The 88,274-nt window shown below is 69.3% G+C and carries 84 protein-coding genes, 2 tRNA genes and 1 pseudogene (1 of these 87 only partly in view); 54 read left to right on the plus strand and 33 right to left on the minus strand.

Annotated features, from left to right (window positions below):
* Both arsB and EGT67_RS16650 read left to right on the plus strand, forming a co-directional pair.
* Positions 1–573 carry the 3' portion of an ACR3 family arsenite efflux transporter gene (gene arsB, locus EGT67_RS16645; protein ID WP_127917188.1) on the plus strand. 513 nt of this gene lie to the left of the window's left edge, so only the last 573 of its 1,086 coding nucleotides appear in the window; its start codon lies off the left edge, out of view; its stop codon occupies positions 571–573.
* Between the two features lie 37 nt (positions 574–610).
* Positions 611–1,027, plus strand: a complete 417-nt coding sequence (locus tag EGT67_RS16650; protein ID WP_127917189.1) for an arsenate reductase ArsC — start codon at positions 611–613, stop codon at positions 1,025–1,027.
* 22 nt (positions 1,028–1,049) lie between these two features.
* Here the strand turns inward: EGT67_RS16650 and EGT67_RS16655 are convergent, their stop codons facing one another.
* Complete coding sequence (locus EGT67_RS16655; protein ID WP_127917190.1) at positions 1,050–1,526, minus strand: ArsI/CadI family heavy metal resistance metalloenzyme; 477 nt, start codon at positions 1,524–1,526, stop codon at positions 1,050–1,052.
* Between the two features lie 91 nt (positions 1,527–1,617).
* Between EGT67_RS16655 and EGT67_RS16660 the strand changes: the two genes are divergently transcribed.
* The 6 genes and pseudogenes from EGT67_RS16660 to EGT67_RS16685 all read left to right on the plus strand — a co-directional run bounded on the left by EGT67_RS16660 (position 1,618) and on the right by EGT67_RS16685 (position 9,150).
* On the plus strand, positions 1,618–1,986 hold the full coding sequence (locus EGT67_RS16660) for an Rv2640c family ArsR-like transcriptional regulator (RefSeq protein WP_127917191.1): 369 nt from the start codon (positions 1,618–1,620) through the stop codon (positions 1,984–1,986).
* A 385-nt stretch (positions 1,987–2,371) separates the two neighbouring features.
* Positions 2,372–3,535: pseudogene (locus tag EGT67_RS16665) on the plus strand (carboxylate-amine ligase); the annotation flags it as partial.
* A 92-nt stretch (positions 3,536–3,627) separates the two neighbouring features.
* Positions 3,628–5,412: an N-acetylglutaminylglutamine amidotransferase gene (locus EGT67_RS16670; protein ID WP_127917192.1), complete on the plus strand. Its 1,785-nt coding sequence runs from the start codon at positions 3,628–3,630 to the stop codon at positions 5,410–5,412.
* The gene (locus tag EGT67_RS16675; RefSeq protein ID WP_421958140.1) at positions 5,409–7,292 is read left to right on the plus strand and encodes an alpha/beta hydrolase family protein; all 1,884 of its coding nucleotides are present in this window, start codon (positions 5,409–5,411) and stop codon (positions 7,290–7,292) included. Before EGT67_RS16670 ends, EGT67_RS16675 begins: the two co-directional genes overlap by 4 nt.
* Before the next feature lie 16 nt (positions 7,293–7,308).
* The gene (locus EGT67_RS16680) at positions 7,309–8,439 is read left to right on the plus strand and encodes an amidohydrolase (RefSeq protein WP_127917193.1); all 1,131 of its coding nucleotides are present in this window, start codon (positions 7,309–7,311) and stop codon (positions 8,437–8,439) included.
* An 87-nt stretch (positions 8,440–8,526) separates the two neighbouring features.
* Positions 8,527–9,150 (plus strand): class I SAM-dependent methyltransferase, encoded by a 624-nt coding sequence (locus tag EGT67_RS16685; RefSeq protein WP_127917194.1) that lies wholly within the window; start codon positions 8,527–8,529, stop codon positions 9,148–9,150.
* Positions 9,151–9,209: 59 nt separating this feature from the next.
* Here the strand turns inward: EGT67_RS16685 and EGT67_RS16690 are convergent, their stop codons facing one another.
* Positions 9,210–9,632, minus strand: a complete 423-nt coding sequence (locus EGT67_RS16690; RefSeq protein WP_127917195.1) for a Rieske (2Fe-2S) protein — start codon at positions 9,630–9,632, stop codon at positions 9,210–9,212.
* A gap of 259 nt (positions 9,633–9,891) precedes the next feature.
* Between EGT67_RS16690 and EGT67_RS16695 the strand changes: the two genes are divergently transcribed.
* Genes EGT67_RS16695 through EGT67_RS16705 form a run of 3 tightly spaced genes read left to right on the plus strand, consistent with a single transcriptional unit; the run spans position 9,892 to position 13,333 of the window.
* Positions 9,892–11,430, plus strand: coding sequence for an arylsulfatase (locus tag EGT67_RS16695; protein WP_127917196.1), 1,539 nt, complete (start codon positions 9,892–9,894; stop codon positions 11,428–11,430).
* 5 nt (positions 11,431–11,435) lie between these two features.
* Positions 11,436–12,395: an HAD family hydrolase gene (locus EGT67_RS16700; RefSeq protein ID WP_127917197.1), complete on the plus strand. Its 960-nt coding sequence runs from the start codon at positions 11,436–11,438 to the stop codon at positions 12,393–12,395.
* A 20-nt stretch (positions 12,396–12,415) separates the two neighbouring features.
* Positions 12,416–13,333 (plus strand): formylglycine-generating enzyme family protein, encoded by a 918-nt coding sequence (locus EGT67_RS16705; protein WP_206612423.1) that lies wholly within the window; start codon positions 12,416–12,418, stop codon positions 13,331–13,333.
* A gap of 15 nt (positions 13,334–13,348) precedes the next feature.
* Here EGT67_RS16705 and EGT67_RS16710 read toward each other — a convergent pair whose 3' ends face one another.
* Complete coding sequence (locus tag EGT67_RS16710) at positions 13,349–14,152, minus strand: IclR family transcriptional regulator (protein WP_127917198.1); 804 nt, start codon at positions 14,150–14,152, stop codon at positions 13,349–13,351.
* 19 nt (positions 14,153–14,171) lie between these two features.
* Positions 14,172–14,948, minus strand: coding sequence for an SDR family oxidoreductase (locus EGT67_RS16715; protein ID WP_127917199.1), 777 nt, complete (start codon positions 14,946–14,948; stop codon positions 14,172–14,174).
* 127 nt (positions 14,949–15,075) lie between these two features.
* Here EGT67_RS16715 and EGT67_RS16720 point away from each other — a divergent pair, with 127 nt between their 5' ends.
* On the plus strand, positions 15,076–15,690 hold the full coding sequence (locus EGT67_RS16720; protein WP_127917200.1) for a TetR family transcriptional regulator: 615 nt from the start codon (positions 15,076–15,078) through the stop codon (positions 15,688–15,690).
* 62 nt (positions 15,691–15,752) lie between these two features.
* Positions 15,753–16,184 carry an SRPBCC family protein gene (locus EGT67_RS16725; protein WP_127917201.1) on the plus strand — a complete coding sequence of 144 codons (432 nt, stop codon included), beginning with the start codon at positions 15,753–15,755 and terminating at the stop codon, positions 16,182–16,184.
* 121 nt (positions 16,185–16,305) lie between these two features.
* Here EGT67_RS16725 and EGT67_RS16730 read toward each other — a convergent pair whose 3' ends face one another.
* Positions 16,306–16,824, minus strand: a complete 519-nt coding sequence (locus EGT67_RS16730; RefSeq protein WP_127917202.1) for a hypothetical protein — start codon at positions 16,822–16,824, stop codon at positions 16,306–16,308.
* A 222-nt stretch (positions 16,825–17,046) separates the two neighbouring features.
* On the opposite strand from EGT67_RS16730, the gene EGT67_RS16735 reads away from it, so the two are divergent.
* The gene (locus tag EGT67_RS16735) at positions 17,047–17,577 is read left to right on the plus strand and encodes a Fur family transcriptional regulator (RefSeq protein ID WP_127917203.1); all 531 of its coding nucleotides are present in this window, start codon (positions 17,047–17,049) and stop codon (positions 17,575–17,577) included.
* 20 nt (positions 17,578–17,597) lie between these two features.
* On the plus strand, positions 17,598–19,064 hold the full coding sequence (locus tag EGT67_RS16740) for a catalase (protein WP_127917204.1): 1,467 nt from the start codon (positions 17,598–17,600) through the stop codon (positions 19,062–19,064).
* A 3-nt stretch (positions 19,065–19,067) separates the two neighbouring features.
* Here the strand turns inward: EGT67_RS16740 and EGT67_RS16745 are convergent, their stop codons facing one another.
* From EGT67_RS16745 to EGT67_RS16765, 5 genes are all read right to left on the minus strand, one after another.
* Positions 19,068–20,252 carry an MFS transporter gene (locus EGT67_RS16745; protein ID WP_127917205.1) on the minus strand — a complete coding sequence of 395 codons (1,185 nt, stop codon included), beginning with the start codon at positions 20,250–20,252 and terminating at the stop codon, positions 19,068–19,070.
* A 91-nt stretch (positions 20,253–20,343) separates the two neighbouring features.
* On the minus strand, positions 20,344–20,655 hold the full coding sequence (locus tag EGT67_RS25350; protein ID WP_127917206.1) for an ArsR/SmtB family transcription factor: 312 nt from the start codon (positions 20,653–20,655) through the stop codon (positions 20,344–20,346).
* A 200-nt stretch (positions 20,656–20,855) separates the two neighbouring features.
* A complete protein-coding gene (locus EGT67_RS16755; RefSeq protein ID WP_127917207.1) occupies positions 20,856–21,860 on the minus strand; it encodes an ABC transporter permease in 1,005 nt (334 codons plus the stop codon).
* 50 nt (positions 21,861–21,910) lie between these two features.
* On the minus strand, positions 21,911–23,377 hold the full coding sequence (locus tag EGT67_RS16760) for a pyridoxal phosphate-dependent decarboxylase family protein (RefSeq protein ID WP_127917208.1): 1,467 nt from the start codon (positions 23,375–23,377) through the stop codon (positions 21,911–21,913).
* Positions 23,377–24,747 carry an MFS transporter gene (locus EGT67_RS16765; protein ID WP_127917209.1) on the minus strand — a complete coding sequence of 457 codons (1,371 nt, stop codon included), beginning with the start codon at positions 24,745–24,747 and terminating at the stop codon, positions 23,377–23,379. The genes EGT67_RS16760 and EGT67_RS16765 overlap by 1 nt, the downstream gene beginning before the upstream one ends.
* Before the next feature lie 153 nt (positions 24,748–24,900).
* Here EGT67_RS16765 and EGT67_RS16770 point away from each other — a divergent pair, with 153 nt between their 5' ends.
* The 3 genes from EGT67_RS16770 to EGT67_RS16780 all read left to right on the plus strand — a co-directional run bounded on the left by EGT67_RS16770 (position 24,901) and on the right by EGT67_RS16780 (position 29,615).
* Positions 24,901–25,713 carry a metal-dependent hydrolase gene (locus tag EGT67_RS16770; RefSeq protein ID WP_127917210.1) on the plus strand — a complete coding sequence of 271 codons (813 nt, stop codon included), beginning with the start codon at positions 24,901–24,903 and terminating at the stop codon, positions 25,711–25,713.
* A gap of 148 nt (positions 25,714–25,861) precedes the next feature.
* Complete coding sequence (locus EGT67_RS16775; protein WP_164877590.1) at positions 25,862–27,652, plus strand: cholesterol oxidase substrate-binding domain-containing protein; 1,791 nt, start codon at positions 25,862–25,864, stop codon at positions 27,650–27,652.
* A 241-nt stretch (positions 27,653–27,893) separates the two neighbouring features.
* Positions 27,894–29,615 (plus strand): cholesterol oxidase substrate-binding domain-containing protein, encoded by a 1,722-nt coding sequence (locus EGT67_RS16780; protein ID WP_127917283.1) that lies wholly within the window; start codon positions 27,894–27,896, stop codon positions 29,613–29,615.
* A gap of 92 nt (positions 29,616–29,707) precedes the next feature.
* Here the strand turns inward: EGT67_RS16780 and EGT67_RS16785 are convergent, their stop codons facing one another.
* The 4 genes from EGT67_RS16785 to EGT67_RS16800 form a co-directional block, all read right to left on the minus strand.
* Entirely contained in the window at positions 29,708–29,983 is a 276-nt protein-coding gene (locus EGT67_RS16785; RefSeq protein ID WP_127917212.1) for a hypothetical protein, read from the minus strand.
* A gap of 65 nt (positions 29,984–30,048) precedes the next feature.
* Positions 30,049–31,089: an ABC transporter substrate-binding protein gene (locus EGT67_RS16790; protein ID WP_127917213.1), complete on the minus strand. Its 1,041-nt coding sequence runs from the start codon at positions 31,087–31,089 to the stop codon at positions 30,049–30,051.
* Between the two features lie 123 nt (positions 31,090–31,212).
* Positions 31,213–31,289 (minus strand) — tRNA-Pro (locus EGT67_RS16795).
* Between the two features lie 55 nt (positions 31,290–31,344).
* Positions 31,345–32,325, minus strand: a complete 981-nt coding sequence (locus EGT67_RS16800; protein WP_127917214.1) for a metallophosphoesterase — start codon at positions 32,323–32,325, stop codon at positions 31,345–31,347.
* A 64-nt stretch (positions 32,326–32,389) separates the two neighbouring features.
* On the opposite strand from EGT67_RS16800, the gene EGT67_RS16805 reads away from it, so the two are divergent.
* Positions 32,390–32,866 carry a GatB/YqeY domain-containing protein gene (locus EGT67_RS16805; protein WP_127917215.1) on the plus strand — a complete coding sequence of 159 codons (477 nt, stop codon included), beginning with the start codon at positions 32,390–32,392 and terminating at the stop codon, positions 32,864–32,866.
* A 7-nt stretch (positions 32,867–32,873) separates the two neighbouring features.
* Here the strand turns inward: EGT67_RS16805 and EGT67_RS16810 are convergent, their stop codons facing one another.
* The 3 genes from EGT67_RS16810 to EGT67_RS16820 are packed head-to-tail and all read right to left on the minus strand — an operon-like array spanning position 32,874 to position 36,433.
* Positions 32,874–33,443: a type 1 glutamine amidotransferase domain-containing protein gene (locus EGT67_RS16810; RefSeq protein ID WP_127917216.1), complete on the minus strand. Its 570-nt coding sequence runs from the start codon at positions 33,441–33,443 to the stop codon at positions 32,874–32,876.
* Positions 33,440–34,081, minus strand: coding sequence for a DUF2231 domain-containing protein (locus EGT67_RS16815; RefSeq protein ID WP_241566077.1), 642 nt, complete (start codon positions 34,079–34,081; stop codon positions 33,440–33,442). The genes EGT67_RS16810 and EGT67_RS16815 overlap by 4 nt, the downstream gene beginning before the upstream one ends.
* A gap of 45 nt (positions 34,082–34,126) precedes the next feature.
* The gene (locus EGT67_RS16820; RefSeq protein ID WP_127917284.1) at positions 34,127–36,433 is read right to left on the minus strand and encodes a penicillin-binding protein; all 2,307 of its coding nucleotides are present in this window, start codon (positions 36,431–36,433) and stop codon (positions 34,127–34,129) included.
* 315 nt (positions 36,434–36,748) lie between these two features.
* Between EGT67_RS16820 and EGT67_RS16825 the strand changes: the two genes are divergently transcribed.
* Positions 36,749–37,072 (plus strand): WhiB family transcriptional regulator, encoded by a 324-nt coding sequence (locus tag EGT67_RS16825; RefSeq protein WP_127917217.1) that lies wholly within the window; start codon positions 36,749–36,751, stop codon positions 37,070–37,072.
* A 118-nt stretch (positions 37,073–37,190) separates the two neighbouring features.
* On the opposite strand, the gene bagB is transcribed toward EGT67_RS16825, so the two are convergent.
* Positions 37,191–38,330 (minus strand): ATPase BagB, encoded by a 1,140-nt coding sequence (gene bagB, locus EGT67_RS16830; RefSeq protein ID WP_127917218.1) that lies wholly within the window; start codon positions 38,328–38,330, stop codon positions 37,191–37,193.
* A complete protein-coding gene (gene bagA, locus EGT67_RS16835; protein ID WP_421958141.1) occupies positions 38,327–39,373 on the minus strand; it encodes an ATPase BagA in 1,047 nt (348 codons plus the stop codon). The genes bagB and bagA overlap by 4 nt, the downstream gene beginning before the upstream one ends.
* Positions 39,374–39,422: 49 nt before the next feature.
* Here bagA and EGT67_RS16840 point away from each other — a divergent pair, with 49 nt between their 5' ends.
* A complete protein-coding gene (locus EGT67_RS16840) occupies positions 39,423–39,587 on the plus strand; it encodes a Sp36 family protein (RefSeq protein WP_005515911.1) in 165 nt (54 codons plus the stop codon).
* Between the two features lie 4 nt (positions 39,588–39,591).
* Positions 39,592–40,062: a RidA family protein gene (locus EGT67_RS16845; protein WP_127917219.1), complete on the plus strand. Its 471-nt coding sequence runs from the start codon at positions 39,592–39,594 to the stop codon at positions 40,060–40,062.
* Between the two features lie 49 nt (positions 40,063–40,111).
* On the opposite strand, the gene EGT67_RS16850 is transcribed toward EGT67_RS16845, so the two are convergent.
* Entirely contained in the window at positions 40,112–40,765 is a 654-nt protein-coding gene (locus EGT67_RS16850; protein WP_127917220.1) for a TetR/AcrR family transcriptional regulator, read from the minus strand.
* Between the two features lie 133 nt (positions 40,766–40,898).
* Between EGT67_RS16850 and EGT67_RS16855 the strand changes: the two genes are divergently transcribed.
* Together EGT67_RS16855 and EGT67_RS16860 are read left to right on the plus strand one after the other, a co-directional pair.
* Positions 40,899–41,663, plus strand: coding sequence for an SDR family NAD(P)-dependent oxidoreductase (locus EGT67_RS16855; protein ID WP_127917221.1), 765 nt, complete (start codon positions 40,899–40,901; stop codon positions 41,661–41,663).
* Positions 41,664–41,788: 125 nt separating this feature from the next.
* A complete protein-coding gene (locus tag EGT67_RS16860) occupies positions 41,789–42,574 on the plus strand; it encodes an MBL fold metallo-hydrolase (protein WP_127917222.1) in 786 nt (261 codons plus the stop codon).
* Positions 42,575–42,616: 42 nt separating this feature from the next.
* Here the strand turns inward: EGT67_RS16860 and EGT67_RS16865 are convergent, their stop codons facing one another.
* The gene (locus EGT67_RS16865) at positions 42,617–43,492 is read right to left on the minus strand and encodes a TIGR03619 family F420-dependent LLM class oxidoreductase (RefSeq protein ID WP_127917223.1); all 876 of its coding nucleotides are present in this window, start codon (positions 43,490–43,492) and stop codon (positions 42,617–42,619) included.
* 252 nt (positions 43,493–43,744) lie between these two features.
* Between EGT67_RS16865 and EGT67_RS16870 the strand changes: the two genes are divergently transcribed.
* The 6 genes from EGT67_RS16870 to EGT67_RS16895 all read left to right on the plus strand — a co-directional run bounded on the left by EGT67_RS16870 (position 43,745) and on the right by EGT67_RS16895 (position 49,515).
* The gene (locus EGT67_RS16870; protein WP_127917224.1) at positions 43,745–45,220 is read left to right on the plus strand and encodes a 2-hydroxymuconic semialdehyde dehydrogenase; all 1,476 of its coding nucleotides are present in this window, start codon (positions 43,745–43,747) and stop codon (positions 45,218–45,220) included.
* A 34-nt stretch (positions 45,221–45,254) separates the two neighbouring features.
* Entirely contained in the window at positions 45,255–46,025 is a 771-nt protein-coding gene (locus EGT67_RS16875; RefSeq protein ID WP_127917225.1) for a 2-keto-4-pentenoate hydratase, read from the plus strand.
* Positions 46,022–46,480: a RidA family protein gene (locus tag EGT67_RS16880; protein ID WP_127917226.1), complete on the plus strand. Its 459-nt coding sequence runs from the start codon at positions 46,022–46,024 to the stop codon at positions 46,478–46,480. Before EGT67_RS16875 ends, EGT67_RS16880 begins: the two co-directional genes overlap by 4 nt.
* Complete coding sequence (locus EGT67_RS16885) at positions 46,477–46,998, plus strand: 3-hydroxyanthranilate 3,4-dioxygenase (protein WP_127917227.1); 522 nt, start codon at positions 46,477–46,479, stop codon at positions 46,996–46,998. Before EGT67_RS16880 ends, EGT67_RS16885 begins: the two co-directional genes overlap by 4 nt.
* Position 46,999: 1 nt before the next feature.
* On the plus strand, positions 47,000–48,004 hold the full coding sequence (locus EGT67_RS16890) for an amidohydrolase family protein (protein WP_127917228.1): 1,005 nt from the start codon (positions 47,000–47,002) through the stop codon (positions 48,002–48,004).
* Positions 48,005–48,168: 164 nt separating this feature from the next.
* Positions 48,169–49,515, plus strand: coding sequence for an MFS transporter (locus tag EGT67_RS16895; protein ID WP_127917229.1), 1,347 nt, complete (start codon positions 48,169–48,171; stop codon positions 49,513–49,515).
* 60 nt (positions 49,516–49,575) lie between these two features.
* On the opposite strand, the gene EGT67_RS16900 is transcribed toward EGT67_RS16895, so the two are convergent.
* From EGT67_RS16900 to EGT67_RS16915, 4 genes are all read right to left on the minus strand, one after another.
* The gene (locus tag EGT67_RS16900; RefSeq protein WP_127917230.1) at positions 49,576–50,508 is read right to left on the minus strand and encodes a LysR substrate-binding domain-containing protein; all 933 of its coding nucleotides are present in this window, start codon (positions 50,506–50,508) and stop codon (positions 49,576–49,578) included.
* Between the two features lie 112 nt (positions 50,509–50,620).
* Positions 50,621–51,478 carry an alpha/beta hydrolase gene (locus EGT67_RS16905; protein WP_127917231.1) on the minus strand — a complete coding sequence of 286 codons (858 nt, stop codon included), beginning with the start codon at positions 51,476–51,478 and terminating at the stop codon, positions 50,621–50,623.
* Positions 51,479–51,623: 145 nt separating this feature from the next.
* Positions 51,624–52,298, minus strand: coding sequence for a Crp/Fnr family transcriptional regulator (locus tag EGT67_RS16910; RefSeq protein WP_005515884.1), 675 nt, complete (start codon positions 52,296–52,298; stop codon positions 51,624–51,626).
* A gap of 225 nt (positions 52,299–52,523) precedes the next feature.
* Positions 52,524–52,805: a hypothetical protein gene (locus EGT67_RS16915; protein WP_127917232.1), complete on the minus strand. Its 282-nt coding sequence runs from the start codon at positions 52,803–52,805 to the stop codon at positions 52,524–52,526.
* A gap of 175 nt (positions 52,806–52,980) precedes the next feature.
* Between EGT67_RS16915 and nth the strand changes: the two genes are divergently transcribed.
* Genes nth through marP form a run of 4 tightly spaced genes read left to right on the plus strand, consistent with a single transcriptional unit; the run spans position 52,981 to position 56,295 of the window.
* Positions 52,981–53,661 (plus strand): endonuclease III, encoded by a 681-nt coding sequence (nth, locus tag EGT67_RS16920; RefSeq protein WP_127917286.1) that lies wholly within the window; start codon positions 52,981–52,983, stop codon positions 53,659–53,661.
* 5 nt (positions 53,662–53,666) lie between these two features.
* Entirely contained in the window at positions 53,667–54,332 is a 666-nt protein-coding gene (locus tag EGT67_RS16925) for a TlpA family protein disulfide reductase (RefSeq protein WP_127917233.1), read from the plus strand.
* Positions 54,329–55,108: an NUDIX hydrolase gene (locus EGT67_RS16930; protein ID WP_127917234.1), complete on the plus strand. Its 780-nt coding sequence runs from the start codon at positions 54,329–54,331 to the stop codon at positions 55,106–55,108. The genes EGT67_RS16925 and EGT67_RS16930 overlap by 4 nt, the downstream gene beginning before the upstream one ends.
* Positions 55,105–56,295 carry an acid resistance serine protease MarP gene (gene marP / locus EGT67_RS16935; protein WP_127917235.1) on the plus strand — a complete coding sequence of 397 codons (1,191 nt, stop codon included), beginning with the start codon at positions 55,105–55,107 and terminating at the stop codon, positions 56,293–56,295. The genes EGT67_RS16930 and marP overlap by 4 nt, the downstream gene beginning before the upstream one ends.
* Before the next feature lie 24 nt (positions 56,296–56,319).
* Here marP and EGT67_RS16940 read toward each other — a convergent pair whose 3' ends face one another.
* The 3 genes from EGT67_RS16940 to nhaA are packed head-to-tail and all read right to left on the minus strand — an operon-like array spanning position 56,320 to position 59,065.
* Positions 56,320–57,255: an alpha/beta fold hydrolase gene (locus EGT67_RS16940; protein ID WP_127917287.1), complete on the minus strand. Its 936-nt coding sequence runs from the start codon at positions 57,253–57,255 to the stop codon at positions 56,320–56,322.
* Between the two features lie 19 nt (positions 57,256–57,274).
* A complete protein-coding gene (locus EGT67_RS16945; RefSeq protein WP_127917236.1) occupies positions 57,275–57,799 on the minus strand; it encodes a phage holin family protein in 525 nt (174 codons plus the stop codon).
* Between the two features lie 57 nt (positions 57,800–57,856).
* Positions 57,857–59,065, minus strand: a complete 1,209-nt coding sequence (nhaA, locus tag EGT67_RS16950; protein WP_127917237.1) for a Na+/H+ antiporter NhaA — start codon at positions 59,063–59,065, stop codon at positions 57,857–57,859.
* Between the two features lie 316 nt (positions 59,066–59,381).
* Here nhaA and EGT67_RS16955 point away from each other — a divergent pair, with 316 nt between their 5' ends.
* Both EGT67_RS16955 and EGT67_RS16960 read left to right on the plus strand, forming a co-directional pair.
* On the plus strand, positions 59,382–60,722 hold the full coding sequence (locus EGT67_RS16955; protein WP_164877591.1) for an MFS transporter: 1,341 nt from the start codon (positions 59,382–59,384) through the stop codon (positions 60,720–60,722).
* Positions 60,723–60,933: 211 nt separating this feature from the next.
* Positions 60,934–61,665, plus strand: coding sequence for a DUF7507 domain-containing protein (locus EGT67_RS16960; RefSeq protein ID WP_241566079.1), 732 nt, complete (start codon positions 60,934–60,936; stop codon positions 61,663–61,665).
* An 87-nt stretch (positions 61,666–61,752) separates the two neighbouring features.
* Here EGT67_RS16960 and EGT67_RS16965 read toward each other — a convergent pair whose 3' ends face one another.
* From EGT67_RS16965 to acs, 3 genes are all read right to left on the minus strand, one after another.
* Positions 61,753–62,082 (minus strand): Zn-ribbon domain-containing OB-fold protein, encoded by a 330-nt coding sequence (locus EGT67_RS16965; protein ID WP_241566080.1) that lies wholly within the window; start codon positions 62,080–62,082, stop codon positions 61,753–61,755.
* Between the two features lie 169 nt (positions 62,083–62,251).
* Entirely contained in the window at positions 62,252–64,582 is a 2,331-nt protein-coding gene (locus EGT67_RS16970; protein WP_127917240.1) for an ATP-binding protein, read from the minus strand.
* 337 nt (positions 64,583–64,919) lie between these two features.
* Positions 64,920–66,848, minus strand: a complete 1,929-nt coding sequence (gene acs / locus EGT67_RS16975; RefSeq protein ID WP_127917241.1) for an acetate--CoA ligase — start codon at positions 66,846–66,848, stop codon at positions 64,920–64,922.
* 290 nt (positions 66,849–67,138) lie between these two features.
* On the opposite strand from acs, the gene EGT67_RS16980 reads away from it, so the two are divergent.
* From EGT67_RS16980 to EGT67_RS17000, 5 genes are all read left to right on the plus strand, one after another.
* A complete protein-coding gene (locus EGT67_RS16980; protein ID WP_127917242.1) occupies positions 67,139–68,737 on the plus strand; it encodes a peptide ABC transporter substrate-binding protein in 1,599 nt (532 codons plus the stop codon).
* Positions 68,738–68,740: 3 nt separating this feature from the next.
* On the plus strand, positions 68,741–69,667 hold the full coding sequence (locus EGT67_RS16985; protein ID WP_127917243.1) for an ABC transporter permease: 927 nt from the start codon (positions 68,741–68,743) through the stop codon (positions 69,665–69,667).
* The gene (locus EGT67_RS16990) at positions 69,660–70,532 is read left to right on the plus strand and encodes an ABC transporter permease (protein ID WP_206612417.1); all 873 of its coding nucleotides are present in this window, start codon (positions 69,660–69,662) and stop codon (positions 70,530–70,532) included. Before EGT67_RS16985 ends, EGT67_RS16990 begins: the two co-directional genes overlap by 8 nt.
* Positions 70,529–72,139, plus strand: a complete 1,611-nt coding sequence (locus EGT67_RS16995; protein WP_127917244.1) for a dipeptide ABC transporter ATP-binding protein — start codon at positions 70,529–70,531, stop codon at positions 72,137–72,139. Before EGT67_RS16990 ends, EGT67_RS16995 begins: the two co-directional genes overlap by 4 nt.
* 63 nt (positions 72,140–72,202) lie before the next feature.
* Positions 72,203–72,952: a Fic family protein gene (locus EGT67_RS17000; RefSeq protein WP_127917290.1), complete on the plus strand. Its 750-nt coding sequence runs from the start codon at positions 72,203–72,205 to the stop codon at positions 72,950–72,952.
* Positions 72,953–73,338: 386 nt separating this feature from the next.
* On the opposite strand, the gene EGT67_RS17005 is transcribed toward EGT67_RS17000, so the two are convergent.
* The gene (locus EGT67_RS17005; protein ID WP_127917245.1) at positions 73,339–74,157 is read right to left on the minus strand and encodes an HAD family hydrolase; all 819 of its coding nucleotides are present in this window, start codon (positions 74,155–74,157) and stop codon (positions 73,339–73,341) included.
* A gap of 485 nt (positions 74,158–74,642) precedes the next feature.
* Here EGT67_RS17005 and ssd point away from each other — a divergent pair, with 485 nt between their 5' ends.
* The 7 genes from ssd to EGT67_RS17045 are packed head-to-tail and all read left to right on the plus strand — an operon-like array spanning position 74,643 to position 79,308.
* Positions 74,643–75,773, plus strand: coding sequence for a septum site-determining protein Ssd (gene ssd / locus EGT67_RS17015; protein ID WP_127917247.1), 1,131 nt, complete (start codon positions 74,643–74,645; stop codon positions 75,771–75,773).
* Positions 75,770–76,948: a TadA family conjugal transfer-associated ATPase gene (locus tag EGT67_RS17020; protein WP_127917248.1), complete on the plus strand. Its 1,179-nt coding sequence runs from the start codon at positions 75,770–75,772 to the stop codon at positions 76,946–76,948. Before ssd ends, EGT67_RS17020 begins: the two co-directional genes overlap by 4 nt.
* Positions 76,945–77,766 carry a type II secretion system F family protein gene (locus EGT67_RS17025; protein ID WP_127917249.1) on the plus strand — a complete coding sequence of 274 codons (822 nt, stop codon included), beginning with the start codon at positions 76,945–76,947 and terminating at the stop codon, positions 77,764–77,766. The genes EGT67_RS17020 and EGT67_RS17025 overlap by 4 nt, the downstream gene beginning before the upstream one ends.
* A complete protein-coding gene (locus tag EGT67_RS17030; protein WP_127917250.1) occupies positions 77,766–78,347 on the plus strand; it encodes a type II secretion system F family protein in 582 nt (193 codons plus the stop codon). The genes EGT67_RS17025 and EGT67_RS17030 overlap by 1 nt, the downstream gene beginning before the upstream one ends.
* 60 nt (positions 78,348–78,407) lie before the next feature.
* Positions 78,408–78,611 carry a DUF4244 domain-containing protein gene (locus tag EGT67_RS17035; protein WP_127917251.1) on the plus strand — a complete coding sequence of 68 codons (204 nt, stop codon included), beginning with the start codon at positions 78,408–78,410 and terminating at the stop codon, positions 78,609–78,611.
* A complete protein-coding gene (locus EGT67_RS17040; protein WP_127917252.1) occupies positions 78,608–78,961 on the plus strand; it encodes a TadE family type IV pilus minor pilin in 354 nt (117 codons plus the stop codon). Before EGT67_RS17035 ends, EGT67_RS17040 begins: the two co-directional genes overlap by 4 nt.
* Positions 78,958–79,308 carry an Rv3654c family TadE-like protein gene (locus EGT67_RS17045; RefSeq protein WP_127917253.1) on the plus strand — a complete coding sequence of 117 codons (351 nt, stop codon included), beginning with the start codon at positions 78,958–78,960 and terminating at the stop codon, positions 79,306–79,308. Before EGT67_RS17040 ends, EGT67_RS17045 begins: the two co-directional genes overlap by 4 nt.
* A gap of 5 nt (positions 79,309–79,313) precedes the next feature.
* On the opposite strand, the gene EGT67_RS17050 is transcribed toward EGT67_RS17045, so the two are convergent.
* A complete protein-coding gene (locus EGT67_RS17050) occupies positions 79,314–81,677 on the minus strand; it encodes a DEAD/DEAH box helicase (protein ID WP_127917254.1) in 2,364 nt (787 codons plus the stop codon).
* A gap of 388 nt (positions 81,678–82,065) precedes the next feature.
* Here EGT67_RS17050 and EGT67_RS17055 point away from each other — a divergent pair, with 388 nt between their 5' ends.
* The 6 genes from EGT67_RS17055 to EGT67_RS17080 all read left to right on the plus strand — a co-directional run bounded on the left by EGT67_RS17055 (position 82,066) and on the right by EGT67_RS17080 (position 87,962).
* Positions 82,066–82,269: a cold-shock protein gene (locus tag EGT67_RS17055; protein WP_005515803.1), complete on the plus strand. Its 204-nt coding sequence runs from the start codon at positions 82,066–82,068 to the stop codon at positions 82,267–82,269.
* A gap of 209 nt (positions 82,270–82,478) precedes the next feature.
* On the plus strand, positions 82,479–83,063 hold the full coding sequence (locus tag EGT67_RS17060; RefSeq protein ID WP_127917255.1) for a hypothetical protein: 585 nt from the start codon (positions 82,479–82,481) through the stop codon (positions 83,061–83,063).
* 145 nt (positions 83,064–83,208) lie between these two features.
* A complete protein-coding gene (gene topA / locus EGT67_RS17065; RefSeq protein ID WP_127917256.1) occupies positions 83,209–86,106 on the plus strand; it encodes a type I DNA topoisomerase in 2,898 nt (965 codons plus the stop codon).
* A gap of 53 nt (positions 86,107–86,159) precedes the next feature.
* Positions 86,160–87,347 (plus strand): DNA polymerase III subunit delta', encoded by a 1,188-nt coding sequence (locus EGT67_RS17070; protein WP_127917257.1) that lies wholly within the window; start codon positions 86,160–86,162, stop codon positions 87,345–87,347.
* A 63-nt stretch (positions 87,348–87,410) separates the two neighbouring features.
* Positions 87,411–87,483: transfer RNA gene (locus tag EGT67_RS17075), tRNA-Thr, on the plus strand.
* A gap of 281 nt (positions 87,484–87,764) precedes the next feature.
* Entirely contained in the window at positions 87,765–87,962 is a 198-nt protein-coding gene (locus EGT67_RS17080) for a hypothetical protein (protein WP_127917258.1), read from the plus strand.
* Positions 87,963–88,274: the final 312 nt, after the last annotated feature.

Here is an 88,274-nt window from a genome sequence, read left to right on the forward strand (position 1 = left end):
GTGCTACCCGGCTGGCTGGGCCTCGAGCAGACCACCATCGACACCTCCCCGTGGCAGATCGCGAAGTCGGTGCTGATCTTCCTCGGCATCCCGCTGCTCGCCGGGTTCCTCACCCGCCACTTCGGGGAGAAGGCCAAGGGCCGCGAGTGGTACGAGCGGAAGTTCCTGCCCCGGATCGGACCGTGGGCGCTCTACGGCCTGCTGTTCACCATCGTGATCCTCTTCGCCCTGCAGGGAGACCGGATCACCTCGCAGCCACTCGATGTGGTGCGGATCGCGATCCCGCTGCTGGCGTACTTCGCGATCATGTGGGGCGGCGGCTACGCCCTCGGCGCCGCAATGGGACTGGGCTACGCGCGCACCACCACGCTGGCGTTCACCGCGGCCGGCAACAACTTCGAACTCGCCATCGCGGTCGCGATCGCCACCTACGGCGTCACCTCCGGCCAGGCCCTCGCCGGGGTCGTCGGCCCGCTGATCGAGGTCCCCGTCCTCGTCGCCTTGGTCTACGTCTCCCTCGCGCTGCGCAAGCGGTTCACCCGCGAACCTGCACCGGCGCAGCTTTCCTCGTAATCCGTGACCGACTTCCACTGCTTCCGAAAGGTTCTCGATGACCACCGCGTCCCCGAACTCCACGCCGTCGGTCCTGTTCGTGTGCGTGCACAACGCCGGCCGCTCCCAGATGGCCGCCGGATTCCTCACCGCGCTGGCCGGTGACCGGATCGAGGTCCGCTCCGCGGGGAGCGCGCCGGCGGACCGGGTCAACCCCGCCGCGGCCCTGGCGATGGCCGAGGTCGGCATCGACATCTCGACCCAGACCCCGAAGATCCTCACCGCCGACGCCGTGCAGGCGTCCGACGTGGTGATCACCATGGGCTGCGGCGACACCTGCCCGGTCTTCCCCGGAAAGTCCTACCGCGACTGGGTGCTCGAAGATCCCGCGGGCAAGGGCGTCGACGCGGTCAGGCCCATTCGGGACGAGATCCGGTCCCGCGTGGAGGCGCTGATCGCCGAGCTCCTCCGGTAGTCGGAGCGCGGCGGAGTGTCGTTCAGCAGCAGGATGATTCGTCGGACGAGGACTCCGTCTCGGTGGCGGTGCCGCAGCACACGCCGCTCGCGGGTGAGGCGTCCGCGAGTAGCTGTGGGCTGGTGCCGAACGTCTCGGAGTCGGCGAGCACGGTGTAGACCTCCCACTTCTCGCCGGCCGGGCCGGTGACCCACACCTTGTCCTGGGTGGCGAAGCAGCAGGTGGTGCCGATCTCTTCGTCGGTGAACAAGCCCTCGCCGGTGAGGCGGGCGATCTCCTCGTGCACCTTCGTGCTGGATTCGACCTCGACGCCGAGATGGTTGATCGTGCCGCCCTTGCCGGGGTTCTCGAGCAGGACCAGCTTGAGCGGCGGCTCAGCGATCGCGAAGTTCGCGTAACCGGGCTTCAACTTGGCCGGCTGTGTCCCGAACAGTTTCGAGTAGAAGGTGACGGCCTCCTGCAGGTCGTCGACGTTGAGTGCGAGTTGGGCGCGTGACATGGCTCCACCTATGCGACATATATCGAAATACGGGCACATCCAGATTCCCACCTTTTCGACATAAGTCAAGCTCCTTCGGTAGGTTGGTGTCATGCCGAAAGCTCTGCCGATCATCGACGTCAGTGGGCCGATCTGCTGCGCACCGGTCTCCGCGGCGCCGATGAGTGACGACGTCGCGCTGCAGGTCGCGCTGCGGTTGAAGGCGCTCGCCGACCCGGTTCGGATCAAACTCGTGTCGATCCTGCTCACCACCGAGGGTGGGGAGATCTGCACATGCGACCTTGCCACCGGGGTGAACCTCGCGGAATCCACCGTGAGCCATCACCTCGGTCAACTCAAGAAGGCGGGCATGGTCGAATCGGAACGTCGGGGGATGAACGTCTACTACCGGGCGCGCGGCGAATCGCTCGACGCGCTCCGTCTCGTGCTCGATCCGAACTGCTGTGGCGGGTCGCGATAGCCTCGTTCATCGCTTTTCGGCTCCTTTCCGGACGGAATCGACGTGACGGCAACGGTATTCGTCTGCAACCGAGGCCGTCCACGGACCGTTCGGAGACCGAGCAAACCGGTCGGCTCAGGTGGATCGGGCGGCCGGATCGATCCGGTGTTCGCCCCGTCGCCCGGATACCAACACGCTAACGAATCTCGATATGTGTGTGAATCGGTGGCGAGGGTACGAATACTGGTCCGGCAGTGCGGTTGAAATCCTTACAGCCTGGGTAATCGACGACACGGGTCGCGGACGGAAGGCAGTGTACGGCTCGGTTCACTCGTCGACGGGACAGAGAGGACCCTGGATGAGCCCGATGCCTGCCACACCTTCGCGACGCGCGAGGTAGATCCCCGTGGCGACCGACGAAGGACGCAAACTGGGCGTCGAGGAGGAGTTCCATCTCATCGACGCGAAGACCCGACGACTCGTCACGCGCGCGCCGGAACTGCTCGAGCGGCTGCCCGGGGACGTCTACGTCGAGGAACTGCAGCGCTGTGTCGTGGAGGTCAACAGCGGGGTGTTCTCGGCCCTGGCCGATCTCCGCGCCGACCTGACCCACCGGCGGCGAGTGCTCGTCGACACCGCCGCCCGGCTCGGCGTCGGGGTGGTGGCCGCGGGCGCGGTGCCCCTCTCCGTGCCTGCGGAGATGGAGGTCACCGAGACTCCACGGTATCGGCGGATGCTCGCCGACTATCAGCTCCTCGCTCGTGAGCAGTTGATCTGCGGTACGCAGGTGCACGTGGACGTGGCGGACCGCGACGAGGCCGTGCGCATCGCCAATCGCGTCGCCCCGTACCTGCCGATCTTCCTCGCGCTCAGTGCGAGTTCACCGTTCTGGGCCGACGGCACCGACACCGGATACGCGAGCATGCGATCGCTGGTGTGGAGCCGCTGGCCCACCACCGGTCCGGCGGCGCCGGTGAACTCTGCCGCGGAATACGACCGGCTGATCGCCGACCTCGTCGGGAGCGGTGTGATCAGCGGGCCCGGGATGGTCTACTTCGACCTGAGACCGTCCGATCGGTATTCGACGCTCGAGCTGCGGGTGTGCGACAGCTGCCCGTCGTTGGACACGATCGTGCTCGTCGCCGGACTGTTCCGCGCGCTCGTCGCTCGCGAGGCTGCCGCTCTCCGCGACGGCAGTGCGCCGATGCAGGTCTCGCCCACATTGGTGCGCGCGGCCATGTGGCGGGCAGCGCGGTCGGGTCTCGAGGGCGACCTGGTCGACGTGGAGACTGCGACGCCCCGACCTGCACGGCAGGTGGTGGAGGGTCTCATCCGGTCGCTGCGGCCGCACCTCGAGTCCGCCGGCGACTGGGACGTCGTCTCCGGGCTGGCAGCCGTCATCCTGCGGGTGGGAAGCTCGTCGGCGCGGCAGCGCGGGATCCTGCGCCGACGGGGGCGCCTGACCGACGTCGTGGACCTGCTGGCGGCCGAGACCGCCGGCCGCCTGGATCCGCGGGTCGACATCGACGACACGGCGCCGCCCGGCAGCTCGGTCACGAGCTCGTTGCGCGGCGGCGGTAAGGACACCTGGACCGTGACCGGGCCGTACGACGCGGCCACTTCGGGCGACCGGCGCTGACGGCCCGGGAGGAGCTGCCGAACATGTGTGGCATATGCGGTGAGGTTCGTTTCGACGGGACGACGCCCGACGTGGCCGCGGTGGCCCGGATGACCGACATGATGGTGACACGCGGGCCCGATTCGGCCGGCGCGTACGCCCGGCAATCGGTGGCGTTCGGTCATCGCCGGCTCTGCATCATCGACCTGTCGGCGCGCGGTGGTCAGCCGATGGTCGACAGCGAACTTCGGTTGTCGCTGGTGTTCAACGGCTGCATCTACAACTACAAGGAGCTGCGCGCGGAGCTGCAGCAGGCCGGATACCGGTTCTTCTCGACGGCGGACAGCGAGGTGGTACTCAAGGGCTTCCACCGCTGGGGCGCGGACTGCGTCCACCGATTCAAGGGCATGTTCGCCTTCGCGATACACGAGATCGATTCGGGCGTGGTGACTTTCGCCCGTGATCGACTGGGGATCAAGCCCCTGTACTTCGCCGAGCGGCCGGGGCGGCTACGGTTCGCCTCGACGCTGCAGGCGCTGTTGCGTGGAGGCGGGATCGACACCACGATCGATCGCGTGGCGCTGCACCACTATCTGAGCTTCGCCGCGGCGGTACCGGCGCCGCGCACCATGTTCGAGGGCGTCCACAAACTCCCACCGGCGACGATCCGGGTGGTGCGGCCGGACGGAAACTCCACCGAAAGGCGATACTGGGAACCGCGATTCGAGCCGTCGCCCGAACGGGCGTCGTGGACGCCGGTGCAATGGCAGCACGCCCTCATGGACTCGCTGCGCACGGCGGTGTCGCGACGGATGGTCGCCGATGTTCCCGTGGGGGTGCTGCTGTCGGGCGGCATCGATTCCAGCCTGCTCGTGGCCCTCCTTGCCGAACAGGGGCAGCGGGACCTGGCCACGTTCAGCATCGGATTCGACTCGGCCGGAGGTGAATCCGGAAACGAATACTTCTACTCCGACCTGGTGGCGCGGACCTTCGGCACCGCTCACCGGCAGATCCACATCGATCCGTCGCGGCTGCCCGCGGCGGTGCCGAAGACCGTCGAGGCGATGAGCGAGCCGATGCTCAGCCACGACTGTGTGGCGTTCTTCCTCCTGTCGGAGGAGGTGTCCAGGTCCGTCAAGGTGGTGCAGTCCGGGCAGGGCGCGGACGAGATCCTCGGCGGCTACCACTGGTATCCGCCGTTGGTGGGGGTGGCGCGGGAACAGTCGGCCGAGGCCTACGCCAAGGTGTACTTCGACCGCACCCACGAGGACATCGCAGCCCTGCTCGACCCCGACTACTGCCTCGACCGCGACGTCAGTTCGGAATTCGTCGTCCGGCACCACAGCGCACCGGGTGCCGACACCTCCGTCGATGCCGCACTGCGACTCGACACGACGGTGATGCTCGTCGAGGATCCGGTCAAGCGGGTCGACACGATGACGATGGCATGGGGGCTCGAGGCTCGGGTGCCGTTCCTCGACCACGAGTTCGTGGAGTTGGCGGCCACCTGCCCGCCGGGGCTCAAACTGGCGGGCGACGGCAAGGGCGTGCTGAAGGAGGCCAGCCGCGGCCTGCTGCCGAACGAGGTGATCGACCGGACCAAGGGCTACTTCCCGGTGCCCGGCATCAGACACCTCGAGGGCGACGTACTCGACCTCGTGCAGGATTCGCTGCGCAACCGCAGCGCCCGCGATCGACGGCTGTACCGGCCGGAAGCGCTCGACGCGCTGTTCGCCGCGCCCAACGACATCCGCACCGCGCGCGGCGTGAACACCCTGTGGCAGGTGGGTCTGCTGGAGATGTGGCTGCAGGCGATGGAGCGGTTGTGACCGCCCGGGAACCGACGGAACGACAAGGCCGACACCACATCCGCTTCACGTCGGGCGCATCGGTGTCGCCCGACGCGACCGGATTCGCCCACCTCGTCGACGACGGGGGATATCCGTGGGCCGTGCAGCGATTCCTGTCGGGCCGGCACGGCAGCACGGACCGTCGTGTGGAACTACCCGTGCCCGGTCCCGTCACACGGATCGTGCACTCGGCGGACAGTCTGTGGCTCGCGTGCCAGATCGCTCCCTACGGCAGCAACCGCACCCAGGTGTGGGTCGTACGAACCGACCCGCACGACCGCTCGGCGCGCCTTGTCGGGTCGCAGCACGCGGCATCGACCGAGCTGATCGGATGGGACGGGAACCGGTTGGCGCTCACCGCAACCGACGAGGAGGGCGTGGCGGAGGCGCGGTTGGTCGATCCGCACACCCAGGACGCCGTCGTGCTCGATCGCCGTGTCGGCAGCGTCCTCGTCGACGCGTGGGCCGGATCGGCGCTGCTGCGGGTGGGCCCCCGCGGGCACCGCGAACTGCTGCTGCACCGCGACGACGGCAGCCGGATCCCGATGCTGCCGTCGGACTTCGGGTCGACCACCGATGCCGGCGTCATCCTCGACGACCATCGCATCCTCGGTGTGCTCGGCCAGCACCGGTCGCCGTGGGCGTCGAGCGAAGGCGAACCGGACAAGTACGTCCGCGCGCTCGTGCGCAGCGACAACGGTGCGGAGTTCGCGCGGCTGCTGGGAGTTGCCGCCTCCGAGCGAGGCGTCTCCTACCGGGTTCTGGCCGAGCGGGACAACTGCGGACTCGACGAGTTCGTCGTCAGCGACGATCACGCCACCGTGGCCCTGCTGTGGAACTACAAGGGGCTGAGCGAGTTGCAGATCCTGCATCTCGCGGACGGCACGCTCGACTCGCCGATCCGGTTGCCGGGGCTGGTGGCATCCGAGCTGAGCATCAGTGCCGACGGCTCGTTGCTGGCGGTCACGGTGCAGGGCCCCGGGATGCCGCCGTCGGTGGAGATCGTCGACCCGCGAACGGGCGAGTGGGGTCCGGTGGAACCGGCGCGGACCCGGATCGCCCGGGCCGACGCCCCGATGCTCGTCGAGTTCACCGCGCGCGACGGGCTACCCCTGACCGGGTGGCTGTACCGTGCGGGCGGGGACGGCCCCGGGCCGGTGATGCTCTGGTTCCACGGTGGGCCGGAGCTTCAGGAACGCCCGGGATACAGCGACTACTTTCCCGCGCTCGTCGACGCCGGCATCACGGTCTTCGCGCCCAACGTGCGCGGCTCGGGCGGATTCGGCCGCACCTTCATGCATGCCGACGAGCGGTACGGCCGATTCGCCGGCATCGACGATGTCGCGGACTGCGTGCGCTACGCCGTCGACAACGGATTCGCCGACCCCGCGCGGATCGCGTGCGCCGGGCACTCGTACGGCGGGTACCTGACGCTGGCGGCACTCACGTTCCACCCCGACTTGTTCGCCACGGGCATCGCCATCTGCGGCATGAGCAACCTCGAGACCTTCTATGCGGACACCGAGCCTTGGATCGCGGCCGCCGCCTATCCCAAGTACGGGCATCCGGAGCACGACCGGGAACTGCTGGCGGAACTGTCGCCGATCCACCGCGTCGACGCCCTGAAGGCGCCCCTCCTCGTGGTGCACGGCGCCGCCGACACGAACGTGCCGGTCAGCGAGTCCGAACAGATGGTGGCGGCCGTGCAGGCTCGGGGCGGCGCCGCCGAACTCCTGTTGTTCGGCGACGAGGGCCACGACATCACCAAGCGTGAGAACCGGGACACGCTCGCGAAGACCATGGTGAACTGGCTGACCAGCCGGCTGGCCCGGGCCGGCGCCCCGGTGTCGGCGATCTGACGGGGGTGCCTCGAGGATGCCTATCGATCACGACCGGCTCGTCGCGTGGCGGCGGGATCTGCACACCCACCCCGAACTGTCCTTCTCGGAATTCCGGACGACCGCACTGGTGCACGATCATCTGCGCTCGCTGGGACTCGATCCGGTGATCCTGCCCGGCGGGACGGGACTGTGGTGCGACGTCGGCCCCGACACCCGGACGTGCGTCGCGTTGCGGGCCGACCTCGACGCGCTCCCGCTGACGGAGACCACCGGGGTGCCCTACGCCTCCGCGATCGAGGGCGTGTGCCACGCGTGCGGGCACGACGCGCACACCGCGATGCTTCTCGAAGCCGCGACCGTGCTTGCCGCCGAGCCCCCTCCGCAGCGGGTGCGGTTGATCTTCCAGCCCGGCGAGGAAACGACCCCGGGGGGCTCCCTCGAGGTCGTGGCGGCGGGCGCACTCGAGGGCGTCTCGCGGATCTTCGCCCTGCACTGCGCACCACAACTCGAGGTCGGCAAACTCGCCACGCGCGCGGGCCCGATCACCTCGTCCGGTGCCATGCTCACGGTGCGGTTGTCCTCCGCGGGCGGACATTCGGCGCGTCCGCACCTGACGGGCGATCTGATCCACGCCGCGGCCGTGCTGGTGACCGGGCTGGCGTCGGTGCTCGATCGCCGGATCGACGCTCGGACCGCCACCGTCCTGACATGGGGACGGATCCAGGCCGGCCGGGTCGGCAACGCCATTCCGGAGTCGGGGGAACTGGTGGGCACCCTGCGCAGCGCGGCACACGAGACGTGGGCCACGGTGGAACCGCTGGTGCGGCGCGCCGTCGCAGACCTCCTCGCCCCCTACGGCGTCGACCACGAACTGGACTACGTGCAGGGCGTGCCGCCGGTGGTCAACGACCCCGAGGCCACCGGCGAGCTGATCTCCGCGATCGCGTCCGTCGTGGGGCTCGAGAATCTGGCCGAGGCCGGACAGTCAAGCGGCGGCGAGGACTTCGCGTGGTATCTCGAACACGTCCCGGGCGCCATGGCACGCCTGGGCGTCTGGGACGGCAGCAGCCCGCGACACGACCTGCACACCCCGGACTTCGACCTGGACGAGCGCGCCCTCGGGTACGGGGTGCGCACGCTGCTCGCCCTCGCCTACGGCGGGTAGTCCGAGCCTCGATCCGTTCCGCCGGAAACCATCGATTCGGTATGCCATGCTGGGGCGCGTCAACGCAGCGCGAGCAGGGGGTCGGCTTTGGGGTTCTACACGGATCGGATCGTTCCGCGCCTGGTGGACGTCTCGTGTGGGAACTCGCTGACCGAAGCGTCGAGGAAGCGGGTATGCGCGGGCCTTCACGGTCGCGTGATCGAGATCGGGTTCGGTTCGGGTCTCAACGTCCCCTTCTACCCGGAGGCCGTCGATTCCGTCAGCGCCGTCGAACCGGCCGACGAAGCGTGGAGGCTGGCGCGTGAACGGCTCGCTCACGCCAGTGTCCCGGTCGAGCGATCGGGACTCGACGGTCAGTCACTTCCGTTCTCCGACAACACCTTCGAAACCGCCCTGTCCACGTGGACGATGTGCACCATCCCCGACGTCCATGCCGCGTTGAACGAGGTGCGGCGAGTCCTGAAACCCGGCGGCACCCTCCATTTCGTCGAGCACGGACTCGCGCCCCACCCGAAGGTTCAGCGCTGGCAGCGCCGGCTCGAGCCGATCCAGAAAGTCGTCGCCGGCGGTTGCCACATCACGCGCGAGATTCCCGACCTCATTCGGGCCGCAGGCTTCGAGATCCGTGACCTGGACACGTTCTACGAGAAGGGTGCGCCGAAGATCATGGGAGCCCTCTCACTCGGGGTCGCAGAGCCCATTGCTGATTGAGCGCCGACGCCGTCCGGGTCCGATGCCGGTCACGTCACACCGGGAGATGCGCCGGCCGATCACGTGATGGTCAGAGTGCCGGCTGACGCTGTGACCGTTCGAGGCTGAAGTGGCTGTCGTGCCGGACCTCGGACGACGGAGCCGTCCGCTGCGGAGAATCGGCTGTTGTGGCAAGGGCACTCGACGGCACCGTCCCGAACCCCCATCACCAGGCAACCCTGGTGCGTGCAGACCGCCGAGAAGGCCTTGAAGACGCCGCTCTCGGGTTGCGTGACGACGACCTTGCTCGCAGTCAGGACGATCCCGCCCCCGAGGGGGACGTCGGAGGCGGGTACCTCGATCGGATCACTGATGGTGGTGCTCGCGTCGCCCCCACTCGTTCCCGAACTGCAGGCAGTGGCGGCGAGTCCGCAGGCCGCGCAGGCGGTGATCAAGAAGGCGCGCCTCGGAACCTCCGTCCGGGTGTCACTCACGGACTTCATCCTCACTTCGACATTCGGCCGCCGACGAGCGGCGTAACGATCGTCCAGCGCCCCCAACGTGGCCGGACACTACCAGCGCGGCGGATCGTTCCGAATCCCTGGATGCGAGAAAGCGACGGAACGCACAGCTGCGTCCTTCATCCGGTACGGGTGATGTGACACCGGGCATCGCCGGGAACCCTGATCCGAGGACTGATCGCACGCCACGAGCGGGCCCGGGGAACGGTCACGCCGTGCCGAACGGACGAGGAGACTGGTGATGCCGGATTCGAAGCCGAACATCGTGGTTATCTGGGGAGACGACATCGGGATCACCAATCTCAGTTGCTACAGCGACGGGATCATGGGTTACCGGACGCCGAACATCGACCGCCTCGCGGACGAGGGCATGAAGTTCACCGACTCCTACGGGGAACAGAGTTGCACCGCGGGGCGTGCCTCGTTCATCACAGGTCAGAGCGTGTATCGGACGGGGATGAGCAAGGTCGGGATGCCCGGTGCCGACATCGGCCTGTCCGCGGAGGACCCGACGATCGCGGAACTGATCAAGCCGCTCGGGTATGCGACCGGACAGTTCGGTAAGAACCACCTCGGTGACCTGAACAAGTACCTGCCGACCGTGCACGGGTTCGACGAGTTCTTCGGCAACCTCTACCACCTCAACGCCGAGGAAGAGCCGGAGCTCCCGGACTATCCCGACGCGAAGCTCTACCCCCGCCTGTACAACCTGCAACGGCCGCGGGGCGTCCTCCGCTCGTGGGCCACCGAAGAGGACGATCCCACCGAGGATCCGCGCTTCGGCCGCGTGGGGCGGCAGAGGATCGAGGACACCGGTCCGCTGACCAAGAAGCGGATGGAGACCATCGACGACGAGATCGCCGATGCGGCTGTCGACTTCATCCGGCGCCAGCACGAAGCGGAGACACCGTTCTTCCTGTGGGTGAACTTCACCCACATGCACCTGCGCACGCACACGAAGCCGGAAAGCCTGGGGCAGTCGGGCACCTGGCAGTCGCCGTACCACGACACGATGATCGACCACGACAAGAACGTCGGTCAGGTCCTCGACGTCATCGACGAACTGGGCCTCGCCGAGGACACGATCGTCATCTACAGCACCGACAACGGCCCGCACGCCAACACGTGGCCGGACGGCGCGACCACTCCCTTCCGCAGTGAGAAGGACACCAACTGGGAAGGCGCCTTCCGGGTTCCGCAGGTGATCAGGTGGCCCGGCAGGATCCCCGCGGGGGTGGTCTCCAACGACATCGTCCAACATCACGACTGGCTGCCCACGTTCCTCGCGGCGGCCGGTGACACGGACATCGTCGACAAGCTGAAGCAGGGGCATGCCGCCGGGGACAAGACGTTCAAGGTCCACATCGACGGCTACAACCTGCTGCCGTACCTCACCGGGGAGGTCGACAGGAGCCCGCGCCGCGGCATGGTCTACTTCTCCGACGACTGCGACGTGCTGGGCGTGCGGTTCGAGAACTGGAAGATCGTCTTCATGGAGCAGCGGGCGACGGGCACGCTGGGGATCTGGGCGGAACCGTTCACGGAACTGCGGGTCCCGAAGCTGTTCAACCTTCGCACCGACCCGTACGAGCGGGCCGATTCGACGTCGAACACTTACTGGGACTGGTTCCTCGACCACGACTACATCGTCTTCTACGGCACCGCGATCGGTACCGCCTTCCTCGACACGTTCAAGGAGTTCCCGCCGCGGCAGGAGCCGGCCACCTTCACGATCGATCATGCAGTGAAGAAGCTGCACGCCTTCCTGGCGAGGGACTGATCGCCGTGGCCGACACTCTGGAATCGTGGGTGGACGGGGAAACCAGGTCCGCCATAGTCGATTTCGTCGAGAGGGTGACCGAGGTGGGCGGGTCGGACTACGTCGAACCCGTGGCGCGAGTCGCGGTGTTCGACAACGACGGCACGCTGTGGTGCGAGCAGCCGATGCCCATCCAGTTGGATTTCACGATCCGACGGCTGGCCGACATGGCGGACCGCGATCCGTCGCTGAGGTCGCAGCAGCCGTGGAAGGCGGCGTACGAGAACGACACGCACTGGCTCGGCGCCGCCATGGTGAAGCACTATCACGGCGACGACGCGGATCTGAAGCTGTTGATGGGGGCGATCACTCGGGCGTTCGGCGAGGTGACCGTCGAGGAGTACGACGCCCGCGTGACCGGCTTCTTCGGTGCCGCGGATCATCCGACACTGGCTCGCCCGTATCGCGGGTGCGGGTACACGCCGATGGTCGAGTTGCTGCGCTATCTGGAGGCCAACGGGTTCACCACCTACATCGCCTCGGGCGGCGATCGGGATTTCATGCGCCCGATCGCCGGGGAACTGTACGGGGTGCCGCCGGAACGCATCATCGGCAGCGCCCTGGGTCTCTCGTACCGGGAGGGCGAGGGCACGACCGACCTGCTCTACAAGGCCGCGATGGACTTCTTCGACGACGGCCCGGAGAAGCCGGTGCGGATCTGGAGCCGGATCGGTCGGCGCCCGATCCTGTCGGTCGGCAACTCCAACGGCGACCTTCCGATGCTCGCGTTCTCCGAACTGCCCGGGGTGCCGGCGCTGCGGTTGTTGATCCACCACGACGACGGCGACCGGGAGTTCGACTACGTCGCCGGAGCGGAGGACGCGCTCGATCACGCGCGTCGCAACGACTGGACCGTGGTGAGCATGAAGAATGACTGGCACGAGGTGTTCACTCCCGACACCGCTCGAGCGCAAGGGGTCCTTTGAACACCGACACCGACACCGTCATCGCCACCGAACTCCGCCAGGTTCCGGCCCAGACCTTCACGATGGGCTCGGAGCAGCACTATCCGGAGGAGGGTCCGGCGCACCGTGTCCGGGTGGACGCGTTCGCCATCGAGACCCGGCAGGTGACCAACGCCCAGTACGTGCGCTTCGTCGCGGACACCGGCTACGTGACCGTGGCCGAGCGCCCGCTGGATCCCGCGGAGTATCCCGGGGCGCCCGTCGAGAATCTCGTGCCCGGATCGATGGTCTTCGTCAGAACCACTGGGCCGGTGGATCTTCGACACCTCAGCCAATGGTGGCGGTGGACGCCCGGAGCATCGTGGCGGAATCCGGAGGGCCCGGGGTCCTCGATCGACGGCCGTGAAGACCACCCCGTGGTCCACGTCGCCCACGAGGACGCCCGGGCCTATGCGGAGTGGGCCGGACGCGCCCTGCCCACCGAGGCACAGTGGGAAGCGGCGGCGCGCGGCGGCCTCGACGGCGCCGAGTTCACCTGGGGCGACCACGCCGAATCGAGCGGGCAGAGGCTCGCGAACTTCTGGCACGGCGACTTTCCCTGGCGCGCCGATTCCGGGTACGGCACCACCGCGGCGGTCGGCAGCTACCCGGCCAACGGGTACGGGCTGTTCGACATGGCCGGCAACGTGTGGGAATGGACCGACGACTGGTACGGAGAACGCCACGTCGACTCGGCCGGTTCGTGCTGCGCACCGCTCAACCCGCGCGGGCCCGAGATGTCGCAGAGCTTCGACAGTCGTCAGCCCCAGTTCCGGGTGCCCCGCAAGGTCATCAAGGGCGGCTCGTTCCTGTGCGCCGACAGCTACTGCCGCCGCTACCGTCCCGCCGCACGGCGACCGCAGATGGTCGACACAGGCATGAGCCACATCGGTTTCCGCTGCGTCGCCGACTCCGTGTAATCGGTCCGCGGATCGTCAGGCGGAGAGCAACTGCTCCGCCGAGACCAGGGCGGCGGCGACGGCGCGGGCGGCGTCGAGCACCAGCGGCGCGCACCGCTCGAGGCGTGCGGCCTCGGGGAGGCCGCCGCACAGCGACAGCGCGGCGACCGTCCCGCCGTCGACCCGGATCGGCGCGCCCACGCATGCGACTCCGGCGGTCGACTCGCCCCGGGCGAACGCCACCCCGCGTCGGGTCCGGGCACGGCCCAGGTCTCGGTGCAGCGCGGGCAGGTCCGGGATCGTCCGATCGGTACAGCGCCGCAGCGCCGTCCCGTCGTACATGCGGTCGACGTGCTCCGGGACCAGGCCCGCCAGGATCGCCTTTCCGGCGGCCGTCGCGTGCGCCGGAACCCTGCCTCCGACACGGGCATTCGACGGTGAGGAGGGGCGTGCGCCGATCCGGTCGAGGTACAGCAGTTCGGCGCCGTCGAGGACGCCCAGGTGCACGACCAGGCCGGTCCGGTGGTGCAGGTCGTTGAGGGTCGGAGCGGCGGCCGCGCGGATCTCCCCGTGTCCCGCGCCCCCGCCGAGGCGGTGCAGGCGCGGGCCCAGGTGATAACCGCCGGGGGAGTGCTCGACCCATCCCAGACGCAGCAGCGAGTCGAGGATGCGGTGCACCGTCGAACGCGGCAATCGGGTGCGGCGGGCCAACTCCTCCAGGGGGACCCGCGCCGAGAACCCGCCGAAGGCGTCGAGGATGACCGTCATTCGATCGACCATCGACGGCGGCACCACCCGCTCCGACGACGTGAGAAGCGTTCCCTGATCGAGTGTCGTCACGACCGTTCCTTCCGTCGGGTCACCAGGTCCGGTCGCCGCGCAGGACCGCGTCGGCGCCGCCGTCGACGAACACCACCTGGCCGGTGACGTGCGTGTTCTCCGGTGAGGTGAGCCAGGCCAGCAGCGGCGCGACCTGCTCGGGGCGGGCGTGGCCGTGCAATGGCATCGGGACGGCACCGTCGATGGCCTGACGTCCCGCCTCGGTGTCGAGCATCGCCTGGATCATCGGGGTGACGATCGTGCCGGGCGCGATGGCGTTGAGCGGGATGCCGGCCCCGGCCCACTCGGGCGTGATCGCGGCGCGGCGGACCCATCGTGCGATCGCGACCTTCGACGATGCGTAGATCTGCGCGCCGTCGCCCTGTGCGACCGCGGCCCTCGCCGCTTCCACCGCGGCCACCTCGTCGCCGGCCAGTGCGGCGTCGACGATCGCCGGATCGGACGGATGCAGCGACGCGACCGACGAGATCACCACGGCGCGCGGGTCGGTGCCGGCCGCCAGGAGCGGGCGCAGGCCCTCGAGGGTGGCGACCGCCCCGAAGTAGTTGACCTTGATCGTCAGCGGATCGAACAGTGCCACGCCGGCGCACGCGACGACGCCGTCGAGTTGTCCGCCGGTGAGGTCGCGGGCCTGTTCGACCAGCCCGGTGCGGCCCGCCTCGGTGGCGAGGTCCGCGGTGATGTCGGCGTCGCGCAGATCGGCGCCGATGACGCGAACGCCCTGATTGCGCAGGTAGGCGGCGGTCGCGGCGCCGATTCCGGAGGCGCTGCCGGTGACGAGGAACGTGCGGGGCATGTCCTGCCCTTTCGTCTCGGGGGAAGGCCGGGGGTGACCGGCGCCACGATTCGGGTGCCAATCTGTGCCAGGGTGTCAGTTTGTGCCACCCTGCTAGTGTGTGTCAAGACACATCCGGAGGTGTTTCGTGGAACGCGACCAGCGGGGATTGGCCGAGCGTCGGCGCGACGCCGTGCGCATGGACATCGCGGCGGCCGCCGCGAAACTGTTCATCGCCGAGGGCTTCGACGCGACGTCGGTCGAGGGCATCGCCCAGGGTGCCGGGATCTCGGTGCGCACGTTCTACCGGCACTGCGAGGCCAAGGAGGACACCCTCACGGCGGTGCTCACCTCCGGCATCCGGGATTTCGCGGACAACCTCGCCGCCCGCCCGATGACGGACTCCGTGGCGACCGCGGTGCACGAGGCCTTCGTCGAGTGCGTGCGCCAGGACCGGTACGCCTCCCTCGTCACCATCCGCGATCTGTTCGTCATCATGACGTCGGTGCCCGGAATCCGGGCGCGGTGGATGGTGGCGGCTCACGACCTTGCCGACGACCTGCGTCCCCACCTCGCCGAACGGGCGGGCCTGGATCCGGAAGGTGTCGAAGCTCGCCTGTTGTCGCACATGCTGCTCGGCGCGCTCACCGTCACGATCGAGTACTGGGTGACGTGCGATCCGGACGACCCCGCAGGCCCCGTCGACATCGGACAGTTGGCGGCGTCCGCGCTGTCCGTCCTGCGTCTGGACGTCGACCGATAGCCCCGAAATGTTTGACCCCCAACCCCTTCGAATGTAGTTCGACAGCAGAAATGGAGACCCCCATGACTCGATCACTGGTACGCACCATCGTCGTCGCGGCCGACGCGGACAGCGTCTGGGCGCACATCGGCAACTTCGGCGGCCTCGGTGAGTGGCATCCCGCCGTCCCGCCGGCGGAACTCGAGGGCGACCCGACGCAGGTCGGTTCGATTCGCAGCTTCTCGGTCGAGGGCCGCGTCGTCGCGCGCGAACTCCTCGTCGCCCGTGATCCCGAGGCGCGCAGCTACAGCTACCAGGTGCTCGATCCGATGCTCCCGATCAGCGACTACGTCGCCACCCTCGAGGTGACCCCGCAGGGCGACAAGTCCGAGATCCGTTGGAGCGCAGAGTACAAGTCCGAGGACGATGCGGTCGCGACCGTGGAGCAGATCTTCGGCGACGGCGTCTACGTCGCGGGCCTGCAGGCCGTGCAGGCGCACTTCGCCGACGCCTGATCCGGCGGCGCCACACGCAAAATGACGTCCCGCGCGCACGATCGTGCGCGCGGGACGTCAACTTGGGCGCGGGACCTGGTCCGAGCGGATCGGCGCGACTCCGGCGGAACGATCCGCGCCGTTACGGGATGCCGGCCACGAGCGCCGCGCACGCCGGCAGTCGGAGGTCCTCGATGCTGCGGTGGAACTCCTCGAGCCTGGCATTGTCCGCCTCGCTCAGCCCCTCGTCGGTGCGGTCGTACGCATCCGCGATCTCCTGCGCCGCAGCCGCATCGAGGCCCTTTCGATTGGCGTCCAGCACGGCGATCATGTCCTCGCTGACCTGTTTCAGGTTGCGAAAGGTGGCGTCGAGCAGCGACCCGATCCGTTTGCCGTCGGCGACCGGCGGCGCCGGCAGGTCGATCAGTGCGTCGAGTGCGGGCAGGCCGGCCGTCAGGGCCTTCCGGAGTTCGGCGACCGTTTCGCCCGAGAAGATGTCGTCGGTGGGAATCTGGTCGATGGCGGCGCTCGACTCGGCCGACGACTGTGCGATCCGGCAGTATTCGCCGGCCCATGCGGTGAAATCGGTGGTGGCAGAGTCGGAGTTCCTGCCCGTTGTGGCCGCGGCGGAGCCCGACCGGGCCGTCGGCGTCCCCGTCACCTCCGTCGCACACCCCGCTACCGCGACGGTTGCGACCGCCGCGACAACCACCCCCCGTGCCCGGCGCAGCCGTCGACCACCCGCTACGAACATCTGTCCCCCCAGAGAAACGAACGCGAAGCGCTCACGCTAGCGGTGCAATCGCACCCGCTCACGCGAGGGTCGGCGAACTGGACTTGTTCGTTTTATTGACTTGTTCCAGAAAAGGGGCATACTGGGGTCATGCAACAAGGAGAGCACGACTTCGACCCCCGCGCCGGGCTACGGGATGCGGGTCTGCGGGTCACGGCTCCACGCGTTGCGGTCCTGAACACGGTTGCCGCCAATCCGCATTCGGATGCGGACGAGATCGCCACCGACGTGCGTCGTCAGCTCGGGTCGGTCTCGACTCAGGCGATCTACGACGTGCTCGGGGCCTGCGTCCGGGTGGGGTTGCTGCGCCGCATCGAGCCCGCGGGCTCGCCGGCGCGCTTCGAGACCCGTACCGCGGACAACCATCACCACCTGGTGTGCCGCTCGTGCGGCACGGTCGTCGACGTGGACTGCGTCGTCGGCCACGCTCCCTGCCTGGAGCCCTCCAGCAACCACGGTTTCGAGATCGACGAAGCCGAGGTCGTGTTCTGGGGTCTGTGTCCCGATTGCCGAAACGATTCGACGAAAACCGGGGCACGGGCCGTTACCAGCTCACAGAATCAAGACGATGTGCCCGGATCGGGTGGGTCGATCACTTCGAAGACAGCCACAGCCCAGTAGTGCCAAGGAGGCTTCGCAAAATGACGTCCGCACAATCACGTCCGACCACGAACAACTTCGGAATCCCCGTCGCCAGCGACGACGAGTCGCTCACCGCGGGGACACAGGGCCCGATTCTCCTGCACGACCACTACCTGATCGAGAAGCTCGCGCAGTTCAACCGCGAGCGGGTGCCCGAGCGCATCGTGCACGCCAAGGGCGGCGGCGCTTTCGGCGAGCTCGTCATCACCGGTGACGTCAGCAAGTACACCAAGGCGAAGTTCCTGCAGCCCGGCAAGAAGACCGAGTCGCTGGTGCGGTTCTCCACCGTCGCCGGCGAGCAGGGCAGCCCCGACACGTGGCGCGACCCGCGCGGTTTCGCGATGAAGTTCTACACCGAGGAAGGCAACTACGACCTCGTCGGCAACAACACGCCGATCTTCTTCATCAAGGACCCGATCAAGTTCCCCGACTTCATCCGGTCGCAGAAGCGGCTGCCGGGATCGGGTCTGCGCGACCACAACATGCAGTGGGACTTCTGGACGCTGCGTCCGGAGACCGCGCACCAGGTGACGTGGCTGATGGGCGACCGCGGCATCCCGAAGTCGTGGCGGCACATGGACGGTTTCGGCTCGCACACCTACCAGTGGGTGAACGCGGCCGGTGAGCGCTTCTGGGTCAAGTACCACTTCAAGACCGACCAGGGCATCGAGTTCCTCACCCAGGCCGAGGCCGACACCCTCGCCGGTTCGGACCCGGACTACCACCGTGCGGACCTCTACAACGCGATCGAGCGCGGCGAGTTCCCGAGCTGGACCATGAACGTGCAGATCATGCCGGTCGCCGACGCCGAGGGCTACCGCTTCAACCCGTTCGACCTGACCAAGGTGTGGTCGCAGAAGGACTACCCGCTGATCGAGGTCGGCAAGTGGACGCTCAACCGCAACCCGGAGAACTTCTTCGCGCAGATCGAGCAGGCGTCGTTCGAGCCGTCGAACGTGGTGCCGGGCATCGGATTCAGCCCCGACAAGATGCTGCTGGGACGCGTCTTCTCGTACGCCGACGCGCACCGGTACCGCATCGGCACCAACTACGCGGACCTGCCGGTGAACGCGCCCAAGGCGCCGGTGAACTCCTACTCCAAGGAGGGCGCGATGCGGTACACGTTCAACACCGCCGACACCCCGGTGTACGCGCCCAACTCGTTCGGTGGGCCGCACGCCGATCCGTCGGCGGCGGGTGACGAGGGCCTGTGGGCGTTCGACGGTGAGGCCGTGCGCGCCGGGTACATCCAGCACCCGGAGGACGGCGACTTCACGCAGGCCGGAACCCTGGTCCGCGAGGTGCTCGACGACGCCGCCCGCGAGCGTCTGGTGAGCAACATCGTCGGCCACGTCCTCGGCGGTGTGCGCGAACCGGTGCTCGCCCGCGTCTTCGAGTACTGGAAGAACGTGGACGCCGAACTCGGCAAGAAGATCGAGGAAGGCGTGCGCGCGGCATCGAAGTGAGATTCACGCCGACGCCCGGCTGGGTTCGCCCGGTCGGGCGTCGCGCGTTCCCGACGTCAGACGCGCCCCGACGAGCACCAGTGCGACCACTGCGAACACCACACCCGTCCACGGCAGCGCGTGGGTGCCGGCCGTCGCAAGTGTCCAGCCACCGACGCTCGTGCCCAAGGTGATTCCCAGGTTCGAGAACGAAACGAACAGGGCATTGCCGAATTCCGGAGCGTCGTGGGCGTCGCGGCCCAGCCACGTCTGGCCCACGATGAGGCCACCGGAGTGGATTGCCGCCCAGATCGCGACGACTACGACCATCGGCGCGAACTGCCCGCCGACCACGAAGATCGCGGCGAACACGAACGCCAGCAGGACGGGGAACGCCACCACCGTGCGGACGACACTGGCACGCAGCAGCGCCGCGAACCCGAAATTGCCGAAGATCATCACGACACCGAAGACGAGAAGCATTGCACTGACCCATGTTGCGTTCATGTCGGTGACGTCGCTCAGGTACTCGGCGAAGTAGCCGTAGACGGAGAACATCGCGGCGAACACGAACGCGACGGACGCGATCGACAGCCACAGGTCGCGGCTGCGCAACACGCTCAGCTGGGTCCGGTAAGAGAGCCGTTCGTCGGCGGGCATCGGGGGCACGACGGACACGATGCCGACGAGCGCGATTACGTCGATGGCGGCGGCGATCCAGAACGCGGCGGCGAGATCGAAGTGCCCGCCGACGTACGACGTCAGCGGCACGCCGAATGCGAAACCGGCTGTGACACCGGCAAACACGCGGGCCGCGGCCCGCGCCGGATCGGTGCCCGGGGTCAGCCGAACGGCCGCTGTCAGCGCGACCGAGAAGAAGACCGGATGGAAGAGCGCCGGAAGGATGCGGAACGCCAGCATCACCGGGAAGCTCGTGGTCACCGCGTACACGACGTTCGAGACCGCGAAGACGCCCATCGTCGCTGCGAGGACGGTCCGGCGGTCGATCCGGGACGCGGCGAGTGTCATGAACGGCCCGCAGGCGGCCACGACGAGAGCGAACACTCCGACGAGCAGACCCGCCGTCGACGTGCTCACGCCCAGTCGGTCGGCGACCTGTGGCAGCACGCCGACTACGCCCATCTCCGTCGTGATGATGCTGAACACGCCCAGGGCGAGCAGCGACAGGGACACTGAACTTCTTGTCATGACCAGCTTTCGTGCGTAGGGGCGGTATCGATCCACATATCGCGTTTTGTAGATGTGTCAGGAGATGTCGAACCCGGGCGGGGCCGCGCGCTCAGAGTGTGTCGCGCACGTATGCCGCGTATTCGGCGATGGTCCGCTCGTTGCGGCGGTAGTACGTCCACTTGCCGATTCGCTCCGACTCGAGCAGTCCGGCGTCCCGCAACGTCTGCAGGTAGCTGGAGACGACGGACTGGGACAATCCGCACCGGGACTGGATGTCGCCGACGCAGACGCCGATGTGGAACCCCAGTCCCTGTTCGAGGTAGGTGCTCTCGTCGAAGAATCGTGCCGGATCCTTCAGCCAGCGCAGAAACTCGAGGCGTGCGGGGTTCGCGAGTGCCTTGTGCACGGTGAGCGGGTCCACGATTTCCTTGCTTCGGCGGGTTCTCGATGACGACAAATCTATATTTTTAGATTTGTCGTAATATGTCAAACCGATGTGTCGGGCGCTCGCGCGCAGCGGCGGTGCGATCAGGGAATCAAGCCCCACCAGTAGATGAGGGTCGCAGCCAGCCAGAGAAGCAGAGTGTCCATAACCGCCTCCCGTGTCGGATCTTGCCTCCATCATGCTCCCCGCCGTCGGCTTTGAACAATTGACGCAATCCCGTACACGATCACGGCGCCGAAGATCCAGGCCTCGAGGACCGCGATGCCCGCCGCGACGCCGTGGTTGTCGAAGTAGGCGGCGCCGCGCAGGGCGCGGACGGTGACGCCGACGGGCAGGATGCCGGCGAGCGGTTCCAGCCATCCCGGAAGGAACTGTGCAGGCAGGATGCCGGTGCTGGTTGCGTTTCCGAACACGAGCAGGACCACGGCGGCGACGAAGATGCCGACGGGCCCGAAGAGTTTGAGCAGTGCCGCGGTCGAGATCCCGACAGCCAGCGCGAGCAGGCCGACGAGTGTGCAGGTCAGGAGGAACGACGCCGGCAGAGCGTCGAAGACCGGCCCGACCAGCCAGGCGACGACGATGCTCACCAGGACCGCGAAGGCCACCGCGCTCACCGCACGCCAGGCCGCGGGCAGGCGCGGGCCGGCCTGCATGCTCGTGAGACCGAAGAGGAACCCGGCGAGCACCACCCCGAACGCGGCGTAGAACACCGACAGACCACGGGAATCGCCCGCCGCCAGCGGGGCGACGTCGGTCACCGTCAGTGTCGCCCCGGCCGCGCCGGCGGCCGCCCCGAACGCCCGCGTGAGCACCTCGGTGACCGGCGGTCCGTTCGCGCCGGCGACGATCAGTTCCGCGGTCGGGGTGCCGGCGACGAAGGCCCCGAACACCTCGTGCGTGCTCACCGCGTCACGCGCGACCTCGACGGAGTCGTAGGGGCGCACGTCGAAGGCGTTGCCGTTGGCGGCGGACTGCGCCTCGACCGCGGCCACGACCGGCGGCGGCGCGACGACCGCCACCGGCAGGTCGTGCGGCTTCGGATCGTGGAACGCCGCGAGGAACACCGCCGCGAAGATGGCCCCGATCAGCAGCCCCACCAGGACGGGGACGGCGGTGCCGCGCACGATCTCGCTGCGGTCCGGGCGGTTGGCATTCGTTGACTGCGTCGACGTCGCTGCCATACATCGAGTGTGCCCACGTCGCGCCGTCCGTGGTGGCGGTTCCGCAGCTTTCAGGGCTCGAGGAACCGCGCCAGGAACTCGATCAGCAGGCGTTCGGCGACGGGTGCCGGGAGTTCCTCGACGAGCGCGAGGACGTCGGCCTTCGGGCCGTCGAGTCCAGCTTTCGGGTCGAGTCCGGCGAGCGCCAGGACACCCGCGCTGACCTCGCTCGTCAGGTCGGCGGGATCGATGTGGGCGGCGGCCGCCACGAACTCGGCCGGCGCGCTCGCCCCGGGGACACCCCGGACGCGGTCGGCGGCCTTCGTGAGCGCGGCGACCAGGTCGTCGACGACGGTCTCGGTGACCGGCGTGATCGTCAGGTGCGTGGTTCGCGGCAGCACGGTGCCGTCGGGCTGGACGTGCCGCGGCTGCGGCTGCAGCGCCCAGCCGTCGTCGTCGGCGGCATCGGACCAGCGGTGCGGATCGACCCGACGCTCGACCGGCACCGCGTCGTCCGCGGCGATCGCCAGCAGCGGGCCCACCGGGTCTCCGACCACGCGCAGGCCCTCGATGCCGTCGACCGCCTCCCGGAGTCGCCGCGTCGCCCGCGCCATCGGCGCGACCAATTCCCGGAACCCCTGTTCGCCGAGCGCCTGCGCGACTGCCCAGCCGGCCGCGATCGGCATCACGCTGCGCGAGCCCAGCAGTGTCGGGTTGACCACCGCGTAGCCGGGCCAACGGCTGGTCGCGAACCAATGCGCGCGGTGCCGGTCTCGGTCGCGGTACAGCAGCAGCGAGACGCCCTTCGGGGCGTACCCGTACTTGTGCAGATCCACCGACAGGCTCGACACGCCCGGCACCGTGAGATCCCACCGCCGGCTCTCGGCATCCGGCCACCACGGCAGCACCCAGCCGCCGATGCAGCCGTCGACGTGCAGCGCGACATCCTGCACCGCACACACTTCCGCGATCTCCGCGATCGGATCGAGCGCGCCGTGCGCGTACGACGGCGTGCTCGCGACGACCAGCGCGACGTCCGGCGACAGGGCCGCGGCGACGTCGCCGGGGCGCACTCGCGCGGTGACGGGATCGACCGGCAGCACCTCGAGCTTCAGGTCCAGGTGGTGTGCGGCCTTGTGGAACGCGGCGTGCGCAGTCGCGCCGATCAGCAGCGTCGGACGGTGCTCGGCGCCGGTGCGGGCCCGCCACGTGTCGCGCGCGGACTTCACTGCCAGCATGCAACTCTCGGTGCCGCCGCTGGTGACGCTGCCGACCACGTCCGGGTCGCCGCCCGCGAGCACGTCGCGCCCGAGCGCGACGAGGTCGCGTTCCATCACCGCGATCGACGGGAACGTGGTGGGATCCAACCCGTTCAGCGGCTGCGCGCGCAGTGCCGCCGCGCCCGCGAGGTCGGACAGTTCGGCGATGCCCGGGTCGTACACGTACGACAGCAGGCGCCCGCCGGACGTCGGGGCGTCCGCGGCACGCATCGCGTCCAGTCGCGCGAGGATGTCGGCGGGGTCGTGGCGGAACTGCATCAGCGGCTTCCGTTCTGTGCGTGGGCGTCCTCGGCGGCGAGCCGGTATCGCGACAACGCGACGATGCTGAGGGCGGTGAGGATGGCGGGGGCCGCGGAGATGGCGAGGGCGATGCCGTCGATCGCGGTCTGGGACTGGACGGCGTGCTCGTCGTCGGTGGACGAGACGAACCCGGTGATCGCGAGGATTGCGAGGACCAGTGCCGGACCGAGCGCCAGGCCGATGGTCTCGACCGCCGTCCACACGCCGCTGAACGCGCCGGCCCGCACTGTGCCGCCCTCGCGGCGCTCGTGGTCGGAGATGACGTCGGGCAGCATCGACATGCCCAGCATCTGCATGCCCGCGTAGCCGACACCGGCGACCGCGACCACCGCGTACACCCACCATCCGGTGTCCACCAGCAGCCCGAGCAGCGCGACGTTCGCGGCGAGGAACAGGCTCGACGCCAAGAGGTAGGCGCGACGCTTGCCCCACGAGCGGACCGTCCGCGACCACAACGGCATCACCGCGACCGCCGGGCCCACGAGCGCGGCGAACAGGAACGACACCGACCGCTCGTTGCCGAGTACATAGGTGGCCGCGTACTGCGCGGCGGCGAGCATCGTCCCGGTCGCGAACGCCTGCAACGCGGACGCCGTCAGGAGCGCTCGGAACGGGCGGCTGGATCGGACGACGCGCAGCGACGCCGCGAACGACGCGCCCTCGCCGACCGCGGTCTCCGTCGGGGGACGTCGCGGCGCCACGCGCGACGCCGCGAACATGCCGAGCCCCAGCAGCGCCCCGGCCACGACGCCCATCACCAGATAGCCCCAGCGCCCGCCCCCGCCGAGTTCGCGCAGTTCCGGACCGCCCGCACCGAACAGCAGGATCGCGACGCCGAGGACGGCGACGCGCCACGCCATCAGCCGGGCCCGCTCGTGGTAGTCGTCGGTGAGTTCGGCCGGCATCGCGATGTAGGGGACCTGGAAGAGGCTGAACGCCACCGCGGACGCGATGAACGCCACCGCCACCCACACCGCCGCCGCGGAGGGCGCCACGCCGTCCGGCACCGCGAAGGTGAGGGCGAAGAACACCGGCAGCAGCGCGGCACCGACGGTGAGGAACAGCCGTCGACTGCCGGTCCGGCGCGCCCACGAGTCGCTGAGGGCGCCGATCGCGGGGTTGAGCACCACGTCGAGCGCCTTGGGCGCGAACACGACGAAGGTCGCGACCGCCGCCGCGACGCCGAGCGTGTCGGTGAGGTAGTACGCCAACACCAGGCCGGGGAGGGTGGAGAACCCGCCGGTGCCGACGGATCCCAGGGCATAGCCGCGGATGGTCGCGGGGCTGAGCCGATTCGCCGCGGGTACGGAGGTGCTCGAGACCGTCATGGCGACAATTTAGGCGAATGGGCCCTTCGCGGCCGTCGAATCGGCGTGTCGGTGGTCGTTGCTAGCGTCTGCGGCGAGGGGTCCGGGGCCGCGGTACCGGATCCCTCGGCCGTTGGTGTCCTGTCGTTGGTGCTCGAAAGGTGCTGTCTCCCTATGGTGATGGGTGCAACCCACGCAATGTCCGGTGCTGTCGTCGGCCTCGCCGTCGCGGACCTGCTCCCGACGGACTGGGGTGGGCCCACCTCCACAGCCGAGACCTTCGCGTTCGCGGGTGTCTGCGCCGGCGCGGCGCTGCTCCCGGATCTCGACACCACCCAGTCCACCGTCGCGCGTTCGTTCGGACCGATCTCGAAGGCCCTCGCCGCGGGTATCGACTCGCTGTCCCTCGGCGTGTATCGCGTGACGAAGGGGCGCAAGGACGGGAACCGGCGCGGTGGGCATCGCACGTTCACGCACACGGCGTTGTTCGCGATCGGACTCGGGGCCGGGATCTCGGCGCTGGTGGGGCAGTTCGGCCGCCCCGCCCTGATCGTCACGCTCTTCTTCACCCTCGGCCTCGCGCTACGGGGATTGTTCGGGAACTGGGCGCGGGACAAGGGGTGGCTGATCGTCACCGTCGCCTCGGCGTTCCTGTCGATCCTGACGTGGCAGTGGTTTCCGGACCAGGTGGGTTCGACGGGTCTCGGGGTCGCCGTCGCGTTGGGGTGTGCGACGCACTGCCTCGGCGACATGATCACCAAGGAGGGCGTGCCGTTCCTGGCGCCGTTCGTCCCGCTCGGCGGACGGCGATGGTGGGAACTGCGGTTGCCGTCGTTCCTCGCGATCCGGGCCGGAGGCGGATTCGAACGGGCCGTGCTGGGCCCGGCGTTGACGATCGCGGCCGTCGGACTCGCGGTGTGGGCGGTGGACGGTGCGCCCGAGGCGATCACCGACGCGCTGCGCAACTCGGTCCCCATCGAGCAGTAGTTCGGAAATCCGCCCCGACGAGTATTACGGAACCACTGGCATCGAAACCGAACTTGTTCTAGTTTGACTCGAAGATCACGCGGCGAGGCTTGGCGCGCCGTTTCCCGGCGAGAGGATCGGAGTCGAATCGGTGGATGCCGACCAGAACATGTTGTCGACAAGTGAAGTGCGTAACGGTGTGTCCCGCAGGGGATTTCTCGGCCGCGCCGCCGGTGCTGCAGCGGGCGCCGCTGCCCTGAGCGGCATGGGCTGGACCCCGGCGTTCGCGCTTCCGGCCGCCGGTTCCAGCGGTTCCACCGGGTCGGGTGGACCGGTGTCCGACCTCCCGGTCCCGCCCTCGTTCCCCGAGGACATCCCGCTCGCGCAGCAGGGGTACGTCAACTGGGCCAAGGACATCGCGTTCGACGCGGTGTGGACCGCGACCGCACGCACGTCCGACGACGTCGTTCGGATCGCCAACTGGGCCAGGGACAACGGCTACCGCGTCCGGGCCAAGGGCACGATGCACGGGTGGAGCCCGCTGACGGTGGTGCCCGGCGAGAGTGTCGAGAGGACGATCCTCGTCGACACGATGACCCACCTGAACTCGGTGACCGTGAATCCGAGCGGCACCCCGGCGACGGTGACGGCCGGCGGCGGCGCCAGCCTCGAGGCGATCCTCACCGCGCTGCAGGAGCACGGGCTGGGGTGGGCGAACTCGCCGGCGATCGGCGACCTCTCGATCGCGGGCGTGCTCGCGATCGGCGCACACGGCGCCACCTACCCGGCGGCGGGGGAGACAGTCACCCCGGGGCAGTCGTTCGGGTCGCTGTCGAACCTGGTCACCGCCATGACCGCGGTGGTGTGGGATCCGGTCGCGGGCCGGTACGTGCTGCGGGAGTTCACCCGCGCCGAACCCGAGATCACCGCGCTGCTCGCGCATCTGGGGCGGAGCTTCGTCACGTCGGTGACACTCCAGGCCGGCGCGAACGCCCGACTCCGCTGCCAGAGCATCATGGACATCCCGTGGCAGGAGATGTTCGCAACCCCCGGGTCGCCGGGCCGGACGTACGAGAGTTACGTCGAGACGTCGGGCCGCGTCGAGGCGATCTGGTTCCCGTTCACCGACAAGCCGTGGCTCAAGATCTGGACGCCGACGCCGGTGAAGCCGGCGGAGTCGCGGGAGGTGTTCGGCCCCTACAACTACTTCTTCACCGACAACCTTCCCGAGCCGCTCACCGATCTGCTCGGTCAGGTTGCCGGCGGCATCCAGTCGGCCACACCGGCGTTCGGTAAGGGCCAGTTGGCCGCGGTGCAGGTCGGTCTCGCCGGCACTCGCACCGACGACCTGTGGGGCTGGTCCAAGGATGTGCTGTTCTACCTGCGGCACACCACGATGCGGGTCACCGCGGGTGGCGGCGTGGTCGTCACGAAGCGGGCCAACATCCAGCGGGTGATCAACGAGTTCACCACATGGCACAACAATCGGATGTCGGCACTGGCCGCGCAGGGCAAGTATCCGGTCAACGGTCCGTTCGAGGTGCGTATGTGCAAGGTCGACGATCAGGCGGAGGTACTCGTCGAATCGGCCGGCCCGCCGAACCTGTCGGCGGTGCGCCCGCGTCCGGACCACCCGGAGTGGGACACGTGCATCTGGATGAACGTGGTCACGCTGCCCGGCACCGCCGGTGCCGCCGACTACTTCCGTGAGATGGAACGCTGGATGGCCCAGAACTACTCGGGCGACTACGCGACGTTCCGGTCCGAGTGGGCCAAGGGGTGGGGCTTCACCGGCCAGGGCGGCTACCGCGACCAGGAGTGGCTCGGCCAGACCCTGCCGGCCGCCTACACCACGGGCATCCCGGCGTCGGGCAACTGGGAGGCGGCTCGGGTGTCGCTGAATGCCCGCGATCCGCATCGAATCTTCGCCAACATCTTCCACGATCGGTTGCTGCCGTAGCGGATCCCGCTGCAGCGTAGCTGAACTGGAGAACCGGGCATGTCGGTGTCGTGAGGGGCGCCGGCATGCCCGTCTCCGGGGATCGACGGGAAACGCCTTCCCGAGTCCCCGCCAACACTTTTCCGAATTACGCGGTGTCGAAACATCTCTCGGTCCAGGTTCGCTGCGGACGAGGAATACGAACACCGCTTCCCGACGACACGATAGGGAGCCGAGATCCGTGGAATCCCGCGAGAACGGACTGTCACGCAGAGGGTTTCTGGCTGCCACCGCCGGCGCAGCCGCGCTGATCGCCTCCGGGTGGACCCCCGCGCAGGCGTTGCCCGCCGGTGACCCGCGGGTCACCATCGCGCTGCCGCCCTCGTTCCCCGAGGACATCCCGCTCGCGCAGCAGGGGTACGTCAACTGGGCCAAGGACATCGCGTTCGACGCGGTGTGGACCGCGACCGCACGCACGCCCGACGACGTGGTGCGGGTTGCGAACTGGGCCAAGGACAACGGCTACCGCGTCCGGGCCAAGGGCACGATGCACGGGTGGAGCCCGCTGACGGTGGTGCCCGGTGAGAGTGTCGAGACGACGATCCTGGTCGACACGATGACCCACCTGAACTCGGTGGCCGTGAACCCCGGCGGCACCCCGGCGACCGTCACCGCGGGCGCGGGGGCCAGCGTCGAGGCGATCCTCACCGCGCTGCAGAGCCACGGTCTCGGGTGGGCGAACTCGCCGGCGATCGGTGACCTCTCGATCGCCGGTGTGCTCGCGATCGGCGCGCACGGCGCGACCTACCCGGCCGCGGGGGAGACGGTCACCCCGGGGCAGTCGTTCGGGTCGCTGTCGAACCTGGTCACCGCGATGACCGCGGTGGTGTGGGACGCGAGCGCCGACCGGTACGCGCTGCGGGAGTTCACCCGCGCGGAACCCGAGATCACCGCGCTGCTCACCCATCTGGGGCGCAGCTTCGTCACGTCGGTGACGCTCCAGGCCGGCGCGAACACCAGGCTGCGGTGTCAGAGTTTCCTCGACATCACCGCGAGGGAGATGTTCGCGACCGCCGGGTCACGGGGCCGAACCTTCGAGAGTTACGTCGAGAAGTCGGGCCGCGTCGAGGCGATCTGGTTCCCGTTCACCGAGAATCCCTGGCTGAAGGTGTGGACGCCGACACCTGCCAAGCCCGCGCAGTCGCGCGAGGTGACCGGCCCCTACAACTACTCGTTCTCCGACAGCATCCCCGAGTCGCTCACCAACATGCTCGGAAAGGGCGCGGCAGGGCTGGGAATCGGCACGCCCGGATTCGGGATCGCGCAGTTGACGGCGGTCTCCGCGGGCCTGGCCGCCACCGGCACCGGCGATCTGTGGGGCTGGTCGAAGGACCTGCTCTTCTACCTCCGGCCCACCACCCTGAGGGTGATCGCCGGTGGAGGCGTGGTGGTCACCAAGCGCTCGAACATCCAGCGGGTGATCAACGAGTTCACGACGTGGCACCGGCGCTGGATGAGCGATCTGGCGTGGCGCGGCAAGTATCCGATCAACGGCCCGTTCGAGGTGCGCATGTGCAAGGTCGACGACCAGGCGGAGGTACTCGTCGAGTCGGCCGGCCCGCCGAACCTGTCGGCGGTGCGTCCGCGTCCGGACCATCCGGACTGGGATACGTGCATCTGGATGAACGTGGTGACGCTGCCCGGAACGCCGGGCGCGGCCGAGTATTTCCGTGAGATGGAACGCTGGATGGCCCAGAACTACTCGGGCGACTACGCGACGTTCCGGTCCGAGTGGGCCAAGGGGTGGGCCTTCACCGACCAGGGCGGTCACCGCGATCAGGAATGGCTCACCCAGACCCTGCCGGCCGCCTACACCACTGGCATCCCGGCATCGGGTAACTTTGCGGCCGCGCGTACGTCGCTCAACGCACACGACCCGCACCGTGTGTTCGCCAACAGCTTCCACGACCGATTGCTGCCGTAGTCCCCCCTCCTACGGCATCGGAGCGCTGGAGACAGTGATGCCGGCATCCCGAGGGTCCTCGGGATGCCGGCATCACCGGTATCGGGGACAGGTCATTCCAGCAGGTCCCGCGCCCGTTCCGCCTCGACGTCGAGCAGGTCGTCGACGTCGAGATCCGCGGTCTCCCGCACCGCGGCTTCGAGGTACGCGGTTGCCTCGTCGCCGCGGCCCAGGTGCTGCAGCAGCTCACCGTAGACGACGAGAGCGAGGACCCGGATCACGCCGGGCCGCTCGCTTTCGAGGAGCACGCGAAGCGTGGTCTCGGCCCGTTCCACCCGGCCGTGGTCGAGCTGGAGCAGAGCCTTCTGGAACTGCAGCGATCCATCCATGCGATCACGATAGCGGCGAGGCCCGGCACCGAATCCGGTGCCGGGCCTCGTGGTGGACCGATGGGTTACTGCTTGCCGCCCAACAGGTTCTGCAGGTCGTCGAGCACGATCATCGCGCCCGTCGGGCCCAGCGCCAGGAACCAGGTCTCGTCGGACACCTGGACGGCCTTGCCGTCCTTGACGGCGTTCATACCGGCCCACAGCGGCCCGGCGAGCACCTCGGTCTGGGCGGTGGTGTCGGGCTTGCCGTACGTGGAGTAGAAGATCCAGTCACCGTCGGCCTGCGTGATGGTCTCGGGGCTCACCTCGACGGCGAGTTCCTCGATGTTCTGGACGTCCGGGCGACGGAGGCCCACGTCCTGCAGGATCACGCCGATGAACGACAGGTTGCCGTACAGGCGGGTCTTGCCGGTCATGAAGCGCACCAATGAGATCGACGGATCACCCTGGATGCCGTCGCGGACCTCGTTTGCGCGGGTCTGGTAGTCGTTGAGGACCGACTCGGCCTTCATTTCCTCGCCGACCGTGTCGGCGACGAGCAGGAAGTTCTCCTTCCACGGGAAGCCCGGGCGGATACCGAACACCGTCGGCGCGATCTGCGACAGCTGCGGGTACAGCTTGTCGGCGCGCAGCTTGCTGCCCAGGATCAGGTCCGGCTGCAGCGCGGTGATCGCCTCTAGGTTGAGGTTGTTGGTGGTGCCCACGTCCGGGACGCCCGCCAACTTGTCCGCCAGGTACGACGGCTGACCCGACGCGCCCTCCGGGCTCGCGATGCCGACCGGGGTGATGCCGAGCGACAGCACGTCGTCCAGCTCGCCGCCGTCGAGCACGATCACGCGCTCCGGCTTCTTCTCGATCACGGTCTCGCCCATGGCGTGCTTGACGGTGCGGGGGAACTGGCCGGGCTGCGCGTCGCTGCCCAGTTCCGCGGTGGCGGTGTCGGCCGTCGCGAACAGGCGCCCGCCGGTCGCGACGTCGGTGTTGCCGGCCGGGGCGTCGGCGGCGTTGTCGGAGGAGCCGCACGCGGTGGCGGCGAACACGGTTGCGAGCGCGATCATCGCAACACGAACCGAGGCCCGCTTGCGGAAGGAGGATCGAACGAACATTAGGTCAGGCTAGCCTGTGCGAGTCGTGATCCTTCCGGCGGGAGTCCCGAGACGAGTGGTGGTCGCCAGACAACGAAAAAGACCCCGTCCGAACGAGTCGGACGGGGTCTTTCTGTTCTTCACTGGTCGGGGTGGCGGGATTTGAACCCACGACCTCTTCGTCCCGAACGAAGCGCGCTACCAAGCTGCGCCACACCCCGGTGTTGAACCTCGGATAGCTTACAACACTGTTTCGGTAGGGATTAAATCGGCTGGTCAGCGGCCCAAAACGGCGCCCTCGACGGCCGCCGAGCCGCGCGCGACGGCGGTGTCCTCGCGGGGTGCGGGGACCAGCGTGAGGAGGGTCGCCTCGGGGCGGCAGCAGAACCGGGCCGGCGCGTACGGCGACGTGCCGACGCCCGCCGACACGTGCAGCCGCATGTGGGCACCCCAGTTCGACGGCCCCTTCACGCGGGAGCGGTCCAGCTGACAGTTCGTCACCAGCGCGCCGTAGAACGGCAGGCACAGCTGGCCGCCGTGCGTGTGCCCGGCCAGGACCAGGTCGTAGCCGTCGTCGGCGAACCGGTCGAGTACCCGCGGCTCGGGGGAGTGCGTGATGCCCAGCTTGAGCTGCGCGAGCGGATTCGGCGGACCCGCGATGGTGTCGTAGCGGTCCCGCTTGAGGTGCGGGTCGTCGACGCCGGCCGACGCGATGCGCACACCCGCGACCTCGAGGTCGCGGTGCACGTGGGTGACGTCGAGCCAGCCGCGCTCGGTGAACGCGGCCCGCAGATCCGCCCACGGCAGCGGCGCGCCGAGCACCCGGCGGTGCTCCTTCTGGAAGTACTTGAACGGGTTCTTCGGCTTGGGGGCGAAGTAGTCGTTGCTGCCGAACACGAACAGGCCCGGACGCGCCAGCAGGCCGCCCATCGACTGCACCACCGCCGGAACCGACTTGGGGTGCGACAGGTTGTCGCCGGTGTTCACGACGAGGTCCGGTTCGAGCCGGTCGAGTTCGCGCAGCCAGTTCTGCTTGAGCTTCTGGTTCGGCATCATGTGCAGATCGCTGATGTGCAGTACCCGCAGGGTCGCCGAGCCCGGTGCCAGGACCGGCATGGTCGCCTCCCGCAGTGCGAACGCGTTGCGTTCGATCAGTGAGGCGTAGCCGATGCCCAGTGCGGCGGCGCCCGCGGTGGCGAGCGCGGCCCGGTTCAGGGCGCTGCGGTTCGGGGTACGGGGCGACAGATAAGGCACCACCTCAGAATACGGGTGTCCGCAATGAAGGTGCAGGACACCGCACCGGGCGCGTACCGTTCGGCGCATGGCCGACACCGCTCCCACGCTCAAGTCCAAGCTCCGCGCCGACCTCACCACCGCGATGAAGGAGAAGGATCAGCTGCGGCTGTCCACACTGCGCATGATCCTCGCCGCGGTGCAGACGGAGGAGACCTCCGGCAAGGAGGCCCGCGAACTCAGCGACGACGAGGTCCTCAAGGTCCTCGCCAAGGAGTCGAAGAAGCGCGGCGAGGCCGCCGAGGTCTACACCGAGGCCGGACGTGGCGAACTCGCCGCCACCGAGCGCGCCGAGGCCCAGGTCATCGACTCCTACCTGCCCACCCCGTTCACCGACGCCGAACTGGCCGACGTCGCCGACACCGCCATCGCGCAGGTCGCCGAGGAACTCGGTGAGCGCCCCGGCCCGCGGCAGATGGGTCAGGTCATGAAGGCGGCCACCGCCCTCGCCGCCGGCAAGGCCGACGGATCGCGGCTCTCCAAGGCCGTCAAGGACCGCCTGTAGCCCCGCGTCACGCCGACGCGGTCGTCGCCGCGAAGACGTCGACGATCGCGTCGCAGAACGCGGGCAGGTCGTGGGGATTGCGGCTGGTCACCAGAGCGCCGTCGATCACGACCTCCCGCTCGACGACGTTGCCGCCCGCGTTGCGTATGTCGGTTCGGATGCTCGGGTAGGACGTCAGTGTGCGGCCGCGGACGACGTCGGCCTCCACCAGCATCCACGGGCCGTGGCAGATCGCGCCGACGGGCTTCCCGGCCTCGACGAAATCGTGGACGAACGCGACGGCTTTCTTGCTCTGCCGGAGATGGTCGGGATTGGTCGTCCCGCCGGGCAGGATCAGGGCATCGAAGTCGTCGACCGTTAGGTCCAGGTCCGACACGACCGCGTCGACGTCGTACCGCCCGGCGGTGTGGACGTCGCCCTTCATCGCCTGGATCCGCCCGATCGACAGCGACAGCAGTCGGGTGGTGGCGCCCGCCTGCTCGACAGCCTTGCGTGGCTCGACGAGTTCGGACTCCTCGACGCCGTTGGTGGCGAGGATCGCGACGGTGCGTCCCTTCAGTGCGGTGGGGGCGGTCATCGGTGTCGTCCAATCGATACGTGGTGGCGGTGGCCGTTCGTGGGCTTCTCCTCCACGGCCCTCTCCTCGGCGGCGGAGTCGACCTCGGCGAGTACCGGGTCGAACGCGGGGCCGTGGCTGTCGGAGGCCATCTCGAGTCCGGCGCCCTGGCCGTAGACGAGGTGCGCGCCCAGGGCGCCGCCCACCCCGACCGCGGTCAGGGCCAGCGCGCTCAACGCCGTGGCGGAGAACCCGGGCGCGTTCTTGTGTCGGACGAACGACGCGAGCATCAGCCCGATGCCGGTGGCGTTGGCGCCGGCGTGCAGCAGCCCCACCCGGCGCTGGCGGATGTCGCGCTCGCTCCAGTCGGCCCAGCCGGTCGCGAGCGTCGGCGGCACGGCGGCCAACCCGACGCCGATCAGCCGCCGCGCGCCCTGCGGATCGCGGAGCACGACGTCGAAGACGAGGGAACTCGTCCACGCCCCGATCGGGATCGCGACGAGGCCCGGATGCACGGGATGTCCGAGCCAGTCGCCGCGCAGCCGATCACCGATCGGCGTGCGGCCCAGCCCCGCCTGGATGCGGTGCTGGAGTGCGGCGCTCAGCCCGTCGAGGAACGACGCGGACTCGGCCCGGGTGTACAGGTGACGAAGATTCATCTCCTGCGACTACCCGGGACCGGGTCGGGCGAAACCCGGGGAGGTTCAGCCGCCGGGCGACGGCGTCGGACGCGGTGCCGCGGTACCCGACGGCGTCGCCTTCACCGAGCCGTCGCTGACGTAGATCGTCACCGGCGAACCCGGCACCGCCAGCCCCGCCGGCGCGCTGCCGGTGACGTTGCCCTTGGCGACGTCCGACTTGGTGCTGACCGGGTTCACCGTGAAACCGGCGGCCTTGAGGGCGGCGGTCGCGGCGTCCTGCGTCATGCCGACGACGTCGGGCACCTGCGCGTTCTGCGAGCCCTTGACGTACTTCTCGTCGACCGCCGGCAGCGCGGTGGGGCCGAAGTCGCCGACGACCGGCATCAACGCCTGGAACCACGTGCGCGCCGGTTCGGTGCCGCCGTACAGGTTGCCGTCACCGCACGGGCGCAGCGGCGCCGAGCAGATCTCGCCCGGCGTCGTCGAGTCGCCGTACACCAGCACGCTCGCGGCGAGGTTGTTGGTGAACCCGAGGAAGCCCGACGACATGTGGGACTCGGTGGTACCCGTCTTGCCCGACATCGGCAGCTTCCAGCCTGCCGCATTGGCGGCCGCGTACGACGTGCCACCCGGGGCGTCGTCCTTGCTCATCGCCACCGACAGCGTGTCGGCCAGGCCGGGAGCGACCACCTGCTCGCACGCCTCCTGGGTGATGGAGACCGGCTTGCCCTCGCGGTCGGTGATCGAATCGATCGGCGTGGGCGGGCACCACTTGCCGTGCGACGCGAGCGTCGCCGCGACGTTGGCCAGTTCCAGCGGGTTGACCCACGTCGGGCCGAGGGTGAACGAGCCGAGGTTCTGCGACTTCTGCATCTCCGCCATGCTCTGGTCACCGAACCCGGACGATCCGGGTGCGGTGTAGGAGCGCAGGCCCAGGCGGACGGCCATGTCGACCGTCGGGGTGACGCCGGTGGACTCGATCAGCTTCACGAACGCGGTGTTCGGTGACTGCGCGAGCGCGTCCGTGACCGACAGCTTGGCCGCGTAGTTGGGGCTGGCGTTCTCGACGCAGTAGGTGGCCGCGGGGCAACCGCGCGCGCCACCGTTACCCATGCCGCGGGCCTCGAAGCGTCGGGGCACGTCGAGCACCGCGCTGGTGCCGAGACCCTTCTCCATCGCGGCCGCCGTCGTGAAGATCTTGAAGATCGATCCGGCGCCGTGACCGACCAGCGTGTACGGCTGCGGCTGCACGGTCTGCTCGGCGGCGGTGTCGAGGCCGTACGCGCGGCTCGACGCCATCGCCAGCACCCGGTGCTGGTCCTGGCCCGGCTGGACCACGTTCATCACGTTCGCGATGCCGTCGAGCTTCGGGTTGGCGTTGGCGACGAGCGCCGACTTCACCGACGTCTGCACCGACGGGTCGAGGGTCGTCTTGATCGTGTAGCCGCCGCGGTTGATCTGTTCCCGGCTCAGCCCGGCCGCCGCGAGGTACTGCAGCGCGTAGTCGCAGAAGAAGCCCTGATCGCCGGCCGCGATGCAGCCGCGCGGCAGCGCCTTCGGTTCGGGGAGCACGCCGAGCGGCTCGGTCTTGGCGGCCCGGATCTCGGTGGCCCGTTCGGGGATGTTCGTGATCATCGTGTCGAGGACCGTGTTGCGGCGCTCGAGGACGCCGTCCGGGTTCGTGTACGGGTTCAGTGCCGAGCTGGACTGCACCATGCCGGCCAGCATCGACGACTGGGTCAGGTTCAGGTCCTTCGCGTCGACACCGAAGTACGTCTGCGCCGCGTCCTGGATGCCGAACGAGCCGTTGCCGAACGGCACCAGGTTGAGATACCGCGTGAGGATCTCGTCCTTGCTCAGCTTCTTGTCGAGCGTCAACGCCATCCGGATCTCGCGGATCTTGCGCGCGGGCGTGGTCTCGATCGCGGCGCGACGTTCGGCGTCGTTCCGGGCCACGACGAGCAATTGGTAGTTCTTGACGTACTGCTGGTCGATCGTCGAGGCACCCTGCTGGACCTCGCCGCTGGTCGTGTTCGTCATGAACGCGCGCAGTGTGCCCTGCCAGTCGACGCCCTGATGGTCGGCGAAGCGCTTGTCCTCGATCGAGACGATCGCCAACTTCATGTCGTTGGAGATCTTGTCGCTCGGGACCTCGAACCGGCGTTGCTCGTAGAGCCACGCGATCGGGTTGCCGGCGACGTCCGTCATCGTCGTCACCGCCGGAACGGTGCCTTCGACGAGTTCCGCCGAGACGTTGTCGACGGCGTCGGTGGCGCGGTTGGAGGCGAAGCCGAAGCCTCCTGCCAGCGGAAACATCACTCCGGCAAGGATGACGCCGGCGAGTGCGGAACACCCCGCGAGCTTGGCGATCGTTTTGGCTCTCGACACGAGCTACAGAGTACGTCGAACGGACCGGTTGTCCCGCTGCACGACGCAAACTGGACGCTTGTCCGGGGACGAAGAGCGGCTCTGACCCGGGCAAATGCGACGAAGAATGCACGTGCGTACCAGAATCTACGCTCCCGATCTTGCGTAGCGGGCGATCTTTACCTAAATTAGCTCTCGTCAGTGTGATACAGCTAACACTGGATTAGGAATGTGGTGCAGTTCCCACGTGCTACCTGGGGGACTGCGTGAGCATCCTGAGCGCCGTGGGGAACGGCGTTCGGACTGAAGGGGAACCGAATGCACATGACCAGCCCCGCCGCGCGGCTCGACTACGAGCAAGCAGAAGCCCGTATCCAGTGGGTCGCGCAGGCACGATGCCGTGAAATCGACCCCGACCAGCTCTTCGTCCGCGGCGCAGCCCAGCGCAAGGCCGCAACCATCTGTCGGCACTGCCCGGTCCTCATGCAGTGCGGGGCCGACGCGTTGGACAACAAGGTCGAGTTCGGCGTGTGGGGCGGCATGACCGAACGCCAGCGTCGTGCACTGCTCAAGCAGCACCCGGAGGTCGAGTCCTGGGCCGACTTCTTCGACGCTCAGCGTCAGCACCAGTCCGCGGTCTGACCGCGGTCGGTCCACGGTCCGAGTCGGTCCTCGTCGGGGAGTAGGTCCGATCGGTCGACGCAACGGACGCGGCGGCGCCTCGGGCGCCGGTGCTTCCGTCGGCAGGGCCGGCGGTATGTCAGCCCTGCCGGGTGAGCTGGTCACCCACCGCGCGCAACGCCTCGAGGTCCGACACCTCGAACGGCAGCGACGGCACGCCGATGATGGGTACGTGCTGGTGGGACGCCGTGAACCGGCTCAGCAGCCGCAACTCCCGCTTCGCGGTCACCGCCCGGTGCGCGTGCACCCGCAGGACCGCGGCGGTCAGCTCGCTCGCCGCGTCGGCCGGCTCGCTCTCGTCCAGCAGGTCGGCGCCGGTGAGGGCGTGGTCGGCGGACAGTGAGGACAGCGTCGGGTGGGTCCGGTTGAGCACCAGGCCCGCCAGCGGCATCCGGTCGCTGGACAGCCGATCCACGAAGAACGCGGCCTCGCGCAGCGCGTCGGGCTCGGCGGCCGCGATCACCACGAACTGCGTGCCCTCCTGGCGGAGCAGCTCGTACGTGCGCGTCGCGCGCTCCCGGAAGCCGCCGAACATCGAGTCCAACGACTGCACGAACGCCGACGCGTCGGACAGCATCTGGCTGCCGACCACCGTCGAGACACCCTTGAGGGCGAGCCCCATCGCGCCCGTCACGAGCCGGCCGATGCCGCGCCCCGGCGCGGTCAGCAGGCGGATCATGCGGCCGTCGAGGAAGGCCCCCAGCCGTTGCGGCGCGTCGAGGAAGTCGAGCGCATTGCGCGACGGCGGCGTGTCCACGATCACCAGGTCCCACCGGTCGTCGGCCGCCAGCTGGCCGAGCTTCTCCATCGCCATGTACTCCTGCGTGCCGGAGAACGACGTGGCGACCGTTTGGTAGAAGGGATTCGCGAGGATCTGCTCGGCCTTGTCGGGCGCCGAGTGCTCGAGCACCATCTCGTCGAACGTGCGACGCATGTTCAGCATCATCGCGTGCAGCTCGCCGGTCGACCCGGGAGCCAGCTCCACCAACTGCGGCTCGTTGTCGAGGTCCTGCACCCCGAGCGCCTGCGCGAGCCGTCGGGCCGGATCGATCGTGAGGACGGCGACGCGGCGGCCCTGCTCGGCCGCGCGCAGTGCCATCGACGCGGCGGTGGTGGTCTTGCCGACGCCGCCCGCACCGCAGCACACGACGATGCGGGTCTTCGGGTCGGCGAGGACGCCGCCGAGATCGAGGGCCGGGGCCGTCCGCGGCGGGTTCATCGCACACCCTGCTCGGTCAGGCGCTCGGCGAGCTCGTAGAGCCCACCGAGGTCGACGCCGTCCACCAGCGCGGGCAGATGCATGCGGGCCACCTTCACGTCGTCGAGTTGCGCAGCGCTCTCGTCCTGCGCGGCCAGCGTGGCCGCGTGCTCGATCGTCTCGGTCAGCAGCCCGGCGAAGTCGTCGTCGGACAGCGTGATGCCCGCCCGTGCCAGGCCCTTGCGGACCGCGGCGGCGTCGACCCGGCCCTTCGCGGCGTCGGCGAGCGCCTCCTGCGGCAGGAACGCCGTGTTGGTGCGGTTGACGATCACCGTGCCCAGATGCAGATCGGCGGCCGCGAGCTCGGCGACAGCGTCCGCGGTCTCCTGCACCGGGAGCGCCTCGAGCAGCGTGACGAGATGCACGACGGTCTCGTCCGAGTGCAGCAGGCGCACCACGCCCTGGCTCTGCGAATGGATCGGCCCACCCTTCGCCAGCTCCGACATCGCGCGCGTCACGTCGAGGAACTTGCCGATCCGGCCGGTCGGCGGCGCGTCCACCACGACGGCGTCGTACGCGCGGCGGCCGGACTTGTCGGTGCGTACCGCGCACTCCTTGATCTTGCCGGTGAGCAGGACGTCACGCAGGCCCGGCGCGAGCGTCGTCGCGAACTCGACGGCGCCGATCTTCTTCATCGCGCGGCCCGCGAAGCCCAGGTTGTAGAACATGTCGAGGTACTCGAGGAACGCGGTCTCGAGGTCGACCGCGAGCGCGAACACCTCGCCGCCGCCCTCGGCGGTCGCGATCTTGGTCTCCTGCGGCGGGAGCGGCGGCACGTCGAACAGCTGCGCGATGCCCTGTCGGCCCTCGACTTCGATGAGCAGCACGCGCCGTCCGCCGGCGGCGAGCGCGAGCGCCAGCGCGGCGGCCACGGTGGACTTGCCGGTGCCGCCCTTGCCGGAGACGAAGTGCAGTCGCGCCGCGCCTGCGTTGGAAGGCCATGCCGGCTCGCCGGGGTGCGGCCGCCCGTGGGCGGCCGGATCTGTCGGTGCTGCCACGGGCACGAGCCTATAAGTCGAGGAGCGCGCACGTGCGGGGGATAGGCTCCACGGCATGAGCGAATTGACTACCTGGGAGTACGCGACCGTGCCGCTCCTGACGCACGCGACCAAGGCGATCCTCGACCAGTGGGGCGGGGACGGCTGGGAACTGGTCACCGTGCTCCCCGGCCCGACCGGCGAGCAGCACGTGGCCTACCTCAAGCGTCCGAAGGGCTGAGACCGTGGCAGACACCGCACAGTCCTGGACCGCGCGCCTGGCCGAGCTGGGCATCGAACTGCCGCCGGTGGCCGCGCCCGTCGCCGCCTACGTGCCGGCCGTCCGCACCGGAGACCACGTCCACACCTCGGGTCAGCTGCCGTTCGTCGACGGCAAGCTGCCGATCGTCGGCAAGCTCGGCGCGGACGTCTCGGACGCCGACGCGAAGGCCGCCGCGCGTCAGTGCGCGCTGAACGCGCTCGCCGCCGTGGACGCGCTGGTCGGCCTGGACTCGATCGTGCGCATCGTCAAGGTCGTCGGCTTCGTGGCCTCGGCCGAGGGCTTCACCGGTCAGCCCGGCGTGATCAACGGCGCGTCCGAGTTCCTCGGTGAGGTGTTCGGCGACGCCGGTATCCACGCGCGCTCGGCGGTCGGTGTCGCCGAGCTGCCGCTGGGGTCGCCCGTCGAGGTGGAACTCATCGCCGAGGTGCGCTGAGCGCCACCCGCTTTCCCTGCTGAGCCGCATTCCCGAAAGGGTGTGCGGCTCAGTTGTTTTCGGGGTTCCGGGAGTTCACGTGGTCGACGAGGCGGCGCATGCAGCCGACCGCGAGTTCCGCGGGACCGTCCGGGCCGGTGGTGGGGGCGTCGGTGGCCGCCCACGTCTCGACCGCGATGCGCATCGCGGCGTTCGCGGCCGCCGCGACCAGTCGGACGGTCAGCGGATCGGTGTCCGGGCCCATCAGCGGCGTCAGTGCCGCGACCAGACCCTCCTCCGAATCGTGTTGCACGCGAAGCCACACCGCGTGCAGGCCCGGTTCGTCGTGCACCGTTCGCAGCAGCCCCCGCGTCCACTGCAGCATCTCCTCGGTGACGTCCTCCGACGGTGTCAGGGCCCGCCGCGTCGCGCGTTCGAGGGCTTGCTCGACGGACGGGGTGTCTGCCGCGTCGGCCTCCTCGGTGAGGTAGGTGATCCAGTTGGTGACCCCGCCCGCGAGGAGCGGCGAGACGGCGTCCTCCTTGGTGCGGAAATAGCGGTAGAACGTGCGCAGGCCGATCCCCGCCGCCGCCGCGATCTCCTCCGCGGTCACCGACGACGCGCCCCTCGCGGAGAACAGGTCTGCCGCGCGCCGGGAGATCTCGAGTTGCGTCTCCGCCTTGCGTCGCTCGGTCAGCGACGTGACGGGTTGTGCGCCGGGCATGTTCTGGGCTCCTCCGATGGTCTCGGATCGCAGACTACCGGTCCTGTTCCGAAGAAATTCGTGACACAACGTGCCAAGTCGGCCTACTGTGCCAATAGGTCCACAACACGACTCTAGTTGATCAGGAGAGACCATGAAGCGATTCGACGGACGTCGAGTACTCATCACCGGCGCCGGATCCGGCATCGGGCAGGCCACGGCCGCCCGCATCCTCGAGGAGGGCGGCATCGTCGTCGCCGCCGATGTGTCCGAGGCCGGGCTCGAGGTGACGCGTGAGCGGGCCGCCGCGGCCGGCACCGCCGACCGGCTGACCACGGCGATCGTGGACATCTCGAACGAGGACTCGGTCCGGGAGAACATCGGCGGCGCGATCGAGGGCCTCGGCGGCCTCGACGTGCTGATCAACGCCGCGGGCATCCTGCGCTCCTCGCACACCGAGAAGACCACCCTCGACTTCTGGAACAAGGTGGTCGGGGTCAACCTGACCGGCACGTTCCTGGTCACCCGCGAGGCGCTGCCCGCGCTACTCGAGTCGGGCAAGGGTGTCGTGGTGAACTTCAGCTCCACCTCCGCCCATTTCGCGCACCCGTACATGGCCGCGTACGCCGCCACCAAGGGCGGCATCCGCTCGTTCACCCACGCGATCGCGCTCGAGTACGCCAAGCAGGGCCTGCGCGCCGTCGCCGTCGAGCCGGGCAGCATCGCGTCCGGCATGACCAGCGATCCGGGATTCCCGGAGGACGTCGATCCGAGCCTGATCGGCAAGCTCTACCCGTGGATCGGCGAGGGCTTCGCGCCGCCGGAGGACGTGGCCGGTGTGATCGCGATGCTCGCCTCCGACGACGGCAAGTTCGTCACCGGCACCGAGATCCGGATCGACGGCGGCACCCACATGTGAGTGCGCTTGCGCCGCACCAGGTGTCGGGCTGATCGGACGCACGTTCGGTGGAGTCGTACAGTGAGGACCGGTTTCGGTTCCGGATTCCACCGAACATGCTGTCGGCCCGTCAGGAAGGTGCGTCGATGACGCTTCAGCACCCCGCATACGCCCAGCTGCGTCAGGTCACGCCGACCGCCGCGGTGATCCTCGAGAAAAACCCCAGCATGTACTCGCTCGAGGGCACCAACACCTGGATCCTGCGGGCCCCCGGCGGCGACGAGTGCATCGTCGTCGACCCGGGCGACGACGACCCCGAGCACCTGGCGCGGGTCGCGGACGTCGGGACCGTGGTGCTGACGCTGATCTCGCACCGCCACCACGACCACACCGGCGGCATCGACCGGTTCTTCGAACTGACCGGTGCCCCGGTGCGTGCGGTGCACGAGGAGTTCCGCCGCGGCGGCGGTGGCGGCCTCGAGCACGACGAGGTCATCGAGGCCGCGGGCCTGACGTTGCGGGTGCTGTGGACCCCGGGGCACACCGCCGATTCGGTGTCGTTCGTGATCGAGGGGGAGGGGTCCGTGCTCACCGCCGACACCATCCTCGGCCGCGGCACCACCGTCCTCGACGCGTCGGACGGCAACCTGCGCGACTACCTGGAGTCGATGCGGATCCTCATCGGCCTCGGCCCCGGTCGGACGGTGCTGCCCGGGCACGGCCCGGAACTGCCCGACCTCCAGGCCGTGGCGCAGTACTACCTCGCGCACCGCGAGGAGCGGCTCGCCCAGGTCCGGGGCGCCCTCGACGTCCTCGGTGCCGACGCCGACGTGCGTGCGGTGGTCGAACACGTCTACACCGACGTCGACGAGACGCTGTGGCCGGCCGCCGAGCAGTCGGTGCGGGTGCAGTTGGAGTACCTGCGCGGCTGAGCGCGCGCCGACCATTCGGCGCGCCGCCCGGCCCCGCCTTCGTCAGGAGATCTTGGCGATCACCGATTCCGCGTAGTTCTCGAGGTTCGCGATCTTGCGCTCCAGTGGCTCCGTGTCCGGTGCGACCTCGTACGAGTTGCGGAAGCCGACGATCACATCGGTGACGCCCTTGTCCTCGAGCCGCTTGACCCCGTCGACGGTGAAGGCCTCCGCCGACGCGACGTGGATCTCGAACGGGGCGTCCGCCTTGCCCTCCGCGGCGCGGATCTTCTGCAGCTTCGCGAGCATCACATCGAGCTCCTCCGGGTCGCCGCCGGCATGCGTCCACCCGTCGCCGCGCACCACGGCGCGGCGCAAGGCCGCATCGCTGTGCCCGCCGATCAGGATCGGGATCGGCTGGGTCGGAACCGGATTCAGCTTGATCGACGGCACGTCGTAGATCTCGCCGTGGTACTCGAAGTACCCGCCGGCGGTGAGTCCGCGCACGATGTCGATCGCCTCGTCCGTCCGCCGGCCGCGTCGTTCCCACGGCACCCCCATGACCTGGAAGTCCTCGGGCCACGGGCTGACCCCGACGCCCAGTCGCAGACGGTTGTTCGTCAGGTAGGCCACCGAGGCGGCCTGCTTGGCGACGAGGACCGGCGGACGGATGGGGAGCTTGAGCACGAAGGTGGTGAACCGCAGCGTGCTCGTCGCCGCACCCAGGGCCATGGCGAGGATCATCGCCTCCACGAACGGCTTGTTCTCGAGGAACTCCCGGTTCCCGTCGGGCGTGTAGGGGTAGACCGAATCGGACTCCTCCGGGTAGCAGATGCTGTCTGCGATGGTCATGGAGTCGAATCCGACGCGTTCGGCCGCCTGGGCGAGCGGCACGTAGAAGTCGGGGTCGGTCATGGCCTCTGCATAGGTGAATCGCACGGTGGGCTTCCTTCGGTCGAGTGGTGGTCGGCGAACCGACACGACGGGCAACGGACGTGGACCACGGTCGTGAGGGGCGGGCGCCGCCACCCCACCCACGCATTCTGGGAGTGGGCTGGATCACATGTCAGTGTCACTCCCACTGCGCGGGAAGCCCGGCCCCTGGCGTGGGCGGCACGTATGCCCAACCGGTCATGACTCCGACCGGATTTGGCATTTGTTCGGCATGGGCCGGAACTCGACCATTGATCCATGACTTCATCCCTCGACGGTTGGATCCGTAACTTCGTCGACGGCGCATTCGTCGATCCCGACCCGCAGCGCGGCTTCGATCGGACCGATCCGGCGACCGGTCGCGTGCTCGCCCAGGTGCACGAGGCCGACCAGGCGCTCGTCGACCGGGCCGTGACCTCGGCCCGTCGAGCGCTCGACGGCGGTTGGGCCGACACCCCGGTCCGGGAGCGGGCCGCGCTGCTGCGCCGCGCCGCGGATCGGATCGAGGAACGCTTCGAGGAGTTCGTCGCGGCCGAGATGGCGGACACCGGCAAGCCGCTCACCCAGGCGCGCGAACTCGACGTCGCCCGCGCGCTCACCAACTTCCGGACCTTCGCCGACATCGTCTCCGCGGCCGGTCAGGAATCGTTCATGACCGACCTGGCGGGCGGGCGTCAGGCGCTCAACTACGCGGTCCGCAAGCCGCTCGGCGTGGTCGCGGTCATCGTGCCGTGGAACCTGCCGCTGCTGCTGCTCACCTGGAAGGTGGCGCCCGCCCTCGCGTGCGGCAACGCGGTGGTGGTCAAGCCCAGTGAGGAGACCCCGGCGACGGCAACCCTGCTCGCGGAGGTGTTGGCGGAGGTCGGCCTGCCCGCCGGCGTGTACAACGTGGTGCACGGTTTCGGTGGCAACTCCGCCGGCGAGTACCTCACGACCCACCCCGGCATCGACGGCGTCACGTTCACCGGTTCGTCCGCGACGGGCTCGCATGTGATGAAAACCGTTGCGCCGCGGGTGCGTCCGGTTTCCTTCGAGCTCGGCGGCAAGAACGCGGCGATCGTGTTCGACGACGTCGATCTGGACGAGGCGCTGACCGGCCTGACCAAGTCGGTGTTCACCAACACCGGGCAGGTGTGCCTGTGCACCGAGCGGGTGTACGTGCATCGCTCGATCTTCGACGACGTCGCGACCGGTCTGGCCGAGCGCGCCGAGCAACTCCGGCTGGGGGACCCCACCGCCGCGGACACCACCACCGGGCCGCTCATCTCGCAGGCCCACCGCGAGAAGGTGCTGAGCTACTTCCGGATGGCCGAACAGTCCGGGGCGAAGGTCCTCACCGGCGGCGGAATCCCCGATCTCGGAGAGCGGTTCGCGTACGGATCGTGGATCCAGCCGACGCTGTGGACGGGGCTGACCAACCAGGACCCGGTGCTCCGCGAGGAGATCTTCGGTCCGGTCGCCGCGCTCGTGCCGTTCGACACGGAGGAGGAGGCGGTCGCTCTGGCGAACGACACCAAGTACGGTCTCGCCGCGGCGGTGTGGACCAACGACCTGCGTCGCGGTCACCGGGTGGCCCAGAAGATGAACGTCGGAATCTCGTGGGTCAACACGTGGTTCACGCGCGAGTTGCGGTCGCCGTTCGGCGGTGTCGGGCTCTCCGGCATCGGCCGCGAGGGCGGCGAATCGTCGCTGCACTTCTACACCGAGCCCACCAACGTGTGCGTGGCACTGTGATCGAAAGGGACATGATCGTGGGAAGTGAGAGCTGATGTCACTGAGCAGCAACGAGATCGCGGCACTGGCGGATCGACTGGACGAGGCGCAGATCGGCGTCCACGACACGATCAGCCTCGCCGACGACACCGACATCGACATCGACGACGCGTACCGTATCCAGGAAGCCGTCGTCGCACGGCGCCTCGGCCGCGGTGAAGCGCTCGTCGGTGTCAAACTCGGGTTCACCAGCAAGGCCAAGATGGCGCAGATGGGGGTCTCCGACGTGATCGTCGGCCGTCTCACCGACGCGATGCGCGTCGAGGACGGCGGGAAGGTCGACCTGCAGCGGTTCATCCACCCGAAGATCGAACCCGAGGTGGCGTACCGGTTGAGCCGCGACGTCGACCTCGACGATCCGACGATCGACATCGTCGCCTGCGTCGACGGCGTCGCGCCGGCCATGGAGATCATCGACTCCCGTTACCGGGACTTCCGCTTCACGTACACCGATGTCGTCGCGGACAACACCTCCGCCGCGGCGTACGTGATCGGGCCGTGGTCCGACCTCCAGGACGTCTCCGACCGAGCCGTGCGTCTGACGGTCGGCGACACGGCCGTCGACGGTTCCACCGGCGCGATCCTCGACGACCCGGTCAACGCGCTGCACGCGCTCCTCGACATGTGCCGGCGTCGGCGGATTCCGCTGCGGGCGGGAGAGGTCGTGCTCGCCGGCGCGGCGACGGCCGCGGTGCCGCTGACCGCCACCGTCGCCCGGTGCGAGATCGCCGGACTGGGCGCCGTGACAGTGAAGGGAATCGCATGAGTGACAACGCCGCCAAGGTGATCGACCGTCTCGCCACGCCGCGCGGACGCTTCCCGCACGTGAAGGTGGTGGGCGACTTCGTGTACGTCTCCGGCACCAGTTCGCGTCGCCCGGACAACACGTTCGTCGGCGTCGAGGTCGACGAGATGGGGACCACGAACCTCGACATCCGCGCCCAGACCCGCGCGGTGATCGAGAACATCCGATCGATCCTGGCGGAGGTCGGCGCCGACCTGAACGACCTCGTCCAGGTGACGTCGTACCTGGTGTCCATGAACGACTTCGGCGGCTACAACGAGGTGTACGCCGAGATGTTCGACGAGACCGGTCCCACCCGCACCACCGTTGCGGTGCATCAGCTTCCGCACCCCCACCTGCTCATCGAGATCCAGGGCGTCGCCTACCTGCCCGCCCACCGCCGTACGAACGCCCCCGACACGGAGGACCGCGCATGACCGTCATCCCGCCCGTCATCGACTTCCAGAAGTGGATCGCCGAGAACCGGCACCTGCTCGCCCCGCCGGTCAACAACCAGACCATGGCGCTCGGTGACGACTTCATCGTGCAGGTCGTCGGCGGACCGAACGAGCGCACCGACTACCACCTCGACCCGTACGAGGAGTGGTTCTATCAGATCGAGGGCGACATCCACGTCGACGTCATGACCGAGGACGGGCCGCAGCGGGTGCACATCCGCGAGGGCGAGACCTGGCTGCTCCCGGGCAATCTGCCGCACTCGCCGCAGCGCCCGACCGCCGGCTCGATCGGGCTGGTCATCGAACGGGTGCGCCGCGAGGGCACCCTCGAGAAGTTCCAGTGGTACTGCCTCGAGTGCAACCACCTGATCCACGAGATCGAACTCCAGGTGCGCGACATCGTCGCCGACCTCCCGCCCGTGTTCGTGCAGTTCTATGAGGACGAGCAGGCGCGCACGTGCGGCAACTGCGGTGCCCTGCACCCGGGGAAGGGCTGACGTGAGCGGCATCATCGACGTCCACACCCACTACGTCCCCAAGGGGTGGCCGGACCTGACGGGTGACGCCGGACCCGACGCGCCGTGGCTGCGGGTCGAGAGCGAGTCCGAGGCCGTGATCATGATGGGCTCCAAGGAGTTCCGTCGGATCCAGGCCGATGCCTGGGATGCGGAGACGCGGCTGCGGGACATGGACGCCGACGGCGTCCGGACCCAGGTGGTCTCGCCGACGCCGGCGTTCTTCAACTACGGGCGCACCGGGGAACAGGCCGAGCGGATCTCTCGGATCTTCAACGACCTCGCGCTCGAGATCGTCGAACCGGCACCCGACCGGCTGATCCCGTTCTGTCAGGTGCCGTTGCAGGACGCCGACGCGGCCTGCCGCGAGGTGGAGCGCTGCGTCGCCAACGGGCACCGCGGCGTCGAGATCGGCAACCACGTCGGTGACCGTGACCTCGACAGCGAGGGCGTGGTGACGTTCCTGCAACACTGTGCGTCGCTCGACGTGCCGGTGTTCGTCCACCCGTGGGACATGGACTCGTCACCACGACTGGATCGGTGGATGGCGCAGTGGCTGACCGCGATGCCGGCCGAGACGCACCTGTCGATCCTCGCGCTCGTCCTCGGGGGCGTCTTCGACCGCATCGACGAGCGCCTGAAGATCGGATTCGCGCACGGTGGTGGATCGTTCGCGTTCTGGCTGGGCCGGATGGAGAACGCGTGGCACCGTCGCCACGACGTCATCGGAACGTCGGAGATGCCGCCGTCGCACTACCTCGGCCGGTTCTACGTGGACTCGGTGGTGTTCGACGACCGCGCCCTGCGCCTGCTCGTCGACACCGTCGGCGTCGAGCGCGTGATGGTGGGCAGCGACTACCCGTACCCGCTGGGCGAGCGCCCCGTCGGCGAGGTGGTGCGCAAGAGCGAGTTCCTGGGGGAGGTAGAGCGGCACCTGATCCAGCGCGGGAACGCCGAGCGCTTCCTCGGGATCTCCGATATCGCCTGAGGCATACCCAAATTGAGATATCCAGCGGCCGATTCGGCATTTGTGAGTCATGTCTCACGTGGGCAGAATTCTCTGCACGAGGCCGATGAGGCCGCTGAATTCTCCTGGTGAACAACGGATCTCGATGATCCGACCGCCTCCCCGACACCCGATAGGTATCTGCGATGACCGACAGCACGACACGAGGTGGGGTCGCCGCCCCGGCCGCGGCCGCGCGCAGCCGCGTCGCCATGGCGACCCTGGCCGGCACCACGCTCGAGTGGTACGACTTCTTCCTCTACGGCACTGCCGCCGCACTGATCTTCAACAAGCAGTTCTTCCCCAGCCTGAGCCCCACCGCCGGCACCCTGGCAGCGTTCAGCACGTTCGCCGTCGGGTTCATCGCCCGGCCGCTCGGCGGCCTGGTGTTCGGCCACTTCGGAGACCGGATCGGCCGCAAGGCGACGCTCGTGGTCTCGCTCGTGATGATGGGCATCGGGTCGACCCTGATCGGCCTCATCCCCAACTACGACGCGATCGGAGTGTGGGCGCCGATCCTGCTCGTGGCGATGCGCGTCGTGCAGGGCATCGGGCTCGGCGGTGAGGGTGCCGGGGCGACGCTGATGTCGATGGAGCACGCCCCCGCCGGGAAGAAGAACCTCTACGCCGGCTTCCCGCAGATGGGTACCCCGGCCGGGCTCGTGCTGGCGAACGGCATCTTCCTCACCACCAGCTCGGTGATGTCGGACAGTGCCTTCGCGTCGTGGGGCTGGCGGATCCCGTTCGTGCTCAGCTTCGTTCTCGTCGCGATCGGTCTCGCCATCCGCCTGCGGGTCACCGAGTCCCCGTCCTTCACCGGCATCGTCGAGAACAACGAGGTGTCGAAGTTCCCGCTCCGTGAGTCCCTGAAGGTCGGCTTCCCCCGCCTGTCGCTCACCCTGCTCGCGGTCCTCGCGAACTCCGCCGTCGCGTACGCCTTCATGGTGTTCTCGCTGTCCTACGGCAGTCAGCACCTCGGCTACGACAAGCAGTTCCTGATCCTGTGCGTGACGGCTGCCGCAGTGCTGTGGTTCGCGTCGATCCCGGTGTGGACCAGGGTCGCCGACAAGCACGGCCGCCGCACGATGTTCATCGCCGGCTCCGCCGCGATCCTGGTGTGGTGCGTGCTGTTCTTCCCGCTGCTCAACACCGAGAACTCGGTCGTCGCGGTGGTCGCGTTCCTCGGCATGGGCCTGATCGTCCCGGTCACCCACTGCGTGCAGGGCAGCATCATCGCCGACACCTTCCCCGCGAAGGTGCGCTACTCGGGGTCGTCGCTGATCCTGCAGAGCGGTGCCATCCTGGGCGGCGGCCTGGCGCCGATGATCGCGACCGCGCTGCTGGACGCCACCGGGTCGTCCACCGGCGTCACGTGGTACCTCGCCACCGTCTGCGCGATCAGCCTGGTGGGTGCGATCGCCCTGTTCCGGGTCGTGCCGGACTCGTCGCGCGGACTGCAGCACGACGAGGAGACCGCGCCCGTCCACGCCTGATTCCCGTCGGGGAACCCGAGCCGCCCACCGCCTGGTGGGCGGCTCGGGTCCGTTCCGGGGTCAGGACCGGTCGGCCGCGATCTCGGCGGCGAACTCCGCGAGGAAATCCACCAGGGCCGACGCCGACGGGCTCAGTGTGCGTCCGGCCGACAGGGTGATGCCGACGCTGTGACCGATCGGATCGAGCGTCATCGGCAGCGTGGTCAGGCGGGCGTCGTCCCGGGGGATCAGGCTGGGCAGCGCCGCAACCATGTCGGTCTCGAGCAGCAGTTGCCGCACCGTCAGGAACGACGTGGCCTCCACCCGATTCTCCGGCAGGGGCAGGCTGTTGCGGGCGAAGAACTCCTCGAGCTCGCGGCGCAGGGCGGTCTCGACACCGGGCAGGATCCACGGGTACGCGGCGAGATCGGTCAGCTGCAGGTCGGACCGGCCCGCGAGTGGGTGGCCCAGCCGCGTCACGAGTTCCACCGATTCGGCATACAACGTTCGGCGCACGGCCATCTCGTCGGTGGGGGAGGTGAGCCGACCCACGATGAGATCGATTCGCCCGGACTGCAGTTCGGTCAGAAGCATCTCCGGTGTGCCCTCGCGCACCACCACGGTCAACAAGGGGCGTTCGGACTTCAACCGGGCGATGGCACCGGGGAGCAGGACGTTGGAGCCGGCGAGATGCGTTCCCACGACCACGGTTCCGCGATCGGCATCAGCGAGTTCGACGACGTGCCGCCCCGCCTGGGTGAGCTGTGCGATCACCGCGCGGGCGTGCGCGGTGAACGCCTCGCCGAAGATCGTCGGAGTGATGCCGCGGGGGCCCCGGTCGTACAGGGAGACACCGAGAATCGCTTCGAGGTCGTGCAGGCTGCGCGTGGCGACCGGCTGGGTGACGTGGAGTGCGGCGGCCGCCGCGACGACGCTTCCCTGACTGGTCAGCGCGTCGACGAGGAGCAGGTGGCGGAGCTTGAGGCGCCCGTCCAGCAGTTTGGGCATGTCCATGGGGGGATCCTAGCGAGGGCCGCGCCGCGCTTGTACCGTCAGCGATTTGGTGGTTGCAGGACGCAACTGTCCTGCGCTGGGGCAGGTTTCGCGTCCGTCCCTGCAGGCGAGATCAAGCCGTGGCGTCGAGCCCGGCGAACAGTCCGAGGAGCGCGGCGCTCAGGGCCGAGCCGCGGTCGCCGAGATCGAGGAAGACGTCGTAGTGGTTGCGTGCAGGGATGACGAGTAGCTCGCTCTCGGACCGTCGGGCCCACGCCTCGTGGAACATCCGGCTCTGCTCGAGGAAGCCGACGCCGTCGTGCTCGGCGACCGCGACCACCGCCCGCGGGCCCGGCTGGTCGGTCTGCAGCATGGGGCTCAGTGCAGCGGCCCGCGGGGCGTCGAGGCCGAGCCACTCGTTCGCGAACGAGTGCACCAGCGGCCGGATGTCGAACAGCCCGCTGATCGGCATCGCTGCCCGAACCACGTCCGGTGGGAGGCCGAGCGGATCCTGCCAGCCGGGCACCATCGTCGTGGCCGTCAGATGACCGCCGGCCGAACTGCCGCCGACCACGATGCGATTCGGGTCCAGTCCGTGGTCGGCTCCGTGGTGGTACACCCACGCGACCGCTGCCCGCACCTGCCGGACGATCTCCTCGAGCGGCGTGTCCGGTGCCAGTCCGTAGTCGACCGAGACGGTGGCGATGCCCTCGGCCGCGAGCATGCCCGCCATGAACGCCGTGTGATGGCGCGACAGCGCGCGCCAGTAGCCGCCGTGGACCGCGACGAAGGCCGGCCGCAGTCCCGTTCCCGTGCCCCAGACGTCGAGGCGTTCGAGGCTGCGCTGGTCGTATCGCAGATCTGCGAACCCGTCGAGGCCGTCGACGACCTCTCGCGAACGCTGCCGGTACTCGTCGATCGTCGTGTCGAACAGCTCGGCGGAAACGGTGTTGCGGACGTTGTAGTCCGCGTCGATCTGCGGGTCGGTCATCCTTCCATCCTCTGGGGCGGATCGAATGCCTGTCGAATGCGAAACCGGGGCCGAGATATGTCCGTACAGCTATGGCTCCAGCGCATCGAACGACGAAGCCGCCCGGCCCCGGGTGGGGCGGGCGGCTTCGTTCGCGAACGTGCGATCAGCGGGCGCGGCGCGCCAGACGCTCCGAGTCGGAGATCAGGACGCTCTTGCCCTCGAGGCGCAGCCAGCCGCGGTGCGCGAAGTCGGCAAGGGCCTTGTTCACGGTCTCGCGGGAGGCGCCGACGAGCTGGGCGATCTCTTCCTGCGTGAGGTCGTGCGTCACGCGGAGCGAACCGGCCTCCTGGGTGCCGAAGCGCTGCGCGAGCTGCAGCAGCGCCTTGGCGACACGACCCGGGACGTCCGTGAAGATCAGGTCGGCCAGGTTGTTGTTGGTGCGGCGCAGGCGACGCGCGAGGACGCGCAGCAGCTGCTCCGCGATCTCCGGACGCTGGTCGATCCACGACTTGAGGGCATCGCGGTCCATGCTCACGGCGCGGACCTCGGTGACCGTGGTGGCCGTCGACGTGCGCGGGCCCGGGTCGAAGATCGACAGCTCGCCGAACATGTCCGACGGACCCATGATCGTCAGCAGGTTCTCGCGACCGTCCGGCGAGCGGCGGCCGAGCTTAACCTTGCCGGAGACGATGATGTACAGCCGGTCACCGGGCTCGCCCTCGTTGAAGATGACGTGCCCGCGGGGGAAGTCGACGGGCTGAAGCTGCTTGACCAGCGCAGCCACCGCCGAGGGCTCGACTCCTTGGAAGATGCCGGCTCTGGCCAGAACCTCGTCCACGTGCGCTCCTTTGGAAAAAACTATTCATCAATGCAAGTTGCTGCACATCGACTGGGGTCTCATGCAACGAGTACGCGAACAAAGTCTACTTGGCATGGCTGTGTGACGAGTCACGGACACCGCGTAGAGTTCTACGACTTTGCGAAGAATCCTTCTCAGGTTTACCCGTGACCGGGCGATCGGGGACGCGCGTGTCCCGGTGTGCAGGCCGACTACCAGCGTCGATCAGCTCGCGCGGCGGGCGCTCTGGGTGTCCTCGGTGTCGCCGTCGGAATCGTCGGCTTCGGACCGGTCTCCACGCTTGCGGCGGCGGTGGAACCGGGCCAGCGCGTGCGGGAAGCCTTCTGTCGCGAGCGTGGCGACCTCGTCCTGGCTCGCCTGGTCGAGGAACTCCTCGACTTCCTGCTCGCGGACGGTCAGCCGCCGGAGCCGGAACTCGACACGCTCCATGGCCAGTGCGAACAGCATCAGCAGCACAGGGAACAGCACGACAGCCAGACCTTGCATATCGGGAAGTAAACACTGCGAAGGTCTCAGAAGCGACACAGTCCGGAATCCGATCGGCACGGCAGTCCGTAGAGTTGTCGAGGTGCAGGCGACCTCAGCAGACGACCGGAATTCGGGTGCGGTGCCCGCTGCCGCGGGCGAGTCCCGGCTCGCGCTCGTGCGGCGGGCGCGGCGGATGAACCGCCGTTTGAAGGAGGCCTTCCCGCACGTCTACTGCGAGCTCGACTTCACCACTCCGCTCGAGCTCACGGTCGCGACGATCCTGTCGGCCCAGTGCACGGATGTGCGGGTCAACCAGGTAACTCCCGCGCTGTTCGCGCGCTACCGCGACGCCCGTGCCTACGCGGAAGCGGACCGCGCGGAGCTCGAGGAGTACATCCGGACGACCGGTTTCTATCGGAACAAGGCGAACTCGATCATCGGTCTCGGGCAGGCGCTCCTCGAGCGTTACGACGGTGAAGTTCCGAACAAGCTGAAGGACCTCGTGACACTTCCCGGCATCGGTCGCAAGACTGCGAACGTCGTCCTCGGGAACGCGTTCGGCGTGCCTGGAATCACAGTCGACACGCACTTCGGCCGGCTCGTCCGGCGGTGGCAGTGGACGGAGGAGACCGACCCGGTCAAGGTCGAGCACGCGGTCGGGGCGCTCATCGAGCGCAAGGAGTGGACCGACCTGTCGCACCGGGTGATCTTCCACGGCCGTCGTGTGTGCCACGCGCGCAAGCCGGCGTGCGGGGTGTGCGTCCTGGCGAAGGACTGCCCGTCGTACGGCACCGGGCCCACCGACAAGGTCGCCGCGGCAGCGTTGGTGAAGGGGCCGGAGACCGAGCATCTCCTCGAGCTGGCAGGTATGTGAGAGGTATGCGTGTTTCCAGTGCAGCGCGGTGGAGTCTGGCCGCGCTCATCGTGGTGGTGGCGCTGATCGTCGCGATCTGGCCGCGCGGCGGCGAGGATGCCGCCGACGTCGCCGACTACCCCGGCGCGAACCGGTCGACGTCGCAGGAACGCCGGGGCGCCGACACCCCGGAGGCGCTCGCCCCGCTGCGGGCGGACGCCGAACTCGCGCCGTGCCCCGCGCCGGCCGGACCGGCACCGGACGGTTCGGTGCTGGCGGGCATGACGCTCGAGTGCCTCGGTGACGGCAGCCGCGTCGACCTCGGTGCCGCGCTCGCCGGCAAGCCCGTGCTGCTCAACATCTGGGCCTACTGGTGTGGACCGTGCCGCGAGGAACTGCCGTACCTGCAGCAATACTCGGATCGTGTCGGCGACGCGGTTACCGTCATGACGGTGCACACCGATTCCAACGAGGCCAACGGGCTCGCCCGCCTCGCCGAGTACGACGTCCACCTGCCCGGAGTCCAGGACGGCTCCGCCCGGGTCCAGGCGGCCGTCGGCTCCCCGGCAGTGCTGCCGGTGTCGGTGCTGATCCGCCCGGACGGCACGGTCGCCAAGATCCTTCCGCAGCAGTTCCGGAGCGTCGACGAGATCGCCGATGCCGTCCAGCAGTACCTCGGCGTCGCCGCATGAGCTTCCACCCGCAGCACCCGCTGGATCCCGACGCGGCACCCGAATGGCTTCGCGCGGTGACGCGCACCCTCCCCGCCGACCCCAACCGCGTCAACCCGATCCTGAACCGTCGTTCCCCGCAGGGGGCGAAGGTGCGTCCCGCAGCGGTGTTGGTCCTGTTCGGCGGAGCCATCGAGTCCGATCCGCTCGCGGTCGGGGGTCTGCCCGCCGACGCCGACGTCCTGCTGACCCAGCGGGCGTCGACGATGCGTCAGCACAGCGGCCAGGTCGCCTTCCCGGGCGGCGCCGCCGACCCGGAGGACGACGGACCCGTCGACACCGCGCTGCGCGAAGCGGAGGAGGAGACCGGTCTGCTCCGCGGCGGCGTCCAACCCCTCGCGACGCTGCCCGAGATCTTCATCCCGCCGTCCGGCTTCGACGTCACTCCGGTGCTCGCGTACTGGCGCGACCCCAGCCCGGTCGGCGTCGTCGACGCCGCCGAGGCCGAGCGCGTCGTGCGGGTGCCGCTGCGGGAACTGATCGACCCGGACAACCGTTTCCAGGTGCGACATCGCGCCGGCTACCAGGGACCCGCCTTCGAGGTCGACGGGATGCTGGTGTGGGGATTCACCGCGGGCGTGCTCGCGGGGCTGTTCGCCGTGTCCGGCTGGGAACTCGAGTGGGACCACCACGACGTCCGCGATCTCGACGTCACGCTCACCCGGGTCGCGACGGAGAACGGTGACGTGATCGAATCCGGTCAGCACCGTCCGTCGAGGGGAATGGGGGAGCGTTGAGCGGATCCGCATGGATCGACCTGGCCGTGATTCTCGTCGCGTTGCTGGCGGCGTCGTCGGGGTGGCGGCACGGCGCGGTCGCGTCGGCGCTCGCGTTCCTCGGCGTCGTGCTCGGCGCCGTCGCCGGCATCCTCATCGCGCCGCACGTGCTCGTCCACGTCGACGAGGGCCGGATGCGGGTGCTCGCCGGCATCGCCCTGATCGTCGTGTTGGTGGTGATCGGTGAGGTCGCGGGCATGGTGCTGGGCCGGGCGGCCCGCAGCGTCATGCACAGCCCCGTCGCGCGGGGCGTGGACAGCTTCGTCGGCGCGGGTCTGCAACTCGTCGCGGTGCTGGTCGCGGCGTGGCTCCTCGCGATCCCGCTCACGACGTCCACACAGGCCAACGTCGCGACCGCGGTGCGCGGGTCCAAGGTGCTCAGCACCGTCGACGACGTCGCACCCGACTGGCTGCGCGAGGTGCCCAGCGAATTCTCGGCCCTGCTCGACACGTCCGGCCTGCCCGACGTCATCGGTCCGTTCGGGCGCACCCCGATCACGAACGTCGACCCGCCGGACGCCAGCGTGCTCGCGAGCCCGGTCGCGCAGCAGTTGCAGAGCAGCGTGCTGCGGATCCGCGGCGCCGCCCCGAGCTGCCAGAAGGCGCTCGAAGGCTCCGGTTTCGTCGTCGGACCCGAACGCGTCATGACCAACGCCCACGTCGTCGCGGGCACGTCCGCGGTCACCGTCGACACCGTCGACGGGCCGCTCGACGCCCGCGTCGTGGTGTTCGATCCGGCCGTCGACGTCGCGATCCTCGACGTGCCCGGCCTGACCGCCGCGCCGCTGGACTTCGCGCCCAAGAAGGCGCGCACGGGCGACGACGCGATCGTCCTCGGATATCCCGGTGGCGGGCCGTACACCGCCAGCGCCGCCCGCATCCGTGAGGTCCTCGACCTCCGCGGACCGGACATCTACCGGTCCGGCACGGTCGAGCGCGAGGTGTACACCGTGCGCGGTTCGATCCGTCAGGGCAATTCGGGCGGTCCGCTCGTCGACGAGCAGGGCCGCGTCCTCGGCGTCGTGTTCGGCGCCGCGGTCGACGACAGCGACACCGGCTTCGTGCTCACCGCGGACGAGGTGTCCAAGCAGCTCGAGCAGGCGAACGGGTCGACGGCCGCGGTCGGCACCGGGGTGTGCATCGTCTGACGGCCCGCCGTCCGCCCGGGGTGGTCAGCGCGACGCGAGCGCGAAGCGCGTCAGTTCCGCGGTGACCTCGTCGGGCGATTCCTGGTGCGCGAAGTGCCCGGCACCGGCGACGCGGTACAGCTGCTGGCCGGGCGCGTACACGGTGGAGCGTTCGACGGTGTCGGCCAGCACGTACGGGTCGAGTTCGCCGTGGACCTGGAAGACCGGGATGTTCAGGCGGTGATCCATCGCGGTCATGAATCGGCGACCGTCCGGGCGGAACTGGCTGCGGAACGCCCACCGCTGGTACTCCAGCGCGGAGTGCGCGACGCGCGGGATCTGCATCGCCGACCGCAGCCGCCGCGCAACCTCGGGGAACTCGTCGGACTGCGGCCACGCCGGCCCGGACCGGGCCCGCAGCAGCCGCTCCACCTCGGCGCCGTCGTCGCGGACCAGTCGCCGCTCCGGTCGCCACGGCACCTGGTAGTCCAGGAACGTCGGCAGCAGTGCCGCCCGCTGACGGCGGTCGCGCAGGACCGCCCGCTTGAGCGCGATCGGATGCGGCGAGCTGACCAGCCCGATCGATTTCACCAGCCGGGGATGCAGCAGCGCCGTCGCCCAGCACACGAGGCCGCCGTCGGCGTGCCCGATCAGGGTGGCGTTCGAGTGGCCCATCGCGCGGATCAGGCCCGCGATGTCACCGGCGAGCGTCCAGCCGTCGTAGCCGCGGGGAGGGGTGTCGGTGTCGCCGTACCCGCGCAGGTCGACCGCGACGGTGCGGAAGCCGGCGTCGGCGAGGGCGGTCAGCTGGTGCCGCCACGACCACCAGATGTCGGCGAACCCGTGCAGCAGGACGACGAGTGGGGCGTCGGGACGCGACGGACCCGCCTCCGCGATGTGGATGCGGATGCCGTTCGCGTGGATGTCACGATGCGTCCACGGCCCGTCGAAACGGACCGTGGACGGGTCTGGTTGTGTCACTGGTGTGGTCACGGCTGGATCAGCCGGCGGTGCCCGTTCCCGTGCCCAGCGGCGAGGCGGCGTCGGGACGCTGCCCCGGCAGCACGGTTGCGGCCTGCTTGAGCGAGTCGATCGTCTTGTTCGGCGCGCGGAGCTTGCGGACGCGCAGGTAGCCGAGCAACGCGAGGACACCGGTGACGACGAGCATCAGCACGAAGACGATCAGGAACGCCGCCCAACGATCGAGCCACACGCTGATCAGTTCGGCGAGGAAGAAAAAGAAGAAGAAGGCGCTGAACACCAGCACGGACAGCGCGAGGATGAAGAACAGGCTGCCCTGCAGGCCCTTCTTCACCTCGCTGGTGACCTCGGCCTTCGCGAGCTCGACCTCGGCCCGGAACAGCGTCGAGACCTGGGCGGTCGCGTCCCGGACGAGGGTGCCGATCGATGCGTGCTGCGGGTCGTGGAGGTCGGTGAGGGGAATCGAGGAAACCGTCGTCGGAACCCCGTCACCGGTGAATCGGCCGCCGTCGCCCGTGACTCCATTGCCGTTGGTGAAGCTCACTTCTCGACCCCTCCAGGTTCTTCTCGCGCGCTGGTAGCTCCGACTCGTGAGTGGTTCTCACGTGTCGGTGGCAGCGGCGCGGGCCTGATGGACCCGTCCGCGTCGCAACAGTAACGCCGATCCGATCAGTGACGCAGCCAACGATGTCAAGAGCACCGCGGCCTTCGCAATGTCCGCTTCGCTGCCGTCGCCGATACCCGCGAGCGCAAGATCGGCCACCAGAAGGCTAACCGTGAACCCGATGGCGCCGAGCACCGACAGGGCGAACATGTCGCGGAAACCGAGCAGACGCGGCTTGGTGGCGATGCCCAGACGGATCGCGAGCCACGAGACCCCGAAGATGCCGAGGGTCTTGCCGACGAGCAGTCCGAGGATGATCGCGAGCGAGATCCGGTTGGTGAACAACTGGCTCAGGACGTCCCCGTTGATCGGGACGCCGGACGCGAACAGCGCGAACAGCGGCACACACACCGCCGCCGACCACGGCTGCAGACGGTGCTCCAGTCGGGTCGCGGGCGAGTGCGCCTCGTCCGGGTCGGTGCGGACGCGGGTGAGCAGTCCCAGCGCGACACCCGCGAGTGTCGCGTGGATGCCGGCCTCGTGGACGCTGTACCAGGTGAGCAGTGCCAGCGGGACGTAGAGGAACGGGGTGGTGATCCGGCGGCGCTGCGCATACCAGTAGACGACCAGGCATGCGACCGCCGACAGGATCCACAGCATGGCGATGGACCCGGTGAAGAGGACCGCGATGAGGATGATCGCGATCAGGTCGTCGACGACGGCGAGGCTGAGCAGGAAGACGCGGGCGCTGGCGGGGATCCGTGAACCCGTGAGGGCCAGGACACCCAGCGCGAAGGCGATGTCGGTGGCGACGGGGATGGCCCAGCCGCGGTCCATGCCGGGCGCGCCGGCGCCGACGGTGGCCGCGATGATCGCCGGCAGGAGCACGCCGCCGCACGCCGCGATGATCGGCAGCAGCGCCTTCTTCCGGTCGGCCAGTTCGCCGACGACGAGTTCGCGCTTGAGTTCGAGACCGGCCACGAAGAAGAAGATCGCGAGCAGGCCGTCCTGCGCCCACGTTCCGAGAGAGAGGTTCAGGTGCAGCGCGCTCGGGCCCACCTGCCAGTCGCGGAGCGCCGTGTACGCGTCGGCGAAGGGAGAGTTTGCCCACAGCACAGCGACGGCCGCGGCGATCAGGAGGATGGAACCGCCCACCGTCTCGGTGCGGAGGTAGCGGGCCAGCTCGGAGCGTGCGGCGGATATCAAGGAAAGCCTTTCACCTGGGGTTTCGTCGGGTACGGCAAAGCATCGCCGACCAGACTTCCCGGCACTCCTCAGGAGATCTTAACGCGTTCTTTGCAACCGATCAGTCGGAAAGTGCCGTTTGCTACACCGATCGACCGGAGTGTTCAATTCCTACGGTTTGGGACGAACTTCCACTCAGTGGAACATGTCGGGAACGCGGGTCCGGTCGTCCGATCGCCGGAATCCGCAGGGATCTGTGCAGGAGCATTGTCACGTGAGCAAAGGTGTCGAGTCCGCCGAGCGCGGACAGGGTGAGTTAGCGAGAGGCGCCGACGCGGTGGACACGGTCGCGGGGGTGCCGCGCAGTCGCATCGTCGTCGCGAGCATGGTCGGTACCTCGATCGAGTTCTACGACTTCTACATCTATGCCACGGCGGCGGTATCGGTCTTCCCGCACCTGTTCTTCCCCAAGGGCAACGACACGACGGCGCTGCTGGCCTCGTTCGCGACGTTCGGTCTGGCGTTCGTGGCCCGTCCCCTCGGCTCGATCCTCTTCGGCCATTTCGGTGACCGGATCGGCCGCAAGGCCACGCTCGTCGGTTCGCTGCTCACGATGGGCATCGCGACCTTCCTCATCGGTCTGCTGCCGACCTATCACGCCGTCGGCCTGTGGGCGCCCGCGCTGCTGGCGTTGATGCGCTTCTGCCAGGGCCTGGGCCTCGGCGGCGAGTGGTCCGGCGCGGCGCTGCTCGCGACGGAGACGGCGAAGAGCGGCAAGCGCGCGTGGGCGGCGATGTGGCCGCAGTTGGGTGCCCCCATCGGCTTCTTCTTCGCGAACGGGCTGTTCCTGCTCCTCACGCTGGCGCTCGGCTACACCAGCAGTTCGAACCCGGACCTCGACAGCGCGTTCCTCACGTGGGGCTGGCGCATCCCGTTCCTGCTCAGTGCGTTGATGGTGATGATCGGCCTGTACGTGCGTCTCAAGCTCGAGGAGACGCCGGTGTTCGCCCGCGCCGTCGCGAACGGCGAGAAGGTCAAGACCCCGCTCAAGCAGGTCTTCAAGACCAGTTGGCGCCAGCTGATCATCGGCACGTTCGTGATGCTCGCGACGTACACGCTCTTCTACATCATGACGACGTGGGTGCTCAGCTACGGCACCGGCAAGACCGCCGCCGACGGCGGGTACGGTGCGGGCTTCCAGTACCGGGACTTCCTGGTGCTGCAGTTGGTGGCGGTGCTGTTCTTCGCGGCGACCATCCCGGTTGCCGGCTGGCTCGCGGACCGCTTCGGCCGTCGCATCACGCTGCTCGTCATCACGGCCGCCATGATGGTTTTCGGTCTGACGTTCGGGCTCCTGCTCGCGGCCGAGGGCATGAGCGACGCCCGGATGCTGGTGTTCCTGATCATCGGCATGGTGCTGATGGGCCTCACATTCGGCCCGATGAGTGCCGTGCTGCCGGAACTGTTCCCCACCAATGTCCGCTACACGGGCTCGGGCATCGCCTACAACACCGCGAGCATCCTGGGCGCCGCGGTCGCGCCGTTCATCGCGACGTGGCTGGCCGAGAACTACGGCGTCGGCTGGGTCGGCATCTATCTGCTGATCGCATCCGCGCTGACGTTCGTCTCGCTGCTGATCATGCGCGAGACCAAGGACGAGTCACTCGACGACGTCTGACGTCCGGTCTTCGACGGGCACGTCTCCGCGCTGGTGCGGGGACGTGCCCGTCGTCGTCCTGCGGGTGGTTGTCCGTAGTCGGAAGAATCTCCATCGGTTTCATTCGCACGCATTCATTGCGAATTTCCAGTATCTTCCGAAACGCTTGTAATGCGCGGCACCTGAGTTCGAACCCGATTTGTCCCGTATGTGACGAAAAGGAGTTTCCAGCGTGCGTAATTTCGGTGCACCATTCCGAATTCTGGTCACGACAGTGCTCACCGGCCTGGCTGCGTTGACAACGGGGGTCTTCGCACCGACCGGCCTCGCTCAGCCGGCCGTCGGCGCCCTCACCCTCACGAAGTCGGCCTCGCCGCAGGTGGGCCTCCAGTCGGGGGACACGGTCACCTACACGTTCCTGGTGACCAATGTCGGCGCGGCGACGGTCTCCGATATCGGCGTGACCGAACTCGTATTCACGGGTTCCGGCGGGGCGCCCGAGGCCGACTGCTCGTCGACGACGCTCCAGTCGGGGCAGTCGACGACCTGTACCGCCCCGTACGACGTGACCGACGCCGACCAGGCCGCCTGCTCGATCAACAACACGGCCGTCGCGACCGGCAAGGATCCGCAGATGTCCGTCAAGTCGCCGCCGGCGTCGGCAACGGTCGTCACGGACTGCGCCGGCAACTTTGCCGGAAGCGCCTTCCTGCCGGCGGCCCTGGGTTCGTCGGAGCTGGGAGGGTTGTTCGCTTTGGCGCCGTTGGCCGTCGGGTCCCTGGGGCTGGGGTCGTTGGGCTCGTTGGGCGCGCTCGGTGCAGTGGGCGCCTGGGCGCTCAGCACTCCGTACCAACCGCCCGCGGCCGCTCGGTGCCAGGACGCGCCGTACCCGATCGTGCCGTACCTGATCCCGCCGTGCCCGAAGGAGTCGAACCCGAACGAGCCGAGCCCCGCAGGGCCCTGACCGGGAAAGACGAGTGGCCCGGGACTTCGCGTCCCGGGCCACTCGTCTGCGTCGAGGTGCTGCCCGTGCCAGGGCGGGTGTTCGCGCCTAGCGGCGGACGAACATCGGATAACGTTCGCCGGAGATCATTCGCTCGTACCGCACGCGGGCGCGCTTCTGGTTCTCGTCGAGTGCCTCCTCGATCCACGCGTACGTCCACGGGCCTTCGTCGAGTGCGACGATCGCGATCGTGTACGGGGCGAAGTCGGTGCACGTCCGATCGTGGGAGATCTCCACGACGCTCCACGACACGATCGAGCCGTTCCCGGACGCCGGCGTCCGGCTGATCTCGGTGCCGCGGCACGACGAACACGCGGAGGCGTCCGGAGCGAGCAGCGTGCCGCAGCAGTCGCACCGGCCGATTGTGAAGGCGTCCATCTCGGTGGCGGTAGATCGTTGATCCTGCATGGGAGACCTCGACTCAGGGAAGCTTGGGCTTGTCCGACTCCCACAGTTCCAAGCGGGGCGCCACCCCACGAGGGCAGAACTACCCGGGCCCATACCTGTTTCGTTGACGGGTACGTACCCGCCGGATCGAAATCCCTGGTCAGACGGCGTCGCTCTGGTCCTGCCTGCCCTGCTCGACCACCCAGGCGGCGATCTGGGTGCGCGAGTTGAATCCGAGTTTCGCCAGGACATGTTCGACGTGGCCCTGGACGGTGCGCTGCGAGATGACCAGTTGGTCGGCGATGGCCTTGTTGGTCAGGCCCTGCGCGACGAGGTCGGCGACCTCCTGCTCACGCGGGGTCAGGTCGGTCGCGGACCGTTCGGCGTGTGCTTCCTGGGGGAGTCGATCCTCGATGGCGAACGTGACGGTCTCGTCGAGGGTCAGTGCCGCCCCCTGACGGACGGCGGTATCGAAGGCGCGGTCCCCGAGCGCCCGCTTGACCTGGTCCTCGGTGTCGTCGTGGTTCTCCCGAAGCGCGGGGATGACGATTCCCTGGTTCCCGACCGCCTGCCACAGCGAACCCGCGGCGCCGACCAGCGTCGCGGTGCGCTCGTACTCGACCCTCGTGGCGGCGATCCAGGCGAGGGCCTCGACGCAGATCGCGGCGCCGAGCAGGTCGTCGACGCCGCCGCTCAGTCGTAGGGCCTGCTCGAACAGCGGCCGGGCCCGATCGGGATGGTGGCGCCAGATCGCGAGCCCGCTCGAGCACAGGGCGTACGACCGGTAGATCGATTCCCCACGTGGCTCGGTGATGGCGAGCACTTCCGCGGTGCACTCGGACGCCTTCTCCGGTTCGTCGAGTGTCGCAAACGCCATCGCCAGGCCGAGGAGCGTGGTGATGTGGATGAGTCGGTTGCTGCCGGCCCGCACGGTGTCGAGAATGCCGCCCAGTATCAGGATCGCCTCCGGCAGGTCTCCGGAGTAGATCTCGAGGTGACCGGCGGAGTGCGCGACGACGAGGTCGGTCTTCGGATCGCCGAGTCGGGCCGCGATGTCGTACGCCTGCTCGATGAGCGACGCGCCGGTCTCGATGTCGCCCTGGTTCGCGGCCAGGACGGTCGCCGCCGCCAACGCCTCTGCGCGTTCCGGGGTGGGTTCTCCGCCCTGCGCGGTGAGTACACGGTCGATCCAGAGCCGACCCTCGGTGAGTAGTCCGCGGGAGATCCAGAACAGGTACAGCCTGTTCGCGACGCGCAACCCGTTCTCGGCCTCGCCGGGTTCGGTGACGCAGTATTCGAGTGCGTCGCGCAGGTTGGACCGTTCGCGCCCGATCCGGGCGATCCACACCGGCTGGTGCGGCCCGATCCACTCCGATTCGGCGCGGTGCAACAGATCCTGGTACCAGTCCCGGTGCCGCCTGCGGAGTTCGCCGTATTCGCCCGCTTCGCGGAGGCGCTCGAGTCCGTAGTCCCGCAGCGTCTCGAGCAGCCGGTACCGCACGATTCCGGCGTGTTCCTCGCGGATCAGGATCGACTTGTCGACGAGGGAGGTGACGAGGTCGAGCAGGTCGTGCGGGGCGAGGCCGTCCGCCGCGAGCACCTCGGCCGCGTCGAGTTCGAAACCTTGTGTGAAGACCGAGAGCCGGCGCCACAATTCCTGTTCGGTCTCCGTGCACAGGTCGTGGCTCCAGTCGATGCTCATCCGTAGCGTCTGCTGACGGTCGGGGGCGCCGCGGGTGCCGCCCGTGAGCAGCCGGAACCGGTCGGTGAGCCGGTCGCGCACCTGGTCGACGGACATGGCGCGCAGTCGCGCGGCCGCGAGTTCGATGGGGAGGGGGAGTCCGTCGAGTTCCGTGCAGATCGCGATCACCGCCTCCCGGTTGTCCTCCGTGAGCTCGAATCCGGGAACCGCGGCGGCGGCGCGCTCGGTGAACAGGTTCACGGCCTCGTACTGGGCCAGCGACTTCACCGAGGTCGAGCGGTCGGGAACCGGGAAGGTCAGCGGCGGCACCCGCAGCACCGTCTCCCCGCCGATCCCGAGGGGTTCACGGCTCGTCGCCAGGATCCGCAGATCCGGGTTCGCGCGCAGCAGGGTCTCCGCGAGCTTGGCGATGTCGTCGATCAGGTGCTCGCAGTTGTCGAGAACGAGCAACAGGTTCCGGGGGCCGAGATAGTCGGTGAGGATCTGGACGGTGGGGACTGCTGACTGCTCGCGCAGGCCGAGGGTCGCGGCCACGGTCTCCGCGACCAGCCGTGGATCGTGCCGCTCTCCGAACTCGACCAGCCACACGCCGTCGTCGAAGGACCGCCGGGACTCGGCCGCCACCCGCAGCGCGAGACGGGTCTTGCCGACGCCGCCGATACCCGTCAGGGTCACCAACCGCGATCCAGCGAGGAGCCGTCTCGTCTCGGTCACCTCTCGGCGCCGGCCGACGAAACTGGTCAGATCGAGAGGCAGGTTGCCGACCTTGCCTCGCACGGCGGACGCCATCCGTGACCTTCTTTCGGTCTCTTCAGGTCACGGTACGCCTGCCGACCGGGCCGCAGGCCCGACCTGGCCGGTCGGCCGTTCGATCGGTACCGGGCACGCCGCCGGCCTACGGGCATCGCGAACAAACCGTTGATTCGGGTGCTTCGCGACGCCGTCCGTCCGTTTCGTGGCCCGGACTCGTTCGACAGCATTTCGGCGGGTAGCTTCGCGTCGGACTTCGGTCCGGTGCGTGAAAGGCTTTGGGGCGCAGAGGCAGACCTTACGCAACCGCTCGGAAACGTCGAACGGGTGTCCCCCGGACCGTCACGGTCCGGGGGACACCCGTTCGGAGTGCGAGTTACTTGCCGCGAATGGCGTCGAACACCTTGGGATCGACCAGGGTCGAGGTGTCGCCCAGGTCGCGGCCCTCGGCGACGTCGCGCAGCAGGCGGCGCATGATCTTGCCGGAGCGGGTCTTCGGCAGTTCCGGCACGACGGTGATCTGCCGGGGCTTGGCGATCGGGGAGATCTCGGTGGACACCTGCGCGCGGAGTTCCGCGATCAGCGTCTCGCCCGTGTTGTCGGCGCCTTCCCGCAGGATCACGAACGCGACGATGCCCTGCCCGGTGGTCTCGTCGGCGGCGCCGACGACCGCGGCCTCGGCGATCGACGGGTGCCCGACGAGCGCCGATTCCACCTCGGACGTGGAGATGCGGTGGCCGGACACGTTCATGACGTCGTCGACGCGGCCGAGCACCCACAGGGCGCCGTCCTCGTCGTACTTGGCGCCGTCCCCGGCGAAGTACCAGCCCTCCTCGGCGTAGCGCGACCAGTAGGTGTCCTTGTAGCGCTCCATGTCGCCCCAGATGCCGCGCAGCATCGCCGGCCACGGCTGGTCGAGGACCAGGTAGCCGCTGCCGCCGGCGCCGAGTTCGCGGGCCTCGTCGTCCACGATCTTCGCCGAGATGCCGGGCAGCGGTGCCATCGCGGAACCGGGCTTGGTGGCGGTGATGCCGGGCAGGGGCGAGATCATGATCGCGCCGGTCTCGGTCTGCCACCACGTGTCGACGATCGGGGCCTTGCCGGCGCCGATGACGTCACGGAACCAGCGCCACGCCTCCGGGTTGATGGGTTCGCCCACCGATCCGAGCAGGCGGATCGACGACAGGTCGTGCGCGTCGGGGATCTCGCGGCCCCACTTCATGAACGTGCGCACCAGGGTCGGAGCGGTGTAGTAGATCGTGACGCCGTACTTCTCGATGATCTGGAAGTGTCGGTGCTCGTCAGGGAAGTTGGGGGTGCCCTCGTAGACGACCTGCGTGACGCCGTTCGACAGCGGGCCGTAGACGATGTAGCTGTGGCCGGTGACCCAGCCGATGTCGGCGGTGCACCAGTAGACGTCCTGCCCGGCCTTGTGGTCGAACACGTTGTGATGCGTGTACGACGCCTGCGTCAGGTAGCCGCCGGAGGTGTGGATGATGCCCTTGGGCTTACCCGTCGTGCCGGACGTGTAGAGGATGAACAGCGGGTGCTCGGCGTCGAAGGGCTGCGCCTCGTGCTGGTCGGATGCCTTCTCGACGGTGTCGTGCCACCACAGGTCCCGGCCGGCGGTGATGTCGACGTCGATGCCGGTCCGCTTGACCACCAACACGTTCTGCACCGATGCCGCTCCGTCGACCGCCTCGTCGACGGCCGGCTTGAGCGGGGCCGCCTGGCCGCGACGCCACTGTCCGTCGACGGTGACGACGAGCTTGGCCTCGGCGTCGTCGATGCGCGAGCGCAGCGCGGTCGCCGAGAATCCGGCGAACACGACCGAGTGGGTCAGGCCCAGCCGGGCGCACGCGAGCATCGTCACGATGGCCTCGGGGATCATCGGCATGTAGATCGCGACGCGGTCGCCGGCGACCAGACCCAGCTCGGTGAAAGTGTTTGCCGCGCGGCTCACTTCGGCCAGCAGATCGCTGTAGGTGATGTCCCGGCTGTCCCCGGGCTCACCCTCGAAATGGATGGCGACGCGGTCGCCGTTGCCGGCCAGCACGTGCCGGTCGACGCAGTTGTACGCGACATTCAGGCTGCCGCCGACGAACCACTTCGCGACGGGGGCGTCGGACCAGTCGAGGACCTCGGTCCACGGCGTCGCCCAGTCCAGGCGCCGGGCCTGGGCGTCCCAGAACACGAGCCGGTTGCCGTCGGCCTCGGCCTGCAGTTCGGGGCCCGCGTTCGCCGCGGCCGCGAACTCCGCGCTGGGCGGGTACACCTCGGGGGCGTCGGTAGCACTGCTCGTCATCTCGGCTTGCCTTCTTTCCGATCGAAATCGACGGTTGTCGCACGTGTGAGGGTAGTCACACGTGACCGGCGTCGCAGGATTCCCTCCCGTGGAGCGGTCACGGTGTGCGGCGATCGGTCGATTCTGCGCGACGGGCGGTCGGCGACGGTGCGCGGTCGGCCGCTTCGTTGCGATCGGGCCTCGAACGGGTGCCGATCCGGTGGGTGCGCGGTCGACCGCCCGCGCCCACGTCCACCGCTGGCTATCGTCGCAGCACCAACCGTGCGTGCCCCGCCGGCGGGAGGACTGTCTTGCGAATCGCGCGCGCCGCCGCGGTGGCGCTGGTGGTGGTGTCGGTGCTCGCAGCGTGCACCGGCGGGACGACGTCGGGCACCGGGATCGTCTACGCGTGGAGCGGCGAGCCGCAGAACCCGCTGATTCCCACCGACACGAGCGAGAACACCGGCGGCCGCGTCCTCGACGCCGTCTTCGCCGGCCTCGTCTCGTACACCGCCGACGGCGTCACCGAGAACGAGGTGGCCGAGTCCATCGAGAGCGCCGACGGGCAGCACTACACGGTGACGCTCGAGGACGGTTGGACCTTCACCGACGGCACCCCGGTCACCGCGCGCTCGTTCGTCGACGCGTGGAACTACGGCGCGCTGTCGACCAACGCGCAGCTGCAGTCGTCGTTCTTCGACCCGATCGAGGGCTACGACGAGGTCGCCGCGGCCGATCCGGCGGTGCGGACGATGTCGGGGCTGCGGGTGGTCGACGACCGCACGTTCACGATCACGCTGAAGCAGCCCGAGTCGGCGTTCCCGAGGCGGCTCGGGTTCGCCGCGTACTACCCGCTGCCGCAGTCGGCCTACGCGGACATGACCGCCTTCGGGCGGCACCCGATCGGCAATGGCCCGTACCGCTTCGCGAACGACGATGCGTGGCAACACAATGTGCGCATCGACCTGGTCGCGAATCCCGACTATCGGGGCAATCGAGTGGCGCGCAACGACGGCGTGACGTTCGTGCTCTACAGCGGCCTCGACACCGCCTACACCGATCTGCTGTCGAACAACCTCGACGTGCTCGACGGGGTCCCGGCCAGCGCGCTCGAGACGTACGAGGACGATCTGCCGGGCCGCACCGTCAACCAGCCGTCCGCCACGATCGAGACGTTCACGATCCCGGGTCGGCTGCCGCACTTCGGCGGTGAGGAGGGTCGGCTGCGTCGGCAGGCGATCTCGCAGGCGATCGACCGGGACCGGATCACCGCGCGCCTGTTCGCGAGCACACGGACCCCGGCCCGCGACTTCACCAGCCCCGCGATCGAGGGGTGGAGGCCGGATCTGGTCGGGGCCGAACATCTCGACTTCGCACCCGACCGGGCCCGGGAACTGTGGGCGCAGGCGGACGCCATCACCCCGTGGTCCGGGTCGTTCCAGATCGCCTACAACTCCGATGGCGGACACCAGGACTGGGTGGACGCGGTGTGCAACAGCATCCGCAACACCCTCGGTATCGACGCGCGCGGTGCCCCGTACCCGACGTTCGCGCAACTGCGCACCGAGGTCACCGAACGGACGATCGAGACGGCCTTCCGGTCCGGATGGCAGGCCGACTACCCGCAGCAGTACGGCTTTCTGGCCCAGAACTACCAGACGGGAGGAAGTTCGAACGACGGCGAGTACTCGAACCCCGAGTTCGACCGCCTGCTGCGGGCGTCGGCCGGCGCGACGGATCCGGCCGCGTCGCAGCAGTTGATCGACCGCGCGCAGGAGATCCTGCTGCGCGACCTGCCGGCGGTGCCCGACTGGAACCGCAACGCCACGGGTGGCTGGTCCGAGTACGTCACGAACGTCCGGTTCGGCTGGGACGGGGTACCCGTGTACCACCTGATCGAGAAGAAGTGAACCATGCTCCGATACACCGGCCGCCGTGTGCTGCAGATGATCCCGGTGTTCCTCGGGGCGACGTTCCTGATCTACGCGCTGGTGTTCCTGCTGCCCGGCGACCCCGTCGCGGCGCTCGCCGGGGACCGGGCCCTCACCCCGGCCGTCACCGAGGAGTTGCGGGCCCGCTACCACCTGGACGAGCCGTTCCTGGTGCAGTACCTCGAGTACCTGAAGGGGATCGTGACGCTGGACTTCGGAACGTCGTACTCGGGACGTCCGGTCGGAGAGGTTCTGGCCCAGGCCTTTCCGATCACCCTGAAGCTCGCCGTCATGGCCGTCGTGATCGAGACCGTGTTCGGGGTGGGCGCGGGACTGATCGCGGGCCTGCGGCAGGGCGGGGTGTTCGACTCCACGGTGCTGGTCCTGAGCCTGGTGCTGATCGCGGTGCCGGTCTTCGTGCTCGGGTTCCTGGCCCAGTTCTTCGTCGCCATCCGGTGGGGGCTGGCGCCGCCCACCGTCGGCGCGGACACCAGCTTCTCCCGGATGCTGTTGCCGGCGTGCGTGCTCGCCGCGGTGTCGTTCGCGTACGTGCTGCGGCTCACCCGCACGTCCGTCGCGGTGACACTGACCGCGGACCACGTCCGCACCGCGACCGCGAAGGGTCTCTCGCGGCCGCGGGTCGTCGGTGTGCACGTGCTGCGCAACTCGCTCATCCCGGTCGTCACATTCCTCGGGGTCGACCTCGCGACCCTCATGGGCGGCGCGGTGGTGACCGAGGGGATCTTCAACATCAACGGGGTGGGCGGCACGATCTACCAGGCCGTCATCCGCGGCGAGGCGCCCACCGTCGTCTCGTTCGTCAGCGTCCTCGTCGTCGTCTACCTGGTCGCGAACCTGCTCGTCGACCTGCTGTACGCGGTCCTCGACCCCAGGATCCGCTATGTCTGACCGGGTGCGGGCGGAGGGGATGTGGGCGTCGGCGTGGCGGCGTCTGCGCCGCCGCCCGATGTTCCTCGTCGCATGCCTGATCCTGCTCGTGGTGGTCGCGGTCGCGGTGTTCCCGTCGCTGTTCACCGATCTGGATCCGCGCTACTGCAACATCGCCGACAGTCTCGCGCCGCCGCGGTCGGGGCACTGGTTCGGGTTCGACCGCCAGGGCTGCGACATATACGCGCGGACCGTGTACGGAGCGCGGCCGTCGGTCACGGTCGGGGTGTGCGTGACCGCAGCGGTGCTGGTGATCGGGGTGGTGTTCGGTGCGCTGGCCGGCTACTACGGCGGCTGGGCCGATTCGCTGCTCTCGCGCGTCGCCGACATCTTCTTCGGCATCCCGCTGATCCTCGCCGCCATCGTGCTGATGCAACTGTTCGCCGCACGCACCATCTGGACGGTGGTCGCGGTGCTGGCCCTGTTCGGGTGGCCGCAGATGGCGAGAATCGCTCGGGGAGCGGTCATCTCGGCCAAATCCAACGACTACGTCCTCGCCGCCCGGGCGGTCGGGATGTCCCATCGATCGATCCTGCTGCGGCACGTGCTGCCGAACTCGTTGGCCCCCATCATCGTCGTGGCCACGATGTCCCTCGGCACGTTCATAGTCGCGGAGGCGACGCTGTCGTTCCTCGGGATCGGGCTGCCGCCGACGACCGTCTCGTGGGGCGGCGACATCAGTACCGCGCAGGTCACCCTGCGGCGCGGGTCGCCGATCCTGTTCTACCCGGCAGGCGCGCTCGCGATCACGGTGCTGGGATTCGTGCTCCTGGGCGACGCCCTGCGTGACGCGCTCGACCCGACCACCGCGAGGCGGCGACGATGACGGATCCGCTGCTCGTCGTGGAAGGGCTCGACGTCACGTTCGGGTCGGGGCCGACGCGGGTGCATGCCCTGCGCGGGGTGGATCTGACGGTGTACCCGGGCCGGACGGTCGCGGTCGTCGGCGAGTCCGGCTCCGGCAAATCCACACTCGCGCAAGCGATCATCGGGTTGCTGCCGGGGACGGGGCGCGTCACCGGCGGGAGGATCGGGTTCGCCGGCACGGACCTCGTGGGTGCTTCGCAGCGGGAGTTCGTCCGGATCCGCGGCAGCGGCATCGGGTTCGTGCCGCAGGATCCGGCCACCAACCTCAACCCGGTCTGGAAGGTGGGCTTCCAGGTTCGGGAGGCGCTGAAGGCCAACGGGATCGCGAAGGGGAACGCGGCCCGCAGGCGCGCCGACGAGCTGCTCTCCGAGGCGGGGCTCGACGACGCCCCGGCCCGGTCCGGTCACTACCCGCACGAGTTCTCCGGTGGCATGCGGCAGCGGGTCCTCATCGCGATCGGTCTCGCGGCCCGGCCTCGGCTGCTGATCGCCGACGAGCCGACCTCGGCGCTCGACGTCACCGTCCAGCAGCGGGTCCTCGATCACCTCGCCGGGCTCACCGGCGAATTGGGCACCGCCGTCCTGCTCGTCACGCACGACCTCGGTGTCGCGGCCGAACGGGCCGAGCACGTCGTCGTGATGCACCAGGGGCGGGTCGTCGAATCCGGTCCGGCCGAGCGGATCCTCACCGACCCGGAGGACGAGTACACCCGCCGGTTGGTGGCCGCCGCGCCGTCCCTCTCCGTGGCCCGGCCCCGACCGCCCGCGGAGCCGGGGGCGCCCCCGCTGCTGGTGGTCGACAACCTGCGGAAGGTGTTCCGCCGTCGCGCCGCGAAGCTCGGACGCCACACCGAGGTCACCGCCGTCGACGGCGTCTCCTTCACCGTCGCCCGCGGCACGACGACGGCGATCGTCGGGGAGTCCGGCTCCGGCAAGTCGACCGTCGCCCGCATGGTGCTGGGACTGTTGCCACCGGACGGCGGGTCGGTCGTGTTCGACGGCACCGACGTCGCGTCGCTGGGCCGACGGGAGCGGCAGTTCCGCCGCCGCGTCCAACCCGTGTTCCAGGACCCGTACGGCAGCCTGGACCCGACCTACTCGGTGCAGCGGATCGTCGAGGAGCCGCTGCGGGTGCACGGGATCGGCGACCGCCGCGAGCGCGCGGAGCGGGTACGCGATCTGCTCGACCGCGTCGCCCTGCCGCCCGATCTCGCGCGCAGGTTCCCGGCGGAGCTGTCCGGCGGGCAACGGCAGCGGGTCGCGATCGCGCGGGCCCTCGCACTCGGACCGGACCTGATGGTGTGCGACGAGGCGGTCTCCGCGCTCGACGTCGTCGTGCAGGACCAGATCCTGCGCCTGCTCGACGAACTGCAGCGCGACCTCGGGCTGACGTACGTGTTCATCAGCCACGACCTGGCGGTCGTTCGCCGGATCGCGAACCGGGTGGTGGTGATGCACGGTGGCCGGGTGGTCGAGGCGGCCGCCGCGGACGAGGTCTTCGAGCACCCCGGCGACGACTACACGCGCCGCCTGCTCGACGCGATCCCGCGTGGCCGGCGGCGCTGACGGGTCACGGGGCGAGCGGCCCGGCCACGGGCAGCGGGTAGCGTCTGGGCCGTGAGTGTTCCCGTGACTGATCCCCTGCGGCCGCTGTTGGACCTGCCCGGTGTGGTCGAGGCGGCGGATCGCGCGCGTGACGCGCTCGGCGAGGTGCATCGGCACAAGACGAATCGCCGCGGCTGGCCCCAGACGGCCACCGAGGCGTCGGTGCGGGCGGCCCGTGCGTCGGCCGCGATCGACGGCGGTTCGATGGAACTGCCGACCCCCGGGACGGCGGGCGACCCGGTGCTCTCGGGTGCGCTGCGTGTCGCCCAGGCCCTGGACGGGGAGTCGCTGACCGTCATCCTCCCGACATGGCAGCGGGCCCCGCTGCAGGCGCTCGCGCGTCTGCACCTGCTCGCCGCGGCCGACCTCGTCACCGACCAGGAGACGCTCGGCCGCCCGCGTGCCGAGCGGGGCGTCGGGGAACGGCTCGACATGCTCGCGCAGTTGATCACGGGTGGGACGAAGGCGCCGGCGCCCGTGCTCGCGGCCGTCGTGCACGGGGAACTGCTCGCGCTGCGACCGTTCGGGGTGGCGGACGGGATCGTGGCACGTGCCGCATCCCGACTGGTTGCCACGTCGACGGGGCTGGACCCGCACAATCTCGGTGTGCCGGAGGTGAGCTGGATGCGCCGCGTCCCGGCCTACCGGGACGGGATCGAAGGGTTCGCGTCGGGAACGCCCGAGGGCGTGGGCAGTTGGGTGATCCTGTGCTGCGGCGCCCTGGAGGCGGGCGCTCGCGAGGCGATGTCGATCGCAGACGCTGCCGCGGGCTGACCGACCCCGAACATGCGAAGCGGGTGGTGTCACCGACCTCGGTCGGAAACGCCACCCGCTAGCACGGACTGCCGGGTTACCATGCGTGCAAATGTGGGTTGTGTGTCAACGGCCTCGGCGTAGGCTCGGTCGGTGGCGGGTCGTCCCCGCAACCCGTGCGGGGTCCTTACCGTCAGGCGTCCGAGTCACGCAAGCCCACAACGCTTCTGCCCTTATAGTGGCTTGCTGCTCCGCGTGGGTGCCTGGTGCCCGTGCTGGGAAGTCCGTGTGGGGAATCGGCCCTTCTCTTCCGGGTCGATCCTGGCCTTCCGGCCTTCCGTAACTCCTTTGTACCCCGTGCTCCAACCCACTTCAAGTGGCAATTTTCCTTTGTGGCAGATGCGGGTTCAGCGTTTGCGCCGGCGCATTCCGTAGGTGAACGCGCCCGCGACGGCGGCGCTCGACAGCACCGCGGCGACCGTCGCGACGGCCGTCCGCGACGGTGCCTGCAATCGCGCGCGCAGCGAGACGGGGTTGGAGAAAGACAATACAGGCCAACCATTTTCGGAGGCGGCACGGCGGAGGGCGCGATCGGGGTTCACAGCGGTGGGGTGCCCCACGGCCTCCAGCATCGGCAGATCGGTGACCGAATCCGAGTAGGCGTAGCACTGCGTCAGGTCGTAGCCGTAGGCCTCGGACAACTCTCGCATGGCCTCGACCTTGCCGTCCCCGTAACAGTAGAAGTCGAGTTCGCCGGTATACCGGCCGTCCTCGACCACCATGCGGGTCGCGGTGCTGTATGTGGCACCGAGGGCGGCGGCGATGGGCGCCACCACCTCCTCGCCGGACGCCGAGACGATCACGACGTCGTGGCCGCGGGCCTTGTGATCGGCGATGAGGTCGGCGGCCTCGGCGTAGATCAGCGGATCGACGATGTCGTGCAGGGTTTCGGCGACGATGGCACGGATCTGCTCGACATCCCAGCCGGCGGTCATGTTCGTCAGGTGGGCGCGCATCCGCTCCATCTGGTCGTGGTCGGCGCCGGACAGGAGGAAGAGGAACTGCGCGTAGCTGCCCTTCAATACCGACCGGCGGGTGATGAGTCCCTGCGCGAAGAACGGCTTGCTGAAGGCGAGTGCGCTCGACTTCGCGATGACGGTCTTGTCCAGATCGAAGAACGCGGCCACGCGGCCGCGTCGGGTGAGTGCGCTCGGGAGGGCGGTCACGCGACCAAGGATAGGGGAGCAATGGGGTGTTTCGGCCGATGTTGCGGCTCCGGGCGGGGGATCCGTGTCCGATTCCGGGCCTAAGCGGCACGTCGGAGGCGATACGTGAAGTTGCAAATATTCCTGGATCTGGGTGTAGTATTGCTTCTACCTGGACGCGATCCAGGCGTGTTCAGCCCGACCCCCCGGGGCTGAACTCTGACGACCCCCGCCTCCTCCCCCCCTGGCGGGGGTCGTCCCCTTTCTGCCCCATTCTCGGGCTCGATCATCGGACCGGCCGCATCGCCGACGCTCCGTTTACGCTCGCCCGCCCCGCGATTCGCTGACTGCTGCCCCAATTCCTCGCGCTCGTGGCTGTGTGCCGTGCAGGTAAAAGTAGCGAATAAATGGTACTCGAGTACCGGAATTCATCCACAGGGTCCGATTCTGTCCACATTTCCCGGGGGTGCCTTCCGGGGCGGTGCGGCGGGCCGCACGCTGGGTGCATGGACGTAGATCGCATCGAGCCCACCGCGCCCGGTCGGCCCGGCGTGCTGGGGATGGTGGCTGCGCGGGCGGTGGTGCAATGCCTGCGGTCGATCGCGGCCGTCACTGATCAAACATTCGTTGAATCCGCGGCACCGGTGGGGCGGATCGAATGGGAATCGGCGGATCTGGTCGTCGTGGACGCCGCCGCCGCGCTCGCGTGCGCGGCCCGACTGCCGCGGCGGGACCGGGTGGTCCTGGTGAGCGACGGCGCGCCGACCCTGGCCGACTGGCAGGCGGCGACCGCGGTGGGCGCGGACCGGGTCCTCGGAATCCCCGACGACGAGGCGGTACTCGTGGCGGTGTTCGGCGAGCGCGGCACCCGAAGCGTGGCCGACGGCGCCGTCGTCGTCGTCACGGGCGGCGCCGGGGGCGCCGGTGCGTCGAGCCTGGCGGCGGCGGTAGCGCTCGAGGCAGCCAGGCCGAGTGGCACGGCCGCCTCGGCCCCGTGGACGCTGCTCGTCGACGCCGACCCCTTCGGCGGCGGACTGGACCTGCTCCTCGGGCTCGAGGGAGACCCGGGTCTGCGGTGGTCGGGCCTGACCGTGGAGGGCGGTCGGGTGTCCGCCGACGCACTGCGCGCGGCCCTTCCGGCTGTACGCGGGGACGGTGTGAGTGTGCTCGCGTGCGGCCGTGGACGCGCCGGTGAGGACGGCCCCACCCCGGCTGCCGCCACCGCGGTCGTGGACGCCGGTCGGCGTGCCGGCGGTCTGGTGATCTGCGACGTGCCGCGGCACCCGACGGCGGTCGGCGACTGCCTCGTCGACGCCGCGGACCTCGTCGTCGTGGTGGTTCCCGCCACCGTGCGCGGGGGAGTGGCCGCCGAACGGGTGCTGACGCGGGTCTCCGAACGAAACCCCAACCGGGGAATCGTGATTCGCGGTCCGGCACCGGGCGGTCTGCGCGGGGCCGACCTGTCCGCCAGGCTCGGCGTACCGCTGCTCGCGGCGGTGCGCCCGGAACCGCGGATCGATGCCATGCTCGAGCGGGGCGGGCTCGACCTCGGGCGACGGTCGCCGTTGGCCGCGGGAGCGCGGGCCGTGCTCGACGTCCTCGCGGCCCGGCCGCGGCGGCGACGGTGGGCGGCATGAACGTGATCGCGACGCCCGATCTCCTCGAGCGGGTGCGGGAGCGCCTCGCCCTCGCCGAGAGCGACCTCACCCCGGCGACGGTCGCGTCGGCGATCCGCGCCGAATCGGGCGGCGTGCTGGGCGACACGGATCTGCTTGCCGCCCTGCGGATGCTGCAGACCGAACTCACCGGTGCGGGCCCGCTCGAGGCGCTGCTGGGGCTTCCCGGTGTCGCCGACGTCCTCGTCACCGCGCCGGACGAGGTGTGGATCGACCGCGGTGGCGGGCTGGAACGGACGTCGGTGTCGTTTCCCGACGAGGCCGCGGTCCGCCGACTCGCGCAGCGGCTGGCACTGTCCGCGGGGCGCCGCCTGGACGACGCGCAACCGTGGGTGGACGGCCGACTCGAACGAATCGGATACGGAGACTTCGGGGTTCGCCTCCACGCGATTCTCGCGCCGGTGGCGCAGGGCGGGACCAGCGTGTCTCTGCGCGTGCTCCGGCCCGCGACGCAGGGGCTCGACGAGTTGGCGGCGGGCGGTGCGGTGGCCGCGGACGCCCGGGATCTGCTCGAGGAGATCGTGCGGGCCAGGCTCGCGTTCCTCGTCACCGGTGGCACCGGCGCCGGCAAGACGACCATGCTCGCCGCGATGCTCGGCCGGGTCGATCCGGCCGAGCGGATCGTGTGCGTGGAGGACGTCGCGGAACTCGCGCCGTCCCATCCGCACGTCGTGCGCCTGGTGGCGCGGGCGCCGAACGTGGAGGGGGTGGGTGAGGTGACCGTGCGCGACCTGGTCCGGCAGTCGCTGCGGATGCGGCCGGACCGCATCGTCGTCGGCGAGGTGCGCGGGGCCGAGGTGGTCGATCTGCTCACCGCACTCAACACCGGCCACGACGGCGGCGCGGGCACGGTTCACGCCAACTCGCCCGGGGAGGTCCCGGCCCGTCTCGAGGCGCTCGCGGCGCTCGGCGGCATGGATCGCCGGGCGCTGCACAGTCAGCTCGCGGCCGCGGTCCAGGCGGTCCTGCACGTGCGCCGTGATTCGTCGGGCGCTCGCGGTCTCGTCGAAATCGGTGTGCTCGAGAGGGACTCGTCCGGTGATGTGCGGGTGACGGCCGCCTGGACGAGCGATTCCGGTGTCGGCCCGGCGGCGGGGACGCTGCGCAGGCTGCTCGACGCGAGGGTGGTGCGATGACGGCCGTCCTGCTCAGCCTGTCCGCGGCGCTCGTGCTGGTGCCCGCTCGCGGTGCGCGCCGGCGCCTGCATGTGATGGGCAGTGGACCGGCGGCGCGGGGCGGGGCGGCGCCCCGGGTGCGGGCGTGGGTGGTGCGGCGGGGGCTGTCCCCGTTCGATCTGGCGGTCCTCGCGTGCGTGCCGCTCGCTGCAGTCGGGATGGTGGGACCGGCGGTCGCGGTGGCGGTCGCGGCGCTCACCGCGGGTCGGCGCCATCGCCGACGGCGGGCGGGCGCGCGGCGGGACCGCGAGCGTCGCGGTGTGCTCGCGGGACTCGACGTCGTGATCGGTGAACTCCGCGTGGGCGCGCACCCCGCGGTCGCCTGCGAGACCGCGGCAATCGAGTGCGACGGGGCCGCCGCCGAGGCGTTCCGGAGCGCGGCCGCCCGCGCCCGCCTCGGGGGTTCGGCCGCGAGCGGCCTCGCGGCGAGTGAGGGCGTCGTCGCCGACGACCTGCACAGGATCGCCCGCTCCTGGGCGGTGGCCGAGACGCACGGTCTGGCCCTGGCCGAGCTGCTGCAGGCCGCACGCTCGGACCTGTTGGGCCGAAGCAGATTCCGCACCCGGGCGGAAGCCGGTCTGGCCGGTGCGCGCGCGACGGCGGCCGTCCTGGCGGGGCTACCCGTCCTCGGTGTGGTCCTGGGACAGCTCATGGGTGCCGCGCCGGTCCGGGTCCTGCTCGGTGGGGGACTCGGCGCCGTGCTGCTCGTCGTCGGCACGGTGCTGGTCGCGGCCGGACTGGTGTGGACCGACCGGATCGTCGACCGGGTGGTGCAGTGATGTGGGCGTCGCTGGCGGCGGTGGCGGCGGCCGTCCTCGTGGCCCCGGGCGGAACGGCCGTGCGCCGCAGGCTCCGTGGATCGGCGCCGCTCGTCGACGCCCCACCGGACGCCCCGACCGGGCCGGACACGTCGGATCCGTTGGCCGTGGCCGGAACCTTCGACCTGCTCGCCGCGTGCCTCGAGGCGGGGCTGCCCACGTCGGCGGCCGCCGCGGCTTCGGCACCGTCCGCTCCGCGGCCGCTGTCGGAGTCGTTGCGCCGCACCGCCGACCTGCTGGTGCTCGGCGCCGACCCGGCGACGGCGTGGGATGTCGTGGCCACCGAACCCGCGACCGAGGCGCTCGCGAGGATGGCGCGCCGCTCCGCACGCTCCGGGGCCGCGCTGTCGAGCGCGATCGGAGAGTTGGCGGCGCAGCAGCGTGCCGACGCCGAGGACCGCGCGGTCGCCGCGGCGGAGCGGGCCGGCGTGCTCATCAGCGGCCCGCTGGGTCTGTGCTTCCTGCCCGCATTCGTCTGCCTGGGGATCGTCCCGGTGGTGATCGGGCTGGCCGGACGGGTGCTCGACGGAGGGCTCCTGTGACCGGCCGGGGAAACGTCGGCGCGGAAGGACCGCGCCGGCATCGAATGGAGGGGGAAAGCAATGTGGTCGAAGAAGTTCCACGACATCCAGGCCAGGATCGTGCTCGCGGCGACCGCGGACGACGGGATGTCGACCGCAGAGTACGCGATCGGGACAATCGCCGCCGCGGCGTTCGGCGCGATCCTGTACACGGTGGTCACCGGCGACTCGATCGTGTCCGCGCTCACCGGGATCATCGACAAGGCGCTGAAGACGTCGGTGTGAGCGCGTGGTCCGGCCTCCGGAGCGACGACGGCGCGGTCACGGTGGAGGCGGCGATCGCGATCGCCTCCATCGTGGCCGTCGTGGTGCTGTGCGTCGGTGCGATCGCGGCGGTGTCCGCGCAGGTGCGGTGCATCGACGCGGCGCGGGAGGCGGCCCGGTTGGCGGCCCGCGGCGACCGTGACGCGGTCGCCGCGTCCGGCCGGGTCGCACCCGGCGGCGCAGAGGTCACGCTGCGGGAGGACGGCGGGTTCGTCGTGGCGACGGTCCGCGCGAGTGTGTCGTTGCTGCCGCTCGTCGAACTGTCCGCGGAGGCCGTCGCCGCCCGCGAACCGGAAGCGGGCGTCGGGTGAGGCGTTTCGTTCGGGACGAGTCCGGCGGCGCGACGGTGTTCGCGTGCTTCGCGTTGACCGGACTGGTCGCGGTCACCGCCGTCCTGATCCAGGTGGGCGGGGCCGTCGCGGCACGGCACCGGGCGCAGGGGGCGGCCGACCTGGCCGCGCTCGCGGCCGCGCAGGCGCTCACCGAGGGGGAGCAATCAGCCTGCACCGCAGCATCATCGCTCGCGCGGCGGATGCGGGTCGAGGTGACCGAGTGCGCCGTCGACGGGTGGGACGTCGTGGTGTCGACCGAGACGGAGGGACCGGTGTCCGTCCTGGGTCCGGCGCGGGCCATCGCCCGCGCCGGACCCGTCGAATGATCCCGTCAGACGGCCGATCCCGGGTCCACCGCGGCGAGCACGGCCGCCAGCACCCGGACCGCGCCCTCCTTGTCCAACGGATGGTTTCCGTTGCCGCACTTGGGGGAGTGCACACACGACGGGCAACCGGCGACGCACTCGCACGAGTCGATCGCCGCGCGCGTCGCGCCGAGCCAGCGCGCCAACTCGGCGTGCCCGCGGTCGGCGAACCCGGCGCCGCCGGGGTGGCCGTCGTAGACGAACACGGTCGGCAGACCCGTGTCCGGGTGCAGCGCGGTGGACACCCCGCCGATGTCGCCGCGGTCGCACGTGGCGACCAGCGGCAGCAACCCGATCGCCGCGTGCTCGGCGGCGTGCAGCGCGCCCGGGACGCGGTCGGCGCCGATGCCCGCCTCCTCGAGCAGTTCGGGGGTGACGGTGTACATCACGGCCCGCGTGTTCAGGGTCTGGGCCGGCATGTCGAGTTCCACCGAGTCGAGCACCTCACCCGACGCCAGCCGGCGCAGGTAGCCGACCACCTGGTGCGTCACCTCCACCCGGACCAGCGCGACGCCCACGTCGCCGTACGGCTTGTGCTCCGCGATCTCGCTGATCGCGATGTCGGTGATCTCGCGTGCGGAGGTGGTCCACTCCGGTTCCTCCGGGTGCACCAGCGCGATGCCGTCGTCGAGATCGAGGTGGTCGACGACGAACGACTCGCCCTGATGGATGTGGACCGCGCCCGGGTGCACCGTGGCGGGGGCGCGGCCCGCGTCGACGGTCCCCAGGAGTCGCCCGGACTCGCCGTCGACGATGGCGACCTGGCCCCCGATGCCGCCGCGGATGTCGAGGGAGCTGTGCGGATCGAGATCGGCGGTGGCGAACCAGCCGTGCGCGCGCCTGCGGATCAGGCCCTTTGCGGCGAGGTCGGTGAGCACCTCCGTCGCCCCCAGGTCGGCGACCTCCGCGTCGGAGAGCGGCATCTCCAGCGCGGCGCACAGCAGTTGCGGGCCCAGCACGTAGGGGTTGGTCGGGTCGGTGACGGTGGCCTCGATCGGGCGGTCGAGCAGGGCGGACGGGTGGTGCACGAGGAAGGTGTCGAGCGGGTCGTCTCGTGCGACGAGAACCACCAGCGAGCCCTCGCCGCGTCGCCCGGAGCGGCCGGCCTGCTGCCAGAACGACGCGACGGTTCCCGGAAAGCCGGCGACCACGACGGCGTCCAGACCTGCGATGTCCACCCCGAGTTCGAGCGCGTTGGTCGTCGCGACGCCGAGCAGTCGGCCGTCGGAGAGGGCCGCCTCCAGGTCGCGTCGGTCCTCGGCGAGGTATCCGGCGCGGTAGGCCGCGACGCGGTCGGCCAGATCGGGATCGATCTCGGACAGGATGCGGCGGGCGCCGATCGCGGTCAGTTCGGCGCCACGCCGGGAGCGGACGAACGTCAAGGTCCGGGCACCCTCGACCAGCAGGTCCGCCATGATCCGGGACGCCTCGGATCCGGCGGCCCGCCGGACGGGGGCGCCGTTCTCGCCGGTCACCGACTCGAGCAGCGGCGGCTCCCACAGCGCGATCGTGCGCGGCCCGTGCGGCGAGCCGTCCTCGGTGACCTCCGCGCACGGCGCCCCGACCAACCGGGACGCGGCCGCGCCCGGATCCGAGGTGGTCGCGCTCGCCAGGACGAACACCGGGTTCGCGCCGTAGCGCGCGGCGATCCGGCGCAGTCGGCGCAGCACGAGTGCCACGTTCGATCCGAAGACCCCGCGATAGGAGTGGCATTCGTCGACGACGACGTACCGCAGATGGCGCAGCAGCCGCGACCAGCGCTGGTGCGAGCGCAGGATCCCGATGTGCAGCATGTCCGGGTTGGTGAAGATCCACCGCGAGTTCGCGCGGGCCCACTGCCGGATCTCGGTCGGGGTGTCGCCGTCGAAGCCGCACGGATGGATCGACGTCAACTCGGGATCCGACTCGGTCAGCGAGATCGCCGACCGCAGCTGATCGGCGCCGAGTGCCTTGGTGGGGGACAGGTACAGCGCCGTACCGCGAGACTCCCCGGCGAGGTCCGTCAGCACGGGGAGTTGATAGGCCAACGACTTGCCCGACGCAGTCCCCGTGGCGACGACGACGTGCTCGCCCGCCGCCGCGATCGATGCCGCCTCGGCCTGGTGGCTCCACGGCCGCGGGATGCCCGCGGCCTCGAGGGCGCGTACCGCGGCCGGGCCGGCCCACTCGGGCCAGTCGGCGTACCGCGATACCCGCGGCGGGAGTTCGGCCGTGAATGTGAGGGGTTGCTCGCCGGGCGCGGTGCCGGCAAGAACACGATCGAGAAGTCTGCGTCCGAAGGAGTCGTCGCTGTTTTCTCCCGCGTGTCGGGAGGAGGGCGAGAGATTCACGGGCGCCCCTTCCGGAATTGTCGCGATCGAGCGTTCTGGGGTCGTCCCGGGCGCGTCGCATGCGTCGGACCTGCGGTTTTGATCCTATCTGCCGCTCCCGGTACCTGGCCGCGAGGGGGGTACTCGACGGTAGCTGAGATGGCACCGCGTGCAAGATCATCTATTTGCAGTATTTGTTCGTCTTTCGACTGTTGCAGTGACGTCGGACGTGGTTGACTATGACCTGGTCGCAGCTTCTGTGTTCGTTTAAACGCCCGCAGGATCGATGTTGCGAGCGCGGTGCTTATGCGTTCCTGAGGGGGAATCGAGAAAGTACAGCGGTCGGAACCGGCCCGGTGGACCGGAAGTGCTGTCCATCGAATCCGGTGTAAGAAAGAGAAGGAAAAGCATGGCACAGGGCACTGTGAAGTGGTTCAACGCGGAAAAGGGCTTCGGCTTCATCGCTCCCGAGGACGGCTCCGCTGACGTCTTCGTTCACTACTCGGAGATCCAGGGCAGCGGCTTCCGCACCCTGGAGGAGAACCAGCGCGTCGAGTTCGAGGTCGGCCAGGGCACCAAGGGCCCGCAGGCCACCGGCGTTCGCGCTATCTGATCCGTTCATCAACTGAACAAATAACTCAAGGCCGGTCACATCGACCGCTGCCTGACTCGTCCCCTGCTGCCGGCAACGGTGGCGGGGGACGCGTTCGTTTGCGGCCCCCTCGGAATGCCGTCCCCCGAGTTTCCTCGTCCACCCCGCCACTCGCGTGGCGGATTCGCGATCCCGACGAACGACGCCCGATCGTGGCCTACTGTCCTCTTGTGGCTCAGCTTTCCTTCTTCTCCGCCGAATCGGTGCCGCCCGCGGTCACCGACCTCGGTGGGTTGTTGGCTGCGCAGGGTCAGGTGGTCACCTCGAGGGAGGGGGCTCGAGTCTCCGTCGTGGTCGACAGCCTGTGGCGAGCGGAGGCGATCGCCGAACTGATGCGCGAGGCCGACCTCGACGCCGAGATCGGCACGTCCGAGGAAGGGCGCCCGCTCGTCCGGACCGCAGCAGTACCCGCGCTGACCGACCTCGCAGCGAAGTGGACGCGCGGCGCCGTCAAGGCAGTGCCGGAAGGATGGATTCCCGGCGCACGTGAACAGCGCGCCTGGGTGCTCGCGTCCGGTCGAGTCGAGGCGGACGGCCAGCGGTACGTCCTCGGACTGGATCCGCACGCCCCGGACACCCACGTGGTGTTGGCACAGTCCCTGATGCGGGCCGGGGTCGCGCCCACCATCGTGGGTATTCGCGGGTCGTCCCCGGGATTGCGCATTTCGGGCCGCCGACGCCTCATGCACCTCGCGGAGAACATCGGTCGACCGCCGGAGCACCCGGACGCCCGACGCAACTGGCCGCACATTTGAGCGAATGGAGAGGGACGGATATGCGCGTCCATCCCGCTGGTGTGACACCCTGTAACTGACCGGACCCGGTATAACGGGGGCGGAGACGAGATTCGCATCAGGTGCGCAGCAGCACTGATCGAGCAGGAAAGGTGCGGACAGACTGGTGGCATCACGGGATAAGAGCACGGCGGACGGAGGGTCTGCCACGCGCCGCCTCGTCATCGTCGAGTCACCGACGAAGGCCAAGAAGATTGCGCCTTACCTCGGCAAGAATTACGTCGTGGAGGCTTCTGTCGGCCACATCCGTGACCTGCCGCGCGGCGCCGCCGACGTCCCCGCCAAGTACAAGGGCGAGCCGTGGGCCCGCCTCGGCGTGAACGTCGACCACGACTTCGAGCCGCTGTACGTCGTCAGCCCCGAGAAGAAGTCCAAGGTCACCGAGCTCAAGAGCCTGCTCAAGGACGCCGACGAGCTCTACCTCGCCACCGACCCCGACCGCGAGGGCGAGGCCATCGCGTGGCATCTCCTCGAGACGCTCAAGCCCAAGATCCCGGTTCGTCGGATGGTGTTCCACGAGATCACCGAGCCCGCGATCCGCGCGGCCGCCGAGGACACCCGCGACCTGGACAACGACCTGGTCGACGCGCAGGAGACCCGCCGCATCCTCGACCGCCTCTACGGCTACGAGGTCAGCCCGGTCCTGTGGAAGAAGGTCATGCCGAAGCTGTCGGCGGGCCGTGTGCAGTCGGTCGCGACGCGCGTGATCGTGCAGCGCGAGCGCGAGCGGATGGCGTTCCGGTCGGCGGAGTACTGGGACATCTCGGCCAAGCTCGACGCCGGCGCCGACGCCAGCCCCCGCGCCTTCGGCGCGCGCCTGGTCTCCGTCGACGGTTCCCGCGTCGCCGCCGGCCGCGATTTCGGACCCGACGGGAAGCTGAAGTCCAGCGGCGTCACGGTCATCGACGAGGCGTACGCCCGTCGGCTGGCGGAGGCCCTCGAGGGCGTCGACCTGGTGGTCTCGTCGGCCGAGGACAAGCCGTACACGCGCAAGCCGTACGCACCGTTCATGACCTCGACCCTCCAGCAGGAAGCCGCGCGCAAGTTGCGCTTCTCGTCGGAGCGGACGATGCGCATCGCGCAGCGTCTGTACGAGAACGGCTACATCACCTACATGCGAACCGACTCGACCACGTTGTCGCAGTCGGCCATCGCGGCGGCCCGGGCGCAGGCGACGGAACTGTACGGTGCCGAGTACGTCCACTCGAGCCCGCGCCAGTACACCCGCAAGGTCAAGAACGCGCAGGAGGCGCACGAGGCGATCCGTCCCGCCGGCGACGTCTTCCAGACCCCCGGTCAGCTGCACTCGCGCCTCGACAACGACGAGTACCGGCTCTACGAACTCATCTGGCAGCGCACGGTCGCGTCGCAGATGGCCGACGCCCGCGGCACCACGCTGACGCTGCGGATCACCGGCACCGCCGGCACGGGCGAGGAGTGCACGTTCTCCGCGTCCGGCCGCACCATCACGTTCCCCGGCTTCCTCAAGGCGTACGTGGAGAGCGTCGACGAGGAGGCCGGCGGCCAGTCCGACGACGCCGAGTCGCGGCTCCCGGTGCTCACGCAGGGCCAGGGCGTGACCGCCACCAAGCTCGACCCGGACGGTCACACCACCAACCCGCCGGCCCGCTACACCGAGGCCAGCCTGATCAAGGCACTCGAGGACCTCGGCATCGGGCGTCCGTCGACGTACTCGTCGATCATCAAGACCATCCTCGACCGCGGTTACGTCTACAAGCGCGGCAGCGCGCTGGTCCCGTCGTGGGTGGCGTTCGCGGTGATCGGTCTGCTCGAGTCGCACTTCGGCCGGCTCGTCGACTTCGACTTCACCGCCGCGATGGAGGACGACCTCGACGAGATCGCCGGCGGCCGCGAGCAGCGCGGGAACTGGCTGTCGAGCTTCTACTTCGGTGACGACAAGGCGGCCGACGACACCATCGCGCGCGCCGGCGGCCTGAAGAAGATGGTCGGCGAGAACCTCGAGGACATCGACGCCCGCGAGATCAACTCGATCCGCCTGTTCGACGACGCCGAGGGCCGCGAGGTCCGCGTGCGGGTCGGCCGCTTCGGTCCGTACCTCGAGCGGATGGTCCAGAATCCCGACGACCCGGATGGCGACCCGGTCTCGCAGCGCGCGAACCTGCCCGACGATCTGCCGCCCGACGAGCTCACCCCCGAGTACGCGGAGAAGCTGTTCGCGACGCCGCAGGAGGGTCGCAAGCTGGGCGTCGACCCGCTGACCGGGCACGAGATCGTCGCGAAGGAGGGCCGCTTCGGCCCGTACGTCACCGAGATCCTGCCCGAGCCTGCAGCCGAGCCCGAGCCGGACATCGTTCCGGTCGAGGCGGCCGCCGACGGCACCGTCAAGACGAAGGCCGCCAAGAAGGCTCCGGCGAAGAAGGCCGCGAAGAAGGCTGCCGGCCCGAAGCCGCGCACCGGTTCGCTGCTCAAGTCGATGGATCTGGCGACCGTCACGCTCGAGGACGCGCTCAAGTTGCTGTCGCTGCCGCGTGTCGTCGGCATCGACCCCGAGTCGAAGGAAGAGATCACCGCGCAGAACGGCCGCTACGGGCCGTATCTGAAGAAGGGCACCGACTCCCGTTCCTTGGAGAACGAGGAGCAGATGTTCACGGTGACGCTCGAGGACGCCCTCAAGATCTACGCCGAGCCCAAGCGGCGCGGACGTCAGGCCTCGGCGGCGGCCCCGCTCCGTGAACTCGGCAACGACGCGGCGACCGGTAAGCCGATGGTGATCAAGGACGGCCGTTTCGGCCCGTACGTCACCGACGGCGAGACCAACGCGAGCCTGCGCAAGGGCGACGAGGTCGAGTCCATCACCGACGAGCGCGCCTCCGAACTGCTGGCCGATCGCCGTGCCCGCGGGCCGGTGAAGAAGAAGGCCGCGGCCAAGAAGGCGCCCGCCAAGAAGGCCGCGGCGAAGAAGACTGCCGCCAAGAAGGCGCCGGCCAAGAAGGCCGCCGCCAAGAAGTCGACGGCGGAGTAGTCGTGACCTCGGTTGTCGGCGGAGTCGTCGGCGCGGCTCGGTAGGGTCGGCTCGTGACGGGTGTATTCGATCGGCTGGTCGGTCAGGAGCATGTCGAGGCAGAGTTGACGGCTGCCGCGACCGCCGCCCGTGGCGGTGAGGCCGGATCGCGGATGACGCACTCGTGGCTGTTCACCGGGCCACCCGGATCCGGTCGTTCCGTCGCCGCGGTGTGCTTCGCGGCGGCGCTGCAGTGCACGTCCGACGGCGCCCCCGGCTGCGGCGAGTGCCAGGCCTGCACGACGACGATGGCCGGCACGCACGGCGACGTGCGACGCATCGTGCCCGAGGGGCTGAGCATCAGCGTCAGCGAGATGCGCGCCATCGTGCAGACCGCGTCCCGGCGACCGAGCACGGGCCGCTGGCAGATCGTGGTCGTCGAGGACGCCGATCGGCTCACCGAGGGCGCGGCCAACGCGCTGCTCAAGGTCGTCGAGGAACCGCCGGACCGGACGGTCTTCCTGCTGTGCGCGCCGTCGGTCGACCCGCAGGACATCTCGGTGACGCTCCGCTCGCGGTGCCGGCACATCCCGCTGGTGACGCCGTCGGTCGGCGCCATCGCCGAGGTGTTGAGGGAGCGTGACCGGCTCGACGCCGAATCTGCGCAGTGGGCCGCGTCGATCTGTGGTGGGCACGTGGGTCGGGCGCGCCGGCTGGCGACCGACGAGGACGCGCGGGCCCGACGCAAGCGCGCGCTGTCGCTCGCGAAGGCGGCGATGCGACCCGGTACCGCCTATGCGGCCGCGGAGGAACTCGTCCAAGCCGCGGACCTCGAAGCCAAGGAACTCACCGCCGAGCGCGACGAACGCGAGACGGAGGAGCTGCGAACGGCGCTCGGTGCCGGCGGTACCGGCAAGGGGGCGGCGGGAGCCCTGCGTGGATCGGCCGGGGTGCTCAAGGACCTCGAACGCCGACAGAAGTCCCGCGCCACCCGCACCGGTCGCGACGCCCTCGACCGGGCGCTGATGGATCTCGCCGGCCTCTACCGCGACGCGCTCGCGCGTTCGTTCGGTTCCACGGCGACGTCGAACCACCCGGACATGGCTGAGCAGGCCGCGGACCTCGCCGCGCGTACTTCCCGCGAGGGGCTGCTGCGCTGCATCGAGGCGATCCTCGACTGCCGCGAGGCGCTGGACATGAACGTCAAGCCCAAGTTCGCACTGGACGCCCTCGTGGCTCGGATCGGTGCCGAGTACAGGTAGTCCGACGCCCGATTTGCATTAGGGGCGGGGGTTCGGGCTAGACTCGCACGCGCCGAAAGGCACGCTGCCTTAGCTCAGTCGGTAGAGCATTTCACTCGTAATGAAAAGGTCGCGAGTTCGATTCTCGCAGGCAGCTCTGGGAAGGCCCCAGGTGGACACAGTCCACCTGGGGCCTTTCTCGTTCTCCGGCGGATGGTGCACCACGGTGCCGTGCACGGCGACAATGGAGTCGGGGAGGGCAACGGTTCCGACGGTAGGAGGCGGGCGCCGTGTGGATGGAGATCTTCTGGCTGATCCTCGCGATTGGTGCGCTGGTGACGTTGATCCCGGTGGCGAGGCAGGTGTTCAGGCGTTCGGGTGACGACTGACTTCCCCGAACCCTCGACAAGGTCCGTTCGAAGCGGCCATGCTCTGAAGGTGAGCGATTCACTCAAGGCCCGGGTTCGCGAGAAGCTGCTGCGCCAGCTCGCGGAGAACGGGGGGCACCCGGTCGAGGAGTTCGAGGGGGACGATCCGCGCCTCGTCGCAATCGACAGTGATCTCGCGGCACTCGACGAGGTGACCGACGACGACCCTTTGGTCGAGGAGTTGGCCGCCAAGTACTGGGTTCCGTAGTCGCTCCCGGGCCGGCCGGCACCGGTCGACGGCCATTTCCATGGTGTTCTCGCGCCGTTTACCGCTTTGACCTGGCGATTTGGTGTTCTGCGAAAGCTTCGCGTAACTTATTCCAGGTCAGAGCGACACGGACACCGACCCGGACGCGATCTTCACAGGTCAGCGTGGGAAAACGAGGTTGTACGGGGAGCGCCTGATACTCCTGGAAGTTCGCTTCCCTGCTTCGTGTAGGGTGGTTGAGCGTGTCCGGGTGGCCCGGACGGGGACCGAGTTTGCACTCGGATCCCGGGTGGGATAAGCTGGAACGGTTGC

This window comes from Prescottella agglutinans (assembly GCF_004011865.1).
Taxonomy (GTDB): Bacteria; Actinomycetota; Actinomycetes; order Mycobacteriales; family Mycobacteriaceae; genus Prescottella; species Prescottella agglutinans.

What these genes read in the sequence shown, in the direction of transcription:
- EGT67_RS16650 (WP_127917189.1), top strand. Translation starts at nt 611, where the DNA reads ATGACCACCGCGTCCCCGAACTCCACGCCGTCGGTCCTGTTCGTGTGC.
- EGT67_RS16655 (WP_127917190.1), bottom strand. Translation starts at nt 1,526, where the DNA reads ATGTCACGCGCCCAACTCGCACTCAACGTCGACGACCTGCAGGAGGCC.
- EGT67_RS16660 (WP_127917191.1), top strand. Translation starts at nt 1,618, where the DNA reads ATGCCGAAAGCTCTGCCGATCATCGACGTCAGTGGGCCGATCTGCTGC.
- EGT67_RS16670 (WP_127917192.1), top strand. Translation starts at nt 3,628, where the DNA reads ATGTGTGGCATATGCGGTGAGGTTCGTTTCGACGGGACGACGCCCGAC.
- EGT67_RS16680 (WP_127917193.1), top strand. Translation starts at nt 7,309, where the DNA reads ATGCCTATCGATCACGACCGGCTCGTCGCGTGGCGGCGGGATCTGCAC.
- EGT67_RS16690 (WP_127917195.1), bottom strand. Translation starts at nt 9,632, where the DNA reads ATGAAGTCCGTGAGTGACACCCGGACGGAGGTTCCGAGGCGCGCCTTC.
- EGT67_RS16695 (WP_127917196.1), top strand. Translation starts at nt 9,892, where the DNA reads ATGCCGGATTCGAAGCCGAACATCGTGGTTATCTGGGGAGACGACATC.
- EGT67_RS16715 (WP_127917199.1), bottom strand. Translation starts at nt 14,948, where the DNA reads ATGCCCCGCACGTTCCTCGTCACCGGCAGCGCCTCCGGAATCGGCGCC.
- EGT67_RS16725 (WP_127917201.1), top strand. Translation starts at nt 15,753, where the DNA reads ATGACTCGATCACTGGTACGCACCATCGTCGTCGCGGCCGACGCGGAC.
- EGT67_RS16735 (WP_127917203.1), top strand. Translation starts at nt 17,047, where the DNA reads ATGCAACAAGGAGAGCACGACTTCGACCCCCGCGCCGGGCTACGGGAT.
- EGT67_RS16740 (WP_127917204.1), top strand. Translation starts at nt 17,598, where the DNA reads ATGACGTCCGCACAATCACGTCCGACCACGAACAACTTCGGAATCCCC.
- EGT67_RS16745 (WP_127917205.1), bottom strand. Translation starts at nt 20,252, where the DNA reads ATGACAAGAAGTTCAGTGTCCCTGTCGCTGCTCGCCCTGGGCGTGTTC.
- EGT67_RS16755 (WP_127917207.1), bottom strand. Translation starts at nt 21,860, where the DNA reads ATGGCAGCGACGTCGACGCAGTCAACGAATGCCAACCGCCCGGACCGC.
- EGT67_RS16760 (WP_127917208.1), bottom strand. Translation starts at nt 23,377, where the DNA reads ATGCAGTTCCGCCACGACCCCGCCGACATCCTCGCGCGACTGGACGCG.
- EGT67_RS16765 (WP_127917209.1), bottom strand. Translation starts at nt 24,747, where the DNA reads ATGACGGTCTCGAGCACCTCCGTACCCGCGGCGAATCGGCTCAGCCCC.
- EGT67_RS16770 (WP_127917210.1), top strand. Translation starts at nt 24,901, where the DNA reads ATGGTGATGGGTGCAACCCACGCAATGTCCGGTGCTGTCGTCGGCCTC.
- EGT67_RS16775 (WP_164877590.1), top strand. Translation starts at nt 25,862, where the DNA reads ATGTTGTCGACAAGTGAAGTGCGTAACGGTGTGTCCCGCAGGGGATTT.
- EGT67_RS16785 (WP_127917212.1), bottom strand. Translation starts at nt 29,983, where the DNA reads ATGGATGGATCGCTGCAGTTCCAGAAGGCTCTGCTCCAGCTCGACCAC.
- EGT67_RS16790 (WP_127917213.1), bottom strand. Translation starts at nt 31,089, where the DNA reads ATGTTCGTTCGATCCTCCTTCCGCAAGCGGGCCTCGGTTCGTGTTGCG.
- EGT67_RS16805 (WP_127917215.1), top strand. Translation starts at nt 32,390, where the DNA reads ATGGCCGACACCGCTCCCACGCTCAAGTCCAAGCTCCGCGCCGACCTC.
- EGT67_RS16810 (WP_127917216.1), bottom strand. Translation starts at nt 33,443, where the DNA reads ATGACCGCCCCCACCGCACTGAAGGGACGCACCGTCGCGATCCTCGCC.
- EGT67_RS16815 (WP_241566077.1), bottom strand. Translation starts at nt 34,081, where the DNA reads ATGAATCTTCGTCACCTGTACACCCGGGCCGAGTCCGCGTCGTTCCTC.
- EGT67_RS16825 (WP_127917217.1), top strand. Translation starts at nt 36,749, where the DNA reads ATGCACATGACCAGCCCCGCCGCGCGGCTCGACTACGAGCAAGCAGAA.
- bagB (WP_127917218.1), bottom strand. Translation starts at nt 38,330, where the DNA reads ATGAACCCGCCGCGGACGGCCCCGGCCCTCGATCTCGGCGGCGTCCTC.
- EGT67_RS16840 (WP_005515911.1), top strand. Translation starts at nt 39,423, where the DNA reads ATGAGCGAATTGACTACCTGGGAGTACGCGACCGTGCCGCTCCTGACG.
- EGT67_RS16850 (WP_127917220.1), bottom strand. Translation starts at nt 40,765, where the DNA reads ATGCCCGGCGCACAACCCGTCACGTCGCTGACCGAGCGACGCAAGGCG.
- EGT67_RS16855 (WP_127917221.1), top strand. Translation starts at nt 40,899, where the DNA reads ATGAAGCGATTCGACGGACGTCGAGTACTCATCACCGGCGCCGGATCC.
- EGT67_RS16860 (WP_127917222.1), top strand. Translation starts at nt 41,789, where the DNA reads ATGACGCTTCAGCACCCCGCATACGCCCAGCTGCGTCAGGTCACGCCG.
- EGT67_RS16870 (WP_127917224.1), top strand. Translation starts at nt 43,745, where the DNA reads ATGACTTCATCCCTCGACGGTTGGATCCGTAACTTCGTCGACGGCGCA.
- EGT67_RS16875 (WP_127917225.1), top strand. Translation starts at nt 45,255, where the DNA reads ATGTCACTGAGCAGCAACGAGATCGCGGCACTGGCGGATCGACTGGAC.
- EGT67_RS16880 (WP_127917226.1), top strand. Translation starts at nt 46,022, where the DNA reads ATGAGTGACAACGCCGCCAAGGTGATCGACCGTCTCGCCACGCCGCGC.
- EGT67_RS16885 (WP_127917227.1), top strand. Translation starts at nt 46,477, where the DNA reads ATGACCGTCATCCCGCCCGTCATCGACTTCCAGAAGTGGATCGCCGAG.
- EGT67_RS16895 (WP_127917229.1), top strand. Translation starts at nt 48,169, where the DNA reads ATGACCGACAGCACGACACGAGGTGGGGTCGCCGCCCCGGCCGCGGCC.
- EGT67_RS16900 (WP_127917230.1), bottom strand. Translation starts at nt 50,508, where the DNA reads ATGGACATGCCCAAACTGCTGGACGGGCGCCTCAAGCTCCGCCACCTG.
- EGT67_RS16905 (WP_127917231.1), bottom strand. Translation starts at nt 51,478, where the DNA reads ATGACCGACCCGCAGATCGACGCGGACTACAACGTCCGCAACACCGTT.
- EGT67_RS16915 (WP_127917232.1), bottom strand. Translation starts at nt 52,805, where the DNA reads ATGCAAGGTCTGGCTGTCGTGCTGTTCCCTGTGCTGCTGATGCTGTTC.
- nth (WP_127917286.1), top strand. Translation starts at nt 52,981, where the DNA reads ATGAACCGCCGTTTGAAGGAGGCCTTCCCGCACGTCTACTGCGAGCTC.
- EGT67_RS16925 (WP_127917233.1), top strand. Translation starts at nt 53,667, where the DNA reads ATGCGTGTTTCCAGTGCAGCGCGGTGGAGTCTGGCCGCGCTCATCGTG.
- EGT67_RS16930 (WP_127917234.1), top strand. Translation starts at nt 54,329, where the DNA reads ATGAGCTTCCACCCGCAGCACCCGCTGGATCCCGACGCGGCACCCGAA.
- EGT67_RS16965 (WP_241566080.1), bottom strand. Translation starts at nt 62,082, where the DNA reads ATGGACGCCTTCACAATCGGCCGGTGCGACTGCTGCGGCACGCTGCTC.
- EGT67_RS16970 (WP_127917240.1), bottom strand. Translation starts at nt 64,582, where the DNA reads ATGGCGTCCGCCGTGCGAGGCAAGGTCGGCAACCTGCCTCTCGATCTG.
- acs (WP_127917241.1), bottom strand. Translation starts at nt 66,848, where the DNA reads ATGACGAGCAGTGCTACCGACGCCCCCGAGGTGTACCCGCCCAGCGCG.
- EGT67_RS16985 (WP_127917243.1), top strand. Translation starts at nt 68,741, where the DNA reads ATGCTCCGATACACCGGCCGCCGTGTGCTGCAGATGATCCCGGTGTTC.
- EGT67_RS16990 (WP_206612417.1), top strand. Translation starts at nt 69,660, where the DNA reads ATGTCTGACCGGGTGCGGGCGGAGGGGATGTGGGCGTCGGCGTGGCGG.
- EGT67_RS16995 (WP_127917244.1), top strand. Translation starts at nt 70,529, where the DNA reads ATGACGGATCCGCTGCTCGTCGTGGAAGGGCTCGACGTCACGTTCGGG.
- ssd (WP_127917247.1), top strand. Translation starts at nt 74,643, where the DNA reads ATGGACGTAGATCGCATCGAGCCCACCGCGCCCGGTCGGCCCGGCGTG.
- EGT67_RS17020 (WP_127917248.1), top strand. Translation starts at nt 75,770, where the DNA reads ATGAACGTGATCGCGACGCCCGATCTCCTCGAGCGGGTGCGGGAGCGC.
- EGT67_RS17025 (WP_127917249.1), top strand. Translation starts at nt 76,945, where the DNA reads ATGACGGCCGTCCTGCTCAGCCTGTCCGCGGCGCTCGTGCTGGTGCCC.
- EGT67_RS17030 (WP_127917250.1), top strand. Translation starts at nt 77,766, where the DNA reads ATGTGGGCGTCGCTGGCGGCGGTGGCGGCGGCCGTCCTCGTGGCCCCG.
- EGT67_RS17035 (WP_127917251.1), top strand. Translation starts at nt 78,408, where the DNA reads ATGTGGTCGAAGAAGTTCCACGACATCCAGGCCAGGATCGTGCTCGCG.
- EGT67_RS17055 (WP_005515803.1), top strand. Translation starts at nt 82,066, where the DNA reads ATGGCACAGGGCACTGTGAAGTGGTTCAACGCGGAAAAGGGCTTCGGC.